This is a genomic window from Microbacterium terrae, from assembly GCF_017831975.1.
In the GTDB taxonomy this organism is placed as follows: domain Bacteria; phylum Actinomycetota; class Actinomycetes; order Actinomycetales; family Microbacteriaceae; genus Microbacterium; species Microbacterium terrae.
Map to the genome: position 1 here is coordinate 678,691 of NZ_JAFDSS010000001.1, position 113,457 is coordinate 792,147.

The 113,457-nt window shown below is 68.8% G+C and carries 105 protein-coding genes, 2 tRNA genes and 2 pseudogenes (2 of these 109 cut by a window edge); 60 read left to right on the plus strand and 49 right to left on the minus strand.

The window, feature by feature from the left end:
- On the minus strand, positions 1-222 hold the 5' end (the start) of the coding sequence (gene pstC, locus JOD63_RS03120; RefSeq protein WP_045275201.1) for a phosphate ABC transporter permease subunit PstC. 720 nt of this gene lie to the left of the window's left edge; the window shows 222 of its 942 coding nt (coding positions 1-222); it begins with the start codon at positions 220-222; its stop codon lies off the left edge, out of view.
- A gap of 77 nt (positions 223-299) precedes the next feature.
- Positions 300-1,421 carry a phosphate ABC transporter substrate-binding protein PstS gene (locus JOD63_RS03125; RefSeq protein ID WP_045275200.1) on the minus strand — a complete coding sequence of 374 codons (1,122 nt, stop codon included), beginning with the start codon at positions 1,419-1,421 and terminating at the stop codon, positions 300-302.
- Positions 1,422-1,627: 206 nt separating this feature from the next.
- On the opposite strand from JOD63_RS03125, the gene JOD63_RS03130 reads away from it, so the two are divergent.
- From JOD63_RS03130 to JOD63_RS03140, 3 genes are read left to right on the plus strand one after another with little or no spacing between them, the layout of a single operon-like run.
- On the plus strand, positions 1,628-2,329 hold the full coding sequence (locus JOD63_RS03130; RefSeq protein WP_045275199.1) for a hypothetical protein: 702 nt from the start codon (positions 1,628-1,630) through the stop codon (positions 2,327-2,329).
- Position 2,330: 1 nt separating this feature from the next.
- Positions 2,331-6,275, plus strand: a complete 3,945-nt coding sequence (locus tag JOD63_RS03135) for a Pls/PosA family non-ribosomal peptide synthetase (RefSeq protein WP_211088035.1) — start codon at positions 2,331-2,333, stop codon at positions 6,273-6,275.
- On the plus strand, positions 6,272-7,570 hold the full coding sequence (locus JOD63_RS03140) for a M1 family metallopeptidase (protein WP_052682472.1): 1,299 nt from the start codon (positions 6,272-6,274) through the stop codon (positions 7,568-7,570). The genes JOD63_RS03135 and JOD63_RS03140 overlap by 4 nt, the downstream gene beginning before the upstream one ends.
- Here JOD63_RS03140 and JOD63_RS03145 read toward each other — a convergent pair.
- From JOD63_RS03145 to JOD63_RS03160, 4 genes are all read right to left on the minus strand, one after another.
- Positions 7,515-8,099, minus strand: a complete 585-nt coding sequence (locus JOD63_RS03145) for a hypothetical protein (protein ID WP_052682467.1) — start codon at positions 8,097-8,099, stop codon at positions 7,515-7,517. The genes JOD63_RS03140 and JOD63_RS03145 overlap by 56 nt on opposite strands.
- Positions 8,096-9,034, minus strand: a complete 939-nt coding sequence (locus JOD63_RS03150) for an NUDIX hydrolase (protein WP_045275197.1) — start codon at positions 9,032-9,034, stop codon at positions 8,096-8,098. The genes JOD63_RS03145 and JOD63_RS03150 overlap by 4 nt, the downstream gene beginning before the upstream one ends.
- The gene (locus tag JOD63_RS03155) at positions 9,031-11,196 is read right to left on the minus strand and encodes an RNA degradosome polyphosphate kinase (protein WP_045275196.1); all 2,166 of its coding nucleotides are present in this window, start codon (positions 11,194-11,196) and stop codon (positions 9,031-9,033) included. The genes JOD63_RS03150 and JOD63_RS03155 overlap by 4 nt, the downstream gene beginning before the upstream one ends.
- A 74-nt stretch (positions 11,197-11,270) precedes the next feature.
- The gene (locus JOD63_RS03160; RefSeq protein WP_045275195.1) at positions 11,271-11,969 is read right to left on the minus strand and encodes a winged helix-turn-helix domain-containing protein; all 699 of its coding nucleotides are present in this window, start codon (positions 11,967-11,969) and stop codon (positions 11,271-11,273) included.
- A gap of 161 nt (positions 11,970-12,130) precedes the next feature.
- Here JOD63_RS03160 and JOD63_RS03165 point away from each other — a divergent pair, with 161 nt between their 5' ends.
- The 4 genes from JOD63_RS03165 (at position 12,131) to JOD63_RS03180 (ending at position 15,405) form a co-directional block, all read left to right on the plus strand.
- A complete protein-coding gene (locus JOD63_RS03165; protein ID WP_045275194.1) occupies positions 12,131-12,421 on the plus strand; it encodes a hypothetical protein in 291 nt (96 codons plus the stop codon).
- A gap of 178 nt (positions 12,422-12,599) precedes the next feature.
- A complete protein-coding gene (locus JOD63_RS03170; RefSeq protein ID WP_045275192.1) occupies positions 12,600-13,196 on the plus strand; it encodes a nitrobindin family protein in 597 nt (198 codons plus the stop codon).
- Entirely contained in the window at positions 13,196-14,302 is a 1,107-nt protein-coding gene (gene ygfZ, locus JOD63_RS03175) for a CAF17-like 4Fe-4S cluster assembly/insertion protein YgfZ (RefSeq protein WP_045275191.1), read from the plus strand. Before JOD63_RS03170 ends, ygfZ begins: the two co-directional genes overlap by 1 nt.
- A 53-nt stretch (positions 14,303-14,355) precedes the next feature.
- The gene (locus tag JOD63_RS03180; RefSeq protein ID WP_084613456.1) at positions 14,356-15,405 is read left to right on the plus strand and encodes an FUSC family protein; all 1,050 of its coding nucleotides are present in this window, start codon (positions 14,356-14,358) and stop codon (positions 15,403-15,405) included.
- A gap of 48 nt (positions 15,406-15,453) precedes the next feature.
- Here the strand turns inward: JOD63_RS03180 and JOD63_RS03185 are convergent, their stop codons facing one another.
- Complete coding sequence (locus JOD63_RS03185; RefSeq protein ID WP_045275189.1) at positions 15,454-16,275, minus strand: class I SAM-dependent methyltransferase; 822 nt, start codon at positions 16,273-16,275, stop codon at positions 15,454-15,456.
- A gap of 88 nt (positions 16,276-16,363) precedes the next feature.
- Between JOD63_RS03185 and JOD63_RS03190 the strand changes: the two genes are divergently transcribed.
- Entirely contained in the window at positions 16,364-17,113 is a 750-nt protein-coding gene (locus JOD63_RS03190; RefSeq protein WP_045275227.1) for a phosphoglyceromutase, read from the plus strand.
- Between the two features lie 87 nt (positions 17,114-17,200).
- Here the strand turns inward: JOD63_RS03190 and phoU are convergent, their stop codons facing one another.
- Complete coding sequence (phoU, locus tag JOD63_RS03195) at positions 17,201-17,881, minus strand: phosphate signaling complex protein PhoU (RefSeq protein WP_045275188.1); 681 nt, start codon at positions 17,879-17,881, stop codon at positions 17,201-17,203.
- Positions 17,882-18,049: 168 nt separating this feature from the next.
- Between phoU and JOD63_RS03200 the strand changes: the two genes are divergently transcribed.
- Both JOD63_RS03200 and JOD63_RS03205 read left to right on the plus strand, forming a co-directional pair.
- The gene (locus JOD63_RS03200; RefSeq protein WP_045275187.1) at positions 18,050-19,264 is read left to right on the plus strand and encodes a sensor histidine kinase; all 1,215 of its coding nucleotides are present in this window, start codon (positions 18,050-18,052) and stop codon (positions 19,262-19,264) included.
- Complete coding sequence (locus tag JOD63_RS03205; RefSeq protein WP_045275186.1) at positions 19,261-19,944, plus strand: response regulator transcription factor; 684 nt, start codon at positions 19,261-19,263, stop codon at positions 19,942-19,944. The genes JOD63_RS03200 and JOD63_RS03205 overlap by 4 nt, the downstream gene beginning before the upstream one ends.
- Before the next feature lie 74 nt (positions 19,945-20,018).
- Here JOD63_RS03205 and JOD63_RS03210 read toward each other — a convergent pair whose 3' ends face one another.
- Positions 20,019-20,531, minus strand: coding sequence for a DNA modification methylase (locus JOD63_RS03210; RefSeq protein ID WP_245617957.1), 513 nt, complete (start codon positions 20,529-20,531; stop codon positions 20,019-20,021).
- A 126-nt stretch (positions 20,532-20,657) separates the two neighbouring features.
- Between JOD63_RS03210 and JOD63_RS03215 the strand changes: the two genes are divergently transcribed.
- A complete protein-coding gene (locus tag JOD63_RS03215; protein WP_045275185.1) occupies positions 20,658-21,140 on the plus strand; it encodes a CarD family transcriptional regulator in 483 nt (160 codons plus the stop codon).
- Between the two features lie 69 nt (positions 21,141-21,209).
- Entirely contained in the window at positions 21,210-22,421 is a 1,212-nt protein-coding gene (gene ispD, locus JOD63_RS03220) for a 2-C-methyl-D-erythritol 4-phosphate cytidylyltransferase (RefSeq protein WP_045275184.1), read from the plus strand.
- 191 nt (positions 22,422-22,612) lie between these two features.
- On the opposite strand, the gene JOD63_RS03225 is transcribed toward ispD, so the two are convergent.
- Both JOD63_RS03225 and JOD63_RS03230 read right to left on the minus strand, forming a co-directional pair.
- Positions 22,613-23,098 (minus strand): GNAT family N-acetyltransferase, encoded by a 486-nt coding sequence (locus JOD63_RS03225; protein ID WP_045275225.1) that lies wholly within the window; start codon positions 23,096-23,098, stop codon positions 22,613-22,615.
- Between the two features lie 64 nt (positions 23,099-23,162).
- Complete coding sequence (locus tag JOD63_RS03230) at positions 23,163-24,101, minus strand: DMT family transporter (protein WP_045275183.1); 939 nt, start codon at positions 24,099-24,101, stop codon at positions 23,163-23,165.
- A 75-nt stretch (positions 24,102-24,176) separates the two neighbouring features.
- Between JOD63_RS03230 and cysS the strand changes: the two genes are divergently transcribed.
- From cysS to JOD63_RS03245, 3 genes are all read left to right on the plus strand, one after another.
- Positions 24,177-25,613: a cysteine--tRNA ligase gene (cysS, locus tag JOD63_RS03235; RefSeq protein ID WP_045275182.1), complete on the plus strand. Its 1,437-nt coding sequence runs from the start codon at positions 24,177-24,179 to the stop codon at positions 25,611-25,613.
- Positions 25,614-25,616: 3 nt separating this feature from the next.
- Complete coding sequence (gene rlmB, locus JOD63_RS03240) at positions 25,617-26,612, plus strand: 23S rRNA (guanosine(2251)-2'-O)-methyltransferase RlmB (protein WP_045275181.1); 996 nt, start codon at positions 25,617-25,619, stop codon at positions 26,610-26,612.
- A gap of 78 nt (positions 26,613-26,690) precedes the next feature.
- On the plus strand, positions 26,691-27,332 hold the full coding sequence (locus JOD63_RS03245; protein WP_045275180.1) for an NAD(P)-dependent oxidoreductase: 642 nt from the start codon (positions 26,691-26,693) through the stop codon (positions 27,330-27,332).
- An 18-nt stretch (positions 27,333-27,350) separates the two neighbouring features.
- Here JOD63_RS03245 and JOD63_RS03250 read toward each other — a convergent pair whose 3' ends face one another.
- Both JOD63_RS03250 and JOD63_RS03255 read right to left on the minus strand, forming a co-directional pair.
- On the minus strand, positions 27,351-28,655 hold the full coding sequence (locus JOD63_RS03250; protein ID WP_045275179.1) for a DUF4032 domain-containing protein: 1,305 nt from the start codon (positions 28,653-28,655) through the stop codon (positions 27,351-27,353).
- 72 nt (positions 28,656-28,727) lie between these two features.
- Positions 28,728-29,831, minus strand: coding sequence for an ABC transporter ATP-binding protein (locus tag JOD63_RS03255; RefSeq protein ID WP_045275178.1), 1,104 nt, complete (start codon positions 29,829-29,831; stop codon positions 28,728-28,730).
- 247 nt (positions 29,832-30,078) lie between these two features.
- Between JOD63_RS03255 and JOD63_RS03260 the strand changes: the two genes are divergently transcribed.
- From JOD63_RS03260 to JOD63_RS03270, 3 genes are all read left to right on the plus strand, one after another.
- Positions 30,079-31,032: a DsbA family protein gene (locus JOD63_RS03260; RefSeq protein ID WP_045275177.1), complete on the plus strand. Its 954-nt coding sequence runs from the start codon at positions 30,079-30,081 to the stop codon at positions 31,030-31,032.
- A gap of 48 nt (positions 31,033-31,080) precedes the next feature.
- Positions 31,081-31,153: transfer RNA gene (locus JOD63_RS03265), tRNA-Thr, on the plus strand.
- A 2-nt stretch (positions 31,154-31,155) separates the two neighbouring features.
- Entirely contained in the window at positions 31,156-32,133 is a 978-nt protein-coding gene (locus JOD63_RS03270; RefSeq protein WP_045275176.1) for a DMT family transporter, read from the plus strand.
- A gap of 45 nt (positions 32,134-32,178) precedes the next feature.
- On the opposite strand, the gene JOD63_RS03275 is transcribed toward JOD63_RS03270, so the two are convergent.
- A complete protein-coding gene (locus JOD63_RS03275) occupies positions 32,179-32,763 on the minus strand; it encodes a nitroreductase family protein (RefSeq protein WP_045275175.1) in 585 nt (194 codons plus the stop codon).
- A complete protein-coding gene (msrB, locus tag JOD63_RS03280) occupies positions 32,760-33,167 on the minus strand; it encodes a peptide-methionine (R)-S-oxide reductase MsrB (protein ID WP_045275174.1) in 408 nt (135 codons plus the stop codon). Before msrB ends, JOD63_RS03275 begins: the two co-directional genes overlap by 4 nt.
- Positions 33,168-33,253: 86 nt before the next feature.
- On the opposite strand from msrB, the gene JOD63_RS03285 reads away from it, so the two are divergent.
- The 5 genes from JOD63_RS03285 (at position 33,254) to groL (ending at position 37,281) form a co-directional block, all read left to right on the plus strand.
- On the plus strand, positions 33,254-34,237 hold the full coding sequence (locus JOD63_RS03285) for a DUF2332 domain-containing protein (protein WP_045275173.1): 984 nt from the start codon (positions 33,254-33,256) through the stop codon (positions 34,235-34,237).
- A gap of 9 nt (positions 34,238-34,246) precedes the next feature.
- Positions 34,247-34,492, plus strand: coding sequence for a DUF3263 domain-containing protein (locus JOD63_RS03290; RefSeq protein ID WP_045275172.1), 246 nt, complete (start codon positions 34,247-34,249; stop codon positions 34,490-34,492).
- A gap of 58 nt (positions 34,493-34,550) precedes the next feature.
- On the plus strand, positions 34,551-35,120 hold the full coding sequence (locus JOD63_RS03295; protein ID WP_045275171.1) for a LytR C-terminal domain-containing protein: 570 nt from the start codon (positions 34,551-34,553) through the stop codon (positions 35,118-35,120).
- Positions 35,121-35,277: 157 nt separating this feature from the next.
- On the plus strand, positions 35,278-35,481 hold the full coding sequence (locus JOD63_RS03300; protein ID WP_045275170.1) for a cold-shock protein: 204 nt from the start codon (positions 35,278-35,280) through the stop codon (positions 35,479-35,481).
- Positions 35,482-35,661: 180 nt separating this feature from the next.
- Positions 35,662-37,281, plus strand: coding sequence for a chaperonin GroEL (groL, locus tag JOD63_RS03305; protein WP_045275169.1), 1,620 nt, complete (start codon positions 35,662-35,664; stop codon positions 37,279-37,281).
- A gap of 73 nt (positions 37,282-37,354) precedes the next feature.
- Here groL and JOD63_RS03310 read toward each other — a convergent pair whose 3' ends face one another.
- The 3 genes from JOD63_RS03310 to JOD63_RS03320 all read right to left on the minus strand — a co-directional run bounded on the left by JOD63_RS03310 (position 37,355) and on the right by JOD63_RS03320 (position 40,297).
- Positions 37,355-37,642, minus strand: a complete 288-nt coding sequence (locus JOD63_RS03310; RefSeq protein WP_045275168.1) for a WXG100 family type VII secretion target — start codon at positions 37,640-37,642, stop codon at positions 37,355-37,357.
- A 173-nt stretch (positions 37,643-37,815) separates the two neighbouring features.
- Positions 37,816-39,456: a sensor histidine kinase gene (locus tag JOD63_RS03315; RefSeq protein ID WP_211088166.1), complete on the minus strand. Its 1,641-nt coding sequence runs from the start codon at positions 39,454-39,456 to the stop codon at positions 37,816-37,818.
- Positions 39,457-39,604: 148 nt separating this feature from the next.
- Entirely contained in the window at positions 39,605-40,297 is a 693-nt protein-coding gene (locus tag JOD63_RS03320) for a response regulator transcription factor (RefSeq protein ID WP_045275166.1), read from the minus strand.
- A gap of 154 nt (positions 40,298-40,451) precedes the next feature.
- Here JOD63_RS03320 and JOD63_RS03325 point away from each other — a divergent pair, with 154 nt between their 5' ends.
- The 3 genes from JOD63_RS03325 to JOD63_RS03335 are packed head-to-tail and all read left to right on the plus strand — an operon-like array spanning position 40,452 to position 43,269.
- Entirely contained in the window at positions 40,452-41,675 is a 1,224-nt protein-coding gene (locus JOD63_RS03325; RefSeq protein WP_045275165.1) for an NAD(P)/FAD-dependent oxidoreductase, read from the plus strand.
- The gene (gene folP, locus JOD63_RS03330) at positions 41,672-42,568 is read left to right on the plus strand and encodes a dihydropteroate synthase (protein WP_045275164.1); all 897 of its coding nucleotides are present in this window, start codon (positions 41,672-41,674) and stop codon (positions 42,566-42,568) included. Before JOD63_RS03325 ends, folP begins: the two co-directional genes overlap by 4 nt.
- Positions 42,568-43,269 (plus strand): pyrimidine reductase family protein, encoded by a 702-nt coding sequence (locus JOD63_RS03335; RefSeq protein ID WP_045275163.1) that lies wholly within the window; start codon positions 42,568-42,570, stop codon positions 43,267-43,269. The genes folP and JOD63_RS03335 overlap by 1 nt, the downstream gene beginning before the upstream one ends.
- A gap of 35 nt (positions 43,270-43,304) precedes the next feature.
- Here the strand turns inward: JOD63_RS03335 and JOD63_RS03340 are convergent, their stop codons facing one another.
- Positions 43,305-43,853, minus strand: coding sequence for a TetR/AcrR family transcriptional regulator (locus JOD63_RS03340; protein ID WP_045275162.1), 549 nt, complete (start codon positions 43,851-43,853; stop codon positions 43,305-43,307).
- A 99-nt stretch (positions 43,854-43,952) separates the two neighbouring features.
- On the opposite strand from JOD63_RS03340, the gene JOD63_RS03345 reads away from it, so the two are divergent.
- Positions 43,953-44,429, plus strand: a complete 477-nt coding sequence (locus JOD63_RS03345; protein WP_045275161.1) for an SRPBCC family protein — start codon at positions 43,953-43,955, stop codon at positions 44,427-44,429.
- Here the strand turns inward: JOD63_RS03345 and JOD63_RS03350 are convergent, their stop codons facing one another.
- Genes JOD63_RS03350 through JOD63_RS03360 form a run of 3 tightly spaced genes read right to left on the minus strand, consistent with a single transcriptional unit; the run spans position 44,430 to position 48,113 of the window.
- The gene (locus JOD63_RS03350; RefSeq protein WP_045275160.1) at positions 44,430-46,094 is read right to left on the minus strand and encodes a DNA repair helicase XPB; all 1,665 of its coding nucleotides are present in this window, start codon (positions 46,092-46,094) and stop codon (positions 44,430-44,432) included.
- Between the two features lie 60 nt (positions 46,095-46,154).
- Positions 46,155-47,846, minus strand: a complete 1,692-nt coding sequence (locus JOD63_RS18160; protein WP_045275159.1) for a helicase-associated domain-containing protein — start codon at positions 47,844-47,846, stop codon at positions 46,155-46,157.
- Complete coding sequence (locus tag JOD63_RS03360; RefSeq protein ID WP_045275158.1) at positions 47,847-48,113, minus strand: multidrug ABC transporter ATPase; 267 nt, start codon at positions 48,111-48,113, stop codon at positions 47,847-47,849. It abuts the gene before it with no gap.
- 127 nt (positions 48,114-48,240) lie between these two features.
- Here JOD63_RS03360 and JOD63_RS03365 point away from each other — a divergent pair, with 127 nt between their 5' ends.
- Together JOD63_RS03365 and JOD63_RS03370 are read left to right on the plus strand one after the other, a co-directional pair.
- Positions 48,241-48,624, plus strand: coding sequence for a cold-shock protein (locus JOD63_RS03365; protein WP_045275157.1), 384 nt, complete (start codon positions 48,241-48,243; stop codon positions 48,622-48,624).
- Complete coding sequence (locus tag JOD63_RS03370; RefSeq protein ID WP_084613444.1) at positions 48,608-49,495, plus strand: DUF3027 domain-containing protein; 888 nt, start codon at positions 48,608-48,610, stop codon at positions 49,493-49,495. The genes JOD63_RS03365 and JOD63_RS03370 overlap by 17 nt, the downstream gene beginning before the upstream one ends.
- A 14-nt stretch (positions 49,496-49,509) precedes the next feature.
- Here the strand turns inward: JOD63_RS03370 and JOD63_RS03375 are convergent, their stop codons facing one another.
- The 6 genes from JOD63_RS03375 to JOD63_RS03400 all read right to left on the minus strand — a co-directional run bounded on the left by JOD63_RS03375 (position 49,510) and on the right by JOD63_RS03400 (position 57,334).
- On the minus strand, positions 49,510-51,837 hold the full coding sequence (locus tag JOD63_RS03375) for an exo-beta-d-1,3/1,6-glucosidase (RefSeq protein WP_045275156.1): 2,328 nt from the start codon (positions 51,835-51,837) through the stop codon (positions 49,510-49,512).
- A complete protein-coding gene (locus tag JOD63_RS03380) occupies positions 51,834-52,883 on the minus strand; it encodes an ABC transporter permease (protein ID WP_045275155.1) in 1,050 nt (349 codons plus the stop codon). The genes JOD63_RS03375 and JOD63_RS03380 overlap by 4 nt, the downstream gene beginning before the upstream one ends.
- A gap of 2 nt (positions 52,884-52,885) precedes the next feature.
- Complete coding sequence (locus JOD63_RS03385; RefSeq protein ID WP_045275154.1) at positions 52,886-53,965, minus strand: ABC transporter permease; 1,080 nt, start codon at positions 53,963-53,965, stop codon at positions 52,886-52,888.
- A complete protein-coding gene (locus JOD63_RS03390; RefSeq protein ID WP_045275153.1) occupies positions 53,962-54,771 on the minus strand; it encodes an ABC transporter ATP-binding protein in 810 nt (269 codons plus the stop codon). Before JOD63_RS03390 ends, JOD63_RS03385 begins: the two co-directional genes overlap by 4 nt.
- Positions 54,768-55,592, minus strand: coding sequence for an ABC transporter ATP-binding protein (locus tag JOD63_RS03395; protein ID WP_045275152.1), 825 nt, complete (start codon positions 55,590-55,592; stop codon positions 54,768-54,770). The genes JOD63_RS03390 and JOD63_RS03395 overlap by 4 nt, the downstream gene beginning before the upstream one ends.
- Positions 55,593-55,669: 77 nt before the next feature.
- A complete protein-coding gene (locus JOD63_RS03400; protein ID WP_045275151.1) occupies positions 55,670-57,334 on the minus strand; it encodes an ABC transporter substrate-binding protein in 1,665 nt (554 codons plus the stop codon).
- A gap of 178 nt (positions 57,335-57,512) precedes the next feature.
- Here JOD63_RS03400 and JOD63_RS03405 point away from each other — a divergent pair, with 178 nt between their 5' ends.
- Positions 57,513-58,145, plus strand: coding sequence for a TetR/AcrR family transcriptional regulator (locus JOD63_RS03405; RefSeq protein WP_045275150.1), 633 nt, complete (start codon positions 57,513-57,515; stop codon positions 58,143-58,145).
- A gap of 63 nt (positions 58,146-58,208) precedes the next feature.
- Here the strand turns inward: JOD63_RS03405 and serC are convergent, their stop codons facing one another.
- Positions 58,209-59,321, minus strand: a complete 1,113-nt coding sequence (gene serC, locus JOD63_RS03410) for a phosphoserine transaminase (protein WP_045275149.1) — start codon at positions 59,319-59,321, stop codon at positions 58,209-58,211.
- 73 nt (positions 59,322-59,394) lie between these two features.
- On the opposite strand from serC, the gene JOD63_RS03415 reads away from it, so the two are divergent.
- From JOD63_RS03415 to JOD63_RS03455, 9 genes are all read left to right on the plus strand, one after another.
- The gene (locus JOD63_RS03415) at positions 59,395-60,348 is read left to right on the plus strand and encodes a protein kinase family protein (RefSeq protein ID WP_045275148.1); all 954 of its coding nucleotides are present in this window, start codon (positions 59,395-59,397) and stop codon (positions 60,346-60,348) included.
- 115 nt (positions 60,349-60,463) lie between these two features.
- On the plus strand, positions 60,464-61,165 hold the full coding sequence (locus JOD63_RS03420; RefSeq protein ID WP_045275147.1) for a metal-dependent transcriptional regulator: 702 nt from the start codon (positions 60,464-60,466) through the stop codon (positions 61,163-61,165).
- A 397-nt stretch (positions 61,166-61,562) separates the two neighbouring features.
- Entirely contained in the window at positions 61,563-62,291 is a 729-nt protein-coding gene (locus JOD63_RS03425) for a M23 family metallopeptidase (RefSeq protein WP_245617955.1), read from the plus strand.
- Between the two features lie 363 nt (positions 62,292-62,654).
- Positions 62,655-63,152 carry an HNH endonuclease gene (locus JOD63_RS03430; RefSeq protein WP_045275145.1) on the plus strand — a complete coding sequence of 166 codons (498 nt, stop codon included), beginning with the start codon at positions 62,655-62,657 and terminating at the stop codon, positions 63,150-63,152.
- A 37-nt stretch (positions 63,153-63,189) separates the two neighbouring features.
- A complete protein-coding gene (locus tag JOD63_RS03435; RefSeq protein WP_045275144.1) occupies positions 63,190-63,750 on the plus strand; it encodes a cysteine hydrolase family protein in 561 nt (186 codons plus the stop codon).
- A 115-nt stretch (positions 63,751-63,865) separates the two neighbouring features.
- Positions 63,866-64,636 (plus strand): hypothetical protein, encoded by a 771-nt coding sequence (locus JOD63_RS03440; RefSeq protein ID WP_245243869.1) that lies wholly within the window; start codon positions 63,866-63,868, stop codon positions 64,634-64,636.
- Positions 64,636-66,231 carry a DNA polymerase Y family protein gene (locus JOD63_RS03445; RefSeq protein WP_211088036.1) on the plus strand — a complete coding sequence of 532 codons (1,596 nt, stop codon included), beginning with the start codon at positions 64,636-64,638 and terminating at the stop codon, positions 66,229-66,231. Before JOD63_RS03440 ends, JOD63_RS03445 begins: the two co-directional genes overlap by 1 nt.
- Before the next feature lie 162 nt (positions 66,232-66,393).
- On the plus strand, positions 66,394-69,879 hold the full coding sequence (locus tag JOD63_RS03450; RefSeq protein ID WP_045274100.1) for an error-prone DNA polymerase: 3,486 nt from the start codon (positions 66,394-66,396) through the stop codon (positions 69,877-69,879).
- A gap of 38 nt (positions 69,880-69,917) precedes the next feature.
- Positions 69,918-70,163 carry a hypothetical protein gene (locus JOD63_RS03455; protein WP_045274101.1) on the plus strand — a complete coding sequence of 82 codons (246 nt, stop codon included), beginning with the start codon at positions 69,918-69,920 and terminating at the stop codon, positions 70,161-70,163.
- A gap of 108 nt (positions 70,164-70,271) precedes the next feature.
- Here JOD63_RS03455 and JOD63_RS03460 read toward each other — a convergent pair whose 3' ends face one another.
- On the minus strand, positions 70,272-71,108 hold the full coding sequence (locus tag JOD63_RS03460; RefSeq protein WP_045274102.1) for an endo alpha-1,4 polygalactosaminidase: 837 nt from the start codon (positions 71,106-71,108) through the stop codon (positions 70,272-70,274).
- Positions 71,109-71,166: 58 nt separating this feature from the next.
- On the opposite strand from JOD63_RS03460, the gene JOD63_RS03465 reads away from it, so the two are divergent.
- Positions 71,167-71,238, plus strand: a tRNA-Arg gene (locus tag JOD63_RS03465).
- Between the two features lie 502 nt (positions 71,239-71,740).
- Positions 71,741-72,832 (plus strand): hypothetical protein, encoded by a 1,092-nt coding sequence (locus JOD63_RS03470; protein ID WP_045274103.1) that lies wholly within the window; start codon positions 71,741-71,743, stop codon positions 72,830-72,832.
- Here JOD63_RS03470 and JOD63_RS03475 read toward each other — a convergent pair.
- The 6 genes from JOD63_RS03475 to JOD63_RS03500 all read right to left on the minus strand — a co-directional run bounded on the left by JOD63_RS03475 (position 72,818) and on the right by JOD63_RS03500 (position 81,338).
- Positions 72,818-73,237: a (deoxy)nucleoside triphosphate pyrophosphohydrolase gene (locus JOD63_RS03475; protein ID WP_307803155.1), complete on the minus strand. Its 420-nt coding sequence runs from the start codon at positions 73,235-73,237 to the stop codon at positions 72,818-72,820. The genes JOD63_RS03470 and JOD63_RS03475 overlap by 15 nt on opposite strands.
- 31 nt (positions 73,238-73,268) lie before the next feature.
- The gene (locus tag JOD63_RS03480) at positions 73,269-74,393 is read right to left on the minus strand and encodes a PDDEXK family nuclease (RefSeq protein ID WP_157003902.1); all 1,125 of its coding nucleotides are present in this window, start codon (positions 74,391-74,393) and stop codon (positions 73,269-73,271) included.
- Between the two features lie 51 nt (positions 74,394-74,444).
- Positions 74,445-75,632: an McrC family protein gene (locus JOD63_RS03485; protein ID WP_045274105.1), complete on the minus strand. Its 1,188-nt coding sequence runs from the start codon at positions 75,630-75,632 to the stop codon at positions 74,445-74,447.
- Positions 75,629-77,854 carry an McrB family protein gene (locus JOD63_RS03490; protein ID WP_157003903.1) on the minus strand — a complete coding sequence of 742 codons (2,226 nt, stop codon included), beginning with the start codon at positions 77,852-77,854 and terminating at the stop codon, positions 75,629-75,631. The genes JOD63_RS03485 and JOD63_RS03490 overlap by 4 nt, the downstream gene beginning before the upstream one ends.
- A 102-nt stretch (positions 77,855-77,956) precedes the next feature.
- Entirely contained in the window at positions 77,957-79,087 is a 1,131-nt protein-coding gene (locus tag JOD63_RS03495; RefSeq protein ID WP_045274106.1) for a tyrosine-type recombinase/integrase, read from the minus strand.
- A 1,438-nt stretch (positions 79,088-80,525) separates the two neighbouring features.
- Positions 80,526-81,338, minus strand: coding sequence for a hypothetical protein (locus tag JOD63_RS03500; protein WP_157003904.1), 813 nt, complete (start codon positions 81,336-81,338; stop codon positions 80,526-80,528).
- Positions 81,339-81,520: 182 nt separating this feature from the next.
- Between JOD63_RS03500 and JOD63_RS18335 the strand changes: the two are divergent.
- The 11 genes and pseudogenes from JOD63_RS18335 to JOD63_RS03550 all read left to right on the plus strand — a co-directional run.
- Positions 81,521-81,922, plus strand: a pseudogene (locus tag JOD63_RS18335) (recombinase family protein); the annotation flags it as partial.
- 56 nt (positions 81,923-81,978) lie between these two features.
- A pseudogene (locus JOD63_RS18340) lies at positions 81,979-82,083 on the plus strand (helix-turn-helix domain-containing protein); the annotation flags it as partial.
- A gap of 387 nt (positions 82,084-82,470) precedes the next feature.
- Complete coding sequence (hsdR, locus tag JOD63_RS03510; protein ID WP_211088038.1) at positions 82,471-84,831, plus strand: EcoAI/FtnUII family type I restriction enzme subunit R; 2,361 nt, start codon at positions 82,471-82,473, stop codon at positions 84,829-84,831.
- A 9-nt stretch (positions 84,832-84,840) separates the two neighbouring features.
- Positions 84,841-87,105, plus strand: a complete 2,265-nt coding sequence (locus JOD63_RS18165) for an N-6 DNA methylase (RefSeq protein ID WP_084613335.1) — start codon at positions 84,841-84,843, stop codon at positions 87,103-87,105.
- Between the two features lie 287 nt (positions 87,106-87,392).
- Positions 87,393-90,131 carry an AAA family ATPase gene (locus JOD63_RS03520; protein WP_045274411.1) on the plus strand — a complete coding sequence of 913 codons (2,739 nt, stop codon included), beginning with the start codon at positions 87,393-87,395 and terminating at the stop codon, positions 90,129-90,131.
- 235 nt (positions 90,132-90,366) lie between these two features.
- Complete coding sequence (locus tag JOD63_RS03525) at positions 90,367-91,401, plus strand: nucleotidyltransferase domain-containing protein (protein WP_211088039.1); 1,035 nt, start codon at positions 90,367-90,369, stop codon at positions 91,399-91,401.
- Positions 91,398-92,921, plus strand: coding sequence for a ThiF family adenylyltransferase (locus JOD63_RS03530; protein ID WP_084613334.1), 1,524 nt, complete (start codon positions 91,398-91,400; stop codon positions 92,919-92,921). The genes JOD63_RS03525 and JOD63_RS03530 overlap by 4 nt, the downstream gene beginning before the upstream one ends.
- Positions 92,918-93,382 carry a Mov34/MPN/PAD-1 family protein gene (locus JOD63_RS03535; RefSeq protein ID WP_084613333.1) on the plus strand — a complete coding sequence of 155 codons (465 nt, stop codon included), beginning with the start codon at positions 92,918-92,920 and terminating at the stop codon, positions 93,380-93,382. Before JOD63_RS03530 ends, JOD63_RS03535 begins: the two co-directional genes overlap by 4 nt.
- On the plus strand, positions 93,372-94,127 hold the full coding sequence (locus JOD63_RS03540; protein WP_052682315.1) for a DUF6602 domain-containing protein: 756 nt from the start codon (positions 93,372-93,374) through the stop codon (positions 94,125-94,127). The genes JOD63_RS03535 and JOD63_RS03540 overlap by 11 nt, the downstream gene beginning before the upstream one ends.
- Positions 94,128-94,232: 105 nt before the next feature.
- Complete coding sequence (locus JOD63_RS03545) at positions 94,233-95,534, plus strand: SAVED domain-containing protein (RefSeq protein WP_045274410.1); 1,302 nt, start codon at positions 94,233-94,235, stop codon at positions 95,532-95,534.
- Positions 95,535-96,044: 510 nt separating this feature from the next.
- Complete coding sequence (locus JOD63_RS03550; RefSeq protein WP_045274409.1) at positions 96,045-96,377, plus strand: hypothetical protein; 333 nt, start codon at positions 96,045-96,047, stop codon at positions 96,375-96,377.
- 152 nt (positions 96,378-96,529) lie between these two features.
- On the opposite strand, the gene JOD63_RS03555 is transcribed toward JOD63_RS03550, so the two are convergent.
- From JOD63_RS03555 to JOD63_RS03570, 4 genes are all read right to left on the minus strand, one after another.
- Positions 96,530-97,072 carry a hypothetical protein gene (locus JOD63_RS03555; RefSeq protein ID WP_045274408.1) on the minus strand — a complete coding sequence of 181 codons (543 nt, stop codon included), beginning with the start codon at positions 97,070-97,072 and terminating at the stop codon, positions 96,530-96,532.
- Positions 97,073-97,229: 157 nt separating this feature from the next.
- The gene (locus JOD63_RS03560) at positions 97,230-97,604 is read right to left on the minus strand and encodes a hypothetical protein (RefSeq protein WP_045274407.1); all 375 of its coding nucleotides are present in this window, start codon (positions 97,602-97,604) and stop codon (positions 97,230-97,232) included.
- A 235-nt stretch (positions 97,605-97,839) separates the two neighbouring features.
- A complete protein-coding gene (locus JOD63_RS03565; RefSeq protein ID WP_157003921.1) occupies positions 97,840-98,343 on the minus strand; it encodes a hypothetical protein in 504 nt (167 codons plus the stop codon).
- Positions 98,344-98,728: 385 nt separating this feature from the next.
- Positions 98,729-98,908, minus strand: coding sequence for a helix-turn-helix domain-containing protein (locus tag JOD63_RS03570; RefSeq protein ID WP_045274405.1), 180 nt, complete (start codon positions 98,906-98,908; stop codon positions 98,729-98,731).
- A 119-nt stretch (positions 98,909-99,027) separates the two neighbouring features.
- Between JOD63_RS03570 and JOD63_RS03575 the strand changes: the two genes are divergently transcribed.
- From JOD63_RS03575 to JOD63_RS03590, 4 genes are all read left to right on the plus strand, one after another.
- Complete coding sequence (locus JOD63_RS03575; RefSeq protein WP_245243870.1) at positions 99,028-99,672, plus strand: hypothetical protein; 645 nt, start codon at positions 99,028-99,030, stop codon at positions 99,670-99,672.
- 616 nt (positions 99,673-100,288) lie between these two features.
- The gene (locus JOD63_RS03580; protein WP_045274403.1) at positions 100,289-101,134 is read left to right on the plus strand and encodes a hypothetical protein; all 846 of its coding nucleotides are present in this window, start codon (positions 100,289-100,291) and stop codon (positions 101,132-101,134) included.
- 77 nt (positions 101,135-101,211) lie between these two features.
- Positions 101,212-101,451, plus strand: coding sequence for a hypothetical protein (locus JOD63_RS03585; RefSeq protein ID WP_045274402.1), 240 nt, complete (start codon positions 101,212-101,214; stop codon positions 101,449-101,451).
- Between the two features lie 99 nt (positions 101,452-101,550).
- Positions 101,551-101,778 (plus strand): DUF2283 domain-containing protein, encoded by a 228-nt coding sequence (locus JOD63_RS03590; protein WP_045274401.1) that lies wholly within the window; start codon positions 101,551-101,553, stop codon positions 101,776-101,778.
- Positions 101,779-101,969: 191 nt separating this feature from the next.
- Here the strand turns inward: JOD63_RS03590 and JOD63_RS03595 are convergent, their stop codons facing one another.
- Positions 101,970-102,428 carry a GNAT family N-acetyltransferase gene (locus JOD63_RS03595; RefSeq protein WP_052682311.1) on the minus strand — a complete coding sequence of 153 codons (459 nt, stop codon included), beginning with the start codon at positions 102,426-102,428 and terminating at the stop codon, positions 101,970-101,972.
- 103 nt (positions 102,429-102,531) lie between these two features.
- Between JOD63_RS03595 and JOD63_RS03600 the strand changes: the two genes are divergently transcribed.
- Positions 102,532-103,053, plus strand: coding sequence for a DUF1697 domain-containing protein (locus JOD63_RS03600; RefSeq protein WP_045274400.1), 522 nt, complete (start codon positions 102,532-102,534; stop codon positions 103,051-103,053).
- Positions 103,054-103,177: 124 nt separating this feature from the next.
- Here the strand turns inward: JOD63_RS03600 and JOD63_RS03605 are convergent, their stop codons facing one another.
- Entirely contained in the window at positions 103,178-103,711 is a 534-nt protein-coding gene (locus tag JOD63_RS03605; protein ID WP_045274399.1) for a DUF4188 domain-containing protein, read from the minus strand.
- A gap of 73 nt (positions 103,712-103,784) precedes the next feature.
- Here JOD63_RS03605 and JOD63_RS03610 point away from each other — a divergent pair, with 73 nt between their 5' ends.
- A complete protein-coding gene (locus tag JOD63_RS03610) occupies positions 103,785-104,435 on the plus strand; it encodes a MerR family transcriptional regulator (protein ID WP_045274398.1) in 651 nt (216 codons plus the stop codon).
- On the opposite strand, the gene JOD63_RS03615 is transcribed toward JOD63_RS03610, so the two are convergent.
- Positions 104,420-104,752 carry a hypothetical protein gene (locus tag JOD63_RS03615; protein ID WP_157003920.1) on the minus strand — a complete coding sequence of 111 codons (333 nt, stop codon included), beginning with the start codon at positions 104,750-104,752 and terminating at the stop codon, positions 104,420-104,422. The genes JOD63_RS03610 and JOD63_RS03615 overlap by 16 nt on opposite strands.
- A 173-nt stretch (positions 104,753-104,925) precedes the next feature.
- Between JOD63_RS03615 and JOD63_RS03620 the strand changes: the two genes are divergently transcribed.
- Positions 104,926-105,774 (plus strand): serine protein kinase RIO, encoded by an 849-nt coding sequence (locus tag JOD63_RS03620; protein WP_169748380.1) that lies wholly within the window; start codon positions 104,926-104,928, stop codon positions 105,772-105,774.
- A gap of 112 nt (positions 105,775-105,886) precedes the next feature.
- Here the strand turns inward: JOD63_RS03620 and JOD63_RS03625 are convergent, their stop codons facing one another.
- The 6 genes from JOD63_RS03625 to JOD63_RS03650 all read right to left on the minus strand — a co-directional run bounded on the left by JOD63_RS03625 (position 105,887) and on the right by JOD63_RS03650 (position 111,692).
- A complete protein-coding gene (locus JOD63_RS03625) occupies positions 105,887-106,168 on the minus strand; it encodes a Fe-S cluster assembly protein HesB (protein WP_045274396.1) in 282 nt (93 codons plus the stop codon).
- Positions 106,169-106,290: 122 nt separating this feature from the next.
- Complete coding sequence (locus JOD63_RS03630; RefSeq protein WP_045274395.1) at positions 106,291-108,048, minus strand: carbohydrate-binding domain-containing protein; 1,758 nt, start codon at positions 108,046-108,048, stop codon at positions 106,291-106,293.
- Entirely contained in the window at positions 108,030-108,887 is an 858-nt protein-coding gene (locus JOD63_RS03635) for a polyphosphate polymerase domain-containing protein (RefSeq protein ID WP_084613331.1), read from the minus strand. Before JOD63_RS03635 ends, JOD63_RS03630 begins: the two co-directional genes overlap by 19 nt.
- A complete protein-coding gene (locus JOD63_RS03640; protein ID WP_045274394.1) occupies positions 108,884-109,513 on the minus strand; it encodes a DUF4956 domain-containing protein in 630 nt (209 codons plus the stop codon). Before JOD63_RS03640 ends, JOD63_RS03635 begins: the two co-directional genes overlap by 4 nt.
- On the minus strand, positions 109,510-110,712 hold the full coding sequence (locus tag JOD63_RS03645) for a bifunctional glycosyltransferase family 2/GtrA family protein (RefSeq protein ID WP_084613330.1): 1,203 nt from the start codon (positions 110,710-110,712) through the stop codon (positions 109,510-109,512). Before JOD63_RS03645 ends, JOD63_RS03640 begins: the two co-directional genes overlap by 4 nt.
- On the minus strand, positions 110,709-111,692 hold the full coding sequence (locus JOD63_RS03650; RefSeq protein ID WP_045274393.1) for a phosphodiester glycosidase family protein: 984 nt from the start codon (positions 111,690-111,692) through the stop codon (positions 110,709-110,711). Before JOD63_RS03650 ends, JOD63_RS03645 begins: the two co-directional genes overlap by 4 nt.
- Before the next feature lie 249 nt (positions 111,693-111,941).
- Between JOD63_RS03650 and JOD63_RS03655 the strand changes: the two genes are divergently transcribed.
- Positions 111,942-113,457, plus strand: partial view of a Re/Si-specific NAD(P)(+) transhydrogenase subunit alpha gene (locus JOD63_RS03655; protein ID WP_045274392.1) — the 5' portion only. It continues 29 nt past the right edge of the window; 1,516 of the gene's 1,545 nt are visible here — the first part of the coding sequence; the start codon lies at positions 111,942-111,944; its stop codon lies off the right edge, out of view.

Consider the following 113,457-nt stretch of genomic DNA (forward strand, 5'->3'; position numbering starts at 1 on the left):
GCCGAAGGCGAGCGGCCAGACGTACTCCCAGAAGTTTCCGGAGAGCAATGACGCGGTCTCGCCGGTGGCCGTGAGTCCGGGGATCGACTGGACGATCAGGAAGATCGCCACAGCTGCGAGGGTGACCAGGATCATGGTTCCGGCCGCGAGCGCGGTGCCCGAGAACCAGCGGTCTCCTGCCCGCTGCTTGACCTTGCCCGCCTGGGCGGTCGTGGTGGTCATGGTGTCCTTCTGGTTCGGTGTGGTCTGGAACCGGCGATACCCGGCCCGGCGGCAGCCGGGCCGGGTATCGGTGCGGCTTACTCGGCGACGATGAGCTCGATCGCCGCGTTGACCTGCTCGCGCAGCGCGTCGGAGATCGGCGCGTTGCCCGAGGCGGCCGCTGCGGCGTCCTGGCCCTCGGCGCTCGCGACGTACTCGAGGTAGGCCTTGACGATCGGCGCAGCCTCGGCGTCGGCGTACTCCTGGCAGGCGATCATGTAGCTGACGAGGACGATCGGGTAGACGCCGGCCTCTTCCGAGGTGCGGTCGAGCGCGATCGCGAGGTCACCCTCGCCGCGGCCCTCTTCGAACGGCGACGCGTCGACGATGGCGGCAGCGGCCTCGGGCGAGTAGGCGACGAACTCGTCGCCGACCTGCACCGAAGCGGACGACAGGCCCTCTTCGGCGGCGCGCGACGCGTCGGCGTAGCCGATCGAGCCGTTGCCCCCGGAGACTGCCGAGACGACGCCCGACGTGCCCTGGGCTGCCTCGCCGGCGACGGCGACATCCGACGGCCACACGCCGTCCGCCTCGAAGGTCCAGACGTCGGCGGCGGCCTGGCCGAGGTAGTCGGTGAAGTTCTCGGTGGTGCCCGAGTCGTCGGCGCGGTGCACGGGCACCACGGCGAGGTCGGGAAGCTCGACGCCCTCGTTCAGCGCGGCGATGGCCGGGTCGTTCCAGTTGGTGATCGTGCCGGCGAACAGGCCCGCGATCGTGGCGGCGTCGAGGTTGAGCGCGTCGACGCCCTCGATGTTGAAGATGACCGCGATCGGCGAGATGTAGGTCGGGAGCTCGATGATGCCCGAGCCGTCGACGCAGCCGTCGAACGGGCCGGCCTCGATCTCGTCGATCTTGAAGGCGCGGTCGGAACCGGCGAACGGGAAGGCGCCCGCCTGGAACGACTCGCGGCCCGCGCCGGAGCCGGCGGGGTCGTAGGTCACGTCGACATCGGGGTTCGCGGTCTGGAAGCCGGCGGTCCACGCCGAGACGGCGACCTCCTGCGACGATGCGCCGCCACCGGCGATCGCGCCGGACAGGTCGCTCGTGGCGGGGGCGTCGGTGTCGCCACCGGCCGGGGTCTCGTTCGAGGCGCAGCCGGCGAGGGCGAGGGCCGCGACTGCGGCGACAGCGCCCACCTGGGCGATGCGGGAGATCTTCACTGTGTGAATCCTTCACGTGTCAGAGAAATAGGCCCGGTGAGGCCTCGGGTGATGGCCCTGGTGCAGGGCACGCACTGAAACGTAGGCGCGGACTCTTAAGAGAGTGCGCTGGAACGGTGAACGGGAGGTGAACGACGCTCAGACGGCGGGCGATCCGTGCACGAGGGAGGGGAGGGGAGTTCACCCGAGCGCGATATCGTGCGGTCATGGCGAAGACCACGAAATCGGCCAAGGCCGAGCGCAAGGCGTACGACGCGATCGAGGATGCGGCCGCGGCCGCGAAAGACGCGAAGAAGGCGGCGAAGAGCCTGCCGCGCAAGGCCGCGAAGAAGGTGCGGGAACTCGCAGAGGATGCGAAGGATGCCGCGGATGTGTCGAAGAAGGCCATCCGCAAGAACCCGCGCAAGGTCGCCGACCGGGCGTCGCGCGCGGAGGCGCGACTGGTGAAGGCCACGCGCGCAGCCGTCGACAAGGCCGAGAAGAAGGCACGGCTCAAGGCCGAGGCCGAGCGGGCAGCAGCCGATGCCGCACGCGCCGCCGAGGCGGCGGCAGCGCGCAAGGCCGAGGCGAAGGAGCTGAAGAAGCTCGCCGCGAAGGCTGCGCGTCAGGCGGAGAAGGCCGAGCGCGAGGCACGCGCCGCTCAGGAGACGCTCGCGGCGGAGCTGGCAGGCGGCGACGCGGATGAGCCCGCGGCCGACGCGGCCCCCGCGGCGCCCGAGCCCGCCGTCGAGCCCGTGTCGACCGAGCCCGAGCCTGCCGAGCCCGCACCCGCCGAGCCCGAGGGAGAAGCATCCGCTCCCGAACTCACCACCTTCACCGTGGCGGCGCTGCGTCTGCGCGCGCGCAACAGCGGTGTCACCGGGTACTCGCGCATGACGAAGGCCCAGCTGATCGACGCGCTGTCCTGACGTGACCACGGGGGAGGCGGCACGCGCCGCACAGGCAGTGCTCGACCGCACCGGCGTCACGCCGCCGGAGCGCACGCTCATCGACATCCTGCGTGAGACCACCGCGCGGCATCCGCAGTCGTCGGCGATCGACGACGGCTCGGGTGCGCTGAGCTACCGCGAGATGATGGCGCGCGTCGGCCGCACCGCGGCGCGGCTCCACGAGGCGGGGGTGCGCCGCGGCGACCGCGTGGGTGTGCGGATGCCGTCGGGCACGAAGGAGCTGTACATCTCGATCCTCGGGGTGATGGCGGTCGGTGCGGCGTACGTGCCGGTCGACGTCGACGACCCCGACGAGCGCGCCCGCCTCGTGTTCGGCGAGGCCCGCGTCGCGGGGATCATCGCCGGCGACGGCGCCTATATCCCCGCCGACGGCGCAGCGACCGCCGACGAGAGCCTCTTCGACGGCGAGGCTCCGCATCCGAGCACGCACGCCGTCGAGGTGGTTCCGCCGCCGACCCCCGACGACGACGCGTGGATCATCTTCACCTCGGGCTCCACCGGCGTTCCCAAGGGCGTCGCCGTCTCGCACCGCTCCGCAGCGGCCTTCGTCGACGCCGAAGCCCGCATGTTCCTGCAGGACGCCCCGCTCGGCCCCGGCGACCGGGTGCTCGCGGGACTCTCCGTCGCCTTCGACGCCTCCTGCGAGGAGATGTGGCTCGCGTGGGGCCACGGCGCGTGCCTCGTGCCGGCACCGCGCTCGCTCGTGCGCTCGGGCGAGGATCTCGCACCCTGGCTCGTTCGGCAGACCATCTCGGTCGTGTCGACCGTTCCGACGCTCGCGGCGATGTGGCCGGCGGAGTCCATCGAGAACGTGCGCCTCCTCATCTTCGGCGGCGAGGCCTGCCCGCCCGAGCTCGCCGCGCGGCTCGCGGGCGAGGGCCGTGAGGTGTGGAACACGTACGGCCCCACCGAGGCCACCGTGGTCGCCTGCGGCGCCCCGCTCGACGGATCGATCCCGGTGCGGATCGGGCTGCCGCTCGACGGCTGGGCCCTCGCCGTGGTCGGGCCCGACGACCAGCCGGTCGCCGCCGGCGAGGTCGGCGAGCTCATCATCGGCGGAGTCGGCCTCGCGCGGTACCTCGACCCGGTGAAGGACCTCGAGAAGTACGCTCCGATGCCCACCCTCGGCTGGGATCGCGCCTACCGCTCGGGTGACCTCGTGCGCTTCGACCCCGAGGGGCTGGTGTTCCAGGGGCGCGCAGATGATCAGGTCAAGGTCGGCGGCAGGCGCATCGAGCTGGGCGAGGTCGAGTCCGCGCTGCAGGATCTGCCGGGTGTGACCGCCGCGACGGCGGCCGTGCGCACCACCGAAGCCGGCGTTCCGGTGCTCGTCGGCTACCTCGTCGTCGACGGCGAGCTCGACCGCACCGCGGCCCGCGCCCTGCTCGCGGAACGCCTGCCGGCCGCCGTCGTGCCGCTCCTCGCCGTCGTCGACGAGCTGCCTGTCCGCACCTCGGGCAAGGTCGACCGTGCGGCGCTGCCGTGGCCGCTGCCCGGCGTGGAGGTGCCCGACGCCGGAGTCACGCCCGCCGAGGCGTGGCTCGCCGAGCAGTGGCAGGCCGTGCTGGGCATGCCCGTGCCCGGACGCAAGGCGGACTTCTTCGATCTGGGCGGCGGCTCGCTCTCCGCCGCGCAGCTGGTCTCGCGCATCCGCGCCCGCGTTCCCGAGTTCGCCGTCGCCGACATCTACGACGTCCCGCGCCTGGGCGCCATGGCCAAGGCGCTCGGCCCGTTCCTGACCGACGACGACGACCACGAGTTCCGGATGCCGGCACCCACGCCGCGCGCCACGCAGTGGGTGCAGACGGTGCTCGGTGTTCCGCTGTTCATCCTGTCGGGCGTGCGCTGGCTGCTCTACCTGCTGACGGCGAGCACCATCCTCAGCGCGTTCGACGGATTCGCGATGCTGCCGACGGTGCCGTGGGCGGTGCTCATCGTGGGTCTCGTGCTGTTCGCGACGCCGTTCGGTCGCATGGCGATCGCCGCGGTGTCGGCGCGGGTGCTCCTCGCCGGTGTGCGCCCCGGCGACTACCCGCGCGGCGGCCAGGTGCACCTGCGGCTCTGGCTCGCCGAGCAGATCGCCGACCAGATCGACGCGGTGGGCCTCGCCGGCGCGCCGTGGATCAAGGCGTACGGCCGCGCGCTCGGAGCGAAGATCGGCAAGGACGTCGACATGCACACGCTTCCGCCGATCACCGGGATGCTCGAGGTGGGCGACCGCGCGGCGATCGAGCCCGAGGTCGACCTCACCGGCTACTGGATCGACGGTGACCTGCTGCGCATCGGCGAGGTGCGCATCGGCGCCGACGCGACGGTCGGAGCCCGCAGCACGCTGGCACCGGGAACGCGGATCGGCCGTCGGGCGGAGATCGCACCCGGATCCGCCGTGTTCGGTCGCGTGCGCGCCGACCAGTCGTGGGCAGGCTCGCCGGCGGTGCGGGTCGGCGGTGCGAGCGAAGGCTGGCCGGAGGGCGCACCGGTCCCCGCACGACGCTGGCTCTGGGCCTATGCGGGATCGGCGCTGCTGCTCGCGCTCCTTCCCCTCGCATCCTTCGCTGTGGGCGGCGCAGTGCTGGCGCAGGGTCTTCGCGGCAGCGACGGACTGGCGCAGGCCTTCCTCGCCGCGCTCGCCTGGCTCGTGCCGGCGACGCTCGCCGTCGGCGCCGTCTTCGCGGTCGCCGTCGTCGTGCTCGTGCGACTGCTCTCACTCGGTCTGACGGAGGGCATCCATCCGGTGCGCAGCCGCGTCGGCTGGCAGGCCTGGACGATCGAGCGCCTGCTCGACTCCGCGCGCACCATCCTGTTCCCGCTCTACTCGAGCCTGTTCACCCCGATATGGCTGCGGATGCTGGGCGCCACGGTGGGTCGCGACGTCGAGGCATCCACCGTCCTCCTCATCCCGTCGATGACGCAGATCGACGACGGCGCGTTCCTCGCCGACGACACGATGGTCGCCTCGTACGAGCTGCGGCGCGGGTGGCTGCGGATCGGGCCGGTGCGCATCGGCAAGCGCGCCTTCCTCGGCAACTCCGGCATGGCCTTGCCCGGGCACCGCGTGCCCCGCGACGGACTGGTCGCGGTGCTGTCCGCGGCTCCCGCGAAGGCCAAGGCCGGCTCGTCGTGGCTCGGCTCGCCGGCGGTGCGGCTGCGGCGCACCACCGCCGACGGCGACCAGAGCCGTACGTACGACCCGCCGCTGCGGCTGCGGCTGGCGCGCGCGGCGTGGGAGCTCTGCCGCATCATCCCCGTCATCGTCTCGTGCGCCGTCGGCGTTTCGGTGCTGTTCGCCCTCGCCGCCCTGGCGGAGTGGGCGGGGGTGTGGGTCGCCCTCGTGCTGTCGGGGTTCGTGATGCTCGTCGCCGGTGCGGTGGCCGCAGGCATCACCGCTGCGATGAAGTGGATCATCGTCGGGCCGATCCGCGCGGGCGAACAGCCGCTGTGGTCGAGCTTCGTGTGGCGCACCGAGGTGTCCGACACATTCACCGAGATGGTCGCCGCGCCGTGGTTCGCCCGGAGCGCCGCCGGAACTCCGGCGCTCGCCGTCTGGCTGCGTGCGATGGGCGCGAAGATCGGCCGCGGCGTGTGGTGCGAGAGCTACTGGCTGCCCGAACCCGACCTCGTCACCCTCGGCGACGGTTCGACCGTCAACCGGGGGTGCGTCGTGCAGACGCACCTGTTCCATGATCGAATCATGAGCATGGACACCGTCGAACTCGAGACCGGGGCGACCCTCGGCCCGCACAGTGTGATCCTGCCCGCCGCCGCCATCGGCGCGCACGCGACAGTGGGGCCGGCGTCGCTCGTGATGCGCGGCGAGTCCGTGCCGGTCGGCTCGCGCTGGAGCGGCAACCCGATCGGCCCGTGGCGCGCGGTCACGGTGCGCGCCTACCAGTCGACATCGTGACGGCCGACAGGTATTCGCCCCGGAGCGGAGACACCACCTACGACGTCGAGAGCTACGACCTCGACATCGCGTACCGCGTGCGCACGAACCGCCTCGAGGGGCGGGCCGTCGTCAATGCGGTCGCCGCGGTGCGCACGCGCTCGATCTCGCTCGACCTCATCGGTCTGCGCGTGAGCCGCGTGCGGGTGGACGGTGATCCCCGCACGACGTACCGCCAGAGCACGAGCGCCGTGCGCGTCGGCCTGCCGCGGACCATGGAGCCCGGCGAGGCGTTCTCGGTCGAGGTCGTCTACGCGGGGATGCCGCACCCCCGGCGCACCCGCTGGGGCACCCTCGGGTGGGAGGAGCTCGAAGACGGCGTGCTCGTCGCATCGCAGCCCGTCGGCGCGCCGACGTGGTTCCCCTGCAACGACCGTCCCGACGACCGGGCCCGCATGCGGATCTCGGTGACCACCGAGGCCGAGTACGTCGTCGCGGCGACCGGAGTGGCGGAGCCGCCCGTGCGTCTGGGCGGGCGGATGCGGTGGACCTTCGTCTCGGAGAATCCGACGGCCACCTACCTCGCCGCGGTGCACATCGGGCGCTACCGCAGTTCATCGCAGGGCCGGGTCGAGTACGTCCACCCGCCGAGGCTGCGCGCATCGGTGGAACGGGCATTCGCCGACGTGCCGCGCATCCTCGACACCTTCGAGTCGGCGTTCGGCCCCTACCCGCAGGACACCTGCACGGTGGTCGTGACCGACGACCCTCTCGAGATCCCCCTCGAGGCGCAGGGCCTCGTCGTGTTCGGGTCGAACCACTTGGGCGCTGACACCGCCCGGCTCATCCCGCACGAGCTCGCGCACCAGTGGTTCGGCAACAGCGTCGGCCTCGCCACCTGGAGCGACATCTGGCTCAATGAGGGGTTCGCGTGCTTCGCGGAGTGGCTGTGGTCGGAGGCATCCGGCGGCCCGACGATCGCCGACCTCGCCGACGAGCACCATGCGCGGCTGCGGGCTCTGCCGCAGGATCTCGTGCTCGGCGATCCGGGTCCCGACCTCATGTTCGACGATCGGGTCTACAAGCGCGGTGCGCTCACGCTCGAGGCGCTGCGGCGCACGCTGGGCACCGAGGCGTTCGGCGACCTGATCCGGCACTGGACGACGCGCCACCGCCACCTGCTGGCGACGACCGCCGACTTCCGCCTGTGCGTCGAGAGCGTCAGCGGCGCACCGCACACCGCGCTCCTCGACGCATGGCTCATCGACCCGGCGCTTCCCCCGCTTCCGCCGCGGCCGGGCGCAGCGCGACGCTGACGACCGTGCCGGCCGGCCCTGCGGCATCCCACCCGGAGAACGCGCCCCCGCCGGGAACAGACGCCTCCCAGTGCGGTGGAGTGCCGGAGCCGCCGAGCGGGAGCTCCCGAACCACGACGCCCGCCGGATCGACGCGCAGGCCCCGGCCGTCGGCCTTGAGCGCGGCTTCGACGCGTGCCCACTCCCGCGGCGACGAGACGGTGCCCGGCCCGAGCACGCCGCGGTAGCTCTCGCCGTCGCCCGGCTGCGCCGTTTCGGCGTCGATCCCGACGGACGCCGCCGCCGCTCGGGGCGCCGTCGCGACGACGGCGAAGCCGCCGGTGTAGGTCACGCTCGCCACGGCGTCGGCTCCCGCGATCCGCACCGCGCCGTGCGGACCGCCGCAGTGCACGCAGGGGTTGGTCAATCGAGCGGATGCGGGGAGCATCATGCGCAGCAGCGCCCAGGCGATGTCGCGACGGGCCACCCCCGGCTCCAGCGGAGCCCAGCGCAGCGTGAACGGCGCATCCGCCGCGTCGCGCCCGTTCACACCTTCGGGACGTGCGTCTCGATCGCGACGATCCCCGACCCGGGGTTGTCGACCGACAGGTGCACGACGGAGAAGGCCGCGGGGTCCAGTGCAGACGCGCTGCCGAGGTACGAGCCGCGCAGCGTTCCCGTCGCCAGGGCGATCTCGGTGAGGATCTCGGGGAGCACGGGGCCGTGACTGCACACCACGGCGGTGCGACGGGCGCGCACGAGATCGCCGACCACGGTGCGGGCGTCGGACTCGCCGACCTCCCACGCGTCCTGGCTGATCAGCTTCGACGTGTCGGGCGTGCGGCCCACCGCGGCAGCGAGCGGCTTCACCGTCTTCATGCACCGCTCGGCCGGACTCGTGACGATGCGGTTCGCGCCGAAGGCGAGAAGGGGACCCACGATCGCCTTCGCCTGCTTGCGGCCACGGGGGGCCAGTGGCCGCGCGGCATCCTTCCCCTCCCAGTCGTCGCGGGCGAGCGCCTTCGCGTGGCGCAGCACGATGAGGGGGAACGTGCGCAGCACCCGCTCGTCGACGAGGCGGAGGAAATGGTCGATGATCTCGACGTCGACCGGATAGCTGAGCCGCTTGCGGGCCTTCTTCACCGGCACCCACTCGAGCGCGGCGATCTCGCGGTTCGGCACGAACGCGCTCGCGCGGATCGCATCCTCCGTCGCCTCCGCGGCCCAGTAGTGCACGATCTTCGTGCGCTTGCTGGGGAGCCGATAGCGCGAGACGCCCACCGGCACGCCGAGTGCGACGCGGATGCCGGTCTCTTCGAAGATCTCGCGAACGGCGGTCTCGGCGAGCATCTCTCCGGGATCGACCTTGCCCTTGGGCAGCGTCACGTCGCGGTATCGCGTGCGGTGGATCAGCAGGACGTGCAGCCTCTCGTCGACGATCCGCCACAGGACGCCGCCGGCTGCGTAGACGGCGGTCTCGGTCATCGAACCGCCCGCGCCCGGCGGCGGCGCTGCACACTCGACATCGTCTTGTCCTGCATGTCGAGGAGCAGCTTGCCGTGCTCGTCGACGTTGTGGCGCGTCCAGGTGCCGTCGGGGCCCAGATGCCAGGAGCTCGTGGAGTCGCTCATCGCCAGGTCGAACAGGTCGGTGAGCTCCTTCACGTGCGCGGGCGCGGTCACGCGGACGAGGGCTTCGACGCGCCGGTCGAGGTTGCGGTGCATCATGTCGGCGCTGCCGATGTAGACCTCGGGGTCGCCGTCGCCCTCGAACAGGAACAGGCGCGAGTGCTCGAGATACCGGCCCAGGATGCTGCGCACGGTGATGTTCTCGCTCATCCCCTCGACACCGGGCTTGAGCGAGCAGATGCCGCGCACCCACACCTCGACCTTCACCCCGGCCTGGCTCGCACGGTAGAGCGCGTCGATGATCTGCTCGTCGACCATCGAGTTGACCTTGATGCGCACGCGCGCCTTCTTGCCCGCGAGGGCGTTGCGGCGCTCCTTGTCGATCAGGCGCAGCAGGCCCTTCCGCAGGTGGAGCGGGGCGACGAGGAGCCGCTTGAACTTCTTCTCGATCGCGTAGCCGCTCAGCTCGTTGAACAGGCGCGTGAGGTCGCGGCCGACCTGGTCGTCGACCGTGAACAGACCGAAGTCCTCGTAGATGCGCGAGGTCTTGGGGTTGTAGTTGCCGGTGCCGATGTGGCTGTAGCTGCGGAGCACGCCGTCTTCCTCGCGGATGACGTTGACGAGCTTGCAGTGGGTCTTGAGGCCGACCAGGCCGTAGACGACGTGCACGCCGGCCTTCTCGAGCTTTCGCGCCCAGACGATGTTGTTGGCCTCGTCGAAGCGCGCCTTCACCTCGACGAGGGCGAGCACCTGCTTGCCCGACTCGGCGGCGTCGATGAGCGCCTGCACGATCGGGCTGTCGCCCGACGTGCGGTACAGGGTCTGCTTGATGGCGAGCACGTGCGGGTCCTTCGCCGCCTGCTCGAGGAACGCCTGCACGCTCGTCGCGAACGACTCGTACGGGTGGTGCACCAGCACGTCGCCCTTGCGGATCGCGGCGAAGATGTCGGGTCGCGAGTTGTTGTCGCCCGGCTGGAAGGCCGTCGTCGTCGTCGGCAGGTGCGGCTTGAACCGCAGGTCGGGACGGTCGATGCGCGACAGGTCGAACAGGCCGCGCAGGTCGAGCGGACCGGGGAGGCGGTAGACCTCCTGCGCCGTGATGTCGAGCTCGGTGATGAGCAGGTCGAGCGTGACGTCGTCCATGTCGTCGGTGATCTCGAGGCGGATGGGCGGTCCGAACCGCCGACGCAGCAGCTCGGCCTCGAGGGCCTGGATGAGGTTCTCGCTCTCGTCCTCCTCGATCATCACGTCTTCGTTGCGCGTGAGACGGAAGGCGTGGTGGTCGAGCACCTCCATGCCGGGGAAGAGGTCGTCGAGGTGGTTCGAGATCAGGTCCTCGAGCGGGAGGCGGCGCACCGCCGATCCCTCCGCGGGAAGGTCGACGAACCGGGGGAGCATCGGCGGAACCTTGAGGCGCGCGAACTCCTGGCGCCCGGTGCGGGCGTTGCGGATGCGTATGGCGAGGTTGAGGGAGAGCCCCGAGATGTAGGGGAAGGGGTGGGCGGGGTCGACGGCCAGCGGCATCAGCACCGGGAACACCTGCGCCTGGAAGTACTCGTAGAGCGTGGCGCGCTCGTCGTCGGTGAGCGCCTCGTAGGTGAGGATCTCGATGCCGGCGTCGGCGAGCGCCGGCCGCACCTGCTCGGTCCACGCGGCGGCGTGGCGCAGCTGCAGCAGGTGCGACTCGGCCGAGATGTCGGCGAGCACGTCGGCCGGTGCGCGGCCGACGTTGGTCGGCACGGCGAGCCCGGTCACGATGCGGCGCTTGAGTCCGGCGACGCGGACCATGAAGAACTCGTCGAGGTTGCTCGCGAAGATCGCCAGGAAGTTCGCGCGCTCCAGCGCGGGAAGGGCGGGATCCTCGGCGAGTTCGAGGACCCGCTGGTTGAACGCCAGCCAGCTGACCTCGCGGTCGAGATAGCGATGGTCGGGCAGCTGCGAGTCGAAGGCTTCCTCGAGGTCGAAGTCGTCGTCATCCGCGTCGCCGAGCCCGGCGTCGAGCACGTCCTGTTCGATCATCCCCTCATCATTGCAGTGAGAGGTGACGTGCGTGTGAACTGCGTCGGCAAACGGATGACGCTCGGCGCGTGCCGTCAGGCGTCGGTGCGCTCGCGCGGCGCGGGCAGCTGGTCGTCTTCGTAGACGTTGAAGCGGTACCCGACGTTTCGCACCGTGCCGATGAGCTGCTCGAGGTCGCCGAGCTTGGCGCGCAGGCGGCGCACGTGCACATCGACCGTGCGCGTGCCGCCGAAGTAGTCGTAGCCCCAGACCTCGCTGAGCAGCTGCTCGCGCGTGAACACCCGCGACGGGTGGGTCGCGAAGAAGTGGAGGAGCTGGAACTCCTTGTAGGTGAGGTCGAGCGGCTTGCCGTGGACCTTCGCCGAGTACGACGACTCGTCGATGGTGATGCCCGACGTCTGGATGCGCGTCGACACCTGCTCGGCGCTCTGGCGGCCGATCGCGAGCCGCACGCGGGCGTCGACCTCGGCAGGACCGGCGGTGACGAGGATGACGTCGTCGACGCCCCAGTCCGTCGACACGGCGGTGAGGCCGCCCTCGGTGACCACGAGCAGCAGAGGCGCGTCGAGACCGGTCGTGTTGAGGATCTTGCAGAGCGACTTCGCGCCGACGAGGTCGACGCGCGCGTCGACGAAGATGATGTCCGCGCTGGGGGCGTTCACCAGTTGCGCAGGCTCCGCAGGGATCTGGCGCACTCGGTGGCTCAGCAGCTCGAGCGAGGGCAGGACGGGGCCCCCTCCCTGCGCGGAGCTCAGGACCAGAAGCTGTGCCAATGCGTCGCCTTTCCGGCACGGGGGGTCGCGCCGTGCCCCCCAGTGTACGGCGTAGGCGGGCATGCATCCGCCGCCACGCGTCATCATGACGGTCGGGGCGCCTCGGGACCGGCTCGCGATCCGGTTCCCACGCCCGGGCTCCCGTGAGCGACAATGGGGGGATGAGCACGCCTCCTCTGGCTCCACGCCGCACGTTCGGCGGCATCGTCGCGGTGTGGGTGTGCGCGGCGGTCCTCGCCGTCTTCATCGGTCTCGTCGTGGGCGCGGATGCGCGGGCCCAGTGGCTCGCCGTCGGACTCGGCGCGTGCCTCCTCCTCGCCTTCGCCATTCAGCTCCGCACCGGACGATCGCAGGGATTCACCGAGCGCGTCGCGGCGAGCGTGCTGGGTGCTCTCGTGGTGATGGGCGTCATCAGCCTCGGGTTCGGTCTCGCCGCCGTCATCCCCGGGTAGCGCGCTCGACGGGCATCCGCCGACCGACCGGCGAAGTCGGACTAGACTGACGCCATGAATCTCGTCGCGCTCGAACTGTTCTTCGTGGGACTCCTCGGCCTCGCGAGCCTCGCCATCGCCTTCGTGTCCGTGGTGGTCGTGAAGAACCTGTACCGCGGCCAGCGCTGACGAGCCGATCGTGTGGGATCTGCCGACCGATCTTCCTGCCGACCTCGTTCCGCTCTCCTGGCTCGTGGGGGTCTGGGAGGGCACGGGCGTCATCGACTACGGCGAGCACGCCGAGTCCGTGGAGTTCACGCACCGCGTGAGCTTCAGCCATGACGGCGGCGACCATCTGAACTACTCGGCCACCGCCTGGTACCAGGATGCCGAGGGTGCGGGGCGTCCGCTCGTCTCGGAGATGGGCTACTGGCGCCTCTCCCGTGCGGCCTCCGCCTCCGACGCCGGGCCGGGGCTGCTCCCGCCCGCGGCGCCCGCGCAGACCCGCACCGCCGACGACGTCGAGTCGCTGCGCAACGCCGCAGGCGCGTTCGACATCGAGGCGGCGCTCGTGCACTCCGATGGGATCAGCGAGCTGTATCTCGGTCAGATCGCAGGCCCCCGCATCGACATCGCCACCGACGCCGTGGTGCGCCCGGCCGGTGCGAAGCCGTACGCCGCCGCCACCCGCATGTACGGCCTGGTCGACGGCCACCTGCTGTGGGCGTGGGATGTCGCGGCCCTCGGCCACGAGCTCGCCTCGCACGCGTCGGCGCGCCTGGCGCGGGCCGAGTGATGGCCTCCCCGTTCGCCGCCGTGCCCGGCGCCGTCGTCGACGACGACGGGCTCCAGCACCTCGGCAGCCCCCTCGCCGAGCAGCGGGCGCTCGCCTCGGGCGTCGCGATCGCACCGCTCGACGACCGCGCGGTGCTCGCCGTTCCTGGTGAGGATCGCCGCAGCTGGCTCGACTCGCTCACCTCGCAGTCGCTCGCGATGCTGGCGCCGGGGGAGAGCACCGAGCTGCTCGTGCTCGACCCGCAGGGGCGCATCGAGCACGCGGCATCCGTCCTCGACGACGGCGAGACCACGTGGCTGATCGTCGACCGCGGGGACGCCGAGGGACTGCTGGCCTGGCTCCGACGGATGCGGTTCCGCCTGCGCGTCGACCCGCGAGACGCATCCGAGGAGTTCGCCGTGATCGGCGGCACCGCCGCCGCGCTCGCCGAGGTCGCCGTCGCGTCGCCTGCGGGCGTTCCGCTCGTGTGGATCGACCCGTGGCCGGGAGTGAGCGCGGGCGGATTCGGGTACGCCGCCGCCGAACCCCACCCCGGGGCGGAGCGCGACTGGGCCGAGGGTATCGTCCCGCGCGACGTGGAACGCGACATCGCCGAGCGCGCTGCCGCGGGCGACGTCGCCCTCGCCGGTCTGCTCGCAGCCGACGCGCTGCGGATCGCCGCGTGGCGTCCACGCCGCGCGCGGGAGGTCGACGAGCGGTCGATCCCGCACGAGCTCGACTGGATGCGCACCGCAGTGCACCTCGCGAAGGGGTGCTACCGCGGGCAGGAGACCGTCGCGAAGGTGCACAACCTCGGCCACCCGCCGCGTCGGCTGGTCTCACTCCAGCTCGACGGCAGCGACAGCGTGCTCCCCGCGCCGGGCGCCGAGGTGCGCCTGGGTGACGACGTGGTCGGAGTCGTCACCTCCGCCGCACTCCACTACGAGGAGGGGCCGATCGCCCTCGCGGTGGTCCGTCGCTCGACGCCGGAGGATGCCGCGCTCGAGATCGACGTCGACGGCACGCCGATCGCCGCGACCGCCGAGACGATCGTGCCCCCGGCCGCGGGTGCGACCGCGAACGTACCGCGTCTGCCGCGGCTGGGACGCCGGCGCGCCGCGACATGACCGGCGGCGCGCCGCCCCCGACCACGGTCATCCCCACGGGGTGGCGGGCGCGCGTGGATCCGCGTCCGGCCGTGCGGCGCGTGCGCGACTCCGCGATCCCGATCGTGCAGATCGTGGTCGCGGCCACGGCCGCGTACTCGGTGGCGGCCTACGTGCTCGGCCACCCCGCGCCCCTGCTCGCGGCGACCGTCACGGTATCGAGCCTCGGACTCGTGCGCGACGCGCGTCCGCGCCGGGTGCTCGAGACCGTCATCGGGATGCTGGTCGGCATCCTCGTCGCCGAGGGGCTGCTGCTCGTCGCGGGCATCGGGCTGTGGCAGTTCGCGGTGGGGCTCGGCGCCACCCTCGTCGTGGCGCGGTTCCTCTCACCGCAGGCCAGCTTCGCGATCGCCGCGGCGATCCAGTCGATCATCGTGTTGGTGATCCCGTCGCCGACGCCCTTCCTGCGTCTCTACGACGGGGTCATCGGCGGCGTCGCCGCCCTGCTCGTCACGGCGCTCATCCCGCGCAATCCGCTCCGCCAGGCCCTGCGCGACGGTCGCGCCGTCTTCGCGGGGTTCGATGCGGCGGCGCTCACCGTCGTGCAGGCGCTGCAGCGCGGCGATCGGGTGCGCGCCGAGCGGGGCCTCGAGAAGGCGCGCGGGATGCAGCCGCTCGTCGACGACTGGCGGTCGTCGCTCGAGTCGGGGCTGGCGATCGCGCGCATCTCCCCGTGGCTGCGCCGTCAGCGCGAGGAGCTCGAGCGCCTGGAGCGCATGCGGCAGTCGATGGACTACGCCATCCGCAACCTCCGGGTGGTCGCCCGCCGGGTGAGCTACCTCAACGACGACGGGCGCAGCCGCCCGGTGACCGCGACGCTTCTGGCCGAGCTCGCCGCGGCGACGCGTGTGCTGGGCGACTCGCTCGACGACATCTCGCTGGTCCCCGCGGCTCAGGCCGCGCTCCGTGCGGTCGGGGAGCATCTCGATCCCGCTGCGGTCGCCCCGGCGGCGTCGCAGGGCGGGCTGCATCTCATCGCCGGGCTCCGGCCGCTCGCCGTCGACCTCCTGACGGCATCCGGGCTCACCCAGGAGGAGGCGCGCGGGGTCATCCCGCGCATCTGAGCGGGGCGACCCGGGTCCGAAGCATCCCGCCCGGTCAGGCGCCGCGTCTCATGCCGCGGGCGCGACTGCGCTCCATGGCACGGTCAGCTCGCCGAGCCGCCACCGGGCGCGCTCGCGCACGGGCCACCCGGCGGAGACCAGGGCGTCGAGAGCCGTGCGCCAGCGGTGCACCGGTCCGAAGGGCGCGACTGCCGCCGAGCGCTCCCACTCGGCGTCGAGCGCGGCAAGCAGCGCGTGCACGCGCTCACCCGGCACGTTGCGGTGGATGAGGGCCTTGGGGAGCCGCTCCGCGGCGATCGACGGATGCTCCAGCCCGGCGAGCCGCAGCGACAGGGTGAGAGTCTGCGGTGCCCCGTCGGAGCCGAGGCACACCCAGGTGCTCACACGGCCGATCTCGTCGCAGGTGCCTTCGACGAGGATGCCGCCGGGCGCGAGCCGGGCGGTCATCGCCGCCCAGGCGTCAGCCACGCCCGTCTCGTCGTACTGGCGCAGCACGTTGAAGGCGCGGATGACGGCCGGTCGACGCGCGGTGGGAACCTCGAAGCCGCCGAGTGCGAAGGTGACGCGGGAATCGGCGGCGAAGGGCGTCTCGCCGGCGCGCACGCGGGCGAGGGTCTCGTTCGCGCCCGACACCCGTGCCGGATCGATCTCGAGCCCTGCGATCTCGACGTCGGGGCGAGTGCGGCGCAGCCGGGCCTCGAGCTCGAGCGTGGTGACCGCGCTCGCGCCGTAGCCGAGATCGACCACGAACGGGTCCGCCGCGCGCCGCAGTGCCGGGTGCACCGCGATCCAGCGGTCGACGCGGCGCAGGCGATTGGTGCCGGTCGTGCCGCGGGTGATCTGCCCGACGGGCGAGCGGGGGCGCGGCATCCCTCCATGATGCCAGCCGCACCGAGGGCGCGCCCGGGCGACGACATCGGCGACGGTGTGGACACCCGCCGCCGATATCATGGGGCGCATGACCGCGCCCTACACGCTGATCCTCCTCCGACACGGCCAGAGCGAGTGGAACAAGACCAACCAGTTCACCGGCTGGGTCGACGTCCGTCTCACCGACCAGGGCAAGGCCGAGGCCGCTCGCGGCGGCGAGCTGCTCGCCGAGTCCGGCATCCTCCCCGATGTGCTGCACACCTCGCTCCTCAGCCGCGCCATCCAGACCGCGAACATCGCCCTCGACACCGCCGACCGGCTGTGGATCCCCGTCAAGCGCACCTGGCGCCTCAACGAGCGCCACTACGGTGCGCTGCAGGGCAAGGACAAGGCGCAGACCCTCGAAGAATTCGGCAACGAGCAGTTCATGCTCTGGCGCCGCTCGTTCGACGTGCCGCCGCCCGCGCTCCCCGCCGACGACGAGTACAGCCAGGTCGGCGACCCGCGCTACGTGGGCATCGACGGCGAGGTTCCCCACACCGAGTCGCTCAAGCTCGTCATCGACCGCATGCTGCCGTACTGGCACAGCGACATCGTGCCCGACCTTCAGGCCGGCAAGACCGTGCTCGTGACGGCGCACGGCAACTCGCTGCGCGGCCTCGTGAAGCACCTCGACGGCATCAGCGACGCCGACATCGCCGAGCTCAACATCCCCACCGGCATCCCGCTCGTCTACAAGCTCGACGAGAACCTGGTTCCGCTCGGCCCGGGGGAGTACCTCGACCCCGAGGCCGCCGCAGCAGGCGCCGCCGCAGTGGCGAACCAGGGCAAGGCCTGACGCCTCACCCGAGAACGACAGAGAGCGGATGCCTCCCCCCGGGGGCATCCGCTCTCTGACGTGTGCTGGAACGCTGCTGCGTGAGTGCTACTGCTCGACCGTGACGATGTCGAGCGCGTCGGTGGCCGCCGTCCACTCGCCGGTCGAGAGGTAGGCGACCTTCTTCGCGACGGAGACGGCGTGGTCGCCGAAGCGCTCGTGGTAGCGGCTCGCGAGCGTCGCGTCGACGGTGGCAGACGCCTCGCCCTGCCAGCTGTCGCTGAGCACCTTCTCGAAGACCGAGACGTGCAGCTCGTCGAGCGCGTCGTCGGCGTTGCGGATCTCGTCGATCAGGTCGCCGTCCTGCGTCCGCAGCAGCTCGGCGAGCTTGCGCGCCGCCTCGACGTCGAGTTCGCCCATCTTGAGGAACGTCGACTTGAGCCCCTTGGGGATCGCGCGCTCGGGGAAGCGCATGCGGGTGAGCTGGGCGATGTGCTCGGCGATGTCGCCCATGCGCTCGAGCGACGCGCTCATGCGCAGTGCACTCACGACGATGCGCAGGTCGCGCGCGACCGGCTGCTGGCGGGCGAGGATCTCGATGGCGAGCTCGTCGAGCTCGCCGGCCTTGTCATCGATCACGGCGTCGGCCTCGATGACCTCTTCGGCGAGCGACACGTCGCTCGTGCCGAAGGCCCGCGTCGCCTTGTCGATCGCCACCGTCACGAGCTCAGCGATCTCGACGAGACGCCCCTGGACGTCCTCGAGGGACTGGTGGAAGACTTCGCGCATCCGGACGCACCTTTCTGATTCCGAGCGCGCACGCGCCCGTCGGACCTCCGCGATTGTCGCCAGCGAAGGTTAACGGACGGTGCCGCCGCGGTGAATAGTACCGGGCCGCCCCGGTCGTTCCACAGCAGGTGGTGATCCGGGCGTTCACCCGCCCTCTACTCTGGTGCCATGGATACGACGCAGCTCGCGCTGCTCGCCCTGCTCGCGGGAGTCATCATCGGCGGTTCCGTCTCGGCGGTGGTGGTGCTCTCGCTCCGTGCACGAGACCGCGCGCGGGCGGAGACCTCGCTCGAGATCCCCGACGGCGTGCGCGAGGTGATGCACGGCATGGATGACGCCGTCGCCGTCAGCGACGCATCCTTCATCGTCCGAGCATCCTCCAGCGCTGCTGCCCCCTTCGGCCTCGGCGAAGGGGCGACGCTGCCGGGCGATCAGCTGCGCGCGCTCGTGCGCACCGCGCGCACTGCAGAGGCGTCGACCACCGAGACCATGCGCCTGCGCCGCGGAGCGCCGCCCGCCGAGCCCCGGCTCGTCTCGGTCCGCGCCACTCGGATCTCGCCCCGACTCATCCTGCTCGTGCTCCGCGACATCACCGAGCGCGAGCGCGTCGAGGAGATGCGTCGCGACTTCGTCGCCAACACCAGCCACGAGCTGAAGACCCCCGTCGGCGCCGTGACGCTCCTCGCCGAGGCCATCGAGTCGGCAGCCGACGATCCGCCGCAGGTGCGGATCTTCGCGAGCCGCCTGACGGCGGAGGCGAACCGCCTGGCACTGCTGACCTCGCGCATCATGAATCTCTCGCGGCTGCAGGCCGCAGACGAGCTCACACAGATGCGCACGCTCTCGGTGGACGAGGTCGTCGCTTCGGCGGTCGACGCCCACCTCATCCAGGCGGAGTCCGCCGGGGTCGAGATGCTGCGCGGCGGCAAGCGCGGGCTGTACGTGCACGGCGACGCGCAGGTGCTGAGCGAGGCGGTCGGCAATCTGATCGCCAACGCGATCGTCTACTCGCCGAGCGGCGAGCGTGTCGGGATCGGCGTGAAGTCCGTCGACGGCATCGTCGAGATCGCCGTCACCGACCGCGGCATCGGCATCTCCGAGCGTGATCAGGCCCGCGTTTTCGAGCGCTTCTACCGCGCCGATCCCGCCCGTGCCCGCCGCACCGGCGGCAGCGGGCTGGGCCTGTCGATCGTCAAGCACGCGGTCCAGCGACACGGCGGAGAGGTCACGCTGTGGTCGCGCCCCGACCGCGGATCCACGTTCACCATCCGCCTGCCGCAGGTCGCGGCACCCGCAGACGAGGCGCCGCGCAAGAAGAAGCGCCGCCGCAAGCGCGACGCGCCGAGCGTCGCCGGCACCACCCAGAACGGAGTACCGTCATGACCCGCGTCCTGATCGTCGAGGATGAACCAGATCTCGCCGACCCGCTCGCCTACCTGCTCCGCCGAGAGGGCTACGAGGTGGAGATCTCGGAAGACGGCCCCACCGCGCTCGCCGCGTTCCGCGAGCGCGGCGCCGACATCGTGCTGCTCGACCTCATGCTGCCCGGGATGCCCGGCACCGAGGTCTGCCGGCAGATCCGCGCCACGTCGTCGGTGCCGGTCATCATGCTCACCGCCAAGGACTCCGAAGTGGACATCGTCGTGGGGCTCGAACTGGGCGCCGACGACTACGTCACGAAGCCCTATTCGTCGCGCGAGTTGCTCGCACGCATGCGGGCGGTGCTGCGGCGCTTCGCGCAGGTGGACGAGGACCTCGACGAGCGCGTGCTCGAAGGCGGTCGGGTCGTGCTCGACATCGATCGCCACACGGTCGCCGTGGACGGCTCTGAGATCAACATGCCGCTCAAGGAATTCGAGCTGCTCGAGGTGCTGATGCGCAACGCCGGCCGTGTGCTCACCCGCGGCCAGCTCATCGACCGGGTGTGGGGCAGCGACTACTTCGGCGACACGAAGACGCTCGATGTGCACATCAAGCGCATCCGCTCGCGCATCGAGGAGAACCCCGGCTCACCGACGATGCTCGTCACCGTCCGCGGCCTGGGCTACCGCTTCGAGGGCTGACCCGCCTCGGTCGCCCCACACGCGAAGACGCCGCGTCCCTCGGGGCGCGGCGTCTTCGTTCGTTCAGGGGGCGGTCACTCCGCGACGGCCGCCTCGGGGACCAGGTCGGTGAGGTACGGCAGGCTGCCGTCGAGCACCGGGAGCGACGCGAGCGAGCCCTCGGCGTCGCCGGACTGGAAGTGGCCGGGGGTGTCGGCACCGGGAAGCGTGTCGAGCGCCTCGATGAGGATCGGTGGCTCGTCGGCGCCGAGGCTGACGGTGGTGCGAGCGGGGATGCGCACCGTGATGGTGTCGGCGCCGCTGTCGCCGACCTCGATGGTGACGGTCTCACTCGAGTCGGTGTCGTTGACGAAGGCGGCGATGAGGTTGCCCTGCGCACCGTCCTCGGTCGCGACGATGAAGGCGTTGCGCACCTGCACCGGACCGGAGTCGGGCACATTCACGCCGTCGGCGGCCGAGTAGGCGATGGTGGTCGCCTGCGGCGAGATCATGCTGCAGCCCGTCGTGGCGAGGGCGAGTGCGGCGCAGACGGCGAGCGACGCGATGAGGCGCGGTTTCACGGATCCTCCCAGGACGGATGACGACACCATTGCATTCTAGGGGTTCTGGCGGCCGGGTCGTGGGCACCGGCCCGAGCGTCGCGGTCGGGGGCGGAGAACCTTAGCGTATGTTCGCCTGTGGTACCCTTGAGGTTGCCGAAAGGACATAACTCCATGCTTTTTGAGGTTGGCGAGACGGTCGTCTATCCCCACCACGGGGCGGCGACGATCATCGAGGTCAAAGACCGAATCATCAAGGGCGAGACCAAGAAGTACCTGAAGCTCAACGTCACGCAGGGCGACCTCATCATCGAGGTCCCGGCTGAGAACGTCGACCTGGTCGGCGTCCGCGACGTGATCGGCAAAGAGGGCCTGGATCGGGTCTTCGAGGTGCTGCGCGCTCCCTTCACCGAAGAGCCGACCAACTGGTCGCGCCGCTACAAGGCGAATCTCGAGAAGCTCGCCTCGGGTGACGTGATCAAGGTCAGCGAGGTCGTGCGCGATCTCTGGCGCCGCGATCAGGACCGGGGGCTCTCGGCCGGTGAGAAGCGCATGCTCGCCAAGGCCAAGCAGATCCTCGTGTCGGAACTCGCCCTCGCGGAGAAGACCGACGAGGAGAAGGCGAGCGTCATCCTCGACGAGGTCCTCGCTTCCTGAATATCCACAGACGACGCCGGGTGCTCCCCGGCGTCGTCTGTCGTATGCGCCGGGCGCTAGCGTGATGGGGTGACTATCGTTCCCGTCCCTCGCGTCGGCGTGATCGTCGTGGCCGCCGGTTCCGGCACCCGGCTCGGCGCCGGAGGTCCCAAAGCACTGGTGGGCCTCGACGGCAGGTCGATCCTGCACCACGCCCTGGAGCGCGTCTTCGCCGCGCCGGCGGCGCAGGTGGTCGTCGTCGCCCCGGCCGGCCGCGAGGGTGACGCGCTCACCGAGGTGCTCGCGACCGCCGGCGATCGTCGCGACCTCGTCGGCGTGGTCACCGGCGGGCCGACGCGGCAGGAGTCGGTCGCCGCCGGCCTCGCTGCGCTGTGGGCCGATGTCGAGGTGGTGCTGGTGCACGACGCCGCCCGGGCCCTGACGCCGCCCGTCGTGTTCGAACGCGTCATCGACGCGATCTCAGCGGGAGCGCCGGCCGCGATCCCCGTCGTGCCGGTGGTCGACACCATCAAGCGGGTCGAGGGCGCCGAGATCGTCGCAGCCGTCGATCGGTCCGAGCTCGCTGCCGCGCAGACGCCGCAGGGGTTCCGCCGCGACGTGCTCGATGCGGCATACGACTCGGCGACTGCCGACTTCACCGATGACGCTGCGCTCGTCGCCGCTGCCGGCCACGAGGTCGCGGCCGTGGCCGGAGATGCGCTCGCCTTCAAGGTCACGACACCCGACGACCTCGATCGCGCGCGTGCGCTCGTGGCGGAGCATCCGTCGCCCCGCCCTGCGGGCACGGCGCGACTCGCAGCTCCACACGCGAGCCCGCGCGTCGGCATCGGCACCGACGTGCACGCGTTCGGGGGAGAGGGCGCGCTCTGGCTCGCCGGCATCGAGTGGCCGGGTGAGCCGGCACTCTCGGGCCACTCCGACGGAGATGCGGTCGCCCATGCCGTCGTCGACGCGCTGCTCGCCGCGGCGGGGCTCGGTGACATCGGCATGCACTTCGGCACCGACAAGCCCGAGTACGCCGGCGCGCACGCCGCCGTCTTCCTGGCGCGCACCCGTGCCATCCTCGGCGAGGCAGGATGGCGCATCGGCAACGTGTCGGTGCAGTTCCAGGCGAACCGGCCGCGGTTCGCCGCGCGCCGGGCAGAAGCGGAGGCAGCGCTCTCAAGCGCCCTCGGCGGAGCACCGGTGTCGGTGTCGGCCACCACGACCGACGGGCTCGGGTTCACCGGCCAGGGCGAGGGCGTCGCGGCGTATGCCGTGGCCCTGATCGAACCCGCCTGAGCCGCGCACCCCTTCGGGGCCTGAGCCGCGGCGCATCCGTTCGGCCCCTGGGCTGCGGCCCCCTGGGGACCTGAGCCGCGCACTCCTTCGGGAGGAGATTCCGCCTCGGGAGGATGGATGCCGCACATGTGTCCTCCGCACGCGGGATCTCCTCCCGAAGCAGCCCGCGCTGCGGTGCGTGCGAGGGGGAACTACCGGCCGGCCGCCGGGGCGTTGCGAAGGGTGAGGGTCATGAAGACCGACAGCGGGTCCTCGCGGTAGTCGGCGAAGGGCCCACACGGGGTGAAGCCGGCCCGCTCGTAGAGCGTCCGCGCCGGAAGGAACTCCGCCGTCGATCCCGTCTCCAGCCAGAGGCTCTCGAGCCCCGCCGCGACCGCTTCGTCGATGATGCGCTCCAGCAGTCGCCGCCCGACTCCGCGCCCGAGGAACGCGTCGTCGACGCGCATCGACTTGATCTCGCCGCGATCGGCGTCGAGTCGCTTGAGGGCGGCGATCCCGGCGAGCTCGCCATCGCTCCAGGCCGACCAGAAGGTCACCGACGGATCCCGCAGGCCGTCGATGTCGAGGGCGTGGCAGCTCTCCGCCGGCGAGAGCGCGTGCATCCCGTCGAGGTGTCGGGCGATCATGCGCTGCGTGTCGGCGCCGGAGAGGTCGTCGACGCGGATCTCGAGGGTCATGGTCACGTCCACGAGTCTGGCACCGGCGCGTTGCCGGTGTGTTTCCCCCGCCTCGAGCCGGGCATCACCCTTCGACGGCGAACGGCTTCGGGTCGCGGGGCGCGCGCGACCCCCAGGCGAGGAGGGCGAGCCCGGTCGCCAGCACCGCGAGCCCGCCGATGGCGAGGGCGGAGAGCTGCTCGCCGAGCACGGTGATGCCGAGGATGCTCGCCGTCAGCGGCTCGCCGAGCGTAAGCGTCGCCGCGGTCGCCGCCGTCAGTCCCGAGAGCCCCCACGTGAACAGCACGTACGCGATCGAGATCGTCGCGATGCCGAGCCAGAGCGCCATGACGAGGCCGCGCGGCTCGGCCAGCCACGCGAGGTCGACGAACGGGATTACCGCCGCGCTGATGATCGCGGATGTCGCCCCCATCGCCCCCACGACGGTGAACGGATCCCAGCCGTCGTCGAGGAGCCGGCGCTGCGCGTTGGCGATGACCGCGAAGGTGGCCGCCGCGCCGACCGAACCGAGCAGACCGAGCGGGTCGGTCCCCGCACCGGTTCCGTCGGCGCCGGCTTCGCCGCCGAAGCCGAGCAGGAGCACGCCGACCGTCGCGAGCGCCGTCGCCGCCATCCAGGTGGGGGTGGGGAGGCGCCGCGTGATCGCCCACTCCAGGAGGCCCGCGAGGATCGGCGCCGAGCCGAGCGCGACGACCGTGCCGACGGCGACCCCGTTGCGCTCGGTGCCCAGGAAGAACAGCGGCTGATAGAGCGCGAGGCAGAGGCCGGTGAGCACCATGAGCGCGAGCGGACGGATGCCGAGCCGCGGGCGGGGCGACGCGCTCGGACTGCGGGCATGACGGGCGGCGAGCGTGAAGGCGATGAGCGCGAGGCCCGTGCCGCCGATGACCATGCGCGCCACACCGATCGACAGGGGAGTGGTGCCGGCAGGACCGAGGGCCTGAGACGTGCCGGTGGTGCCGAAGAGCACGGCGGCGGCGAGGACGGCGAGGACATGCAGCACGTCACATTTCTACCGGCTGATCGGGTGGCTGCGTCACACCCCGGGCGCACAGGTGCCCGCCGGTAGGCTGGTGCGGTGACGGTTCAGCTCTACGACACCCAGACGCAGGCACTGCGCGACTTCGTGCCCAGCGACCCCGGGAACGTCACGATCTACGTCTGCGGCCCGACGGTGCAGTCGGGGCCCCACATCGGGCATCTCCGCGGCGCGCTGAGCTTCGACATCCTGCGCCGCTGGCTCGCACACCGCTTCGGTCGCGTCACGTTCGTGCGCAACGTGACCGACATCGACGACAAGGTGCTCGCCAACGCGACCGCCGACGAGCCGTGGTGGGCGCTCGCGTACCGCATGGAGCTCGAGTTCACCGCGGCGTACTCCGCGATCGGCATCCTGCCCCCGACGTACGAGCCGCGGGCGACGGCATCCATTCCGCAGATGCAGGAGCTCATCGCGCGCCTCATCGACGCCGGCCACGCGTACGCCGCGGGGGACGCCGCGCCCGGCGACGTGTACTTCGACGTGCGGTCGTGGCCCGGCTACGGGTCGCTCACCCGGCAGAGCCTCGACGCCATGGAGCCCGCCGCGGACGCCGACCCGCGCGGCAAGCGCAACCCGCAGGACTTCGCCCTCTGGAAGGGTGCGAAGGCCGACGAGCCCGCTTCTGCCGTCTGGGAGTCGCCCTGGGGTGCGGGCCGCCCGGGGTGGCACATCGAGTGCTCCGCGATGTCGCGCCGCTACCTCGGTCCGGAGTTCGACATCCACGGCGGCGGACTCGACCTGCGCTTCCCGCACCACGAGAACGAGCTCGCCCAGTCGACGGCGGCCGGCGACCCGTTCGCGCGCTACTGGGTGCACAACGGGCTCGTCACCGTCGGCGGCCAGAAGATGTCGAAGTCGCTGTTCAACTTCATCCTGGCCAGCGACGTGCTCTCGGAGCGGGATGCGCTCGTGATCCGCTACGCGCTGGCCGCGGCGCACTACCGCTCGAGCCTCGACATCACCGACTCGACGTTCGACGAGGCCGAGGCAGCGCTCGACCGTGTGCGCGCGTTCCGTCAGCGCGTCCTGCGCGCAGCGGGCGCGGACCCGCAGGCGGTCGCCCCCGGCGCGATCCCGGAGGCCTTCGCCCGGGCGATGGACGATGACCTCGGCGTGCCGCAGGCGCTCGCCGTGCTGCACGAGACCGTGCGCACGGGCAACACCGCGCTCGATGCCGGCGACATCGCGGCTGCGACCACCGCATCGGGCGAGGTCGCGGGGATGCTGGCGATCCTCGGGCTCGACCTCGCAGAGGCCGCCGCAGCATCGGGCGCCGCCGCAGCCGAGGCATCCGCCCTCGACTCGCTCGTGCAGAGCCTCATCGACCAGCGCGCCGACGCGCGCGCCAACAAGGACTGGGCAGCCGCGGACCGCATCCGCGACGCCGTGGCCGCCGCAGGCATCGTGCTCGAAGACTCGGCCGGTGCCACCCACTGGAACATCACCGGGGACCGCCCCGGGAAGAAGGAGTAGATCATGGCTGGAAAGCCGGGGCGCCCGGGCGCCGCGAAGGGCGGCAAGGGCCCCACCAAGGGTTCGGGCGGCAAGAACAAGCGCTCGCTGGAGGGGCGCGGACCGACGCCGAAGGCGGAGGATCGCGCCTGGCACCCCGCGGGCAAGCGCAAGGCCGCGGCCGAGCGCTACGCCGCGGCGGGCGGCAAGGGCAAGCCCGGCGGCTCGCAGGGCGGCTCGCGCCCTCGCGCCGCGAAGAAGGACGACGACACCGAGACGGTCACCGGCCGCAACTCGGTGCTCGAGGCGCTGCGCGCCAAGATCCCGGCGACGGCGTTCTACATCGCCCAGCGCGTCGAGATGGACGACCGCGTCAAGGAGATGCTCTCGATCGCGACGAACCGCGACATCCCCGTCATGGAGGTCACCCGTCAGGAGCTCGACCGCATGGCCGGCTTCGACGGCGTGCACCAGGGCGTGGCGATCAAGGTTCCGCCGTACAGCTACGCGCACCCGCAGGACCTGCTCGAGAAGATCATCGACAAGGGGCAGACCCCGCTCCTCGTCGCGCTCGACGGCATCACCGACCCGCGCAACCTGGGGGCGATCATCCGCTCGACGGGCGCGTTCGGCGGGCACGGGCTCATCCTCCCGCAGCGCCGTTCGGCGAGCGTGAACAGCGCCGCGTGGAAGACCAGCGCCGGCGCTGCCGCGCGGGTGCCGGTCGCGCTCGCGCCCAACCTCACGACGACGCTCAAGGAGTTCAAGAAGCAGGGCGTGTTCGTGCTGGGCCTCGACGGCGGCGGCGACGTGTCGCTCCCCGCGCTCGAGCTCGCCGATCGTCCCGTCGTGATCGTGGTGGGCTCGGAGGGCAAGGGCCTCTCGCGCCTGGTGACCGAGACCTGCGACCAGATCGTGTCGATCCCGATCGAGGCGGCGACCGAGTCGCTCAACGCCGGCATCGCGGCATCCGTCGCCCTGTACCAGGTCGCGTCGCTGCGCGACCGCGCGCGCGACTGAGTCTCATCCGTATTCGCGGGAATGAACCGCGGATGCCGCGGCTTGTGCCCTGAGAATCACCCGAACGAGAGGAACACCATGGCGCGGATCGCGGTCATCGGAGGAAACGGCTACGCCGGACGTCACATCGTCGCAGAGGCGGTGGACCGCGGACACACGGTCGTCTCCGTGGGGCGGCGTCTGCCGAGCGACCGCGTGGAGGGGGCGACGTATCTCGTCGGCTCGCTCCTCACGCCGTCCGACCTGGTCGCGCGCCTCGAAGGCGTCGACACGGTCGTGGTGAGCGTTCCGGCCCGCGGTGAGATGGAGGGCAACGTCCGCTCGAACGTCGGCGAACTCGTCCGCGAGCTGCCGACCGAGGTGCGCGTCGGGGTCATCGGCGGCGCCGGCGGCAGCCTGATCGCCCCGGGCGGGGAGCGTCTCGTCGACCAGGCGTCGTTCACCGAGGAGTACAAGCCCGAGGCGCTCGAGGCGATCGGCATCCTCGAAGACCTGCAGACGTCGGACTTCGGCCACGACTGGTTCTACGTCCACCCCGCCGGCGGCTTCGGCGTCTGGAACCCGGGGGAGCGCACCGGGTCGTACCGCGACGGCGGAGACGTGCTCGTCGTGGATGCCGAGGGCGAGTCGTACATCTCGGGCGCGGATCTCGCGGTCGCCGTCGTCGACGAGATCGAGACCCCGAAGCACTCGCGCGAGCGGTTCGCCGTCGGATACTGAGCCCGCTCCGGCGCGATCTCAGACGAGATCGCGCCAGTCGACGTCGTCCGCGTCGTCGACGATCGGGATCGCCGAGGTGATGACCGTCAGCGGAACCGTCTCGGTCGGCGGTCCCATCAGGGTCGCCTCGTCGCGGCGGTGGCGCAGCACATCGTCGATGTAGCTCGAGAGCGCCTCGGCGAGCGGCACCGACTTGCCCTTCGCCTGCGACAGGTACCAGCGGTGCTCGAGCAGCTGGTGGAACACCTCGGCGGGCTCGAGCTTGGCCCGCAGATCCCACGGGATCGCCTTCACGACCGGCTCGAAGACGCGCGTCAGCCACTCGTGGGCGACCATCTCCTCGTCATCGCCGAGGCGTGAGACGCGCACGCGGAACTCGTCGAGGTCGTTCAGCAGGCGCCGGGCCTGGTTCTCCTCGACGTCGAGCCCGGTCAGGCGCAGGAGGCGCCGCTGGTGATGCCCGGCGTCGACAACCTTCGGCTGGATCGACACCTTCGTGCCGTCGGCGGTGGTCTGGATCGACATCTCACCGATGTCGAAGCCGAGCGCGTTCAGCCGCTGCACGCGTTCGGTGAGGCGCCACGCCTCGTCGGAGCGGAACGTCTCGGTGTCGGTGAGCGCCGCCCACAGCGAGTGGTACGACGAGACGATCCCGTCGGCGATGGCGACGGCGTCGACGCCGCCCTCGAGTCGGCCGCCCGCCTCGAGGTCCATGATCTCGCCGGCGATGTTGGTGCGCGCGACGTCGAGGTCATGGGCGCGCTGGCCGGGCGTGAGACCGCTCTCGTGCAGCTCGCCGGTCTCGGCGTCGACCAGGTACGCAGCGAAGGCGCCCGCGTCGCGACGGAAGAGGGTGTTCGACAGCGAGACGTCGCCCCAGAAAAAGCCCACGTTGTGCAGCCGCACGAGGAGCGCGGCGAGTGCATCGACCAGCCGCGTGGCCGTGTCGGGCCGCAGCACCTGTGTGAACAGCGCCCGGTAGGGGAGCGAGAACTTCAGATGCGCGGTGACGAGCGCCGCGGGCAGCGCCGTGCCGTCGGCATCCGTTCGACCGGCGATCACCGCCACCCGCTCGACGCACGGCACGTCGAGACGGGCGAGGTTGCCCAGCATGTCGTACTCGCGCCGCGCCATCTCGGCGGTGGTCTCCTTGATGGCCACCACCCGCCCCGACAGGTTCGCGAAGCGCACCAGGTGGCGCGAGATGCCCTTGGGGAGGTAGACGATCGTGTTCGACGGCCACTCGGCGAGAGGCGTCGCCCACGGCAGCGTCAGCAACCCGGGGTCGACGCTGCTCGCGGTGATGCTCAGTGCGTCCGGCATGGATCCTCCCCGGGATACAGCACGACGGCGCGGGGGGATCACTCCCGCCCGCGCCGTCGCGATGGTGAAACGTCAGGCCGAAGCGATCGCCTTGTCGGTGAGGCGCTCGCCCGACTCGATGTCGAACACGTGCACGTGACCGGGGACCGGAGCCAGCGTGACGGTGTCGCCCGCGTTGGGGTGACGACGACCGTCGACGCGCGCGACGATGTCGGTGCGCTTGCCGGCGACCTCGGCGTGGCCGTAGAGGTAGCCGTCGGCGCCGAGCTCCTCGACGAGGTCGACGACGACCGAGAGGCCCTTGCCGTCCTCGGGTGCGACGACGATGTCTTCGGGGCGGACGCCCACGGTGACCTCGGAGCCGTGCGCCTTGCCGAGCGTGTCTGCCTCGATGCCGACGACCTTGTCGCCGAACTCGATGCCGCCCTCGGCGAGGTGCGCCGGGAACAGGTTCATCGCGGGCGAGCCGATGAAGCCGGCCACGAAGACGTTGTTCGGGGTCTCGTACAGGTCGCGCGGCGTGCCGACCTGCTGGAGGAGGCCGTCCTTGAGGACCGCGATGCGGTCACCCATGGTGAGGGCCTCGGTCTGGTCGTGGGTGACGTAGACGGTGGTGACGCCCAGGCGACGCTGCAGCGACGCGATCTGGGTGCGGGTCTGCACGCGGAGCTTCGCGTCGAGGTTCGACAGCGGCTCGTCCATGAGGAACACCTGCGGCTGGCGGACGATGGCGCGACCCATTGCGACGCGCTGACGCTGACCACCCGACAGGGCCTTGGGCTTGCGGGTCAGGTACTGCTCGAGGTCGAGCAGCTTCGCAGCCTCGAGCACGCGGGCGGCGCGCTCCTCCTTGGCGACGCCGGCGATCTTGAGCGCGAAGCCCATGTTCTCGGCGACGGTCATGTGCGGGTACAGCGCGTAGTTCTGGAACACCATCGCGATGTCGCGGTCCTTCGGCGGGACGTCGGTGACGTCGCGGTCGCCGATGAGGATGCGGCCGGCGTTGACCTCTTCGAGGCCGGCGAGCATGCGCAGCGAGGTGGACTTTCCACAGCCCGAGGGGCCGACGAGGACGAGGAACTCGCCGTCTGCGACCTCGAGGTTCAGCTTGTCGACCGCGGGGCGGGTGCCGCCCGGGTACAGGCGGGTTGCGTTGTCGAACGTGACTGACGCCATGTTTTCTTCTCCTTCACCGGCAGGTACGTGCCGGACGATCCGTAGTGATGGAACAAGCGGGAATCCACCCGCACGCCCGCCATCGGGCGCACGTACAGTATGCCATGGCCGGATGCAGGCCCCGTCCGGGCATTGTCTGGGCATTTCCCAGCCTGGGTGGCTAGCATCGTTTCGGCCGTGATTCCCCGGCAGGCCACCGCTTTCCCGGACCGAGTCCGGTCCGCCCCTGTCCGTCCCGAGAGGTTCCATGTCGAGCGACGACTCACACAACGCTCCCGCTGCGAGCGATCGCCGCGACGCCGTGCGCGAGAAGGCGCAGCTGGTCCAGGCCAAGCAGAAGCGTCAGCGCGCGCTGCGCATCGGCGTGCTCGGCACGGCGGTGCTGGCGGTCGTCGCCGTCGCCGCCGTCGTGGTGACGTGGACGATCTCGTCGGATGCGTCGAAGCCGGAGCTGAGCCCCGCGAACGTCGCCGACGACGGGTTCGCCGTCGCGGCCGTCACCGGTGTTGGGGGCGTCGCCGCCGACACCGGCACCGAAGTGGGCACCGACGGCGAGGCCGCGGAGTCGACCCCGACCCCGACCCCGACGCCCTCGGCCACCGAGCAGGCGGTCGACGATTCGGTCGTCGACATCCGGGTGTACGTCGACTACCTCTCCGAAGGCTCGCGCGAGTTCCAGCTCGCCAATGTGCAGAAGCTCTCGGAGTGGGTCAGCGAGGGCGCCGTGTCGCTCACGTACCACCCGGTCGCCATGCTCACCGCCAAGTCCAACGGCACCAAGTACTCGCTGCGCGCGGCTGCCGCCTCCGCCTGTGTCGCGACCCACTCGCCCGACACGTTCTTCGCATTCAACGACGCCCTGCTGCGCAAGCAGCCCGCCGTCGACTCCGACGGCTTCAGCGACACCGAGCTGGCAGACCTCGCGCAGGCCTCCGGCGCGACGCCGCCGAAGATCGTGCGCGCCTGCATCGAGGATCAGGACTACACCGGCTGGGTGAAGACCGTGACCGAGCGCGCGCTGCAGGGCCTGCCCGACACCGACGACCTCGCCCTGACCAGCACGCCGATGGTGCTCGTCAACGGCACGCCCTATGTCGGCGCGCTCGATGACCCGCAGGAGTTCTCGCAGTTCGTGCTGACCGTCGCGAGCGACGCGTACTACAAGGCGACGCCGACGCCCACGCCGACCCCCACCCCCTGACAAGCGTCCGCTCAGGCGCCCGCTCCGGGCGGATAGACTGGGCGATCTGCCGGCTTGGCGCAATTGGTAGCGCACCGTACTTGTAATACGGGGGTTGCAGGTTCAAGTCCTGTAGCCGGCACGATGACTGATCGCACCGGGCACGTCGGCGCTCGCCGGGTGCCCGCATGGGCGGCGCTCGCCGTCGCCGTCACGATCGGACTCCTCACCGCGCTGCAGGCACGGGTGAACGGACAGCTCGGCGCCGGTCTCGGAGACGGATTCGTCGCCGCGGTCATCTCATTCGGCTCGGGACTCGTGATCCTCGTCGTGCTGTCGGTCGCGCTTCCCGCCGGGCGTCGGGGTTTCGCGGCGCTGGCGACCGGCATCCGCGGCCGCAGCATCCCGTGGTGGATGCTCGCGGGCGGCGTCGCCGGCGCGCTCACCGTCGCCACGCAGGGCGTCGCCGTGGCACTCATCGGCGTCTCGCTGTTCACCGTCGGCGTGGTCGCGGGGCAGACCGTGTGCGGTCTCGTGCTCGATCGGGTCGGGTACGGACCGGCGGGGGTGGTCGCGGTCACGCTGCCGCGACTCGCCGGTGGAGCCCTGGCACTGAGCGCCGTGGCCGTGGCGATCACCGCCGGCGGCGTCGACGTTCCGTGGTGGATGCTCGCGCTGCCGTTCCTCGCGGGGACGGGTATCGCGTGGCAGCAGGCCACGAACGGACGACTGCGTCAGCGCGTCGGCACGCCGCTCACCGCGACGCTCGTCAACTTCATCGGCGGCACCGCGGTGCTCGTGGTCGCGGCGCTCATCGATGTCGCGGCCGTCGGCCCGCCGACGACGTTCCCGACCGAGCCCTGGCTCTACACCGGCGGAGCGATCGGGGTCGTCTACATCTTCCTGTCGGCGGCGATCGTGCGTCACACCGGCGTGCTGCTGCTGGGCCTCGGTGTGGTGGTCGGCCAGCTGCTCACCTCGGTGGTGCTCGACCTGCTGTGGCCGGCGCCGGCGGGCCCGGGGCTGGGCCGCCAGCTCGTGATGGTCGCCCTCGCCCTGTTGTCGGTCGTGGTCGCCGCCGCGCCGTGGCGCCGAGCGCGGGGTGCGCGCCGGCCAGGCTGAGCGCCGATTGCCGGCTGGTCGCGCCGAGTGTCCGGCATCCGGACCCTACTTCTTGCTCTTCTTGCCCTTCGCCTTCTCGCCCCCGCCGGAGTGGCGGCCCGGCATCGGCGAGAGGAAGCGGGTCGGGTCGATGGTCTTGCGCCGGAGCGCCCGCGAGCGGGCGGGCTTGCCGCCGACGTAGAGCCAGCCGAGCAGCTCCTCGTTCTTGCCCAGACCGTGCGCCTTCGCGACCGCCTTCGCGCGCGTGTAGCTTCCGGTGCGCCAGAAGACGGCGTAGCCCGCCTCGTCGAGCACGAGGCTGAGCGCGTGCGCCACGCCCGAGGCGACGGCCTCCTGCTCCCAGCGGGGCACCTTGCTCTTCTTGTAGCTCGCCACGATCGCGATCAGCAGCGGCGCGCGCAGCGGCTTGGAGTACACGCCCGAGTCGCCCTCGGCGCGCCCGATCGCGCGGCCGAGGCGTCGGCGGTCGTCGCCGCGCAGCTCGATGAGACGCCACGGCTTGAGCGACGAGTGGTCGGCGACGCGGCCGGCACCGGCGATCAGGTCGAGCAGCTCGTGGTGCGAGGGGGCGTCGTCGGTGAACTTCGACCAGGAGCGCCGATCGAGCATCGCCTCCAGCGCGCCGGTCATGTGCCGGACTCGGGCGCGAACTCGAGCGACAGCGAGTTCATGCAGTAGCGGTCGCCCGTCGGGGTGCCGAAGCCGTCGGGGAAGACGTGGCCCAGGTGCGAGCCGCAGTTCGCACAGCGCACCTCGGTGCGCACCATCCCGTGGCTCGTGTCGTCGATCAGCTCGACGGCCTCCGGCCGGATCGACTCGTAGAAGCTCGGCCACCCGCAGTGCGAGTCGAACTTCGTGCCGCTGCGGAACAGCTCGGCACCGCACGCCGCGCACGTGTAGAGACCGGCACGACTCTCATCGAGCAGCTCTCCGGTCCAGGCGCGCTCGGTGCCCGCCTGGCGCAGCACCGCGTACTGCTCGGGGCTCAGCTCGGCGCGCCACTGCTCATCGCTCTTGTCGACGGCGTACGTCATGGTTCCTCCTCGGTCCTTCACCATTCAACCCCAGCGCGGCCCGCGGCGTTCCCCGGCGGCTGTGCGTTCCCCGCGAGAATGAGGGGATGCACACGGATGCCGCGGCCGTCGCCGCCCGCTACGCGCGCTTCGCCCGCGAAGAGGCGCCGGGTCGCTCGGCGCTCTACGGCGACTGGGCCGCGGGGGTCGCAGGCGACCCGCGACTGTGCGGCATCCTCGCGCGGATCCCCGAGACGCGCCGTCAGCCGCCGCTGGTGTTCGCCGTCTCACGGCTGCTCGGTGCGCCGGAGGAGGGCTTCGCGGTGTGGGCCGACTGGGTGTCGCGCCATGCCGACGAGCTCGTGGCCGAGGCATCCGTCCGCTCGCTGCAGACGAACGAGCCGCAGCGCTGCGCGGCGCTCCTGCCCGCGCTGTGCCTCATCGACGGCCCGATAGCGCTCGTCGAGCTCGGGGCGAGCGCCGGGCTGTGCCTCTATCCCGACCGGTACAGCTACCGCTACGGGTCGCTCGCGGTCGACCCCGTCGACGGGGTGTCGCCCGTGGTACTGGAGTGCGCGCTGTCGGGCGAGCCCGCGCTGCGGATGCCGCAGATCGTCTGGCGCGCGGGCATCGACCTGACACCGCTCGATGCCGCCGACGCGGAGGACCGTGCCTTCCTGTCGGCGCTCGTCTGGCCGGGGGAGGGCGGCAGGCGGGAGCGGATCGACGCGGCCCTCGACATCGCGGCGGTCGATCCTCCGGTGATGGTCGCCGGCGATGCCTCCGACCCGGCCGTGCTCGCCGGGGTGATCGCTCAGGCTCCACAGGACGCGACGCTGGTCGTCACGACACCGGGGGTGCTGCCGCACATCCCGCGCGCCGGCCGCGAGCGCCTGCTCGCCGCGCTCGCCGGCATCGACGGGGTGTGGATCTCGATCGATCCGCCGGGGCTGCACGACGTCTGGCGTCCGCCGGTCGCGCCTGACTGGGGCGGCTTCGTGCTCGGCGTTGGCGGTGTGCCGGTCGCCGCGGTCGACCCGCTCGGCGCTTTCGTGGAGTGGCGCGCGGGGGAGCGCGGCGCGCGGGCGTAGCGTGGGCGGGTGCCCCTCACCGACCGCGACCGCGCCATCCTCGACTTCGAGGCGGAGTGGCGGCGCCACGCCGGTGCGAAGGAGGAGGCGATCCGCGCCGACCTCGCGCTGTCGCCGGCTCGGTATTACCAGCTGCTCGGGCGGCTCATCGACACCACCGAGGCTCAGGAGCACGACCCCATGCTCGTGAAGCGGCTCCGCCGGGTGCGTGATGAGCGCCTGGCGACCCAGTCCCGACACGCCTCACCGCGCTGATCCGCTCTTCCCGCGCGGCTTGAGCCGACGCACAGGGCCCGCCGGGTAGCATTCTCGGGTGCCGCACGAGACCTTTCCCCGAGATCGCTTCGACGACCTCCCGGACACGGACCGTGTGGGGGCGCACCGTGCCGAGAACCCGCGCATGCACGGCTGGGTCGTGCTGCTGTGGGCTCTGCTCGCGACGGTCGTGCTGATCGGCGCCGGCATCTTCGGGACGCTCCTCGCCTCCGGGCGCATCGAGTTCGCGCCGGCGCCGTCGGCGACGCCCGAGCCGACGGAGTCCGTGGCTCCCGTCGTGGACACCTCCTACGGGGTGCTCATCCTCAACGCGACCCCGCAGGAGGGGCTCGCCACCCAGACCAAGGATGCGGTGGTCGAGGCGGGGTGGAGCGAGGACACCGTGCTCGCCTCGGAGGCCGGGTCCGAGGACTTCGCCGAGACGACCGTCTACTACCTCGAGGATGCCGACGAGGCTGCTGCCCTCGGCCTCGCCGAGAAGATCGGCGGCGCGAGGGTCGAGCAGAGCGAGGCTTACCAGCCCGCCGATCCCGAGAGCAAGCAGCTGACCGTCGTGCTGGGGCTCGACCACACGGACGCCGGAAGCACCGCGACGCCGACGCCCTGATCGGCATCCTCCGCCCCCGCGGCGGTCCGCCCGGCCGTGGGTGTTTCCTGCCGGTAAACACTTCGATGCACGCGTGTCAACACTTGCCGTCGCGACGCGATCCGGGCGCGGCCCGTGCATACGATGAAGCCTGTCCCACCACCAGCAGGAGATTCGCATGACCCAGGGAACCGTCAAGTGGTTCAACGCCGAGAAGGGCTTCGGCTTCATCACCGTCACCGACGGCCAGGATGTCTTCGTCCACTACTCGAACATCGACATGAACGGCTTCCGCGTCCTCGAAGAGGGCCAGACTGTCGAGTTCACCGTCGGTGCCGGGCAGAAGGGTCCGCAGGCCGAATCGGTCCGCGTCGTCGCCTGACGGGCACGTCACCACACCTCACTTCCGGAAACGGGATGCCGCTCGGCATCCCGTTTCCGTGCGTTTCAGGACCCTTCGCCGCGGCTTGCACTCGATAGGGTCGAGTGCCAGAATGATTTAGCACTCGCGTTTGTTGAGTGCTAATACCCCCAGCCAACGTTCCGGAGGGACGACACACACATGGCAAAGATCATCGCTTTCGACGAGGAGGCCCGTCGTGGCCTCGAGCGCGGCCTGAACATCCTCGCCGACGCCGTCAAGGTGACGCTCGGCCCGCGCGGTCGCAACGTCGTGCTCGAGAAGAAGTGGGGCGCCCCCACGATCACGAACGACGGTGTCTCGATCGCCAAGGAGATCGAGCTCGACGACCCGTACGAGAAGATCGGTGCGGAGCTCGTCAAGGAGGTCGCCAAGAAGACCGACGACGTCGCCGGTGACGGCACCACGACCGCCACGGTCCTCGCTCAGGCGCTCGTTCGCGAAGGCCTGCGCAACGTCGCGGCCGGCGCCGACCCCATCTCGCTCAAGAAGGGCATCGAGAAGGCCGTCGCGGCCATCACGACCCAGCTGCTCGAGGACGCCAAGGAGGTCGAGACCAAGGAGGAGATCGCCGCCACGGCTTCCATCTCCGCGGGTGACCCCGAGATCGGCGCCCTGATCGCCGAGGCCATCGACAAGGTGGGCAAGGAAGGCGTCGTCACGGTCGAGGAGTCGCAGACCTTCGGCACCGAGCTCGAGCTCACCGAGGGCATGCGCTTCGACAAGGGCTACATCAACCCCTACTTCGTCACGGACCCGGAGCGCCAGGAGGCGGTCTTCGAGGACCCGTACATCCTCATCGCGAACCAGAAGATCTCGAACATCAAGGACCTTCTGCCGATCGTCGACAAGGTGATCCAGGACGGCAAGGAACTGCTGATCATCGCTGAGGACGTCGAGGGCGAGGCTCTCGCGACCCTCGTGCTCAACAAGATCCGCGGCATCTTCAAGTCGGCTGCCGTCAAGGCTCCCGGCTTCGGCGACCGTCGCAAGGCTCAGCTGCAGGACATCGCGATCCTCACCGGCGGCCAGGTCATCACCGAGGAGGTCGGTCTCAAGCTCGAGAACGCCACCCTCGACCTGCTCGGCCGTGCTCGCAAGGTCATCATCACCAAGGACGAGACCACCATCGTCGAGGGTGCCGGCGACGCCGGTCAGATCGAGGGTCGCGTGACCCAGATCCGCCGCGAGATCGAGAACACCGACAGCGACTACGACCGCGAGAAGCTCCAGGAGCGCCTCGCGAAGCTCGCCGGCGGCGTTGCCGTCATCAAGGCGGGTGCCGCGACCGAGGTCGAGCTCAAGGAGCGCAAGCACCGCATCGAGGACGCCGTCCGCAACGCGAAGGCAGCCGTCGAAGAGGGCATCGTCCCCGGCGGTGGCGTCGCGCTCATCCAGGCCGGCAAGAAGGCGTTCGCGAACCTCGAGCTCGTGGGCGACGAGGCGACCGGTGCGAACATCGTGCGCGTCGCGATCGAGGCTCCGCTCAAGCAGATCGCGCTCAACGCCGGTCTCGAGCCGGGCGTCGTCGCGAACAAGGTCGCCGAGCTCCCGGGTGGACAGGGCCTCAACGCCGCCACCGGCGAGTACGTCGACATGCTGGCCGCCGGCATCAACGACCCGGTGAAGGTCACCCGCTCCGCGCTGCAGAACGCCGCGTCGATCGCCGGTCTCTTCCTCACCACCGAGGCCGTCGTCGCCGACAAGCCCGAGAAGGTCGCGGCTCCGGCCGGCGACCCGACGGGTGGCATGGACTTCTGAGTCCACGCACTGCGTGAGAAGGGCCCCTCCTCCGGGAGGGGCCCTTCCTGCATTCCGGCGACGCTCCGCCGGGTCAGCGGAAGAGGCTCGTGGTCGCCGACTCGGCGTCGGCGTACTGCCGGGCCGCCACGCCGAGAGCGGTGCTGATGCTCGAGAGCGCATCCTCGACCTGGCGCTGGGTGAGCCGCCACTGGTCGGAGACGCCGGTGAAGGCCACCGACGCCGAGCCGGTCCACGAGGACTGCAGCTGGGTGAGCTGCACCATCATCGCGTCGGCCTCGGCGCGGATGCGATCGATGGTGCCGCGCACCGACGTGGTGGTGGCGAGGACGGCGTCGCTGTCGACGGAGAACACGGCCATGAGGGGCTCCTTGGGTATCGCTGCGGCGGGCGCCGCATCCGTCTTCACACCGTAGGAGCGCGCCGCATCAGGTCTACGGCGCGGTCAGCAGGCTGTGCACGGAACGCCGCGCTGCGGGTTCGGGGGAGGAGTCGGTGCGGTGCGCCCGCACCGAGGTGGCGGCGACCCGCTGGTCAGTCGCGCTCGAGCGGAAGGCCGCGCAGCGGCTGCGTCTCGAGCTGGAGGTGCTCGGCGGCATCGCGCGTCGCCGCCAGCGGGAAGGACACGCGGAACGTGGCGCCGCCGCCGGGGGTGTCCTTCACCCGCACGTCGCCGTGCAGCGCGTCGACGATCGACGAGACGATCGAGAGCCCGAGGCCCGTGCCGCCGGTCTCGCGGGTGCGCGAGGTGTCGGCGCGCCAGAAGCGCTGGAAGATCTTGTCCTTGATCTGATCGGGCACGCCCTCGCCGTGGTCGACGATCTCGATCCACCCCATGCGGGTGCGCGGGTCGACGCCGACCCGCAGATCGATGGGGGAGTCCTCCGCCGTGAACCGGCGGGCGTTGCCGAGCAGGTTCGTCACGACCTGGCGGATCTTGTTCTCGTCGCCGAGCACCACCGGAGGGACCACCGCCTGCAGCGACGGCTCCTCGGGCACCGGCGCGACCGGAGGCATCGCGCCCGTCGATGCGGAGCTCGCGGACACCGGCCGGGGCTTGCGGCGCAGCAGCGAGAGCGCGCCGCTCCGGGCGAGAACCGCGGGTCCGCTCCCGGGCGTGCGGCGCTTCGGCTGCGGCTCGTCGGCCACCTCGGGTTCCGGCGCCGGCGGGGGCGGCTCGGCCGTGGTGTCGAACACGGTCACGGGCCGCAGCGGAGCCGACGCGCGCAGGTCGAGCGCCGCATCCCGCGCCACCGGACGCAGATCGACCGGGGCGATCACCACATCGCGACGCTCGTCCAGACGCGCGAGCGCCAGCAGGTCTTCGACGAGGAGGCCCATGCGGATGGCCTCCTTCTCGATGCGGTCCATCGACTGCGCGACGTCCTGATCGCCGTGGATCGCGCCCATGCGGTACAGCTCGGCATAGCCGCGCACGGTGACGAGCGGGGTGCGCAGCTCGTGGCTGGCGTCGCCGATGAAGCGCCTCATCTGACGAACGGTGGCGTCGCGCTGCGCGAGTGCGACGTCGACACGGTTGAGCATCGCGTTGATCGCGGTCTTGAGACGGCCGACCTCGGTCGAGGTCGGCTCGATGTCGGTCATGCGCTGGCTGAAGTCCCCGGCGGCGATGGCGTCGGCAGTGGCCTCCACCTGCCCGAGGCTGCGGAACGTGAGGGTGACGAGGAACCGCGTCGCGAAGGCGCCCGCGACGAGGATGAGCACCGAGAGCACGCCGTAGATGCCGATGTACGACGCGATGGTGCGGTTCACGGATGCGAGCGGCACGGCGACCAGTTGCGGGTACAGCGTGCCGGTGGCGCCGAGCACCTGCGGGGCGACGGCGGCGTGGAACTCGGCCTCGCCGTCGGCCGAGTGGAGCACGAAGATCTCGAGCTCCTCCTCCTGCGCCTTCTCGAGGGTGAGCGTCTCGGGGACGACCGGCTCCGGGCCGCCCCGACCGCCCACGAGCGTCAGCAGATTCGACTCGCCCTCGGTGATCACGGGGTTGTACACGGCGACGAAGTAGTCGACCGCGGCGGCGTTCGCGTTGGGCTCGACCACGAGCACTCCGTCCTCGACGGTCATGTCGAGAAGCGACTCCGCTGCGGCAGTGCGGGCGAGGGAGTCGACCTGGGTGTCGACACCCTCGGTGAGCGAGTTGCGCAGGAAGATCGCGGTGCCCACTCCCGCGGCGAAGAGTCCGACGGTCAGGAGCGCGACGGTGACCCCGGTGACTTTCGCGCGCAGGCTCGTGCCGCGCCACCACCGGGTGACCGCGTCGGGCTTGTGCGCCAGGTCGCCCCCTTCGTCGTGGTCCGCGTCAGGCGGACTTGCCGGCCTTCAGCATGTAGCCGAAGCCGCGCTTGGTCTGGATCAGCGGCTCCGACGAGTGCGGGTCGATCTTGCGGCGCAGGTACGAGATGTAGCTCTCGACGATGCCGGCGTCGCCGTTGAAGTCGTACTCCCACACGTGGTCGAGGATCTGCGCCTTCGACAGCACGCGGTTGGGGTTGAGCATGAGGTAGCGCAGCAGCTTGAACTCGGTCGGGCTGAGGTCGATCGACACGTCGCCGACGACGACGTCGTGCGTGTCCTGGTCCATGGTCAGCTCGCCGGCGCGGATGACCGACTCCTCGTCGGTCTGCATGGTGCGGCGCAGGATGGCCTGGATGCGCGCGACGATCTCGTCGAGGCTGAACGGCTTGGTGACGTAGTCGTCGCCGCCCGCGTTGAGCCCCGTGATCTTGTCCTCGGTCTCGTCCTTCGCCGTGAGGAAGAGGATCGGCGCGGTGTACCCGGCGCCGCGGAGCCGCTTGGTGACGCTGAACCCGTTCATGTCGGGCAGCATCACGTCGAGCACGATCAGGTCGGGCTCCTCCTCCAGCACGGCGGAGATCGTCTGGGCCCCGTTCGAGACCGCCTTCACCTGGAACCCCGCGAAGCGCAGGCTCGTGATGAGGAGGTCGCGGATGTTCGGCTCGTCGTCGACGACAAGGATGCGCGGAGCGGTCATGGGCCCATTATGTCGGTCGAACCGATGCGCGGGCTGGAATTCCTGCGGAGTGGTCCTATTCGACGGAGGTGCCCTTGAGGATCGGCGCGACGGCCGGAACGATTGCGGGAGAGGGCCGCGACGCGTGACCCCACCCGACGGGAGGAGGACGCTCATGCCGCACATCGTGATCGTGGGGGGCGGGCTGGCCGCCGGCACGGCAGCAGAGAAGCTGCGCGATGAGGGGTTCGACGGCGACATCACCGTCGTCGCGGCCGAGCAGTACACGCCCTATCAGCGCCCGCCCCTGTCGAAGGGTTACCTGCAGGGGGAGGAAGGTGCGGATGCCGTCGTGCTGCACCCCGACGACTGGTACGCGCAGCACCGGATCGGCGTCCGCACCGGCGTGGCGGCGACGTCGCTCGAGGTCGCCGCGCACCGGGTCGTCCTCGACGACGGCTCGACGCTGGCCTACGACAGCATCCTCCTCGCCACCGGCGCGCAGCCGCGCAGCCTGCCGCTGCCCGGCATCGCCCTGGAGGGGGTGACGACCCTGCGGCGCCGGGACGACGCCGACCGCCTCGCTGACGCGCTGCGTAGCGGCGGACGGCGGCTCGTGGTGATCGGCGCGGGCTGGATCGGCATGGAGGTCGCAGCCTCGGCGCGGCAGCTCGGAAACAAGGTGACGGTCGTCGATCGCGACCCCGTACCGCTGGCGACCGCGCTCGGTGCGGAGATGGGTGCGGTGTTCCGCGCACTCCACGAGGAGCACGACACGACCGTGCGCACGAGCGCGGCGATCGAGGCCGTCACCGGCGACGACCGGGCCCAAGGTGTCGTCGTGGACGGCGACGAGATCCCCGCCGACCTCGTGGTCGTCGGCGTCGGCGCGGTGCCCGATACGGCGCTCGCGGAGACCGCCGGGGTGCGCCTCCTCAACGGCATCCTCACCGACTCGTCGATGCGCACGGATGCCCCCGATGTCTTCGCCGCCGGCGACGTCGCCAACCCCTACCACCCCGTCGTGCAGCGGCATCTGCGCAGCGAGCACTGGGACAACGCGATCAAGACGGGTGAGGTCGCCGCCCGTGCGATGCTGGGGCTCCGGGCCTCGCATCGGAGCATCCCCTACTTCTACACCGATCAGTACGACCTCGGCATGGAGTTGTCGGGGTACGCTCCGCTCATGTCGTCGGCCGACGTCGTCGTGCGCGGAGACCGCGACGCGCGGGAGTTCATCGCGTTCTGGGTCGACGACGGGACCATCGTGGGAGGAATGAACGTGAACGTGTGGGATGTCAACGAGTCCGTGCAGGCGCTGATCCGGTCGGGCGCGCGCGTCGACCTCGATGCGCTCCGCGACCCGGCGGTGCCGCTCGACTCCCTCCTCTCCGCGTGAGTGCGGCGACCGCGCCCCTGTCGCGCACCATCGGCGGCCGCGACTTCGCCTTCGACCGACACGTCGCCGTGATGGCGATCGTGAACCGCACGCCCGACTCCTTCTACGACCGCGGGGCGACGTTCGCCCTGGATGCCGCGGTGGCGGCCGGCCGGGCCGCCGTGGCGGCGGGCGCCGAGATCATCGATGTGGGCGGCGTGAAGTTCGCGCCCGGTCCGCCCGTTCCCGTCGCCGACGAGATCGAGCGCGTCGTCCCCGTCGTGCGCGCGCTCGCGCCGCTCGTGCCGGTGAGCGTCGACACGTTCCAGCCGGCGGTCGCCCGCGCCGCCATCGAGGCGGGCGCAGCGATCATCAACGACACCACGGGCCTCCGAGACCCCGAGATGGCGGCGGTGATCGCCGACAGCGACGCCGCCGTGGTCGTCTGCCACAGTCTGGCGGTGCCGCGCACGCAGCATCCGCAGCCTCACTACGACGACGTGATCGCCGAGGTCGGCGCGTTCCTCCGCGAACGCGTCGCGCTCGCCGAGGCGCACGGGATCGCGCGTGATCGGATCATCGTCGACCCCGGTCACGACCTCAACAAGAACACGCTGCATTCTCTCGAAATCACCCGCAGACTCGGCGAGATCGCCGCCGAGGCACCCGATCTGCCGCTGCTGGTGGCTCTGTCGAACAAGGACTTCGTCGGCGAGACTCTCGACCGCGACCGGCCGGACCGGCTCTCCGGGTCGCTCGCCGCCGCCGTGTTCTGCGCGCAGCAGGGCGCGCGCATCATCCGGGCGCACAACGTCGGCGAGACGGTCGACGCGATGCGCATGCTCGAGGGGATCCTCGGATGGCGCGAGCCGGCGTACCTGCGGCACAACATGCGTCCGGAGGGGAACGACTGATGCTCGCCCACGACGATCTGACGGCGGCCTATGCGCTCGACGACCGCGAGACCCCGCGCATCCGCATGAACTTCGTCGCGTCGGTCGACGGCGCGGCCACCGTCGCCGGACGCAGCGCCGGCCTCGGCGGCGACACCGACCGGGTGATCATGCAGGTGCTCCGCGCGATGAGCGATGTGGTGCTGGTCGGCGCGGGCACCGTGCGCGCCGAAGGGTACGGCGGTACGAAAGTGGACGGTGAGGATGCCGCGTGGCGACGGGCGCACGGGCTGCCCGAGCAGCCCCGGCTCGCCGTCGTCTCACGCCGGCTCGACCTCGAGCCCGGGCATCCGTTCTTCCGCGATGCCGCCGCCCGCCCGCTGGTCGTCACCTGCGCGGCCGCGCCGGCAGACCGCCGGGAGGCGCTCGGTGCGGTGGCCGACGTGATGGTGTGCGGCGACGAGGCGGTCGACCTGGCGGACATGCGCGCGCAGTCGGCGGCCGCGGGGAGGACGCAGATCCTCTGCGAAGGAGGCCCGCACCTCTTCGGCGCGCTCCATGACGCTCGCCTGGTCGACGAGGTCTGCCTCACGCTCTCGCCGCGGCTCGCCGGCGGCGCGGCGGGCCGCATCATGCGCGGCTCCGCGGAGGCCGTCGCCGACCTGCGTCTGGCCTCCCTGCTCCGCGACGACGACTGGCTGTTCCTGCGCTACGCGCGCTGACCGGGCGCCGGCCGTGCGCGCTGCACGCCGGCGCGTCAGTCCAGGCAGGCTCGCACGGCGCGCGTGATGACCGGACGGATCTCGGCGTCGGGGTCGACCGTCAGCCGGTGAAGGATGAGTCCGTCTCCGGTGGCCATCAGGGTGCGCACGGCATCGCTCGGCGATGCAGCGCCGACCCGTTCGAGCAGGTGGGTCGTCCATTCCACGAAGACCTGTCGCTGCGCGACGAGCGGCGCCAGGAGCCGGGGGTCTCCCGCACCCTCCAGGAACATGGCGTAGCGCGCTCGCGTGCGCGCGGCGAGCGGGCCCGACTGCACCTCGATCATCGCGCTGAGCGCCTGGATGAGCTCTTCCGCGGTGTCGATCTGCGGTCGCGGCGCGCTGTCGAAGTCGGCCCGCTCGGTCTCGGCCAGGTGCACGACCACACCTGCGACGAGTGCGTCGCGGGTGCGGAACCAGTTCGAGGTCGATCCCTTCGGGAGAGCCGCACGCTCATCGACGCGTGCGTGCGTCAGCGAGCGGATGCCCTCCTCGCCGACCAGGAGGAGAGCCGCGTCGAGCGCGCGGAGCCGAGTGGATGCCACGCAGTCAGAGTAGATCGCGCGCGCTCACTATGAAAGTAGTGACACAGCACTATGAAAGTAGTATTCTCATTGCACGACCTCGCAGAAGGGGGTGCTCCCATGAGCCTCACCGAATCGCATCCGGTTCTTCGCATGCAGGCATGGCGCGAGCTGCGCGCTGCGCCCGCGGTGGTCTTCGACGCACTCGTCGACCCCGAGAAGCACATGGAGTGGCTGGCGCCGCCCGGCAGCTGGGGCGCCGTCGAGTCGACCGTCGACCTGCGCGTCGGAGGCGTCTGGGAGTCGCGGTTCAGCCCGACGCCGAGCACGCGGGTGCACGACGTGCAGACGTACGTCGCGATCGAGCCGCATCACCGGCTGATCACCGACCTCGTCTCGGAGGCCACGGTCGACGGGAAGCCGGCGCCGGCGCTGCGCTCCCGTATCGAGATCACGCTCGCCCCCACCGTCTGGGGCACCTACATGTCGGTGGAGCAGACCGGCTTCCCGAGCGCCGAGATGCGCGACTTCTTCGAGACCGAGGTGTGGCAGCGCGGGTTCGACCGGCTCGAGGCGTTCCTCGCGCGCCGCGGCTGATCAGGCGGCTTCGTCGATCCCGTCGGCGTCGAGGATGGTGTACGCGTAGCCCTGCTCCGCCAGGAACCGCTGCCGGTTCTGGGCGAAGTCCTGGTCGACGGTGTCGCGGGCGATGAGGGTGTAGAAGCTCGCCGTGTGAGCGGACTGCTTCGGGCGCAGAAGCCGTCCGAGGCGCTGAGCCTCCTCCTGCCGCGAGCCGAACGAGCCCGACACCTGGATGGCGACGGATGCCTCGGGAAGGTCGATCGAGAAGTTCGCGACCTTCGACACCACGAGCACCGAGATCTCACCCACCCGGAACGCCTGATAGAGCTCCTCGCGCTCGTCGACCGGCGTCTGCCCGGTGATCTTCGGGGCGCCGAGAGCCTCGGCGAGCACGTCGATCTGATCGAGGTACTGGCCGATGATCAGGATGCGCTCGCCGGCGTGGCGCTCGACGAGGCGGCGCACGACGCCGATCTTCGCGGGGGCGGTGGCGGCGAGGCGATAGCGCTCGTCGTCGGCCGCCGCCGCGTACTCGAGGCGGTCGCCGGCGGGGAGGTCGACGCGGACCTCGTAGCAGACGGCGGGCGAGATGAAGCCCTGGGCCTCGATCTCCTTCCACGGCGCGTCGAAGCGCTTGGGACCGATGAGGCTGAACACGTCGCCCTCGCGGCCGTCCTCGCGCACCAGGGTCGCGGTGAGGCCCAGGCGGCGCCGCGCCTGCAGGTCCGCGGTGAGCTTGAAGACGGGGGCGGGGAGCAGGTGCACCTCGTCGTACACGACGAGGCCCCAGTCGAGCGCATCGAGCAGAGCGAGGTGCGCGTACTCGCCCTTCCGCTTAGCCGTGAGGATCTGGTACGTCGCGATCGTGACCGGCTTGATCTCCTTGGTCTGACCGGAGTACTCGCCGATCTCCTCCGGCGTCAGCGACGTGCGCTTGAGCAGCTCGTCGCGCCACTGCCGTGCGCTGACGGTGTTCGTGACGAGGATGAGGGTGGTCGTCTTCGTGTCGGCCATCGCCGCGGCGCCCACGAGCGTCTTGCCGGCGCCGCAGGGGAGCACGACGACGCCCGAACCGCCCTCGGAGAAGATGTCGACGGCCTTGCGCTGATAGGGCCGCAGCGTCCAGCCGTCCTCGGCGAGGTCGATCGGGTGGGGCGTGCCGGGCGTGTAGCCGGCGAGGTCCTCCGCCGGCCAGCCGATCTTCAGCAGCTCCTGCTTGATGTGACCGCGGGCCCACGCGTCGATGAGGAACACGTCGGGCGCCGGGTGGCCGATCAGCAGCGGCTGGATGCGCTTGTTCTTCGAGACCTCGGCCAGCACCGCGGCATCCGTCGACCGCAGCACGAGGTCGCCGCCCGAGCCGTCTTCGGCGACCGGCGTCCGCTCGATGACGAGGCGCCCGTAGCGATTGACGGTCTCGCGGATGTCGATCGACACGCTCGGCGGCACCGGGAACCGCGACCAGCGGTCGAGCGTCGACAGCATGTCGTCGGCGTCGTGGCCGGCGGCCCGTGCGTTCCACAGTCCGAGCCGCGTCACGCGATAGGTGTGGATGTGCTCGGGGGCGCGCTCGAGCTCGGCGAAGATCGCCAGTTCGTGACGGGCGCTCTCGGCGTCGGGATGCGCGACTTCGAGGAGCACCGTACGGTCGCTTTGCACGATGAGAGGTCCATCAGCCATAACGGACGAGTCTACCGGCGTGGAGGGCGACCCGGACCGTGCCGAGAGCACCGGATGCGATCAGGCGGGGCGCACGCTCACGATGCTCGAGACCGGCAGGGTGCGCTCGATGTCCGCCGCACGGTCGCGCCCGCGGAGTCTGCCGCCGCCGAGACCGGCCGCCTCGAGCGTGAACGCGCGCTCGGCGCCGTCGGGCATGCGCACCACGACCAGGATCGCGGCGCGGGCGCGCACAGCTTGATCGAGCTCGCGCTCGAGCCAGCCCTCGTCGCCGGAGGCGTCGTGGCCGCCCCGCAGCCGCTGGATGAGCGGCGCGTACGCGTCGGCGGGTGCAGGCGGTGCCGCACTTCCGGCGGAAGGGCGACGATGAAGCGACTCCGGGGCGCCCGTGTCGTCGACCGCCACGACGGGGTATCTGGCGTCGGCGAGCGACCAGTACACGGCTTCCCGCGCGACGCGCGTGTGGAGCGCGCCGTCTTCGGCGATGAGCCCGAGCGAGCGCAGCGCCTGATCGACGGCGATGGCATCGAGGAGCGCCGCATCGGGGCTCTCCACGAGGGTGCGCCCCGTCGCCGCCGTGCTCACCCGAACGAGCCCGTGGCGCGATGCCGTGCTCTCGATCAGGTACTTCAGGGGCTGCGGGATGCCGGTGAGCGAGAGTGCACCGAGGAACTCGACCATCGATGCCGCCGTCTCGCCCTCGGTCAGCGCCGCGGTCACCGACTCGGAGGTGAACCGGTACGACGAGGCCTGCGCCCGTGACTCGCGCGCGGCGATGCGGCGCAGGCGCATCTCGAGCGCGGGCAGCAGGGGGCCGGGGGAGATGGCGCTGAGGTCGGCCTGCAGGTAGACCCGGTCGATCTCCGCGGGGAGGTGCGCGGCGAGCGGCGAGCCGTCGACCGGGCCTCCGGCGCGGAGCGACGCCGCCCAGGCCGGCTCGGCGCCGGAGGGGTCGAGCAGCCCCCACGCGCGGCTCATCCGCTCGAGGCGCGCGGCCTGCGCCGGCCATTCGGCGTCGAGCGGGTAGGCGCCGGCCCACGCCGCGGGCGGAGCGGCGGAGCCGTCGCCGGTGCGGGGGAGGAGCGTGGCGATCCCCGTGGCGACCGCCTCCCAACGGGCCGTCGTCGACAGCTCGAGCCAGCGCTCGCCGGCCGCGGTGATCGTCCACTCGCGCTCGCCCGCGCGCATGAGCCCCGTCGCGGTCGCGGCCACCAGCAGGTCTTCGAGCTCGTCGGCGGTCTCGACCGCGCGCGACTCGATCAGGCGCTTGCGGTCGACGGCGCTCACCGGACCGACGCCGGTGCGTCCGAGCGGGGCGTGGGACGCGGCGAGCAGCACGTCGGCGAGGGCCCCGGCGGTGGTGAACGCGCGCTCGGCGGCGGCCGCCGTCTCACGGTCGTCGGTGGTGCGCGGCGCGTCGTGCGGGTCGGGTTCGAAAGCCGACGGATGCTCCGCCCGGAGCGCGTCGACCTGGGCGATCACGGCGGCGTACGGCTTACCCGCCGCGGTGAGGAACGCCAGCTGCTCGAGCGCTGCGGCGGACGGGGCGTGCGTCAGCGCCGCGAGTGCCCGGCGCGGGAGGCGCAGGAGTGCACGGTCGATCGAGGCGGGGTCGAGCAGCGCCTCCGCGGCGTCGAAGAAGTCCTGCCATCCGGTGGACGCCGGGATGCCGCGGGCGGCGAGCACCGAGGCGAGCGAGACGTCGTCGCGCGCGGCAAGCCACGTCGCGAGGGCACGCTCGTCGGAGACCACTCAGCCTCCTCGGTTGGCCCGAGCCCTCCGGACGAAGCTCATGATGAGCACGGTGAGCAGCATCGCGAAGGCGAGGATCGGCGCGATCCAGATCACGAGGGCCACGGCGGGCCAGACTCCCGACTGCATGTCGGCGCCGGCCGAGGAGCCGATCATGATCGCGAAGAAGCACACGATCGACAGCAGCAGGAGCCCCAGCGACATGAACGCCAGAAGTCGGTCGATCGGGCGGACGGGAACGTCGCCGCCCTGGTTGCGTGTGCTCATCCGCTCCAGCCTACCCGTGCCGCCGGTGCTCTAGGCTGGGGGTGGGGATCGGGTGATCCCTGTTCTGTCATGCGCAGAACCGCATTCTTCCCGCCGATCACGGCGGCACGATCACAGCGAGGTCTCCATGCCCACCGGCAAGGTCAGGTTCTACGACGAGGACAAGGGTTTCGGCTTCATCTCCACCGATGACGGCCAGGACGTGTTCCTCCACGCGAGCGCCCTCCCCGCCGGCGCTGCCGCGCCCAAGCAGGGAACGCGTCTCGAGTTCGGCATCGCCGACGGCAAGCGTGGGCCCCAGGCGCTGTCGGTGCGGGTGCTCGAAGCGCCTGTCAGCCTCAGCAAGCGCAACCGCATGCGCGCCGACGACATGGCGGTCGTGGTCGAAGACGTCGTGAAGCTGCTCGACGGAATCGGCGGCGAACTGCGCCGAGGCCACTACCCGAAGGGGCCGCAGGCCAAGCAGGTCGCGGCGATCCTGCGCAAGGTCGCGGATGACTTCGACGCCTGATCCCGACGAGACCGTGAGCGAGGCCGACGCGCCCGCCCTCGCCGTCGACGACGCACCCTCCGACGCCGAACCCGGCACCGTGTCCGACGCCGATCCCGTCACCGAGCCTGCTTTCGCGGAGCCCGCCGACGACCCCGCTGCGGAGGAGGTCGACGCGGTGCGCGAAGCCGACGAGCGGCTGCTCGCCGCGCACGACCTCGCCCTTGCGGCGCTCAAGGAGGTCACTCCCGAGACGTCGATCGGCGCACCCGCGGGGCACCGCGTCGAGGCCGACGGCGTCGTGTCGCTCCTGTTCGCCAACCGCATGGCGGGGTACCCGGGCTGGTTCTGGACGGTGAGCCTCGCCCGTGTCGAAGACGCCGAGCCGACCGTGCTCGAGGTGGAGCTCCTCCCCGGCGACGGCGCCCTGCTCGCGCCCGACTGGGTGCCGTGGGCGGTCCGGCTGGCCGACTATCAGGCGGCTCAGGCCGCGCTCGCCGACGCCGGCGATGACGACGACTCCGACGCGGAGCTCGACGACGTCGACGATCTGGATGCCTCCGACTTCGACGACGACGGGTCGCCGATCCTGCACGGCGGCGACGTCGACGGCGTCGACATCGATGAGCTCGATGCGAGCCTCGACACGCACCACGACTCCGATGACGACGCCGCAGAGGATGACTCCGACGACGACGAGTCGATCGACGACGAGTCGAACGACGATGACGACGACGATGAGGACGACGGATTCGACGACGACGACTCCGACGAGGATGACGCGTCGGACGAGTTCTTCGACGACGACGAAGACGATTCGGCAGACGACGACGAGGACGACGCCGCTGCGTCGACGCGCCTCGACGGGGACCACCCGGACGAGTCCGAGTAGCCCCCGCCCGGCCGTCAGGCCCGTGCGGCCTCGACGGCGATCGCGGCCGCGACGCTGAACGGCGCCGACAGGAGCACCTCGTCGCGCGACGACGGACCCACCAGCAGGTCGAATGCGCCGGCCTCGACGAGGCGCACGCCCGCGGCATCCACGATGGAGCACTCCGCGACCGCGATCTCCAGCTCCACGACGCGCGACTCGCCCGGGGCGAGATCGACGACGCGGAACCCCTTGAGCTCCTTGTCCGCCCAGCTCACCGAGGTGACCTGGTCGCGGACGTAGAGCTGCACGACTTCGCGTGCCGGCCTGGGGCCGGCGTTGGTCAGGCGCACCTCGGCGCGCACCGCGTCTCCGAGACGCAGGTCGCCGCCGCCGATGACCGCCAGATCGGTGTACTCGACCGAGGTGTACGACAGCCCGTCGCCGAAGGCGTGGGCCGGGCTCTGCGTGAGGTCGGCGTAGCGGTTGCCGTGCTGTCCGCGGATCTGGTTGTAATACGTCGGCTGCTGGCCGGCGTGACGGGCGAACGAGATCGGGAGGCGGCCGGTCGGCTCGATGAGGCCGAGCACGAGCTCCGCCACCGCTGTGCCGCCCGCCATCCCGGGGCTCGCCGCCCATACCAGCGCAGACGCCTGCGCGGCGGACCGCGGCAGCACGAGCGGCTTCGAGGCGAGCAGCACGATCACGAACGGGGTTCCTGATGCCGCGACGGCGTCGATGAGCGCGTTCTGCGATCCGACGAGTTCGAGGGTCGCCGTGGAGCGGCCCTCGCCGACGAGTTCGATGCGGTCGCCGACCACGATGACGGCCAGATCGCTGCGCTCCGCGATGGCGACGGCCTCGGCGAGGACGCCCGCATCGGTCTCGCAGGGGACGACGATCGGCGGCCGCGGCTGCCCGTCGGGGAAGAACGCTCCCGCGGGGTCGTCCTCGAGGGTGAGGATGTCGGCGCCGCGCGCGTGCTCGACCTCCCACCCGGCGGGCACGAGGTCGCGGAGGCCGTCGAGCACGGTGGTGATCATCTCGCGCGGATGCCCGTCGGGGATCCAGTCCGCTTGACCCGACGACCCGGCCCAGTCGCCGAGCTGGGTCTGGGCGTCGTCGGCCAGCGGGCCGAGCACCGCGATGCGCCGGGGAGAGGCATCCGACATCGCCCGTCCGTCGGCATCGCGGTCGGTTCCGGGCACGAGCGGGAGGATGCCGTCGTTCTCGAGCAGCACGAGCGAGCGCCGAGCGGCTTCGAGGTTGAGGGCGGCGTGCTCGGCGCTGCCGACCGTCGCGGCGACGCGCGCTGCATCGGGCCGGCGGGGGTTCTCGAACAGGCCGAACTCGAACTTCAGCAGCAGGATGCGCGAGACCGCCGGGTCGAGGTCGGCCTCGGTGAGGAGGCCCATCTCGATCGCGTCGAGTGCGCCCCGGAAGAATCCGGGCGTGGTCATGACCATGTCGTTGCCCGCCTTCACCGCGGCGGCTGCCGCGTGGGCGTAGTCGGGCTGCACCTTCTGCTCCCAGACCATGCGGCCGACGTTGTCCCAGTCGGTGATCAGGGTGCCGGTGTAGCCCCACTCGCCGCGCAGCACATCGCCCAGCAGCCAGTCGTTCACGGTGATCGGAACCCCGTCGGTCGACTGATAGCCCAGCATGAAGGTGCGGCATCCCTCTTTCGCCACCCGCTCGAACGGGGGAAGGAACCAGGAGCGCAGCTTGCGGCGCGACAGGTCGGCCTCGCTGGCATCGCGCCCGCCCTGGGTCTCGGAGTACCCGGCGAAGTGCTTGGCGGTCGCCAGGATCGCGGTGTCGTCGGTGAGCCCGTCGCCCTGGTACCCGCGCACCATGGCCGACGCGAGCTCGCCGATGAGGAACGGGTCCTCCCCGAACGTCTCGTCGACGCGGCCCCAGCGGAGGTCCCGCGCGATGCACAGGACCGGCGAGAACGTCCAGTGCACGCCGGTCGCGGCGACCTCGACGGCGGTGGCGCGCGCGACGCGCTCGAGCAGATCGGAGTCCCAGGACGCGGCCATGCCGAGCTGCGTCGGGAAGATCGTCGCGCCCTCGAAGAACGAGTGTCCGTGGATGCAGTCCTCACCGACGAGGAGCGGGATGCGCAGCCGGGTCTGCGACACGAGCTCGTGGGCGCGCTCCAGCCGCTCGGGAGAGGTGTGCAGGATCGAGCCGACGTGCTGGCGCAGCACCTGATCGTCGAGGTCCTCGCGCGCGTCGAGCTGCATCATCTGCCCGACCTTCTCCTCGACGGTCATCCGCCCGAGCAGGTCCGCGATGCGGTCGGCGACGGGGAGGCTCGCGTCGAGGTACGGCGGGGCGGCGATGTCGGGCGTGGTCACGAAGTCTCCTGTGTGGTCGTTGCGGGCCGGACGGCGGTGACGGTGTCGTTCACGTTCAGACCCTTCTTCTTCATCGCGCGGGCGCGTTCGCCGGCCGATCGCAGACGGGGGTTGACGTACTCGTCGATGCCGAAGTTGATCAGCGACAGCGCGACGCCGATCGCGGCGATGCACAGCCCGGGCGGCAGGTACCACCACCACTGGCCGAGGCGGAACGCCCCCTGGGCGCTCGCCCAGTTGAGGATGGTGCCCCAGTTGTACGTGGTGACGGGGATGATGCCGATGTACGACAGCGTGGTGAGGCCGATGATCGCGGCGGTGACGGTGCCCACGAAGCTCGCGGCGATCAGCGCCATGAGGTTCGGGAGCATCTCGACCGTGATGATGCGGCGGAGCGGCTCTCCGTTGGCGCGTGCGGCGAGCACGAAGTCCCTGCCGCGCAGCGACATCGTCTGCGCGCGCAGCACGCGCGCCCCCCAGGCCCAGCCGATGAGACCGAGCACCGCTGCGATGACCCACAGCGGCGGGTCTTCGAACATGGTCGCCACGATGATGATGAGCGGGATGCCCGGGATCACGAGGAACACGTTGGTGAGGGCGGACAGCGCTTCGCTGCGCCACCCGCGCAGGTAGCCCGACGTCACGCCGACCACGATCGCGATGAGCGTGGCGATGAGGGCGGCGAGGAACCCCACCACGATGACGCCTCGGGTGCCGTGGATGACCTGGCTCAGCACGTCTTCGCCGATATGGGTGGTGCCGAGCCAGTGCGCCGCCGAGGGCGGCTGGAAGCGCGCCGTGTTGTCGACCTTCGTGGGCGAGTACGGGGCGAGCACGTCGGCGAAGATCGCGACGAGCACGAAGAACCCGAGGATCGTGAGGCCCGCGATCGACTTGCCGTTGCGGAACATCGCGAATGCCGAGCCGAGCTTCGACCAGTACGTCGGCTTGCGGGGCGGAGCAGCCGGGGCACCGGGGGTGCGCACGGTCGCCGTCGCCGGAGTGCGGGCCGGGCGCGTGGCGCCGGCCTCGGTGATGGTGTCCATGCTCAGGCCTCCGTCTGGCGCGTGCGCGGGTCGAGGAATGCATAGGCGACGTCTGCGAGCAGGTTCGCCAGCAGCACCGAGATCGTGATCACGAGGAACACGCCCTGCATGAGCGCGTAGTCCTTCGCATTCGTGGCATCCAGGAGCAGCTTTCCGACGCCCGGGTAGCTGAAGACCACCTCCATCACGATCGTGCCGCCGACGATGAATCCGAGCGCGAGCGCGAAGCTCTGGATCTGCGGCAGCACCGCGTTGCGTGCCGCGTAGCGCCACAGCACGCGCTGGTTCGGCAGGCCCTTGGCCTGCGCGACGGTGACGTAGTCCTCGTCGAGGACGGTCAGCATCATGTTGCGCATGCCGAGCATCCATCCGCCGAGCGACGCGATGATGATCGTCGCCGCGGGGAGGAAGCCGTGGTGCAGCACGTCGCCGATGAACTCGGCCGACCACTCGGGCTTTACCCCGACCCCGTAGGCCTTGCCGATCGGGAACCAGCCGAGCGCGACGGAGAACACCGAGATGGCGACGAGGCCCAGCCAGAAGTAGGGGATCGTGCTCAGGAACGTCGTGATCGGGATGAGGGCGTCGAGTCGGCTGCCGCGGCGCCATCCGACGATCGCGCCGCCGATGGTGCCGATCGCGAATGCGACGAGCGTCGCGAAGCCGACGAGGGCGACCGTCCAGATCAGCGATTGGCCGACCACCTCGGTCACCGGCCGCATGCCGTGCAGGAGCGAGATGCCGAGATCGCCGCGCAGGAGCAGGCCCCAGTAGTCGAGGTACTGCTGCCACAGCGAGGTGTCGGTGTCGAGGCCGAGGAGGGCGCGGAGCGCCTCTGCCGCCTCGGGGGTGACGTTGCGGTTGCGGGCGAGGTACGCCGTCACCGCATCGCCCTTCATCATGCGAGGCAGGAAGAAGTTGATCGTGATGGCCGCCCACAGTGTGAACAGGTAGAACAGGGCGCGTCCGCCGAGGAAGCGCCACGGGATGCGGGATCGGCCGGCGACGGCGCCGGCGGCCGTCGTGCCCGCTTCGATCGCGTCGAAGTCCGGTGCGGGGAGCTGGGGGGCGACCGCGCTCACTTCTCACCTCCGAGGATGCCTGCGGCGTGCGCGAAGTACGTGTCGGGATCGGGCGATGCCGCGCGCAGCTGCTGTGTGTAGGGGTTCTGCGGACGAAGGATCACATCGTCGGCGGGGCCGCGCTCGACGACGCGTCCCTGGTTGAGCACGAGGATCTCGTCGCTGAAGTGGCGCGCGGTGGCGAGGTCGTGCGTGATGTAGAGCACGCCGAGGCCTTCCTCGCGCTGCAGGTCGGCGAGCAGGTTCAGCACGCCGAGGCGGATCGACACGTCGAGCATCGAGACGGGCTCGTCGGCGACGAGCAGCCGGGGGCGCGACGCGAGGGCCCGTGCGATCGCGACGCGCTGGCGCTGGCCGCCCGACAGCTCGTGCGGCCGCCGGTCGATGACCCGGTCGGCGTCGAGACGCACGCGGTCGAGGAGCCGGTGCACCTCGTCGTCGAGCTGATCCTTCGGAACGACGTGGTCGAGCTCGAGGGGGCGCCGGATCGCGTAGCGGATGGAGTGGTACGGGTTGAGCGACGCGAACGGGTCCTGGAACACCATGCGCAGCTGCTGGCGGTAGGCGCGAAGCCCGGCGCCGCGGCGGGGGATCGGCCGGCCGTCGAGGCGCACCTCGCCGCTGGTGGGGGTCTCGAGCTGGGTCAGGATCTTCGCGATGGTCGACTTGCCGCTGCCGGACTGGCCGACGAGGCCGATCGTCTGCCCGGAGTGCAGCGTGAAGCTGACGTCGTCGAGCGCCTTCATCTGGCCGGCGCCGCGCACCGAGTACGCCTTGGTCACGGCGTCGAATTCGAGGACGGTCATCGGTGGACCACCCCTCGCGCGCCGGTGAGCCGGGGGAAGGATGCGAGGAGCGTGCGGGTGTACTCGTCCTGCGGGTCGGTCCAGATGCGCTCCGCGGTGTCGAGCTCGACGACCTCGCCGTCGCGCATGATCGCGATGCGGTCGCTGATCTCGAGGAGGAGCGGCAGGTCGTGCGTGATGAAGATCACCGAGAATCCGAACTCGTGGCGCAGCTGCGAGATCTGCCGCAGGATCTCGCGCTGCACGAGCACGTCGAGCGCTGTCGTCGGCTCGTCCATGACCATCAGCTGCGGACGCAGCGCGAGCGCCATCGCGATCATGATCCGCTGGCGCATGCCGCCCGACAGCTCGTGCGGATACGACCGCGAGCGCTGTGCGCCGACCTTGACGATCTCGAGCAGCTCGGCGACCGCCGCGCGGCGCGCGGAGCGCGAGTACTCGGGGCGGTGCACCTCGAAGACGTCCTCCAGCTGCGACCCGATGGTGGCCACCGGGTTGAGCGAGTTCATCGCCCCCTGGAACACCATCGAGATCTTGTCCCAGCGGAAGCGTCGCATCTCCTCGGCGTCGAGGGCGTTGATGTCGACGTCGTCACCGTCGGCGTCGTGGAACACGACCGAGCCGCTGGTGATCACCGCCGGCGGCTTGAGGAGCCGCTGCAGGCCGTACGCGAGCGTGGTCTTGCCGCACCCGCTCTCGCCGGCGAGACCGAGGATCTCGCCGCGTCGGAGTTCGAGGGTGACACCGCGCACCGCGCGGACGGGGGGATCGACGTCGTAGACGACGGAGAAGTCGTCGACCGAGAGGAGGGCGTCTCTCATCGGTGGTCTCGCTTTCGTGGGGACGGGCGGACGGGGCGGACGGGGCGGATGCGCGCATCCGCCCCGTCCGCGGTGCGTCATTCGGCGGGCTGCAGCTCGGTCAGGATCTGCACGACCGCCGGCTGGGTCGGGTCGGCGGAGGCGTAGGGGTCCTCCTCCGACGGCCAGCCGACGTAGTTGCGGGTGTTGAACTCACCCAGCAGCGGGTGCGCGCCCAGCGGGATGACGGGGACGTTCTCGACGAACGCCTTCTGCATCACGGCGAGAGCGGCCTCGCGGTCGGCCTCCGACGACGCGTTCGCGTACGTGTTCAGCGCCTCGGTGACGGCGGGGTCGTCGAAGCGGCCGAAGTTGAACTGCGCCTTGTCGTCGACGATCCACTTCGGATCCATCGCCGAGGTGTACAGGCCGTACGCGTTGCCGGTGTCTTCCAGCCAGTGGATGATCGCCTGGAAGGTGCCCTCCTGGCGTGCGGCATCCCAGCCGCCCCAGTCGGGCTGGTCGACCTTGACGTCGATGCCGAGGCCCTCCTTGAGCTCCTCCGCGATGAGCGCCTGCTCGGTGTTCCAGTCGCTCCAGCCGGCGGGGACGGAGATCGAGAAGGTGACAGCCTCGCCGTCGGGGTCGACGAGCTTCTCGTCCTCCCAGGTGTAGCCGGCGTCGGTGAGCACCTCGCGCGCCATGTCGACGTCGACCGAGTAGTTCTGGTCGGCGTACTCGGGGAGCACCTCGTCCTGGAGCAGCGTGCCGAGGCCGGTGACGCTCCAGACCGCCTCGCTCGCACCTTCGCGGGCGATGTCGACGTAGGCCTGGCGATCGATGGTCCACGCCAGTGCCTGACGCAGCGCCGGGTCGTTGAAGGGCTTCGTCTGCAGGTTCATGAACAGCGTGCCCGCGCCCGCGGTGGGGGAGGCGAGGAACTTGTTGTCGGGGTCGGCCGACAGGTAGCTGTCCTGGATCTGCGGGATGAACGCCTGCGCCCAGTCCGCCTCGCCGGTGGCGAGCGCCGTGGTGAGGGCGGCGTTGTCGCCGTACGACACGTAGTGCAGCTCGGGCACGGCCAGGTCGCCGCCCCAGTAGTCGGGGTTCGCCGTGAGGGTGACCGACTCGGTCGTCCACGAGTCGAGCACGTACGGTCCGGTGCCGACCGCCTGGCCTTCGCCGGTGAGCGGGTCGGTGTTCGGGTCGGCGATGTCTGCCCAGATGTGCTCGGGAACGATCGGGTAGTGCAGCACGCGGGCCTGCTGGGTGTACTTCGAGCTGTTGAAGTCGATCGTGACCGTGTCGCCGTCGACCGTCACGCCCTTGAGGTCGAACGCGTTCGTGTCGTTGATCTTGCCGTCGAGCACCTGGGTGAACGAGAAGGCGATGTCGTCGGCCGTGAAGTCCTCGCCGTCGCTCCACTTCACGCCGCTGCGTGCGACGGCGGTGAGCTGCGTGTAGTCGTCGTTCCACGTCACCGACTCGGCCAGCCACGGCGTGGTGCCGAGGTCGCCGGTGGGGTTCACGAGCGCGAGGGGCTCGAAGATCGCCTTGCCGTAGGCGTACTTCGATGCAGACGAGTCGCCCAGGTACGGGTTGTTCGACTCGGTCGTGATCGCGCCGTCGGGCTTGGCGATCGTGAGCGCGGCGGTGCCGGTCGTCTCGGTGCTGCTGTCGTCGTCGCCGCTTCCGCCGGCGCAGCCGGTGAGCACGAGCGCCGTCGCGATGCCTGCGGCGACGAGGGATGTTCTGAGCCTCATTGCTTCTCCTTGTCTGGGACGCACGACGACGGCTCCCTCGGAGAGGACGACGCTGTCGTGCAGTGATTGCGGAGTTAACTTACAATCAAGTAAGTAACTATTGCAAGCGCGGCGGTACCGAACCCGCGGTGACCGCGTCACTAGACTCACATGCGCGACGGCGAAAGGGGTTCCGACCATGGCAGGTCAGCGTCGTCAGACACGTTCGCGCCCGGAGACCATCGCGCGCCGCAAGGAGATCGTGAAGATCGCCGCCGAGGTGTTCGGTGCGAAGGGCTACAACGCCGGCACGCTCGGCGACATCGCCGAGCAGGCGGGCATGACCCACGCCGGCATCCTGCACCACTTCGGGTCGAAGGATCAGCTCCTGCTCGAGGTGCTGACCTATCGCGACGAGACCGACGTCGAAGACCTCGAGGAGCGGCACATCCCCGGCGGCGAGGAGCTGTTCCGCCACCTCGTGCGCACTGCGATCAAGAACGCCGAGCGCGCCGGCATCGTGCAGTCCTTCGTCGTGCTCTCGGCTGAATCGGTGACCGACGATCACCCTGCGCGCGAGTTCTTCGCCTCGCGCTACACGACGCTGCGCGGCGAGATCGCCCACGCGTTCGCCGTCATGTGCGACGAGCGCGGCATCGATCAGCCCGCCGTCGTCGCCGATGCCGCGGCGTCGATCCTCGCCGTGATGGACGGCCTGCAGGTGCAGTGGCTGCTCGAGCGCAGCGCGGTCGACCTCGGCCGAGCGACCGAGTTCGCGATCGAGGCGATCGTCGCATCGGTGCTCAGCCCGCAGCCGTCACCCCTCGGCTGAGGCGGCGCGGCGAGGGCGTACGTCTCGCTGCGCTCGCTCGACGGCCGATGGCGATGAACTCGGTCAGAGGCGCTCGATGGTGTAGTCGATGCAGCGGATCAGCTGGCGCACGTCGTCGGGCTCGATCGAGACGAAGGTCGCGACGCGCAGCTGGTTGCGGCCGAGCTTGCGGTACGGCTCGGTGTCGACGATGCCGTTCGCGCGGAGGCTCTTGGCGACCGCGGCCGCGTCGACCGAGTCGTCGAAGTCGATCGTGGCGACGACGGGGGAGCGGTGCGCGGGGTCGGCGACGAACGGCGTCGCGAACGAGGATGCCTCGGCCCAGTCGTACAGTGCCTGCGACGATTCGCGGGTGCGGGCATCCGCCCACTGCAGACCGCCGTTGCCGATGATCCAGCTGACCTGCTGGTCGAGGAGGAACAGCGTGGTGAGCGCCGGGGTGTTGAGGGTCTGGTTCAGCCGCGAGTTGTCGACCGCGTTCTTGAGGCTGAGGAACTCGGGGATGTACCGGCCGGATGCCGCGATCCGCTCGATCCGCTCGATCGCGGCGGGCGAGACAAGCGCGAACCAGAGTCCGCCGTCCGAGCCCAGGTTCTTCTGCGGTGCGAAGTAGTAGACGTCGGCTTCGTGCGCCGAGAAGTCGATGCCGCCGGCGGCGCTCGTCGCGTCGATGACGGTGAGCGCGCCCTCGTCGGCGTTGACCCGCTCGATCGGAGCCGACACGCCGGTCGACGTCTCGTTGTGCGGCCAGGCGTACACGTCGACGCCGGCGACCGCCTCGGCGGCGGTGCGGGTGCCCGCGGCGACCTCGCGCACGTCGGGCGCCTCGAGCCAGGGGGCCTTCGCAGCGGCGGCGAACTTGCCGCCGAACTCGCCGAACACCAGGTTCTGGCTGCGCTTCTCGATGAGACCGAAGGCCGCAGCATCCCAGAACGCCGTCGAACCGCCGTTGCCGACGATGACCTCGTAGCCGGCCGGAATGCGGAAGAGCTCGCCCAGGCCCGCTCGCACGCTGCCGACGAGGTTCTTCACCGGCGCCTGGCGGTGCGAGGTGCCGAGCAGCGTCGCACCCGGGCCCGCGAGGGCGGCGAGCTGTTCGGCGCGGACCTTCGACGGGCCGCATCCGAATCGACCGTCGGCGGGCAGGATCTCGCGAGGCAGCGTGACGTGGGACATGCGTCCGATTCTAGGGAAGTCGCGACGCGCGCCCGCGCCCGTGACGTGACGTGACGGATGCGAGGATGTGCGGATGAGCACGGCAGCGCATCGCCGCATCACCTGGGAGCAGGTGCCCGTGCGTCTGCGCTCAGCGGTGGAGAAGGTGCTCGGGGCGCCGGTCGTCGAGGCGATCTCGCAGACCGGCGGCTTCTCTCCCGGTTCGGCCGACCGCGTGGTCACCGCCGCGGGGGAGCGTGCGTTCGTGAAGACCGCGTCCGTGTCGCTCAACGCCGAATCCGTCGACATCCATCGTGCCGAGGCGCGCGTCGCGGCGGTCCTGCCGCCGGATCTTCCGGTTCCGCGGCTGCGGGGAGTGGTGGAGCACGACGGCTGGATCGCGCTCGTGTTCGACGAGGCCGACGGTCGCCCGCCCCGCTCGCCCTGGCGCGCCGACGAGCTCGATGCGGCGCTCCAGGCGTACCGCGAGGTCGGCCGGCGCCGGCTCGACGCATCCGTCGCCCTCCCCGCTCTCGACGATCTGCTCGCGAGCGACTTCCGCGCCTGGGAGCGGCTGCCCGACGAGTCGTTCGACGTCTTCCCGGTCGACGCGGAGCTTGCCGGCTGGGCGACGGCGCACCGCGACCGGCTGCGGGCCGAGGCCGGCGGCTGCGTCACAGACCTCGCCGGGGATCGACTCGTGCACTTCGACGCCCGCGCCGACAACCTCCTCGTCACCGCCGATGGCGGCGTCGTGATCGTCGACTGGCCGTGGGCCGCACGCGGCGCGTCGTGGTTCGATCCATTCAGCCTGTTGGCGACCGCCCGGGTCGTGCCGGGGCATCCTGATCTGGATGCCGTCCTGGCGGCGCATCCCGCGTTCGACGACATGCCGGCTGGCGCCGCCGACCGGTGCCTCGCCGCGCTCGCCGGGTTCATGCTCGAGCGGTCCCGCCGGCCCGCCGTCGAGGCGATCCCGACGCTGCGGCGATTCCAGCACGATCAGGCGGTGGCGTGTCTCGCGTGGCTCCGCGATCGGTGGCGCTGAACGCGTCGGGGCTGCCAGCTCAGGTGCGGGACGGACCGCGCGTGGGCACGGGCCTCGACGTCGGCGGCAGAGGATAGGCTTTCCTACGCCCCTTCGACAGCGAGGACACCGCGCCATGACGGATCTCATCGACACCACCGAGATGTACCTGCGTACGATCCTCGAGCTCGAGGAGGAGAACATCCAGCCGCTGCGCGCGCGCATCTCGGAGCGCCTCGGGCACTCCGGCCCGACCGTGTCGCAGACGATCGGGCGCATGGAGCGCGACGGACTGGTCGTGGTGTCGGAGGACCGCACGCTCGAGCTCACCGGCTCGGGGCGGCAGAAGGCCGTCGACGTGATGCGCAAGCACCGGCTCGCCGAGCGCCTGCTGTCCGATGTGATCGGGCTGGACTGGGCCTACGTGCACGAAGAGGCCTGCCGCTGGGAGCACGTCATGAGCGAGCAGGTCGAGCGCCGCCTCGTCGAGCTCCTCGGGCACCCCACCGAGTCGCCGTACGGCAACCCCATCCCGGGGCTCGACCAGCTGGGCGACATCCCCGCGAACGGCTTCGATCAGGGCGTGGTCGGCCTCGTCCGCCGCCTCAACGACATCGGCGGACCGATCACCGGCACCGTGCGACGGCTCGCCGAGCCTGCGCAGGTCGACCCCGAGCTGCTGCAGCAGCTCAAGGGCGCCGGAGTCGTCCCCGGTGCTGCCGGCGACTTCCGCTTCAGCGAGGGGTACGTGCTCGTGCAGATGGACGGCAATGACGAGGCACTCGAGCTGCCGATCGAGGTCGCCGCACACGTCTTCCTGGTCGCCGACGCCGACTGACGGTTCGCGGGCGGTGTGAACCGTTTCAGGATTCTGCCAGGCGCGGAGCGTGACTTATTCGTTACCTTCGGGTAGCCTCGAGAAGTCCACCAGGCGAGAAGCCCGCCGACAGGACCCCGCACGGATTGCCTCGCCGGCTCGTCGTCCGTATGGGTATAGCCCGCACGAAGTGCCCCGACACGCAGTGCTGACGAGCCAGCGCCCCGGCGCAGAGGCGCCGGAGGACGATTTGGCTGAAGAGATAGATCCGCCCGCGAGCGACCCGACCGACGCGACGGCGATGACCCGTCGTGTGCGTGATCGGAAGACCGCATCGCGCCGCGCGACCCCGGCCCGTGCTGCGACGACCTCGCAGACCCGTCCCACCGCTGTTCCTCCCGTGCGTGGCATCGCCCGCGTGAAGAAGCCGCTGCGCAACATCGTCGTCCTCAGCATGGTCGGCGGACTCATCGCCCCCGTCGCGCTCTCGGCGTTCGCCACCGGCGGCGCCCCCACCGCTGAAGCCGTGACCCTGCAGCAGATGGCGGCAGGCGACGCGCAGACTCTCGTGGTCGCCTCCGACGCCACCGCCAGCACCCTCGAGCGCGAGAGCTACGCGGCCACCACCTCGGAAGAGATCGAGAAGAAGAAGGCAGCCGAAGCGGCAGCCCAGCGGGCGAAGGAGCTGCAGGCGAGCCTCGCCGCGGTCGCAAAGTCCGCTCCGGTCAACATCGCGCTCACCTCGGCGGGAAGCGGCGAGGTCCGCTGGCCCCTCCTCAGCTTCACCAAGGGCCGCGGCCTCTGGGACTCGGGCTACCACCAGGGCGTCGACCTGCTCGCCGCCGGCGGCACCCCCATCTACGCCGCAGCAGCGGGCGTCGTGCGCGTCTCGCAGGAGAGCTTCGGCGGGTACGGCGTCGCCGTCACGATCGACCACGTCATCGGCGGCCAGCGCGTGTCGACGCTCTACGGCCACATGACCTACGGCAGCCGTCAGGTCGCCTCGGGCCAGACGGTCGAGGCGGGCCAGCTCATCGGCCTCGTCGGCAGCACCGGCTCCTCGACGGCCAACCACCTCCACTTCGAGGTGCACATCAACGGGTCGGTCGTCGACCCGTGGGCGTGGCTGCAGGCCAACGCCGGCTGATCCCCCTTCTTCGTCGGGCTCGGGCTCGGCTGCGACCGCGGTCGTGGCTGCGCAACCGTGCATCCGTTCGTCGACACGCCACCTGTGGTTCAGTCCGCGACGGCCCGGGCGCACATCTGCGTGCGTTACCCTGAACCCGACGCTGAGAGAAGCGGAGGAGCCGATGGGCAGCACACCTCGCATCCGAACCATGGATGCGCTTGGACGCCTTGTCCTTCGGCATCGCATGACCGAGGGCCACGGATCTGCCGTGGCGCTATGGCGCTGTCTATAAGACAGCGCCTTTTTCATGCCCTCTCGCCCCTCGAAACGTCGCATGTCGATATCGCCGAGAAGCCGTCTCGGCCATTCGAGAGGATGACGATGCGAACGCTGGTGCTGAACGCGGGCTACGAGCCCCTGGCCGTGGTGTCCTTCAAGCGGGCCCTCGTGCTCGTGATGAACGACAAGGCCACCGTGATCGAACACGTCGAGGCCGAACCGGTCTGGGGTGCGCGAAGAACGTACGAGCGTCCGGCGGTGATCATCCTCACCCGCTACGTGCGGGTGCCCGGAGCGCGCAGCATCCCGGTGACCCGTCGTGGTGTGCTGCGACGCGATGCATCGCGCTGCGGCTACTGCGGCAAGTCGGCGGCGACGATCGACCACGTGCTGCCGCGCTCGCGCGGGGGAGCCGACACGTGGGAGAACCTCATCGCCTGCTGCCTGCGCTGCAACAACGTCAAGGGCGATCGCACCCCGCAGGAGATGGGGTGGGAGCTGCGCATCTCGCCGTCGGCGCCGCGAGGCGGTCAGTGGACGGTGCGCGGCGCCGAGCGTGCAGACCCGCGGTGGGAGCCGTACCTGGAGCTCGCTGCCTGAGTCGTCGGGTCACGGCGGGCATGGTGAGATGGATGCCATGACCCGTGCCCTCGTCGTGATCGACATGCAGCGCGCCTTCGATGACCTGTCGTTCTGGGGGCAGACCACCAACCCGCAGTGCGAGGCGAACGTCGCAGCCCTCGCAGACGCCTGGGCGAGTCGGGGTGAGCCGGTGGTGGTGGTGCGGCACGACTCCGTCTCGCCCGGATCCCCGCTGGCACCGGGGTCGCCCGGCAACGAGCTGGTCGCCGTGGTCGCGGGCAGAGAGCCGGCGCTGCGGGTCGTCAAGAGCGTGAACTCGGCGTTCTACGGCGACCCGGATCTGCACGGCTGGCTGCAGGAGCAGGGCATCGGCGAGCTGGTGATCTGCGGCATCCAGACCAACATGTGCGTCGAGACGACCGCACGGATGGCGGGCAACCTCGGCTATGACGTGACCGTCGCCCTCGATGCGACCCGCACGTTCGATCTGACGACGGATGTCGCGGGCGTCGGCCCGGTCACGCGCTCGGCCGCCGAGCTGATGCTCACCACGGCGCTCGAGCTGCAGGCGGGCGGGTTCGCCCGCATCGCCACGACCGCCTCGCTCGTCGGCTGACATCGCGCGGCGCGGCCCGCGCCGACGTGCCCGCGTCCCACCGCCGATGTCGGAGGTGGGAGATATCTTCGAACTCATCGAACAAGCATTAGAACATCTGTTCTAGAATGTGAAGATGAGGGCGACCGTGCAGCTCACTGCAACGCAGGCGTCGACCGGGGTCGATCCCGAGGTCGGCGGGGCCGATGAGGTCACCCGGCTGCGTGCGCAGATGGAGCGCATCCAGGGGCGCCGGCTGGATGCGCCGGTGATCCCGGTGCACGCGGCCCTGGCTTCCCTGCTTCCGGGTGGAGGCCTGCGGCCGGGCGCCGCGTATTCGGTGCCGCGATCGACCTCGCTGCTGCTGGCCCTCCTCGCGCAGCCGTCGCAGTCCGGCTCGTGGTGCGGGGTGGTGGGCATGCCCCGGCTGGGCGCCGAGGCGGCGGAGCGCCTCGGGGTCGATCTCTCTCGGCTGGTCCTCATCCCCGACCCCGGCGCGCGGTGGCTGGCGGTCACGGCCACGGTCGCCGAGGTGCTGCCCGTGGTCGCGGTGCGTCCCTCCGGGCGCACCGTCGACAGCGAGATCGCCCGGCTCGCCGCACGCCTGCGCGACCGTGGCGCGGTCCTGCTCGTGCAGGGGCGGTGGCCGCAGGTCGAGGCGACCCTCGAGATCTCGGGGTCGGCCTGGTCGGGTGTGGCGCGCGGGCACGGCTATCTCGCCGGCCGCGAGGTGTCGCTGTCGTCGTCGAGCAGGCGATGGCCGCGGGCGCGCCGCGCGCGGGTGATGCTTCCTGATGCGGTCGGCGGCGTCGCCCGTGTCGAGTCGTTCCCGGCGCTCGCTGCCGTGCCCGACGCGGGGCGCGAGCGCCCGGAGCGTGATCCGCTCGCGGTGAAGGCGGCGGTCTGATGGAGGCGGCCGCGGTGCAGCGCAGCCTGGTGCTGTGGTTTCCCGACTGGGCGATCACCGCGCTCGCATACGAGAGCGGAGCGGAGTCCGTGGTCCCGGTCGCCGTGGTCGAGAAGAATCTCGTGACGGCGTGCTCGCCCTCGGCGCGGGCTGAGGGGGTGCGGGTCGGACAGCGTCGCCGTGACGCTCAGGCGCGGTGCTCGCGGCTGCACGTCGTGCCCGCCGACATCGCCCGTGATCAGCGGGCCTTCGCCCCGGTGCTCGCCGGCATCGAGGAGCGGGCGCCGGGCGTGCAGGCGGTGCGTCCCGGCCTGTGCGCGCTGCGTGCCCGAGGCCCGGCGCGGTACTACGGCGGCGAAGAGGAGGCGGCGGCGATGCTGCGCGGAGTGCTTCGCGAGATCGGGATCGACGATGTGCGGGTCGGCATCGCAGACGGCCCCTTCACCGCCGAGCAGGCGGCCACCGCCGCCACCACCCGGGCGCAGCCGATCTTCACCGTTCCCCGAGGCGGTGCCGCGGGCTTCCTCGCACCGCTGTCGGTCGCAGTGCTCGACGCTGCTGCGCTCGGAGCCCCGCCGGCAGGCTCCGCCGCCGCAGACCTCGTCGGACTGCTCGCGCGGCTCGGGGTGCAGACGCTCGGCCAGTTCGCGGCGATGGACGCCGACCGGGTGCGGGAGCGCTTCGGCGATCGCGGCATCCGGCTGCACGACCTCGCCGGGGGGCGCGACTCGCGACCCATCCGGCCGCGCACCCCTCCGCCCGACCTCGACCGCGAGATCGCGTTCGAGCCGCCCCTCGAGATCGCCGACCAGGTGGCCTTCGGCGCACGTCGCACCGCCGACGACTTCATCGCCGGCCTCGGCGCGCTCGACCTGGTGTGCACCGAGCTGCGCGTCGAACTGGTGGGAGACCGGGGCGAGCGCAGCGAGCGGGTGTGGCTGCATCCGGGGTCGTTCGATGCCGCGGCGGTGATCGACCGCGTGCGCTGGCAGCTCGCAGAGCAGCAGGAGGGGCTGCGCAGCGGGGTGGCACGGGTGAGGCTGTCACCCGAGGCGGTCGATGCGGCATCGCACCATGCCCCGGCCATCTTCGGGTCGGGTCCCGAAGAGCGGGTGCACCACGCACTGTCGAGGGTGCAGGCGATGCTCGGGCACCGAGCGGTCGTCACTCCGGCGATCGGAGGTGGGCGGTGGCTCGCCGAACGGCAGGTGCTCGTGCCCTGGGGCGATCGTCATGCGGCGGGGCCGGGCGGGCTCGCCGCCCAGCGCGGGCGCCCCTGGCCGGGGAGTCTTCCCGACCCGCTCCCGACGACGGTCTTCGCCGAGCCGATCCCCGTCGACGTGCGGGCGCTCGGCGGCGAGCTGGTCGACATCGACGGCCGTGGCAACGTCACTGCCGTGCCGGCGACCCTCGTCGAGGGCGGGCGGGAGCGGGCGATCGAGACGTGGGCGGGTCCCTGGCCGGTCGTGGAGCGGGGGTGGGATGCCGCACGCGCTCGCCGCGCGTACCGGTTCCAGGTCGTCGATGCCGACGGCGCAGCCTGGCTGCTGGTGTGCGAGGGTGACGCGTGGAGCGCGGAGGCGCAGTATGACTGAGCCCCGCCGGTCTCCCCGGCCCCCGAGCCCACCCAACCCGTCTCGCCGGTCGTTGAGCGAGCGCCGCCTGTCTCCCCGGTCGTTGAGCGAGCGCCGCCTGTCTCCCCGGTCGTTGAGCGAGCGCAGCGAGACGAAACGCCCCGAGCCCGCCGGAGATGCGTGATGGGCTTCGACAATCCCTCCGTGCCGTGGTCGGAGATGGAGCGGCTGCTCAGCGACCGGCGCCGTCCCGGCGGACCACCGGCCGGTGCCGACGGCGGCGACAGCCCCGCGTGGTCGCACAAGCGCACGCCCTACGTGGCGCCGCCGATCGAGCGCCCGGCCGAGGCGATCCCGTACGCCGAGCTGCACGCGCATTCGTCGTTCTCGTTCCTCGACGGGGCGTCGTCACCCGAAGAGCTCGCCGAAGAGGCGGAGCGACTGGGGCTGCATGCCCTCGCCATCACCGATCACGACGGCTTCTACGGCATCGTGCGCTTCGCCGAGGCTGCCGAGAATCTGGCGCTTCGCACGGTGTTCGGCGCGGAGCTCTCGCTCGGGCATCTCGATCTGTCGCCGACGCCGGCTCGCCGCGGCGAGGCCGACCCGATCGGGTCCCACCTGCTCGTGCTCGCCCGCGGGGAGGAGGGCTATCACCGCCTGGCATCCGTCCTCACCCATGCGCAGCTGCGCGGCGCCGAGAAGGGGCGCCCGAGCTACGACCTCGACGAGCTGGCAGAGCTCGGCCGTGACCACTTCGCCGTGCTGACCGGCTGCCGCAAAGGAGCTGTGCGCCGTGCGCTGGCCGAGGCGGGGGCGGATGCCGCGGGGCGCGAGATCGACCGGCTCGTCGGGCTGTTCGGCGCCGAGGCCGTCAACGTCGAGCTCGTCGATCACGGCAACCCGCTCGACACCCGCGACAACGACGCGCTCGCCGCGCTCGCGCGCGAACGCGGACTGCCGGTGGTGGCCACCAACAACGTGCACTACGCCGCACCCGAGCGGCGGCTCCTCGCGGCGGCGGTCGCCGCCGTGCGCGCGAACCGCAGCCTCGACGAGCTCGACGGCTGGCTCCCCTCGCACGCGGCGGCGCATCTGCGCTCGGGTGCCGAGATGGCGGAGCGCTTCGTGCGGCATCCCGACGCCGTCGCTCGCACAATCGTGCTCGCCGACGAGCTCGCCTTCCCGCTGCGGCGGGTGAAGCCCGCGCTGCCGAGGCAGGAGGTGCCCGACGGCCACACACCGATGACGTGGCTGCGGCACCTCGTGTGGCAGGCGGTGCCGCGCAAGTACCCCGACGCCACCGCCGACGACCGGGCGCGCATCGAGAAGGAGCTCGGGGTCATCGAGATGAAGGACTTCCCGGGGTACTTCCTCATCGTGCACGGCATCGTGCAGGAGGCCCGGCGTCGCGGCATCCTGTGCCAGGGGAGAGGGTCCGCCGCCAACAGCGCCGTCTGCTACCTGCTCGACATCACCGCCGTCGATGCGATCGCCTACGACCTGCCGTTCGAGCGGTTCCTGTCGAGCCTGCGCGAGGAAGAGCCCGACATCGACGTCGACTTCGACTCCGACCGTCGGGAGGAGATCATCCAGTGGGTCTACGCCACCTACGGCCGTGAGCGTGCGGCGCAGGTCGCGAACGTCATCCAGTACCGCCCCAAGAACGCCGTGCGCGACATGGCGAAGGCGCTCGGGCACTCGCCCGGTCAGCAGGATGCGTGGTCGAAGCAGGTCGAGGGGTGGGGTGCGGGCCTCGAGACCGGTCCGGGGCACGACATCCCCGACCGGGTGCTCGAATACGCGGGCGAGCTGCTCAAGGCGCCCCGGCACCTCGGCATCCACTCCGGGGGGATGGTGCTCACCGACCGGCCCGTGGGCGAGGTGGTGCCCATCGAGCACGCGCGCATGGAGAACCGAACCGTCATCCAGTGGGACAAAGACGACGCGGCCTGGATGGGCCTGGTCAAGTTCGATCTGCTGGGCCTCGGGATGCTCGCCGCCATCCAGTACTGCTTCGACATGATCCGCGCGGCCACCGGTGAGGAGTGGGAGCTCGCCACGATCCCGAAGGAGGAGAAGGCGGTCTACGACATGCTCTGCCGCGCCGACGCGGTGGGGGTGTTCCAGGTGGAGTCCCGCGCGCAGATGGGGCTGCTGCCGCGCCTGCAGCCGCGACGGTTCTACGACCTGACCATCGAGATCGCCCTCATCCGGCCAGGGCCGATCCAGGGCGGCGCGGTGCACCCGTTCGTGCGGCGCAAGCTGGGTCAGGAGCCGGTGACCTACCCCCACCCCAAGCTCGAGCCGGTGCTCGAGCGCACGCTCGGCATCCCGATCTTCCAGGAGCAGCTCATGCAGATGGGAATGGCGGTCGGTGGACTGAGCGGCGAGGATGCCGACCTCCTGCGTCGCGCGATGGGCTCCAAGCGCGGGGTCGAGCGCATCGAGTCGCTGAAAGAGAAGCTGTACGAGGGCATGGCCGCCAATGATCTCGTCGGCGACGACGCCGATGCGATCTACGCCAAGATCCAGGCGTTCGCGAACTTCGGGTTCGCCGAGTCGCACTCGCTGTCGTTCGCCCTGCTGGTCTACGCGTCGTCGTGGATCAAGCTGCACTACCCGGCGGCGTTCCTCGCCGGGCTGCTGCGCGCGCAGCCCATGGGGTTCTACTCGCCCGCCACGCTCACAGCCGACGCGCGCCGCCACGGCGTGGAGGTGCGGCGCCCCGACCTGCACCTCTCCGGGGTCGAGGCGGTGCTCGAACCCGCCCAGTCTCCGAACCCCGAGCTTGTCGAGGGGGCCACCACCCACCCTTCTCGGTCGTTGAGCGAGGAGCGAAGCGACGAGTCGAAACGCCCACCGACAGGCCTGGACTCCTGTCTCGACTGCCGGCAGCCGCCGGTGGGGCTGTTCGACATCTCCGAGCCCGACGAGTCCGCCGCGCACCGTCGCGACGGAGGCTTCGCCGTGCGGCTGGGGCTCGCCGCGGTGACCGGGATCGGTGCGAAGGTCGCCGAGCGCATCGTCGCCGAGCGGGCGGCTGCGGGGGAGTACCGCGACCTGCGTGATCTGGTGCGCCGCACCAGCCTCACCACCGCGCAGCTCGAGTCCCTGGCCACCGCCGGGGCGTTCGAATGCCTCGGGCTCACGCGGCGCGAGGCGATCTGGCTCGCAGGGTCGGCGGCTCAGGATCGGCCCGAGTACCTCCCCGACTCGCTGGTGGCGGTGCAGCCGCCGCTGTTCCCCGATCCCTCGAGCTACGAGCGGCTCGCCGCCGACCTGTGGGCGACGGGGGTCTCGACCGATGACCATCCGATGACCCACTACCGGTCGGGGCTCGACGCGCGGGGAGTGCTCACCGCCGGCGATCTGCGCACGCATGAGACCGGCCGGCGGGTCGAGGTGGCGGGGCTCGTGACCCACCGGCAGCGGCCGGCGACGGCATCCGGTGTCACCTTCCTCAATCTCGAAGACGAGCACGGCCTGGTCAACGTCATCTGCTCGATGGGGGTGTGGAACCGCTATCGGCGGGTGGCGCGCGATGCGCCCGCGCTCATCGTGCGCGGCATCCTCGAACGCTCGCCCGAGGGGGTGACGAACCTGCTCGCCGATCGCTTCGAAGACCTCCGCGTCGAGGTCGAGCATCGCTCGCGCGACTTCCGCTGAGCCCCTAGTCTCGGAGCACACCACGCCTGGAGGCCCCGATGAACGACACGCCCCGCCCGCGCCTCACTGAGATGACCGCCCTGACCGTGCTCACCTGGGTGGCGTTGGCGGCCGGCCTCGTCCTCGGGATCGCGGGGCTGACGGTGGGCACCGATCCGGAAGGCGACCCACTGATCGAGGCGGCGCTCGCGTGGTGGGGGAGTCTCATGCTCATCGTCGGCGCGATCGCCGGGGTCGGGCTGATCGTCCTCAGCGGCGTGCAGTCCCTGCTCGACCGGCGCTGACGCCACCGCGACCGCTGACGTGACCGCGACGGATGCTGCGCCGCACGGTCATCGCCGGTCGGCGCGGAATCCGGGCATCGCCGGCCTCCCGGCGGACTCCTCCGACCGTCAGTCGCACAGCGCGAACACGTGCCCGGGGTCGCCGGGCATCGTCAGGTCGCGATCGCGCAGCACCATCGAGCGCGGGGCATCTGCGGCGGCGCACGCGTCCGCGAAGCTGCCGTGCTCGTCGTCGGTGTACTCGATGTCGAGCACGTGCGGGCCGTAAACCTCGGCGTAGAGGGAGCATTCGTCGAAGCTCGCGCACTCCTCGGCCACGGCGAAGTCGAAGCGGGCGGCGGCGCGCAGCTGCGCGGAGAGCTCCGCGGCGTTCTTCTGCGCGGCGGCGAGCCCGGAATCGTGGGCGATAGCGACCAGCTCAGCCGCGAGCGCCGCGTTGTCTTCGAACGTCAGCCCTTCGCCGCGCGAGAAGCTGTCGAGGTTGTCGAACTCGACAGCATCGAACCCGTCGTCGGCGCATCCCCGGATCCACGGGCCGACGAGGGCGACGATACCGTCGCGCCGATCCACGGTCGACGTGTCGAGGATGACCTCATCCGGCCAGGCGGGATCGACGACCGGTGCGCCCGACGGGTCGCGCAGCAGAAGATCGTCGGGCCAGATGTCGAGCTCGTCCGGCTGCGTCTGGAAGCCATTGACGTAGCAGATCGAGTACAGACCGGGCGCGGGCTCATCGGTCCTGTCCCGCGCCACGATCTCGACCGCGTCCGCCGGCTCGTACCCGCCCCCGAGCTGGTAGTCGAACGGTGCACCTTCCGGCGGGAGCGACCACTGGGTCGGCGTCTCGGCAGTCGAGGGGGAGGGGACGACGGATGCCGCGCACCCGCCCACCGCTGCGATCAGGGCGAGCGCCACCGCGGCGACGAGCGGACGGATCTGCGACACCCTGCGACGCTACCCGACGCCGGTGACGTCGAGGTGAGCGGCTAGACTCGCAGGGCCAGCCTCTGTAGCTCAATGGAAGAGCAGTTCCGTCCTAAGGAAACGGTTGGGGGTTCGAGTCCCTCCAGGGGCACAGTCTCTTTTTGCCTCTGACCAGGTATTTCTTCTGAGGTCAGACCACACAAAAGGCGTTTTTGCCCGCTTTTTGCCCGCATTCTGAAAATTCGGTGAGCCGAAACCTGCCGTCCGCAACGGCCTGCGCACGACGTCTGAGAGCGCCAAAATCGAACGTTTCGGGCGAAATCTGCCTCGTCGAAAAACTGAGCAATCTGCTCTGCGGTCATGACGGTCGCGCGGAGGACATTGGTGGGGCGTCGCCAAACGGGCGACGAAGGGACAATGGGCGGAAGACGTCGTACCTGGCGTTGGGCTATGGGCGTCTCCCTCCGACGCGAGAGTGTAGCGATCGGTCGCGCCTCCGTTCTCCCCGCTCACTCCTTGCAGACTCCGCGCTGGCGCGCGTCGCTTAGCAGCCGTTCGACGACGAGCACTGCGCCGCGCCCGAACGCTGGGGCTGCTGCCAGACGGAGCGTAGTGAGCGCGTCAATGCGGCGCCGAACCGATACGCTCACGCCATGGACCCTGTCACCCCGGCGCTTCTCGCACTGGAGGCCGGCGTAGGTCAGAAGAGAGTACGTCAGGTTCTGCGGGATCTTTACGGACTGCTTCCGGACGATGCCACGCGCTGGGTTTTGGACGATGTCCAAGCCGAGGAAGTTCGCTCACGGCTTGGTGTACACCTGGGATCGGAACGCGACTGGTCGCTTGAGATCGGCGATACGGTCCGGCGACAGCTCTTGCACCGTCAGTACGGGGGTCAGGAGCAGGGCGGAATCTCAACCCCAACTCGAACACGCGACGTATTCATCTTCACGGAGCCGGCTCGAGGTTCGCGCTTTGGATACGACCTGCTCGAGGGGCTGCAGGCGGACGGCAGTTTCGCATATACAGGCGCCGGACCGTCCGGAGATCAAGTGTTCTTGCGGGGCAACAAGGCTCTCCTCAACTCGGCCGATGAAGGCCGAGTCATTCGAGTCTTCAACGCTTCCTCACCGTACGCGACTTACGTTGGCTCGTTCACCACGGGGGATCCGGTTTGCTCGATTCATGTGCTCCCTGGCGAGGATGGCAACCCACGCCGTGCCATCATCTTCAATCTCGTTCCTCTGGACGCCAACCCTGTGTTGTTGTCACCCAACCCCGGGCAGCTGCGCATGCTCAAGCCCCAGTTTTCACAGTGGCAGCCGCCTGACGCATCCGACATCACTGCGGCGGTTGACGCGACCGAGCTCCCAGCCGGCGACCGCGTCGTATCGCGAGTCGAGTTTCAGCTGCAGGCCGACTTCGGCAAGTGGCTCACGGATCGAGGCACACCACCTAGCCGGCTCAGGCTTCCCATCTCGGGATCGATCATCGAGCCCGACATGTACGTCGAGGCCGAGGGGTGGGTTGTTGAGGCGAAGAAGTCCACGGGCCGGGAATACGTCCGAATGGCGATCGGGCAGGTCCTCGACTACACACACAACGCGCGCGGACTCGACGCCCATGTGACGCCGATGATCCTTCTGCCAAGCCACACCGAACCTGACCTGCACCAGCTATCGGCCGATCTGGGTATCACGGTGGCATTACGTGATGGCGATTCGTTCGAGCTAGTCCGCCCCTAGTTCATGAGGCACCCCAAACGTGGCGATCAGCTCAACGGCCGGCAGATCTGCGGGAGCCCAGGGTAATTCCCCGAGCTGGCTAGGCGGAAGCCAGCGGACGCTTGAGTGCTCCGTGAGCGTCGGCGTGCCCGAGATAATCTCGCACCAGAACGTAGTGAGCGTCACGTCTCCGAACTCGTAGGCGTGTGTCGACGTGGTCAACTCGTCGCCCACCGCGACTACGCACTCGAGCTCCTCGCCAATCTCGCGCTCGAGCGCAGCACGAGGAGATTCACCAGGCTCGATCTTGCCACCGGGAAATTCCCAGAATCCCGCCAAGGCCCCACGCGGACCTCGCTGAGCGCAGAGTACGTTGCCGTTCCGCAACATGACGGCACCCACCACATCGATCTGCTTACGCATCATCGTGCACGATCGTGGACGATGTCTGGCGTGGTCATTGCGCGTTCAGTTCCTGGACGAGGCTCCCGAGCACTTCGGCGAGTTCCTGATGAACGCGAGGAAGTGTGGAGGGGTCGAAAATGAACGCCTCCAACTTCGCCGGCACCGCACGCGCGCCAACTAGCGTGCCCAATCGAGCGACGTACCGCGAGATGATCGCCTCCACAGACGGAGTCTTGGCGAGCGAGGTCGGGTCAACACCGAAGGTCGCGAATCTCGCGCCCTGCCAATGACTGCTTTCAGGGAGCACCCAACCGATCGAGAGCGGTTGCCGTCGATCGGGCACGACGATGCGCAACGATGCTCCTTGGGAGCGCCACTTCACTTCGATGCCGAGCGAGATACAACTTGCCAAGAGGTCGCGCATGGCATCGCGATAGCGCTCATCTGCGATGGCAGACAGAAAGGCTGCCTCATCCGCTTGGCCAGACGGTGTTCCCGCCGAACTGGATGTGCGCTTCGGCGGCGCCGATACGACCTGCGCCGCGTGAGCTACTAGTTCCGCGCCTTTCATCTGAACGATCTCGACGAGATAGAAGCGACCGAATCGCATGGTCGAGTTCAAGTAGTCGAGGCTCGTCTGCATCGCGGGGGTGAACCGCTGGGCGGCCACAACGTAGTGAATGTCGCCGGTCATGAGTACTTCGCCGAGGCGACCGTAGAGCGATTCGGTCTGCTCTTCATCGAGAGTCCATCCGCTTGATGCGATGGCGTCCGCGAGACTCACATCACCTCGTCGCGAAGCTTCGGCGCGACCGCTCGATAAGTAGCGCTGCACGACGCCCCGATCGAACTCCTCGACGCTTAGTCGCCAAAGATCTGATCCGTAATCAATCAATTGCGCGAGGGCGTGGCGGAAGTCTGGGTTCTGTGGGCCGGTCTTGAACTCGATCAACACGACGTCCCCCGTGCTCGCGATGCACAGCAGATCGATGTAGCCAGACGCCAGCGACGTCTCTCGCCCAACCACCAACAGATCATCGTCGAATCCGAGGTCATCCGCGGGGAGCAGCTGTGGCTGCGCCTTCATGATCTCCTGCAGATGATGCTCGTTGGGCGCCGGCACCTCGACCAGGTCGAAGGTCGAGCCGTCACGTTCGACCAGCACTCTTCGGGGCATGGGACCCTGCTCTCATCGTCTTGTCCAGCCATCTGGAGTGAGGTTGTCGGATCAGAATGCGGCCGCCACCGACAGTCGAGCCTTCGGCGCGAGCGCCTCTGCGACCTGCATCACAGCGCGCTGCCGCTCAACTGGCGGGAGCGAGATGTCGACAGACAACAGACGCACCCGCACCTCCCCCACGATCACCTCATCGTAGGGTGGCGGTTCCGGATAGATCAGCGACACCTCTGGGAGCCGGTATCGCGTCGCGTACGCGACCGCTTGATAGACGTCACCGGTGCTCAGGGTTCCGGTGCGCTTGTTCTTGAGATCGGCGACAGCGACCACATCGCTCCCGTCGAAGACGACAACGTCGGGGCGAATGTCAATGCGTTTCTCGTAATCGAGATGGGCACGGTGCTGCAGGTCGACAGCCAAGCCCATTGGCGACAGCGCTTGGTCGATGCCGCGGCCCACGACGTCCTCGAACACCCGATCCATATTCACGAGCAAGGTTGATCCGCGCGACGATCCTTCGCCTTCGAAGTCGAAGGCCGTGCTCTGCAGGATGAGTTGGGCCAATGCGACGGCGGAGCGATAGCGCGCATTCAGTCTCGTCCAACGCACCTCCGCAGGTGAGACGGACGGACGCGTCGGGGTGATGTCGACGAGTTGGAACTCAAGACGACGCAACCTGCGGGTCAGGGCAGGCGTGAGCATCCCAAGTCTAAGAAGCACCCTCCCCGCACCCGCGAGCAGCTGATTCTCAAGCACGTCTGTCGTGTAGTCGTCGTAAGTCACCGCCACCGGCAGCGGTAACTCGCGTGGTCTTCCGGAGAGGCGGCCGAAGTCGATCCGGCCGCGCACCGAGTAGAGGTCGTCGGTGACCGTGACGTAGCCCTGCAACATCCCGCCTCCTAACGCGCGCTCGGCGTTGTCAAGAAAGGATGCCGCAATCACCGAGATGAGGTCGTCAGATACTTCCCAGTCCGCTGCCTCCGACCGCCACTCGACAAGATGCATCGTGTGGGTGAGGAGTTCGAAGAGCCGATGCACCGGGATCTTCGGCGCCACGCGGATGACGTGCCCGCCGATGGCGGCAACGCCTACGTAGCGAGTAGCCGAAACGCACCATCGTCCCACGACTTCGCGATCGGGCGCGATCTCGAATTGCTTGGCATTGGCGAGCGCTCTGACGGCATCGGCCCCGAGTTCGAGGTTGCCCCTCGCCCCCCACTCCTTCAGCTCGATCGTCATGTGCCCGAGCGTTGAATCGCCGCCCGGATGCCCTCGAGCGAAAACCGCGTCAATTCATCGCGGTTGCCGTAGAAGCGCTCCTCAAGCAGAGGCATGATGCCGTGTGTCCAGATGCGTTCGAGGCGACCCGGCTTCAGGATGTGCTCGGTCATCAAGTACGACGGACCGATCGCCGCATCCGGATCGCCGAGGCGCGAGTTCAGCTCGGCCAGCAAGCGCGCTGGCTCGTCTGACATGCCCCGAGCGGAGAGCCAACGACTGAGCATCTCGCTCACGGGCGCCACTGCGGGTGACATTTCTACGAAGTAGAACCGGCGGCGCATGGCGGCGTCGACGAGCGCGATAGAGCGGTCTGCCGTGTTCATCGTTCCGATGATGTAGAGGTTCTCAGGGAGCGTGAACTCCATGTCGGAGTACTGCAGACTTATCGGCTGCTCGCGATACTCGAGCAAGAAATACAGCTCGCCGAAGACCTTCGCGAGGTTGGCGCGGTTGATCTCATCAATGATCAGGACATGAGGGATGCTGGGGGTCGCGGCCGCAGCATCCGCTATCCGCCGTAACGGGCCTGACTTGATAGCGAAGTCCACCTTGCCGGCACCGCCAAGCACAGGACGGTATCCCTCGAAGAAGTCCTCGTAGGTAAAGGACGGGTGGAACTGCACGATCTCGAAGCTGCCCACGCCGCCGGCAAGATGCTCAGCCAAGGCTTGGGCGAGGTACGTCTTTCCGGTGCCAGGGGGACCGTAGAGAACGATCTGGCGCTTCTCTTCGAGTAGCTCGATGACCTCGTCGAGCCACGGCCTATCGAGGAGGAGATCCTGCGCGAGTTGGGCGGTGGCAAGAGGAAGCTCCACGTGGCCGGGATCTACGGCTGGCGGCTGTCGCTTCTCTCCGCTCACCCAGCGTTCGAGTTCATCGATCTCGGGTGTGATGAGCGTCAGCGTGAGCAGCGTCTTCATCTTGGACTGAAGGCTTTTCGCGATGTCGCGTCGTTGAATCGGGGCCCCAGCGTTCAGCCACTCAACCGACCGAACTGTTTCTTTTCGTGTTCGAGCCAAGACGTCTCGCGGACCGGAGTCGACGACGCCGAGGTAGACGTTTTGCCCGTTGACGGTAACGACGTAGTCGCCGATCTCCATCTTGTTCACGAATCGCCAGACCTGGCCGAGCTCGTGGTTGAACCCGCCGGCCGTCGTGTCGGTGCCTGCTTCGTCTGCCAGTGCCCTGAGCTCATCGCGGCTGGCACCCGGCACGAGCTCAAACGGAAATGTGTCGGCGAAGCCGATCCCACACGTGCCGTCGGCCAGCCAGTCGGGAACGCGCTCGCCGCCTGACCCACGGATCAGCCATGCGCCGCGAACCTGCGGCTCGTACGGCCCGATCGGCTCAGCGAGGGCTGGCTCGGGAGTCGTCGGTTCAACCATTGGCTCGGGCTCGGGGTCCCACAAGCCACGCACCCCGGACTGATAGAACGAGAAACCGTCACCGTAGGACTTCGCGAGGCGTTCGCGGACACGCTCGATGGTCGCGTCGTCGTTCTCACTTTCCTCGGAGGGCTCTGCAAGTGAGGCCATCTTCCGCTTGTGATACTGGCTGACCGTGTCTTCGAACGAGTCCGGGTGCACGAGGTGCAGAAGGGCGTGCCGCTGCGTCTGATCCGCGACGCCTTCGAGCGAGAACACCATCGCGCGGAACGCGTTGGGGTCGGTCAGCCAGTTATCGCGGTCGTGTGCGGTTGCCGCTGTCCACCTCTCCGCGAAGTGCACGAGCAACCACAACTGGTTGGGGCGGCGCGTGAAGAACGATGTGCCTGTCGCGGCGAGCCCGGTGTGGAGTGCATCGTCGAAGACGCCCGACGGCCCGGTGGCGCCCCCGATGTTCGCGACCTCGTCGAGCAGTTGACGCTTCGAGGGATACCCCTGCTTGGATGCGACGACAAGGTGGAGCCAGGTGAGCTCCTCCATGAGCTGGCCCGCAGAGCGCGAGATGTTCGCCAGCTGATCTCTCAACTTGTCGAGGAATCCGCGCTTGGTCTCGTCCGGCTTGTCGACGAATTCGCGTACGAGTTCAGATGCGGATGCATGAGTCCACACGTTGTCTACGTCGGGGTCGTCCAGAGGAAGGAAGCTCGACTTCAACTGCCGCAACGACCGTTCCCGGAACTGGTCGAGCGCGCCGTAGAGTCTTGCGACCTCGGGCACATCCAGTTGAGTTTTCAACAGCTTCCTCCCATAGGGCACGTCCTCGACGTACAGGTGGTTTCAACCTAGCGGGGGTTGCGCCGCGTACCAGGAACCGCACCTTGGGGCTTCGCTCTGCGATCACTGCGGTCGCGCGTAGCGGGTCTGCGGTCCTGACGGCAGCGCCACGAGCGGCATCTGGTCGTTCAATCGCGTCGCGACGGCATCGAGATCGTCGTCGAAGAGGTCGGCGTAGGTGTCCAGCGTCATAGCGGCCGACGCATGACCGAGCATCCGTTGCACGGCCTTCACGTTGGCGCCCGAGCTGATTGCGAGTGACGCGGCGGTGTGACGAAGGTCGTGCGGAGTGAGCCGTGGGATCGACGGATCGAACGCCTGCGCACGCCGGACCGCGTTCGCGAACCATCCCTTGTTGCCCGAGTTGCGCATGTGGTTGACCCCGTCGCCGAACAGCAGCCCCTCGGGGCCCTTGCCGGCGCAGGCCTGCTCGATCATCGGCGCGAGACGCTCGGGGTAAGGTACCGAGCGCTTCTCGTGCGTCTTGGGCGTGCCGACGTGGATCTCGTACGCGATCATCACCGCGTTCTCTTCGATGACGAAGCGCCGGCGCAGCCGGTTGACGCTGCGCACCCGCAGCCCCGTCGCCTCGCCCCAGCGAAGGCCGGTGTACGCCAGCGTCAGGACGAGGGTCGGATACGCCGAGCACGCCGCCAGCGTCGCGACTTGGTCATGCGAGAGGTAGACGCGACGCTTGCCGGGCCCGCGCCGAGGAAGGTTGCGCACATGGCGGGCCGGATTGCTCGCAAGGCGCCGATCGTCGATCGCGACGTCGAGGATTCCAGCGAGGACTCCCAGGGCGCGAATAACGACCGTGCGCGACTTCTGCGTCGCAAGGTCAGACACCCAATCCTGAACTTCCGAGCGACGGATCGACGAGATCTCCCTGTCGGCCCACACCGGCGCGACATGGTTCTTCCATGCCCGCTCGAGCGTCATGTAGTACGAGGGCTTCGACATCGGCGGCTGCTTGGATCGCAACCAGCTGTCCGCGAACATTCGGACCGGAACCCGCGACGACGACGGATCGATGTACTCGCCCTTCGACTTCGACACCGTGACCATAGAGAGGTACAGCTTCGCTTCGCGCATCGTCGTGAAGCCGCGCTTCTCCGCCTCGGTGCGATCAGGCTTGCGATAGCGTACGCGGTAGCGGCGGCCCTTCGCCGATTCGTATGGGGTAATGCTGCCCATGTCGACCTCCGCTCGTGCTGGCTCGACGGTCCGTATCCGGTCAGTGTCGAACACTGATCGGATGGCGTCAACGCGGCCGATGACGGATGTGGATAGATGGCGGAAGACGTCGTCAACTGGGGTTGGGTTGGAGGGGCGCCTCCCTCCGACGCCGAGAGTGTAGCGATCGGTCGCGCCTCCGTTCTCGCCGCTCACTTCTTGCAGACTCCGCGCTGGCGCGCTCCGCTTAGCAGCCGTTTGACGACCAGCACTGTGCCGCGCCCGAGACGCTGGGGTGGCTGATTGTGGGGAAGGAAGACTATTCGTCGGGTGCGTAGTTGAGGGGGTGTGGTCTGCAGCCCGGAGCCTAGCTCTTCACGCCTGGCGGCCGCTTTGGGCGCGTCTCTCGCGACCTGCGTTTAGGGGGTCGCTCGTCGCTCGACCGCTCTCCTAACCACGGGCAACGCCGGCCGTTCTGAGGGCAGCCACGCGACATCGCCAAGGCGTCCACCTAGCAACCACGGGAGCTGGTCGTGGTCTGCGCCGGGGGTAGGTTCACCGGCGACCACTGTGGCAGGAAGAGCTGTAGGACATGTTTGTCGCTGATCCGCCGCGGCGAACCCGGGTCTCTGACCTCGTCCAGAACGTTGATGGTCGAGTTCAGCTCGTCTTGAAGCTCGCGCACCAGGGCTTCTGCTCGTGCTCGACCTCGTGGACAACCCCGAGGAGCAAGTGCACCGCTTCGGCGAAGTCCGGTTCGGGCGCGGCCTCTGGCCTTCCAACCCGCCTCGGGTCGAGCCCGGCTCGCTTGAGGAAGCAGACGCGATCGCAGCGCATTGGTCAACGCTCACGCAGAGCCAGACGACGAGGCCCGCGCCACGAAGATCACAGCCGTCCGCGCCAAGTACGGCAGGCCGCCGCCTGGCAACAAGGTCACAGCAAACTACGGGGAGGTTCAAGCGTCGCGTGCTCATCTATCTCCTGCGCCAGGGGTTCTGTGTCGCCGACCCCAACGACCGCGACTCGATGTTCACTGACCTCACTGGCTCCCCTGCGACGGCTGCCAGCACCGTCGGACTTGAGCCCTGGTTCATCCACATTCGCATATCTCGGCCCGAGGACATCGCTGCCACCCTCCGCAACGTATCCGAGAAGGCTCAGATCGAGGCCAGCGAGTGGCCGGTTTCGATCATGGCTCGCCCCGGTTACGACGTTGAAGGCTCCTACGCCGTAATGCCTCTCCGAGTCCTCGCGGCCATCGTCGCCGGGTCGGCCCTAGAAAAGCCCGTCACTCAGCAGCCGGCATCGCTGAGTGACAGAACTGCGGGAGGGCACAGCCCGCCGCTTTGTAGGCGCAGGGTGGTGCCTGCGCCTCAGATGGAGCTCCGTCAGTGCTGCATCACCCCGGCCTCTAACTCCTTTGGGAGAGGGCGCGGCCCACCAAGCCCCAGTCGGCGCACTACCGCTGGTCTCCAGTCGTGGGCGGTGCTTCGGTGCGTGCCGTGGACTCTACCTCGGCGTAACCGTGCTCAAGCATGTCAGCGAGATACTCGACTTGCTGCGGCTCGATCCCGTCGGACTCGCTAGATTTCGGTCCGCTCCCGGCGTCCATCGCGTCGCCATCTCGCACGATGACGCTGAGCGGCCCACTCGGACTCTCAGTCCACTTTGCCATCAGGCTGCGGATCTCACGGAGTGCCTGCGCGCCAGCGTGTACGCCGTAGGAATCGAACCATCTCCGCGACTTGTAGATAGACCAGTCGAGAACGACCTCCGAGCTGAAGGCCTTGTCTTCAAGTCCCTTGAACCTGACCCTTCCCTTGTGGACGTCGGGCTTCCCTGATCTCAGTCGGGCGGCGGTGACGTCCCAGGAGACTCGCCACTCCTGACCAGGAGCCAGCAGCGGAATCACCGCGGGAACGCGGACTTCGTCTCCGTTGGACGTCGTCATCGTTGGATCGACCGAGAACTTGACCTCCATGGCCGCGGTCTGACCGTAGTTCTTGATCACAAAATCGATGGCAAGGTTGTTCACCGCGCTCGGCTCCATGTATGCCACGACATAGGGCTGGGATCGCGCCGTCTCAAGCTCGCGCGTCTGCTCACGAGCTTTCTTCGCCTCTCCCACTTGCCGAATCGCGTACCCAAGTGCGACCACGGCCACGATGAGAGTGAGGGCGGCTGCGCCAGCGGTGATCCAGTCCGTCGCGAGTGGGTCCTCCAGTGCCTGGACGATGTCTTCTAGCAGGTCGTTTGTGTCCCCGAGGCGCATGGTCCACATTCTGGCAGTGAGACTCCTGGCCAGCGTCCATTTGCTTGCTTTTGAGACAGTCCCCCATGCCCGTCCAACGCCGATTCGAGTAGTATCGACCGTCCTCAAAGCACGCTCCACAAAGTATCTCTCACCTGGGGTTTACTCTCTTGCGCCTGGGGCCTCCGTGTCTAAAATTGGACATGCGAGGACAACACATCGGCTACGTGCAGGTAAGCACGAGTAAGCAGACCACCGACCAGCAGCGCGACGCGCTCGAAGTCGCGGGAGTAACCCCGATCTTCGAGGACGTGATGCCAGGAGCCCGCCCCGACCGCCCGGGACTCAAGGCAATCCTGGAGTACGCCCGAGAGGGTGATGTAATCACTGTCGTAGCGCTCGACCATCTGGGTCGCTCCATGACTCACGTCATTCTCATCATTGAGGAGTTGCAGCAGCGCGGAGTCCTCCTCCGCTCACTCCGCGAGGGTGTCGACTTCTCCCAGCCGCTCGGCAAGATGCTCGCAGGCATCTTCGCCTCACTCGCAGAATACGAACGAGCCCAAATTCGGGAGCGCGCCGACGCAGCCCGTGAGGCTGCCAGGGCACGAGGCAAGCAGACCGGCCGGCCCCGCGTCCTCGATGACTCCAGGTCTGGAGCCTCCGCGAGTCCGGGTTCACCCCCTCCGACATCGCAGCCACCCTCAAGGTCAGCCGCGCAACCGTCTACCGTGCGTTCGAGGCCGCTCAACTCCTCACCAACTGATCCGAGCGCTCAAGCGTGGAAGCGAAGCGACCACAAGGTAGCGCCGACACCTCGGCCTGCTGCCTCCACGCGTGCCCCACTCCGCAGAAGACAGCTCCGGACCCCGCTTGCCTTGTTGATGGGGGGGGGGGGGGGGATCCGCCGAGCCGAGCTCGCTAGCCCCAGAGCGTCACAGCGGTCAGCCTGCCGCAGCCGAGTGAGGCCATCGCCGATCGACACTGAGTCATCGCTGCGGACACAGCTCCCTCTCCGCCCGGGGCGTCGGACGTTCACCTGCTGCCTGATTCGGTGCGGTCCAGGCTCCCGTGAGGCCCTGGGGCGGGGAAGCCCACAGCAACTACACGGATCGACCCGCCCGATACGCTTGCGCCAAGGAGGGCGCGAGCCATGGGTGAGATCGACAAGAAGGCGCTGAAGGAGACCGAGATCCGTACTCGGTACATCACGCCAGCCATCGTGCGCGCTGGCTGGGATCCGAACAAGAATCAGGTCCGCGAGGAATACACGATCGCCCCGGGCCGGATTATGGTGCGAGGCAAACTGCACACTCGCCAGGCACCCAAGTCGGCCGATTACGTGCTGTTCCTCAAGCCGGGTCTCCCGCTGGCGGTAGTCGAGGCGAAGGATAACAACCACAGCATTGGCGCTGGCATGCAACAGGCACAGGGATACGCCGACTGCCTCGACGTTCCGTTCATCTTCAGTTCGAACGGGGACGGCTTCGTTTTCCACGATCGAACGGTAACGGCGGGCGAGATCGAGCGAGAATTGACCCTCGATGAATTCCCCTCACCCGAGGAGTTGCACCGGAGATGGCTCGATTGGAAGGACGTGGCACCCGATGCTGCCGCGACGAAAGTCATCGAACAGGACTACTATTTTCACGGCAAGGAGCTGCGCTATTACCAGCTTCAAGCCGTGAACCGCACTGTCGAGGCAGTCGCGCGCGGGCAGCGCCGCGCCTTGCTCGTCATGGCCACCGGTACGGGTAAGACCTTTACCGCTTTCCAGATCATCTGGCGGCTGTGGAAGTCTCACCGCGCCAAGCGAGTTCTCTTCTTAGCCGACCGCAACATCCTCGTCGATCAGACGCGGGTCAACGACTTCAAGCCGTTCGGCACGGCGATGACGAAGATCACGAACCGCACCGCCGATCCCTCCTTCGAGATCTTCCTCGCGATCTACCAGGCGATCACTGGCACCGAAGATGCGCAGAATATCTATCGGAAGTTCTCGCCAGATTTCTTCGACCTAATCGTGGTCGACGAGTGTCACCGCGGCAGCGCCCGGGAGAACGCGCAATGGCGAGAGGTGCTCGACTACTTTTCGGGCGCCGTTCAAGTGGGCCTCACCGCGACTCCGAAGGAAACGACTGATACCTCGAACATCACATACTTCGGGGAGCCAGTGTTCACATACTCCCTGAAGCAGGGCATTGACGACGGCTATCTCGCTCCCTACAAGGTCGTCCGCATCGACCTTGATAAGGACCTCCAGGGTTGGCGACCGGAGGATGGCCAGACCGACAAACATGGCGAGGTCATCGAGGATCGCGTCTACAACCAGAGGGATTTCGACCGCAACTTGGTCCTGGAGCAACGTACACGACTCGTTGCGAAGAAGGTCACGCAGTACCTCAACGAATCCGGCGACCGGTTCGCGAAGACAATCGTCTTCTGTCAGGACGTCGACCACGCCGAGCGGATGCGGTCCGCACTTGCGAACGAGAACAGCGACCTCGTCGCCAAGAACCGCAAGTACGTCATGAGGATCACCGGCGACGACGCCGAGGGTAAGGCCGAACTAGACAACTTCATCGACCCTGAATCGCTCTACCCCGTGATCGCAACGACGAGCGAACTCATGTCTACCGGCGTCGACGCCCAGACCTGCAAACTCATCGTGCTCGACCAGTCGATCGCGTCGATGACCAAATTCAAGCAGATCATCGGCCGTGGCACCCGCATCAACGAGGAGCACGGGAAGTTCTACTTCACGATCATGGACTTCCGCAAGGCGACGGAGCTCTTCGCCGACCCGGACTTCGACGGCGACCCTGTAGTCGTCTATACGCCAGGGCCGGGAGAGCCACTGGTGCCGCCGGAGGAGGTTGACCCAGCCGACCCTCGGGGCTCGCAAGATCTGCCGGCCACCGATCCACCGATCGACACACCAGGCCGGCGCATCAAGTACGTCGTCGGCGACGTGCCTGTCACGCTCATGGCGGAGCGCGTTCAGTACATGGGACCGGACGGCAAGCTCATCACCGAGAGTCTCACCGACTACACCCGCAAGCGCATCAAGGATTCCTACCCCACATTGGGCGCGTTCCTAAACCGCTGGAGCCAGGCCAATAGCAAGCAAGCGATCGTCGCCGAGCTTCAGGAGCAGGGCGTGTTCTTCGAAGCTCTCGCCGAAGAGGTCGGCAGGGATTTCAGCCCGTTCGACCTGGTGTGCCACGTCGCATTCGACCAGCCCGTGCTGACTCGCCGCCAACGCGCGGACAACGTCCTGGCAACGGGCTACTGGGCAAAGTACTCCTCCAAGGCGCAGGCGACGCTGAAGGCCCTGCTAGACAAGTACGCTGACGAAGGCTTCGAGCCCGACCACGACGCGAGTGTCCTGAAGATTCGCCCGTTCATCGACATCGGCACTCCGATGGAGATCGTGGTCGAGTTCGGGGGCAGGGCAGGATTCAATTCGGCCGTCGAGGAACTGGAGCACCAGCTTTACTCGACGGCCTCCTAGGGAGATCGCGTGAGCAGTATCAGTGCCGTTGTGAAGTCAATCCAAGACGTTATGCGGCAGGACGCTGGCATCGACGGTGACGCGCAACGCATCGGTCAACTCGCCTGGATGTTCTTCCTCAAGATCTTCGACGACCGCGAGGCCGAAGCCGAGCTGCTGGACTCCGACTACCGTTCACCGATCCCGAGCGACCTACGCTGGCGCACATGGGCCGCTCCGAAGGAGGGGATCACCGGCGACGCGCTAGTCGGCTTTGTCAACAACAACCTGTTCCCAACCCTCAAGCAGTTTGCGGAGACCTCGACGACGGGTCGCTCAAATGTGATCGGCAATGTCTTCCAAGACGCCTTCAACTACATGAAGAACGGCACCCTGATCCGCCAAGTCGTGAACAAGATCAACGAGATCGATTTCAACCGCTCCGAGGACCGGCACCTGTTCGGCGACATCTACGAGCAGATCCTCAAGGGTCTCCAAAGCGCCGGAAACAGCGGTGAATATTACACTCCTCGCGCCGTGACCCAATTCATGATCGACATCGTCTCGCCAAATCTCGGTGAGAGCGTCCTCGACCCGGCCTGCGGCACAGGCGGCTTCCTCACCGGGGCGATCGAACACGTGCGCGCGAACCACGTGAGGACACCCGACGACGAACAGATCCTCCAGTCGTCGATCCGCGGCGTCGAGAAGAAGCAACTTCCCCACCTGCTGTGCACGACAAACATGCTGCTCCACGGCATTGACGTGCCCACCAACATTGACCACGACAACACACTCGCGCGCCCACTGCGGGACTACACCAGCAAGGATCGCGTCGATGTCATACTCACCAACCCGCCATTCGGCGGGATAGAGGAGCCGGGCGTCGAGAACAACTTCCCGCAGGCCTACCGAACGCGCGAGACCGCCGACCTCTTTCTCATCCTGATCCAACACCGTCTAAAGACAGGAGGACGTGCTGCGGTCGTGCTTCCAGATGGCACGCTGTTCGGCGATGGTGTGAAAGCTCGCATCAAGGAAAAGCTCCTCACTGACTGCAACCTACACACGATCGTCCGTCTCCCCAAGGGTGTCTTCAATCCTTACACCGGGATCGCCACCAACCTGCTCTTCTTCACCAAGGGTGAACCCACGAAGGAGATCTGGTACTACGAGCATCAGTACCCCGCCGGGTACAAGAATTACTCGAAGACCAAGCCCATCCGGCTCGAGGAGTTTGAGGCGGAGAAGGCCTGGTGGCATGACCGTGTGGAGTCGCAGGTCGCATGGAAGGTCTCGATCGAGCAGATTCGAGAGAACAACTGGAATCTTGACGTAGACAACCCGAACGATGTCGATCCTTCGCATCGCGACCCCGCCGAACTCCTCGATGATCTTCAAATCGCCGAGAGGGGCTTTGCGGAGCTTCGGGACTCACTTCGCGAGGAACTGGCTGGCGCAGCATCCAACGCCAGCCTGCCGCCGGGGACCTTTAGGTCCGCTTTCGCCCCGATGATGGAGTCCGACGCGGGTTTGGACAAGCTTCAGGCATTGATCCTGGATCTCGCAATGCGAGGCTCACTAACCGAACGCGCCCATTCCGATGAGCCTGCGCGCGAACTACTCGCGCGCGTGAAATCCGAAAGGGAGCGATTCCTCGACGCGGCCGGTGGAAGGCGCCGTACGAAGACCTATTCCGCTCTTCAGGACGCAGACGTTCCCTATAAGGCGCCCCACGGATGGGAATGGAGTCGAGCGGTCGATTTGATCCACACCGTCAATGGGCGCGCCTTCAAGCCCACCGAGTGGTCGTCGGACGGACTCCCGATTATCCGGATTCAGAACCTCAACAACACAAAAGCCCCGTTTAATCACTTCAAAGGGGAGGTTGCTCCCGGCCACCGAGTGGAGCCCGGAGATCTGCTCATCAGTTGGTCTGGCACCCCCGGTACGTCGTTCGGGGCATTCGTGTGGGATGGACCCCCAGGGGTCCTGAATCAGCACATCTTCAAGTGCACCCTCTTTGAGGACTACCGCGACTTCATCTGCCTCGCAATTAATAGCCGCCTGGATGTGCTGATTGGTGACGCACACGGGGGAGTCGGTCTTCAGCACTTCACAAAGGACAAGCTTGAACGGCTACCTCTGCCGGTGCCCCCGCTCGAAGAACAGCGGCGGATCGTCGATCGAGTCCGGCACCTCCTCGGCATGTGCGCCGAATTGAGGGAAGGTCGCGCGAAGCTTCGCAAGCTGACCGGGGATCTGGCGGCGTCCGTTGTCGCACACGCCGGGTAACGCTCGCAGGCCACGCAGTGCACCACAGGTGGGGACCGCTTTGCGCGCGACACGATCATGCAAAATCGACACTGATCTTGCCTCATTCGACGAGTCAGGGCGGCGCCGATCGCATCGACAAGGGACGAGGAGGCGAAGACGAACACGAAGACAAATTTGCGAGAGCCTCGAAGCAATGCACGCAGGCACCAACGGTGACGGGCGCCCTTTAGAGACGATCCCCTACACGTGCCTGCACGTCAGAAAAATCCCTGGATAATGGTCAAAACGCACCCTATCCTGACGGCATGCGAGGAGGCCTCGAGCGATGGAAGCGAGGTGTCGAATCCCGAGGGGTTCGACAAGCGATCTCGTACGCGCTCGAGGGCACCTGCGATGCTCACCTCCAGCACTCCCCCGGCGTCAACGCGCTCGAAGCGTACAGTGTCACATCGGGTTCGACCGTCTCGCGATCCATTGTCGAGAACGGCGTCATCACCTCCGACGAGCTCACCGCCGGCGGCCTTCGTGTCTGGCTCACCGGACACGACCCGGTCACCGGGGAAGAGCGAGGCCATCAGCGGCTGAGCCCCGACGCCGATCTGCTGCTTGACGGGACGCTCAACCACCCGAAGTCGTACAGCATCGCCGCGCTGCTGCATCCCGAACTTGCCACCGAGTTCGAAGCGCTCCAGGACCGGCTGCGTGAACGCATTCTGCTTACGTGGCAGACGGAACTCAACGCGCGGCGCGGGCACGGCGGGCTCGTCCGCGAGGAGATCACCCGCATTGAGGTCGTCGAGCTGCAGCATCGGCGCTCGCGCGCGCTCGACCCCCACATCCACCGTCACCTCTGGCTGAACATCAAGGTGCTCGGCGCGGACGGCAAGTGGTCGAACCTCGACTCACGCGTCGCTATGAAGCTGCACACCGTGGTCAACGCCGAGGGCGAGCTTGCCGCGTGCACGGATCCCGCCTGGATCGCCGCGCTCGCCCGGCACGGATACACGCTCGACGATACGGGCGAGATCGCCGAGCTCGCTGGCGCCGTCCGACCCGTCTCACGTCGGTCGGCTCAAATAGAGGGCAACCGCGCGCGCCTGGTCGCGGAGTGGTCGATAGCGCACGGAGGATCGGTGCCGAGCGTGGAGGTGCTGCAGCAGATCGATCGCCGCGCGTGGGCGGTGTCGCGTCCGAACAAGCCGGCCGATCTCGATGAGGCGTCTTGGGAGGCGCGCGTCCGCGACGAGATCGCAGCGATCGATCTGACTCTGACCACTCCGCGCGCACCCATTCCAGTTGCTGCGACAGACCTGCGTGTCGTCGACCTGGATCTGCTCGCGGCACAGGCGGTCGTCGACGCGGATGAGCGGTCCGCATCCTGCGGCGGGAGGTTCAGCAGCTTCGACATCCGTGCGGGCGCAATTCGCGCGCTCTCGCGCACGGGCGTCGTTGCGGAGCGCGACCGGCTCGATGACGTGATCGCCGAGATCACGGAGCGCGCCACGCGTTCCGTCTACCAGCTCGTTGCGGAACCGCCGGCGCACGTCAAGGCGTTCATGGCGACCGAGACCGTGCGCGCCAAGGTGCGTCTCGCGGGCCGCTTGGACGTGCTCGCCCGACCGGGGCGCTCCCTGCTGCCGGGCGAGTTGCACCGGTTCGCACCGCACGAGGATCCGTCCGCACTGGATGCGTCGCAACGGGTTGCAGCGTGCGCCATCGCCGGCACGGACGGGCTCGTGACGGTGACCGGCCCCGCCGGCACGGGGAAGACGACGATGCTGCGCGCGGCGTTCGCGGCACTCACGTCGCAACGGCGACGGATGCTCGTCGTTGCCCCCACACGGAAGGCGGCATCGGTGGCGTCTCGCGAGGTCGGGGCCGCGGCATCCAGTATTCATGCCTTGCTTTTGGACCATGGCTACCGATGGGGCACCGACAGGGCCGGCGCGAAGGTGTGGAACAGGCTTCGAGTGGGAGAAGTCGATCCCAGCACGGCCGCCGTGTATGGCGGACCATCACAGTACGTACTGCGTTCTCGCGATCGGATCGTCGTCGACGAAGCCGGCATGGTCGACCTGCAGACGGCGAACGTCCTCGTCGAGCTCGCGATCGAGCAGGGTGTCGGGCTGGCGTTCGTGGGTGACACGCATCAGGCGTTGCCGGTCGGGCATGCGGGTGCGATGGGTTCCGCGATCCGGCACGCGAACGCTGCGGTGGAGCTCGACACGGTGCACCGGTTCCGCGATCCCGACTACGCCGCGCTCACACTGCGCCTCCGGGATGCGGGTGATCGCGAGCGCGCTCTGGTGGTTGCGGGCGAGCTTGCCGAACGCGGTCACGTCGACCGGGTCGAACATCACGACGCGGCGCGCGAGCGGATGATCGACGCGTACTTCGACTGGCACGCACGCGGCAAGCGGGTGACACTGGTATCTGGCACGAATGCTGAGGCGGATGCGATCAACGACGCCATCCAGCAGCGGCGAGTCGATCAGGGCGAGCTCGACGTCCGCGTCGCCGCATGGGGAATCGGTCAGCAGCGCATCCTCGTCGGCGACACCGTCCAGACCCGTCGCAACGACCGGCTCACGGGGGTCGAGAATCGCGCGCAGTGGATCGTGCGCGGCATCCGCGACGAGTACCTGTCTCTTGTCTCCGTGAGCGACAGCGGCGAGGTGGCGCGTGTGTCCACCGAGTACGCGCGCGAGCACCTGCAGCTCGCCTACGCCTCCACCGTGCATGGCGTGCAGGGCGACACCGCCGATGCCTCGGTGGTCGGGCCGGATGTCGATGCCGCGGGACTCTACGTTGGCCTCACGCGCGGGCGGCTGCACAACGTCGCAATCGTCGTGGCGCGCACGGATGCCGCGGCGCGCGAGTGTCTCGCCGAGTCGATGCAGCGCGGCACTCCGGAATTGACGATGCAGGATGCTGTGCGCGTGGCACAGGCCGAAGTCCGGCGTGCGGCGAGGAACCGGGAGGCGGCCATGGTCACGGGGCCGGTGGTTGGGGCGCCGAGCGGGGGGCGTGGACTCGGGATGTAGAGTTCACCTACTGCGATAGAAGGCTCTCGATTGTTCGGCCGCACGCTGCTTCTCTGGCCTTCGCGACGACCCTCATCTTCCAACACTCGGTGGTCAGTGCACCGATTCCGAGAGCGCGGGGCGCGGATGCGAAAACGCCCGGCTGACCCGCGCTTAGTGAGAAGCGTTCGGGCAGACATACCGGCGCTGCGAGATCCGCCTGCGCCTCGCCGCAGATGAACGGCTACTCCCGTCGATGTCGGCGCCCACGCTTATCATCGCATTGCGGGAAAATGCCCGAGATTTCCAGGCCGAAGGGGGGAACGGCATGTCCGTCCTTACTAAACAATTCAAGGATGCGCTCTCACAAGTCGAACCAGGGGAGGACGCTGCGCACGCTGCGGAGGCGCACGCCGAGGTTCGTGATGTACTTCATGGTCATTCCGACCTCGTGGAGTGGGGACTCCACTCGGTCCTCATCGGCTCTTACAGGCGCGAAGTGTCAATTCGTCGGGTCAAGGATGTTGACGTTTTCTGCGAGCTACCGAGCTTGCCAGAAGATCAAGACCCGCAGGATCTCCTGGACAAGTTCGCTCGCCTGCTTGCGGACGAGTATGGTGACAGGGTCACGAAGAATGATCGTTCGGTAAAGGTGGACTTCCCCGACTTCGACATGCATGTGGACGTTGTGCCAGCTCGGGCCGCCGGCGACGAGTGGGAGATTCCAGATCGTGACGGTGGGTGGGAAAAGACTCATCCCGTCAAGTTCAGCGAACTTAGCACCGCTCGCAATCAAGCGCACGACGAAAAGTATGTTCCGGTGGTCAAGCTTCTCCGCCAAACCCGGCGGGCACTGCTTGGAGAAGCTAAACCGGGCGGCTTCTTCGTGGAGATCGCTGCCTACCACTCATTCGCGAGTATCCCGGACGGGAACTCGGACGATTCGCCCAACTCTACTGCGGAGTATTACACAGTTGCGTTGGAGAAGATGGCGCCTATCCTTCGCGATCATGCTGATGACGTCGCGCGCTTGATGAATCCGGCGATCCCGGAGCAGGAGCTTCACGTTAGGGCAACCCGAGCGGAGCTCGACGCCATCGCCGACAAATGGGAACAGGCTGCGGTCGATGCGCGCGAAGCTTTGGAATCCGAAAACGACCAAGATGCCGCCCGGACGTTCAAGCGGTTGCTCGGACAGAACAGCGACGGTGACGATGTCTTCGAGGTCCCGGTGGTTGTGTCGGCCGGGCATCGAAGCCTGCCTAGCGGAGAGTCGCCCACGTTCGGATGATTGATAGTACGGACGCGTATGTCGAAGCGGCGATACGGAGCTTCGACGAGGCGCTGAACCGTGCCGGGTTCCAGACCGTCCGGTGTGGTGACCGGCCTGAGGATTGGGAGTGGGTTGGGACGGTGGGGAACAATCGCGAATCAGCGATCGTAGTCCTGGCTAGCGACTTCCCATTCGCCGCTCCGAGTGTTGTTCTGCCACAAAGATCTGATCAGATCAACTGGCATCAGATGCCGGATGGGTCCCTGTGCCTTTGGGACGCTCATTCGAAGGGCAATCAGCCGTGGCTTGACGGCGATGGGCTTATCGCGCGGGTCGAGGAGTGGATAGTTCGTGCCGACGCCGGCTGGGTCGATGACATGCCGCAACTTGACCTCGAAGCGTACAACAACATATGGCTGGAGATCCGCGACGACCATTTGTTCGCGCCCATGTTGGTTATCGACGATTGGGATCAGATAGCCGGAGGTTGGTTCCAGGCAACTCCACCGGACCAGAACGGTCTGATGAGTGTTACGGGGGCTCAGCTATTGGAGCCACCTATGCCGGCGCCGCCGCGTAACAAGAAGAAACGACGCTCGGGGACAGTTCGGCAGAGTCGACCGAACAAGTTCCTCAACGGGATCGCCATTGACCTCGGGAGCGTGACGAAGCCGTTCGTCTTCACCGAGCAGATAGCAGAGGAAGCAGGGGTCAACGGTCCTCTGATCGTCGCGATGCTGGAGGCGGGGCGGCCAGTTCTGTTTGCCGCTCGTTACACGCGTGACGAGGCTGTGGGCTTCATTGGCTTCTGGTTCGAACTCAATAAGGACGGCGGCATTCGCCGGTGCTTCCCCGTGGCCGAACGCCGACATGCGCAGCAAAGACGAACCGGATGGCATGCCGCGGCGCTCGCAGATCGCAAGGTATCCGTCGTCGGTGCCGGGAGCATAGGCTCGCACCTCGCCGACCTTCTTCACCGAAGCGGCGTAACCGACCTTACTGTCCACGACTTCGACACTTTGTTGCCCGGAAACCTCACACGTCATGCCGCTTCTCCAGCATTCATAGGCGCCCCGAAGACGACCGCAGTGAAAGAAACGGCTAGCCTGCGAACGCCGGATCACCCGATCAAGATTGCTTCTTCGGTACGAGGGCTGAGCGATGCGGTGCAGCTGTTGCGCGACCAGGACCTCGTAATCGACTGCACGGGTGATCGTCTCACCTGGCAACTCTTGCTTGCCGCCGCCGACGTAACCGAACGCTCGTTCCTGCACGTCGCTGTCATCGGGCACGGGCAAGTGGGTCGGGTTGACATCTGCCCCCCGCTGGAAGGTGCAGATCCCGTCCCCGCGAGCATTGTCCAGCCCCTCGAGGTAATGGCGTGGGAGGCGGGCTGCGGTGACCCTGTCAGCCCTACACCACCATCCGCTGTAGCGGAGACTGCAGCAATGGGCGCTCGCTTCGCCATCAGGATGCTAGCCGGGGAACCGGTACCTCCGAGCGGAGAGTCACGCGAGCTGTTCCCTGTTATCACATGACCAAGAAACTCACTCTTGCAGGGGCCGCCTGGCGAGCATTGCAGGTGGCGGGCGCGCAATCGCTTCCGCGTGAGATCGGCGGTCTACTGCTTGGGCACTACGCCGAAGCTGGGCCACATGTCACTGAAATTCGTGTTGTTCCCGACCCGCGCGCTACTCGAATCCGATACCGCCGAGACGCCATGACAGCAGAACGCATTCTCGACTCCAGCGTCCGCGCGGACGATACCGGCGTCCTTGGCTACCTCGGTGAATGGCACACCCATCCTCTGCCCTTTGGCCCAAGCGCTACCGATGTCCTAGCAACTCGCCGACTTGCCATCGCCGGAGGTCACGACATCGCGCTTCTGGTACTGGCAAAGGGTGCCCGAGGATGGACTGGCCACGCACTCAACGCCGACTCGGCCGGCAACGTAGAAGAGCTCACTCTAACTGTCGAAGGAATCGACAATGACGAATAGCAACAGATTGCGGACGGCGTTCCTGGCGAAGCAGAACCACCTACTCGCCGCGTTGGAGATAGTGCCAGACTTGACCGGGCACGGAACGACGATTGGCGATGACTACGAGGCCAACTGGGCGCGGGTACTTCGCGAGTTCTTGCCTGCACGGTACGGGATTGCCAAGGGGCAGGTGATGGACTCGCAGGGAGGCATCAGCGACCAGATTGACCTGCTGATCTACGACGCTCAGTACACTCCGCTACTCGCCAGGACCGCGAACGGGGATCTGTTTGTGCCAGCGGAAGCCGTGTACGCGGCTTTTGAAGTAAAGCAAGAAATGAACAAGCAGTTCATGGAGTACGCCGGGAGCAAGATCGCTAGTGTTCGCGAACTGCACCGTACTTCGGTCGAGGTGCCCTTCGCGGCTGGGACATACCCGCCGAAGCCGCCTATACCAATTCTTGGAGGCCTCCTTACGACGCGCAACGGCTGGGCGGACCTGGAAGGCGAGGCTGCTGTACAGGCTGTACTCAGCCTGAGCGGTTCTCGCCAGGTTGATATCGGCTGCGCTTTGCGAGGAGTCGCATTCAACCGCCGGAACGAGAACACGGCAGATACACCCGAGTACAGCGAACCAGACATGACTCTGATGTTCTTCCTCGTCCGGCTATTCGGCCGCTTACAAGAGGTAGGGGCCGTGGCAGCGGTCGACGTCGATGCGTATATGAGCGCGCTCGATCTAGGCGATGAGCCTGGCAGCTAACCTCGCCGTGTCCCGCGAGATGGCACCACAACGCTGTCCGCCTGAATCGTCCACCCGGCTTCATCTAGCCTGCGAGTCTGGTACTTGACGACGAGGAGTGACGACATGCCCGACACCGCCATCAACCCCCGCGACCCTGTGTTCGTCTCGTATCGCCACTCGGACGGAATCGCGCTGGCAGCGGAACTCACTTGGTTGCTACGTGCGGCTGGTATTCCAGTCTGGCGGGACGTCGACGACCTCCCACCGGGTGATACTGACGCCCGCCTGCAACAGGCCATCGACGAGGGCATCTCCGGAGCCGTGATCATCATCACCCCGCAAATCGCTGACAGCCGAGTCGTCCGAGAAGTCGAGGCCCCCCGGCTCCTCCGCCTTCACCGGTCCTCGCCCCAATTCGCGTTGGGAATCGTGAATGCCATACAGACCTCCACCGGCGTCGTTGATTACGACGCCCCAGATCGTGTCCTCGGGATGGAGCGCCCTGAGCTCAGGAGCGTTGATCAGAAGAGCGCGAGCCGGCTGGGGCTAGTGACGATGGCCCGGCAGATGTTGTGGCACCGAATCGCAGCGATCCGGCCGCTACTTTCCGCGAGCGGTGGTGAGCTGCGGCTATCGCTCCAGACCAGAAACACGCCGCAGGTGTATGACCGCACCGACGCTGATCTCGACATCCGGATCCGCCCCTCCGCGCACGAGAAGCTTCCAAGTGCACATGGACTAGAGGACTTCGCGGAAACTGCGCAGTTCCTCCCAGACGCGGTCACACGGGCTGGCGCGAACGGCGTACGCATCGAAGGCGGCGCGCACCTGTCCGTCTCCATCGCGATCGGTGCGGCCATACCCTCCACCAGAGTCGGCCCGATGACCGTTGTTGATGGCAGGGGCGTCCACTGGGTCAGCTCCACCGAACCTCAACTACCCGACGAGCCACGACTTCGAATAGTTCGTGAATCCACGATCCCGTCTACCGCGCCGGCTCCCGGACGCCCGGACGTCGCCGCCTACATCGATCTTCAACATCCCCGAAGCGACGCCGCTTTCGACAATTACCTCACGGAGCACGCCGCCGAACTCGTAGCCTGGCAACACCTTGCCCCCACGCGCACCGGGTTGCTCGACGCGGCGGACGGGGGAACCATCGCCGCAGAAGCCGTCGCGCACATTCGAGAGCTCTCCATGACGAACGGGAACGCGGTAGTTCACCTGATGGTGCGCGGGCCGTTCGGCCTCGCCGTGCTGATAGGCAGGCTCACGAACACTCTCCGCGTCGTTGCGTACGAGTGGACTGACTCCGACGCCCCAGATGGTACTTTCATGCCTCCTCGATATGAGCCCATTGTGCAATTGCGCGCGTCGACGCCGGCCGGAGTGATCGAACGCGTCATCGTCGCCGACGCGGAGTGATTCGATCGCATGGGCCTGAATGAACTTGACAAGGCCAGACGTCGCTACACGCAAGCGAGTCCCTCAGTGGGCCGCGCCGGGATCGCGGGCGTCAACGGGCGTCGGCGCACTGAGTGGACCCCTCGCCCTAGTTTTGCTGGCAAAGCTGGAGTATCGATCCTCGACATGTCGGGATGAACCTCTTGCGGGATTGCTTACCGTGATCGGCCGTTCGATTCGCAGAGACCCGCGCGGCGGTTCGCGCGTCCCAGTCGAAGCCTCCAGCGTCTTGGGAGCCGAGTACCCGCACTTGCGTTGTCGTGTCGCGCCGAATCATGAATTGCGGATCAACGTCGCCGTGGGACGCCGCCCCTGAGTTGAGGCCGAAAGCGTTGTCTCCAACGCGCCGTCAGCGGCGATTCCACCGTCGAGGCGATGGTTCTTCTGCCGACGGCGCGCCCCGCCATAGCACGCCGCCGAGAGTCGCTATCGTCTCACGGGGAACACCGGAACCAGCCCACTGGGGGACCTATGGAGCTTCACAACCATGATGAGATCATCCGCGCGATTGAGTCGCGGCGCGAGGTAGCGGTAACCTTCCGCTCGAAGGAGGATGGTGGAGCCGTTCTAACGCGACGCAGCGCGCCGATGGACTTCGCTCCTAGTACCCGCGCTCACGACAAGACGCCCCGGTACCACTTCTGGGACTTCGAGAGCGACGGTCCGTACAGCCACACGTTGTCCCTGCTCGCCGGGCAGATCATCGAGGTAGAGGTGCTCGAGACCACCTTCGACCCGGAGACCTTTGTTACCTGGAAGACGAGCTGGACAATCTCGCGTTCGAGTTGGGGGCAACACAACTGATCCCCCAAGGGCAGTCAACCGTGGTTGCGCCGCCGTGGGTCGCCACCAGGCAAATCGGCGTGCCATGACCGAAGGCCTACCACTCCCGTTCACCGCCCGCTGAATGACGCGGCTCGACGGTCCGGCTTACGCACGACGATCGGACAAGAGTTCTACGCGAGGCGCTCGTCGCTCATGACGAAGCTCCTAACCGTTCGATTGAGCAGCACCCAGACCTTGCGTTTCTCGTTCTCCGTGAAGTCGTGGCGCTGATTGAACAGGTCAAGCAGGAACTTGTAGTCGTTGTCTCCATTCGATCTGTTGTACTCGTTGGCAGGAAACGCGCCATTCTGCCACAGGTCGGCCAGCAGAGCTCGTGAGAAGTACTCGCTCGTGAGTTCGACGCGCTCGCCCTTGGCAAAAGCCGCTCGCAGGTCAAAGAGTCGGCGCAGTACAGCGACAGTGGCATCAAGCTCTTCAACCTCGAACAGATTGACGCAGCTACTCCCAATCGGAAAGAGAGTCTGCTGGGTCTGCCGATTGTGAATCGTGTAGAGGTAGACGAGTCCAGTCTTTCCACACACGCAGATCCCGGTAGCTCGCGGGTCTTCCTCGACACTCACCACCTCCCATTCCTCGACAGCCTGTGCCCAGCGAGCCGCGAGGGACGCTTCGATGACGGCACTGCGCAATGCTCCGAAGTTGTGTGTACTCATATGTTCCCTCTGGCGTCCTAACGGTGAGTCGCAAGTTGTTGCCCCAGTGGTCGACAGGCTGCGGGCCAAGCTGCCGCCAGAGCCACGATCGGCCCGAATCGACGGTCCGCATGCGGGAGCACCCTCGCAGACCGGAGGCCGCCGCGACGGCGACAGACTATTGAGTCAAACGACGGGCCGTGCGCTCAAGCAGATCCGCATCATCCTCGCTCAGCTGATCGAGCAGCGGAGCGAGTCGGTGCACTCGTGGCGAGTACTCGCCGAGCGTTTCGACGCCATAAAAGTCCATCACGACCATTCTTCCGACCTGGTCGGGCGTGACGCCGAGCAGCTTTGCAAACCCCGCGAATTCGGCCCTAGTCGGCGGCCCGACGCGGCCTGCGCCGCCCGTTCCCCATGCGCCGTTCTCGGTCATGTTTTTGATCCAACTGAACGAGCGTGCCTGGTCCGCACCGACGGACATGCTGACCCAGTCCCTGCCGCTGTCATGAATCTTCTTGAGGGCGTCCTGAAACGGTGTGCTCGAACTCATCCAGTCAGGCTATCGCATGATTGCCCATTCCAATAGGTTGATTCTCCAGCTCACTCATTCGACCAGTGCATCGGCTCACCCGCCTGTTTGAAGGCCATGGCTTTGGTGGTCAGTCGAGGGGAGGCTACGACACCCTCGCCGGCGACTAGCGGCGGAGCGGCCATCAACACACCGCCAGGGGTTCCCGAGACCCAACGACGCGGGTCGGGCGTGGCCGAGGACCGACGGCGGCGTCTCATGCCTCCTGATTGGCGGGAACGGTTGGGTCCGGGGCCACATCAACAGACGACTGCGAGTTATGCGGGGTGAGCCAGTCTCGGATCTTGAACACGAGTCCGATTATGAAGAGCGCGACGCCGATAAGCGCGAAGATGATGCCGCCGAAAACGAGCCCGCCAAGGACGCTCTGGAAGAGCGACTGCCACGCGCCGGCATCACCTCCGAGCACGAGCGAGGCGACCACCGCGATTAAGTAGCCGCCCAAGACGTACATGTAGGCCACTGTGAATACGCCCAAGGGCTCTCGTTGAGATCCGTAAGCGATCGCGACCCGGGTTCGTCTGCTTTCAAGCGCATGTCGAGCTTCACCGGCCGGCAGCTTGTCGATGATCGAGTTCAGGGCAGCAAGTTCCTTGGCCACGCGCGGTTCGTTGCGCGCGGCTAGTACTCCCACGAGGCCGACTACGGCTGCCGCCAGAGCAGCCAAGCCGGCGATCAGAGCAACGGCGACGTCGTTCACGACCGTCAGCCTATGCGCGTGACACCGTCAGGCTGACGATCGGCACGCTCTCCATCGTCACCGGTAAGCATCCTTCTGGTTCCGCCAGACCAACAGGCCGCGTGGGGATGGATCACTGTGCTGACCCGTTCGCTCTTGCGCCTCGGCCGGGACACGAGGCACCTCCGCAGGGTAGCGGTCGGTCAGGCGTGATTCCCGAACACTCGCAATTGCGGGGACCCCTCGTGGCACCAAGATAAGCGTCGATGGCGGGCCGGCAATCTGCGGCGGGGCGACGCTTGGGATGATCACCGGTGGTGTTGAGTATGCCGTGGGCACCAGACAGCAGAAACTCTCAACGCGATTCGATCGCTTGGGACGCGGCGCTAACGATCTAAGAAGGCGTTCATGGGACCACGCCGAACGCACGAAGTAGCCCAGCGCGGGGAATCATCCGACGCGGGCCGAGTTGGATCGTGGGGATGGTCCCGCTCTCGATGCCGAGCTTGATCGTGCGGTAGTCGACGCCAACGAGCTTCGCGGCATCCTTCATCGTCAGAGCCAGGCAATCCTGTGACCGGTTCATCGCCCTTCCTTCCTGTGAGCCAGCATTGTCAGTCTCCCTTCGTCGCAAGGTACCACACGCGTGAGCCAAGATCGACAGTCTTCTTCGCGAATCTTCGATGACCTGGAATAGTGGACTTCATGACAGACGTCGAAGCGTATGACTTCAGCGACGAACGCATCGATCTCGGCAGTGGGGTAACGCTTCCGAAGTCCTGGCGCGCGCGCGTGTCTGGCGAGCAGGACGTGCCCGGCACGATCACCGTCCGCGTGGAGTGGGATGACACGCTCGGACGCACCGCGGTGGTCTTCGCTGCCCTCGAGCGCGAAGCGGAAGGTGTCGACATCACCAGCCAGGTGCTCCGCGAGGTGCGAACGCACTGGATCATGACGAGGTCAGCTCTCGATGTCGTCACCGTCAACGTCAGCTCGGAGGATGGCGACGAACGCGACCGCATTCCAGTGCGCGAGTTTCTCAGCCGGGTGCGGGCGCACGAGGAGCGCGAGCCCTTGGAGTCCCTCCACGCTGCAATCTCCGTCTACCGCGTCGCGACGGCAATCAGCTATCCGCCGCTCAAGCTCGTCGCCGACACCCTGCAGATCAGCCAAAGCACCGCGACGCGCCTCATGAGTCGCGCGCGCGACTCGGGTCTGGCGCCGGAAGTCCGGATCCAGGAGCCGCGGCGGGCGCCGGCGGTCGACCCGTACAACCCGGGCCAGCCATTCGACCCTGCGGCGCCACACCGCGGGTCAGCTCAGCCCGGCGGACCGTCAATCGGACGATGAGCAGCCAGTCGGTGTTACCGCGGGGTGACCCGATCGGGGTCAACGGCCTTAGGGGCTGTTTGAGCAGATTGTTCAGTAATCACATTCTATGACGTCCCGCTCTTAGCAATGTGCTCTCTTGATGTTTCTTGCCGCTGGGCGGATTCCGACGCCGGGATGCCTTACGCCGCGAGCGTCTCGCAGCCTTGATTTTGCGCGGTTCTTTGCCCGCATTTTGCCCGCAAACCTGTTCCCACAACATGTTCTCGGCCGTTGCGTGATGTCGCGCGAGATCCCGCTAATCCGCGTGATTCCGCGGTTTTTGCAGGTTCCCGCTCGATTGAGCATTATGCTCAATCGTGTTCGAGTCCCTCCAGGGGCACCAGTCTTCATCTCCCTCACCTGGGATGCCGGTGGTCCCGGCCGGACCGTGACGTGCGGGATGCTCGCTTGAAGGCACGGCGGATGCGAACTGGTGTGGTCGGCCGTCTGACCGCGACGATCGCGTGTTCGCTGTCACGCGCACGGGTTCGCGGCTGTCACATCGCTTCCCTCGGCGCCGACACTTATGCACCGACCAGCCCGAGCCCCGGGGCGTGGAGAGAATCTGAGGGTCTGGTCGCGATTGAATAGCACAATGACACTGACCCGGCGCCTCACCGCCGTCGCGGCCATCGTCGTGGCGGCGATGATGTCGCCCGCATGCGCACAGACTGCGGGCACCGCGCGGGTCTCGTTGGACCAACTCTGCGCCGAGACGTTCGTCGTCGCGTGCGAAACAGGCGGCACATCGACGGTGGTCGTCATCCAGGAACAGACTCCCGCGGACGACATCAACCGGCTGGCTGAGCAACTCCACGTCGTCGCCGCACAACGAGCGGGAGACATCGTGATGCGCGCCGAGTCCTCCGAGCCACGCACCCTCGACCCCGAAGTCGCCCCTCCGTACGAGTGGCAGATCTCGATGGAGCCGGGCGACACCGAGACCTTCAAGACGACCGTCGCCGGCACACTCGCGGCCGCAAGCGTGCCCGGCGCCGTCGGCATAGCCGTCATCGACGGGTGGCCTTACGTCACCGTCGAGCGCCTCGAACAATTCGAGGACGTGTTCAGCCGCGTCTCCGCCACTCCGCTGTTCCAAGACGGCGGGACGTACACACTGCAGTCTCTCGACGAACGTCTCCGAATCGTCCACGTGCCGACCCGCACGAACGACGACGCCATCGTCGAGATCATCGCGGTTGCGCGCGACTACCCCAATGCCGAGGTCCTTCTCGAGGCCCCCACGAGTGGCCCACAAACTCCCACGTTCTACGTGTCGCGCCTCTCGCCCTCGCAGCAGCACGAACTCGACATGCGGCTCCGCGAGCCACGGCTCGCCGACGCCGACGTCGACGGATACGCGCTCGAGTACGTCCTCGGCTCCACCGGCGAGAACGGCACCACCTACACCAGCGGAACATTCGGATCCGTCCCCGGATAGCCACACCACGCCGGCAGGTGGGCAGCGCCACCGGCTTCCGGGCCGTTGGACGAGGTTCCACGTGCGACCATGGGCGGATGGATCGGCTGTCATTCGACCACGCCGTGCAGAACGAGCGACTCGGGCGCTGGCTGCACCACGGGCCGCCGACAGGCATGAGCGCGAATCAGCTGTGCCTGTGGCAGGCCGACGTATGGATGCTGATCATGACGGACGAGCGTGCCGGGCGCATCGAGACGACGTTCCGTCGATTCGATGACGAAGCGACGGCACTCGACGATGCGCTCGATGGACTTCGGTTCATGAAGCAGTTCTGAGGCTTCCGCGGATAGTCCGCGTTCGCGGCCCGACGGTCCGTCAGGCTTTCGCTGAGGAGTGACACCGAGCAGTGCATCCGATTTGGGTAGCCTCGCCGTATGAGCGGCCGGCGAATCACCTTCGACTCCGAGGCGGACGCCGCCTACTTCGCCATGGTGAAGGACATCGAAGCCGGCGAGTCGATCGAGAATGTCGTCCTCGAACGCGAACACGGCACGATCGTGCTGGATTTCGACCGCGACGGCCGGATGCTTGGCATCGAAGTCCTCGGCGCGCGTGCTCTCCTCACGCCGAAGACCCTGGAAGACGCGGAGCGGATCGGATAGCAACCGGTCCGCACATCGGTTCCCAGCTCCCATTGTCAAAGCCCTCGCCGCTGGCTAGATTCGCTATCGCGAGGGAAGGACACAGACTATGAGCCGCGATCGCTGAGATACCAAAGCGAGCCCCCGCCCGATCTTGTCGCGCGGGGGCTTCGTAATGTCGCTCGGCCGCAACGCCGCGGGCGGCACACCGATCATCCCTTCGGATGCTGTGCGCGGAACAAGACCAGGTACTCGCCGTCCGCACGCGCGTCGAGAAGCGCCGGTGCGCGGGCGATCTCTTCGAACCCGAAACCGGCGTGCATCCGCTGAGACGCGACGTTGTGGTCGTCCGTGAAGTAGAGCACCGTGTCGGACCGCTGCCAGATCCAGTCGATCCGCGCCCGGGTCAGGGCGTGTCCGATTCCTCGCCGACGATGGTCGGGATGCACGCTGACCCCGCCGAGGTAATAGCCGGCGGGGGCCGGGGCGACAGCATCCATCTGATGGTGGGTCTTGCCGGCGCCGACGATCGTGTCGTCCACGACGGCGACCACCACGCAGTGATCCGGGTCTTCGTCGAGCACTCGCGAGTCCCACGGCGATCGTCCGCATGCCTCGTGCACGGCGTTGATGCCGGGCAGGTCGTCGGGGTGCGCGTGCCGGATGATCACGCGCTGAGGGTATCGCGCAGGCAACGCCCGTCCCAGCAGCGCAGACCCGAGCGCGAAGGCGGCCGCCCCGGCTGCCCGCGCGCAGACGGGCTATCGTGCAAGCGTGCTGTACGTCGCATTCCTTCGAAACGTCAATCAGGGCCAGCTCGGGCATCCGTCGACCGCCATGGTCGTGGAGTCCTTCGCCGCTGCGGGAAGTGACGCTGCGGTGCCGTTCCAGAGCAACGGAACGATCGTCTTCGAAGCGACGGATGCCGACGCGATCGTCGCTGAGGTGGTCGCGATGCTGGGCGCACTGGGGTACCGCCGTGACTGCTTCGTCATGCCGGCATCCGAACTCTCCGCGATCGCTCACGCGTGGGCGGGATCACCGGCGGTGTCGCGCCTCGAGCTCACGCTGCACGACGGAGGCACGCTCGATGTCGACGGAGAGCTCGCGACGCGTGAGGCGGAGCGGCGCCGCTGCCGTCTGATCGCATCGGGACCGGGTTGGGTCGTCGTCCTCAACGACAGAGAACGCGAGAGCAACGGCACGCCGGCAGTCGAGCACGCGATCGGCGGCTCCGCGACCTCCCGTTCGTTGCGGACCGTGCTTCGGCTGCTGGATCGCCACGCACTTCGGTGACGTATCGCTGAGGCTGTCGACCCAGCGCCGACGATCGGCCTCGAGTGCTCGCCGCCCTTCCGCCCACGGGCGGCGCGTCGCCTGGTCGGCCGCCCGTGACCGGCTGGGGGAGCGCGTCACCGGTTCAACCGGAGACTGCGGCGGCATCCGAACCGACCGGCGCGGAGGCCGGCTCGCCCGCGGTGCGCCCGTCGGCGAACCGCGCTCGCGCGCGATCGTGGCGACGCTCGACCGGAACGAGCTCGGTCGCCTTGGCCAGCCCCATCGGCCGGGTCGATACGAACATGCTCTCGGCGCGCTCGACCAGGTAGGTCTCGTGCCAGATGCCGACGGCACCGGGTGCCTTGCGTGCGAGGCGATTGAATCGGCTCCACGCCGGACGGTGCTCGGCGGACGGATCGGATGCGTACGCGTACAGCTTCTCGGCCGACGACCAGTACTGCACCACCCAAGGCCCTCCCGCCCCGAACAGCAGCTCGTACCCGAGCAGTCCGGAGTCGGGCGCCGTTGAAAGCTCGCGAAGCATCTTCGGCATCTCGAGGAACACCGGAAGCCACAGGTCGGGGCGCCACCAGGAGTTGATCTGCATCCCGATGTGGAACACGACCAGCTCTCCGTCGTGGCGGTGGGTCATCCGACCGGGAACGATGCGGGACATGAGTGATCCTCTCGATTCGATAGTGACGCTATCCAGTTTAGATAGCTGTACTATCTGAATGTCAAGGGGGCCAATGAGAATCTCAGAGCTTTCAGCGTCGACCGGCGTTCCCATCGCGACGATCAAGTACTACCTGCGCGAAGGGCTCCTGCCTGAGGGCGTGCGGACGTCTGCGACCCAGGCCGTCTACGGCGACCTCCACGAGCGCCGGCTCGGCGTGATCCGCGCGCTGGTGTCGTCGGGCGTCAGCATCGCCGACATCCGTCGCGTCATCGCCGCCCTCGACGACCCGCCCGCCTCGCCGCACGAACTTCTGGGGCTCGCGCACTCGGCCGTGACGCCGCCGGCCGACGAGACGATCGACCTCGCGGCCGCCGAGGTGCTGGCGACCCGGCTGGGCTGGACGCCGGGCATGTGCGATCCCGCCCTGCTCGGGCAGATCGCGCGATCGCTCGAGACACTCGACCTGGCCGGCTTCACAGTTCCGGATGCCGTCATGTCGGCGTACCTCGACGCCGCAGCCGCGATCGCGCAGGCCGAGCTCTCGGAGGTTCCGGCCGAATCGGCCGAGGCCGCGGTCAGGTACGTCGTGCTGGGTTCGGTGCTCGTCGAGCCGCTGCTGCTCGGCCTGCGCCGGGTGGCCGAGCAGGTCGCGTCGTCGCAGCGTTTCGGGAGCGCAACCGGCGCGCCGGCCGCCCCGATGCCCGGTCAGTCGTCGGAGTGAACTGCACGTTCCCAGTACTGAAGCTCGACGGTGTGCTCCGGCAGCGCCCGCGACACCTCGTGGAAGAGACGGACCCCCTCGGCCTCATGGGCTGAGGCGATCGCCTGATCGGGCCAGCCGTGCTCGTAGCTGAAGAAGTCGTTGAACTGCGCTGCCCAGGCGCGGGCATCCGCGGCGAGATCATCGGGAAGGGCCGGGTCGCCGTCGGCGCACAGCCCACCGTGCCAGAACGGCCAGTCCGCCGAGTAGTCGTTCATGAGCCGGTAGCGCACCCGACCAGTATCCACGCACACCTGCGCGCAGCCTTCCGCCGCCATGCGAGCTCGGCTAGAGTGATCGCCGATCGGTGCGCCGCGCAGTGCGCGCCCCGGAACCGGAAGGAGGACGAGTGATGGCTGTCTCTGTGATGCCCCGAATCCCTCACCCCTTCCGTGAGGTCGCCCGCACCCGTTGATCATCGGCGACCTCCTGTTCCTGGAGTCTCCGACCGATGTCATTTCTGCTGTCCGACGCTTTCCCTCCCTCCGACCCCCTGCGGTTCGACGAGCCCGACGACGACCTTCCCGAGCCCGGCCCAGATCAGCGATGGTCGACGTGGCCGGCATCGCCTCCCACCCAGCGCGGCCCGCTGCCGCACCCCGACTGGGTGGTCACCGCGAGCGGCGCGTTCGACACCGAGCTCGGCGTCGTGAAGACCGGCAAGGAGGCCGACGTCTTCCTCATCGAGCGTGCGGTCCCCGGCGAGGGCGGCGCGCTTCTCGCCGCCAAGCGCTATCGCAGCGCCCACCACAGCGACTTCCACCGCTCGGGTACGTACGAGGAAGGCCGTACGGTGCGCAACACCCGCGACGCCCGCGCGATCGAGCGCAAGACCGCGTACGGCAGGCGCGTCGCGGCGACGCACTGGGCGGGCAGCGAGTTCGCCGCGCTGGTGCGCGCCTGGGAGGCCGGTGTACCCGTCCCGTACCCGGTGCAGGTGAGCGAGAGCGAGGTGCTGATGGAGTTCGTCGGCGACGGTCGCACGGCGGCGCCGCGGCTGGCGCAGTCGCGTCTGCACGGTGACGAGCTGAAGGATGCCTTCGGCCAGGTGGTGCGGATCCTCGAGGCGTTCGCGCGTGGGGGCTTCGCGCACGGCGACCTGTCGCCGTACAACCTGCTCGACCACCACGGCCGGATCGTCGTGATCGATCTTCCACAGGTGGTCGACATCGCGGCGAACCCGCAGGGCCTGGAGTTCCTGCACCGCGACGTGGTGAACGTGTCGGCCTGGTTCACGCGCCGCGGTCTCGTGAACGACCCCGAGGAACTGTTCGGCGGGCTGGTCTCGCTGCTGTGGTGACCGCCCCGCGACTTGCTCGGGGACCGGGGCCTGACGGGCTCGGCGACCGTCGGGGGGACACAGGCAGAACGGCCCCAGCGCCGAAGCACCGGAGCCGTTCTGGAAGCCTGGGTCAGCCGGTTGCCGCGAGGGCGAACTTCACCGAACCGTCGGCGGCGAGCTCCGCATCGAGGATGCGGTCGTCGAGTGCCTGATTCGCGGCGGTGTCGAGGAACACCCGGGCGCCGTCGGTCACCACGACGGTGTCTTCCGGCTCGGGCGCCTGCGCGACGCTGAGTTCGAATCCGGTCTGAGCGCCGGTGTCGCGGATGCGGACACCGCCGTCCTCCGCCTGCGGAACACGCTCGATGATCGTCTTCACTGCTTCGGCTGCGGTCTGGGTCAGAGTGAGCATTGCTGCTTCCTTTCCATAGCGGACTGCGGACGGGCCACGATGCCGAGATCGCTGCCCGCCCGCAACCTCTGACACACCATGCGCCGTCATTGCCAGGGCTTACCCAGGGTGCGCCTCAGCGCTCATGGTCGTGCGCCGCCGGGGCCGCCGCCCTGCCCGCCGCCGCCCATCGACTCCGTGAGGCCCTCGCCGGCGGTCGCGGTCGCGGTCCCGGCATCCGTCGACAGGGTGTAGCTCTCGCCGGCGGTGATGCCGGGGCCGCTGTAGAACGCGGCGGAGAACTCGCGGCCGGCCTCGAACGACGCGATGACGGCGCCCGAGGCATCCGTGATCTCGATCGTGTCGCCTGCCGACCCGCTCACCGCGGCCGCGACCCACGACTGCGATCCCTCCGGGACGTGCAGGGTCGAGCCCGCGACATACAGCTCGCCGCCGTCGATCGTGATGGTGCCGTTCGCGTCGAGCGAGCCTTCGCCGCCCGAGCTGCTGGGACCCGAGACCACGGTCGTGCCGCCGGTGAAGGCCATCGACCCGTTCGAGTCGATGCCGTCGCCGCGGGAGGTCACCACCACGGTCCCGCCCGAGATGGTGACGGTCTCGCCGGTGTCGGTCTCGCCGCCGCCCCCGCCCATGCCGCCCGAAGTCGACGCCGACCCGCTCGCTGCGTTGATGCCGTCGTCGCTCGAGGTGACGTCGATGCTTCCACCGGAGATCACGATGTCGGTGCCTTCGAGGCCTTCGACCGACTCCGCCACGGTGACGTCGCCGCCTCGGATCTCGAGGGTCTGCTCGGCGTGCACGCCGTCGTCGCCGGTCGTCAGCGCGAGGGTCGCGCCGCCGATCCCGACCGATCCGTCGGAGTGCACCGCGTCGTCGACGGCGTCGACGGTGATGTCGCCGCCATCGAGCGCGACGACCACGCCGGCCGAGATGCCCTTCGGCGAGTCGTCGGAGGCCGAGGCATCCGATCCGGCGGTCACGGCGACCGTGCCGCCGGTGATGACCACATCGGTGGCGGCGGCGAACCCGTCGTCGCCCGAGATGGCCGTGATCTCGCCGCCCGAGACGTCGATGAATCCCTGCGTCGCATCCTCGTCCTGGTCGCTCTTGAGGGCGTCGCCCCCGGCGGTCAGGTCGACCGTGCCGCCCTCGATCACGAGCGCGTCCTTGCCGCGCAGCGCGTCGTCGACCGCGTCGACGGTGATCGTGCCCGACATGATCACGAGGTCGTCGGTGCTCGCGATGCCATCGTTCCCGTTGCCGTTCACGGTGAGCGTGCCCTCTCCGCTGATCGTCAGGTCGGCATCGGCGTAGATCGCGGCGTTCGCTTCGGCGTCGTCGGCGTAGGTGTCGGTGTCTGAGACGGTGTTGTCGCTGCCGTCTGCGAGCACGATCGCCACGTCGTCGGCCGTCGTCACAGTGATGGCGGACGAGTCGGATGCGTCGATGTCGACGCCGTCGAGGATCAGCACGACCTGCGCGTCGTCGGGAGCGGCGACGACGATCTGGCCGTCGAGGTCGCCCGAGAGGCGGAAGACGCCGCCGGCGCTGATGGTGACGGTCGATCCGTCGACCGACACCGCGTCGGACGCGGAGGATGCGGTCGACCCGTCGAGATCGACGTCGACGGCGTCGGACTCCGACCACTCGTCGTCGTTCACGTGGGTGACGTCGGCGTTCGCCGCGCGCACTGCGTCGGCGTCGAGGTCGCTGTCGACGACGGCGGCGGTCTGGGTCTCGGTCGTGGACTCGGTCGAGGTGCTGGCGTCGGTCGACGAGGCGTCGGAGTCGGACGCGGCCGACTGCACGGCGCATCCGGCGAGCACGACGGCGCCGAGGGCGAGCGGCACGGCGGCGAGGGTCAGGCGGCGGGGGAGCATGGTTCCTCCTCGGTTCGGGGGCTGGTGGTCGGGGAATAGGTGGGGCGGATGCCGGGCGCCGCCGACTGCGGCAGCGCGGCGCGCTCCGTCTCGGCGAACGCGCCTCGGAGCAGCCGCGCCCACCGGTTGCGCGGCAGATCGGGTCGGAGCGCAGCGAGGCCGGTGGCGTACTTGCTGACGATCGCGGGGCGGAGGCCGGCCCGCCACAGCAGGCGGTCGACGTCGGAGGCACGCGCCCCGGACTTGGTCTCGACGATCGCCAGCCCGGGCAGCAGGAATCCGCTGCCGTCGGCGCCCAGCCACGTCAGATCCGTGTCGACGGTCGCACGCGAGGCGCCGTCGGGGGCGAGGAGGGTCGTGCGGCGGTAGCCGGTCTTGAGCACGGCGTCGAGGTCGTCTGCGCGGTCGGGGGCGACGCCGATCGCGGGGAACGCATCGGCGACGTCTGCCCGGGCATCGACGGTGAGTTCGTCGCGGCGGGTGATGTCGTACGCGTCGCGCTCCTTCACGGTGGCCCCGCGGGCGCCGCGCGTCTTCATCTCGAGGTATGCGGCGCCCGTGTCGACGTAGGCGCGGGTGCGCAGCTTGAAGCGGCGGCGCCGCGGCTGCGCGGCCATGTGGAAGCTCAGCAGGTCGGGCGTGTCGAAGTACATCGACTCGTACACGAACCGGCGCTCGCCGTCGATCTCGAGCACCCGTGTGCCGTCGGCGAGACCGCCGAGCACGTGCTCCAGCGCTGCGCGCGGCACCACGTACTTGCGGTCGACGCGGGTGAGGAGGGCGGCTTCGGCGACGATCTCGTCGAGACCCACGGGATCGAGGTGGGCGAGGGCGTTCATCGGAGCATCCCGGCGAGCGAGTGATCCGCGGACGACGAGGACGATGTGGGCGCCGTGGTCGACGCGACGGCGGTGCGGCGCGGCACGCGGAAGCGCACGTCGACGGTGGTGGTGTCGTTCACGAGATCGAGCTCCTGCACGGTCATCGCCGTCACTTCGGCGCCGAGGCGATCGCCGAGCTCGGCACGCAGGTCGTCTTCGTCGGCGATCGCCCGGTCGAGGCGCACCACGCCGTTGCGGCTGCGCGAGAGCAGGGCGGGGTGGTCGGCGGCCCACATGACGGCCAGCACGAGCGCGATGAGGCCGACGACGGGCCACGGGTCGGTCTGGGGGAGCCCCGAGACGAGGCCGATCGCGAGGGCGGCGAAGTAGTAGGCGACCTCGCGCTGCGAGATCTCCGACGAGCGGAGACGGATGATCGACAGCACGCCGAAGAGCCCGAGTCCGAGCCCCAGGGCGACCTCGGCGGTGCCGAGCACCATGGCGACCGCCATCACGCCGACGTTCACCCCGAGGAAGGCGACGACGAGATCACGCCGGCGGTGGCGCCGGTAGTACAGCCCGAGGCTCAACATGAGGGCGGCGGCGAGGTCTGTCGCGAGCAGGATCAGGGCGGTGGTGGTCATCGTGTTCTCCGTGTGGTCGGGGTGTCTCGTTCCATCCGACCCGCGGGCCCTATGGGGTTCCTATGCCGGGCTCCTGCGCTCGATCCGAGTTCGGTGTGCACATGCGATGCGCCTGATGACACGGCGGGCGCCGCCTCGCCTGCGTCAACGGCGGACGCGCTCGCGGATGCCGCCCGACCGAACACGAACGCGCGCTGCACCCCGAATCCGATGACGAAGAGCACCGCTTCGGTCACGACCTTCGCGGCGAGGAGCGGCGTTCCGATGCGCGTGAGCGCCTCGATCCACACGATGTTGGTGGCGAGGAGCGCGGCCGCCAGCACCGCGTAGCGACCGAGCTGCCGCGGGAGCGTCGATCCGCCTCGCCGGCCGAACACGAGCCGGCGGTTGACGGCGAAGTTCACCGAGGCGCTCAGCACGCGCGCGGCGATGATCGACGGCACGAGCAGGCCGGTGAGCGCACTCAGCACGAGGAGAGCGACGGTGTCGACGAGGAAGCCCAGCAGCGACGACCCGGCGAACAGCAGGAGCGGAAGCACGACGCGCACCGAATCGACGAGCGGGCGGAAGTGGCTCGACGCGTTGTGGTCGAGGTACACCGTCTCGATCGGCACCTCGCGCACGGCCACACCGGCCTGCCGGCTCCGCAGCAGCACGTTCTGCTCGAACTCGAACCGGTCGCCGGGCTGCGCGGCCACCCAGGGGAGCAGGTCTGCGGGGATGCCGCGGAGCCCGGTCTGGGTGTCGCCGAGGCTCCAGCCTGCGGCGAGACGGAAGATCCCGCGCGCGACGGTGTTGCCCGCGCGGCTGCGCAATGGCACGTCGCCAGCGAAGGCGCGGCATCCGAGGATCAGTGTCGGGATGCCGCTGCGCTGGGCGTCGCCCGTCTCGTGTGCGACCCGGCCGATGTCGGCGACGGTGTGCTGGCCGTCGGCGTCGGCGGTGACCACCGCCGCGCCCGGGTGCGCACGCACGGCGTGGGCGATCCCGGTGCGGAGCGCGACGCCCTTGCCCCGGTTCGCCGGATGGGTGAGCACGGTCGCCCCGGCGCGCCGTGTCTCGTCGAAGACGGAGGCGTACGTCGCGCCGCTGCCGTCGTCGACGATGATGACGTCGGCGAGCGGATGCTCCCGCCTCAGCTCCGCCACCAGGCGGGGGAGTGCCTGGCCGGGCTCGTAGGCGGGGATGAGCACGATCATGACGAACCCGCGATGTAGAGGATGTCGCTCGTGGCGCGCTCGCCGCCGTTGGACGGCTGATTGACGACCTCCCCGTTGAAGTACAGCGTCGACGAACCGCCGCCGTCGAGGTTGTAGGCGGTGGTCGCCCCGAGGTTGACCAGGATGTCGGCGAGCTCGTCGAGCGTGACGCCCGTGCTGTAGCCCTCCTGTCGCCCGTCGACCACGACGAACACGAGGTGGTTCTCGTCGATGACGCCGACAGCGGTGCGCGGCTGGTCGCCCTGGATGGAGTGATTGCCGAAGTTGGTGTCGACCTCGGCCTCATCGAGCCCCGCGACGACCTCACCGTCTTCGACGAGCGCCGGACCGAAGCTGAGGGTGTTCCAGACGCCGTCGGCCAGCAGTTCGTCGGCGGTCGTCTCGGTCTCGTCGTACACCTCCACCGAGCCATCGGTGTAGAACGCCAGCCCGGCTCGCGCCGACTCGTCCCGGTAGACGACGCCGTTGCGGATCACGATGCCGGTGTCGCGGAAGCCGTAGTAGTCGCCGTTCACGGCGAAAACGGCACCGTTGTCGGCGGCGATGTCGCTGGTGAGCTCGGTGATGTTCTCGCCGAACTGATCCTTGGCGAAGGCGCTGCGCAGCGCCGTCGCATCCGAGAGCACGACGTCGGCGACGTAGTAGGTGACGGTCTCGTCGCCCGAACCCGAGGTGACGGTCGAGATCGTCACCTCGGTGGCGCCGTCGCTGTACGCGGTGTCGGTGAGCACCGTCTCGGCGGACTCGTCGGCGGCGGCATCCGTCGCGTCGTCGTCGGCGGTCGTGTCGGAGGTCTGGACTGTCGAGTTCTCGGCTTCGTAGGCCGAGACGTCGCTGATCTCGACGTGCTCGACCAGGAAGCGATCGACCGCCCATGCGGCGGCGCCGCCGCCGGTGAGCACGACGGCCAGCCCCGATGCGAGCAGGATCTTTGCGCGGGTTCGTCTGTTCGGCTGCATGTTCCAGAGGTACTGAGCGCTCTTACGGGCGGCATTGCCGAGCGCTATGAACCGACCGAGGATGTGAGGAGGCGACCCGGAAGACAGGGTGATTCGCACACGTTCGAGCAAATTCCGCGATTCTTCTCTTCGTGTCGGACGCAACACGGCCTGCGCGGCGCGGGCCGTCTGCCAGGGTGGAGGCGTCGCCCGGGGAGTCGAAGAAGACACACCCGCCGTCCCGTCCACGCACCAGATCACGAGGAACGCATGACCCGCATTGGCATCGTCGCCGAGGCGCCCGGAGAGAACCGGGTCGCAGCGACCCCGACCACCGTCCCCAAGCTCGTCGCCCTCGGCTACGACGTCGTCGTCGAAGCCGGCGCCGGCGCCGCATCGTCGTTCCCCGACGCCGCCTTCGTCGCAGCCGGCGCCGCAGTCGTCGACGACCAGACTGCGTGGGCGTCGCCGATCGTGCTCAAGGTGACCGCGCCGACGAGCGCCGAGATCGCGCGGCTCGCCGACGGCGCCACGATCGTCGCCACCCTCAGCCCGGCGCTGCGCCCCGACCTCATCGAGGCCCTCGCCACCCGCCACATGACGGCGATCGCACTCGACGCAGTGCCGCGCATTTCACGCGCCCAATCGATGGATGTGCTCAGCTCGATGGCGAACATCGCCGGCTACCGGGCCGTCGTCGAAGCCGCGCACGAGTTCGGCCGCTTCTTCACCGGCCAGGTGACCGCGGCGGGCAAGGTCCCACCGGCGAAGGTGCTCGTCGCGGGCGCCGGCGTCGCCGGCCTCGCCGCGATCGGCGCCGCATCGAGCCTCGGCGCGATCGTGCGCGCGACCGACCCCCGCCCCGAGGTCGCCGACCAGGTCGCCTCGATCGGCGGCGAATACCTCGAGGTCGTCGTGCCCGAGGAGGCGAAGCAGGTCTCGGCCGACGGGTATGCGAAGGCCACGAGCGAGGCGTACGACCGGCGAGCGGCCGAGATCTACTCCGAGCAGGCAGCCGACGTCGACATCATCATCACGACGGCGCTCATCCCGGGACGCACAGCTCCGCGGCTGATCACGGCTGCCGACGTCGCCGCGATGCGCCCCGGCAGCGTCATCGTCGACATGGCTGCGGGTCAGGGCGGCAACGTCGAGGGGTCGGTCGCCGGCGAGAAGGTCATGACCGCGAACGGGGTCGTGATCCTCGGCTACACCGACCTCCCCGGGCGGCTGCCGCAGCAGGCATCCCAGCTGTTCGGGACGAACCTGCTGAACCTGCTGAAGCTGCTCACCCCGGCGAAGGACGGCGCGCTGACCCTCGACTTCGACGACGTCGTGCAGCGCGCCGTCACCGTGGTGAAGGACGGCGACGTGCTCTGGCCGCCCCCTCCCGTGCAGGTGTCGGCTGCCCCCGCCCCGGTGCGGGCGGCCGCGGCACCCGTGACGGCGAAGAAGCCGATGTCGTCGGCCGTGCGCACCGCGCTGGTGGCGGTGGGCATCGCGGCGCTCTTCGCCGTCTGCGCGTTCGCGCCCCCGCCGCTGCCGCAGCACTTCCTGGTGCTCACCCTCGCCGTCGTCGTCGGCTTCTACGTCATCGGCCACGTCGCCCACGCGCTGCACACCCCGCTCATGAGCGTGACCAACGCGATCTCGGGCATCATCGTCGTCGGCGCCATGGTGCAGATCACCGCTCCCGACCTCACCGTGCAGATCCTCGCCGCGATCGCAGTGCTCCTCGCGAGCATCAACATCTTCGGCGGCTTCGCCGTCACCCGCCGCATGCTCG

Bases quoted from the DNA above. Each gene is read 5' to 3' on its own strand.
- JOD63_RS03130 (WP_045275199.1), top strand. From the start codon at position 1,628: ATGGCGAAGACCACGAAATCGGCCAAGGCCGAGCGCAAGGCGTACGAC.
- JOD63_RS03150 (WP_045275197.1), bottom strand. From the start codon at position 9,034: ATGACCGAGACCGCCGTCTACGCAGCCGGCGGCGTCCTGTGGCGGATC.
- JOD63_RS03155 (WP_045275196.1), bottom strand. From the start codon at position 11,196: ATGATCGAACAGGACGTGCTCGACGCCGGGCTCGGCGACGCGGATGAC.
- JOD63_RS03165 (WP_045275194.1), top strand. From the start codon at position 12,131: ATGAGCACGCCTCCTCTGGCTCCACGCCGCACGTTCGGCGGCATCGTC.
- ygfZ (WP_045275191.1), top strand. From the start codon at position 13,196: ATGGCCTCCCCGTTCGCCGCCGTGCCCGGCGCCGTCGTCGACGACGAC.
- JOD63_RS03185 (WP_045275189.1), bottom strand. From the start codon at position 16,275: ATGCCGCGCCCCCGCTCGCCCGTCGGGCAGATCACCCGCGGCACGACC.
- JOD63_RS03190 (WP_045275227.1), top strand. From the start codon at position 16,364: ATGACCGCGCCCTACACGCTGATCCTCCTCCGACACGGCCAGAGCGAG.
- phoU (WP_045275188.1), bottom strand. From the start codon at position 17,881: ATGCGCGAAGTCTTCCACCAGTCCCTCGAGGACGTCCAGGGGCGTCTC.
- JOD63_RS03200 (WP_045275187.1), top strand. From the start codon at position 18,050: ATGGATACGACGCAGCTCGCGCTGCTCGCCCTGCTCGCGGGAGTCATC.
- JOD63_RS03205 (WP_045275186.1), top strand. From the start codon at position 19,261: ATGACCCGCGTCCTGATCGTCGAGGATGAACCAGATCTCGCCGACCCG.
- JOD63_RS03215 (WP_045275185.1), top strand. From the start codon at position 20,658: ATGCTTTTTGAGGTTGGCGAGACGGTCGTCTATCCCCACCACGGGGCG.
- JOD63_RS03225 (WP_045275225.1), bottom strand. From the start codon at position 23,098: ATGACCCTCGAGATCCGCGTCGACGACCTCTCCGGCGCCGACACGCAG.
- rlmB (WP_045275181.1), top strand. From the start codon at position 25,617: ATGGCTGGAAAGCCGGGGCGCCCGGGCGCCGCGAAGGGCGGCAAGGGC.
- JOD63_RS03245 (WP_045275180.1), top strand. From the start codon at position 26,691: ATGGCGCGGATCGCGGTCATCGGAGGAAACGGCTACGCCGGACGTCAC.
- JOD63_RS03250 (WP_045275179.1), bottom strand. From the start codon at position 28,655: ATGCCGGACGCACTGAGCATCACCGCGAGCAGCGTCGACCCCGGGTTG.
- JOD63_RS03255 (WP_045275178.1), bottom strand. From the start codon at position 29,831: ATGGCGTCAGTCACGTTCGACAACGCAACCCGCCTGTACCCGGGCGGC.
- JOD63_RS03260 (WP_045275177.1), top strand. From the start codon at position 30,079: ATGTCGAGCGACGACTCACACAACGCTCCCGCTGCGAGCGATCGCCGC.
- JOD63_RS03270 (WP_045275176.1), top strand. From the start codon at position 31,156: ATGACTGATCGCACCGGGCACGTCGGCGCTCGCCGGGTGCCCGCATGG.
- JOD63_RS03275 (WP_045275175.1), bottom strand. From the start codon at position 32,763: ATGACCGGCGCGCTGGAGGCGATGCTCGATCGGCGCTCCTGGTCGAAG.
- msrB (WP_045275174.1), bottom strand. From the start codon at position 33,167: ATGACGTACGCCGTCGACAAGAGCGATGAGCAGTGGCGCGCCGAGCTG.
- JOD63_RS03285 (WP_045275173.1), top strand. From the start codon at position 33,254: ATGCACACGGATGCCGCGGCCGTCGCCGCCCGCTACGCGCGCTTCGCC.
- JOD63_RS03300 (WP_045275170.1), top strand. From the start codon at position 35,278: ATGACCCAGGGAACCGTCAAGTGGTTCAACGCCGAGAAGGGCTTCGGC.
- groL (WP_045275169.1), top strand. From the start codon at position 35,662: ATGGCAAAGATCATCGCTTTCGACGAGGAGGCCCGTCGTGGCCTCGAG.
- JOD63_RS03310 (WP_045275168.1), bottom strand. From the start codon at position 37,642: ATGGCCGTGTTCTCCGTCGACAGCGACGCCGTCCTCGCCACCACCACG.
- JOD63_RS03320 (WP_045275166.1), bottom strand. From the start codon at position 40,297: ATGACCGCTCCGCGCATCCTTGTCGTCGACGACGAGCCGAACATCCGC.
- JOD63_RS03325 (WP_045275165.1), top strand. From the start codon at position 40,452: ATGCCGCACATCGTGATCGTGGGGGGCGGGCTGGCCGCCGGCACGGCA.
- JOD63_RS03335 (WP_045275163.1), top strand. From the start codon at position 42,568: ATGCTCGCCCACGACGATCTGACGGCGGCCTATGCGCTCGACGACCGC.
- JOD63_RS03345 (WP_045275161.1), top strand. From the start codon at position 43,953: ATGAGCCTCACCGAATCGCATCCGGTTCTTCGCATGCAGGCATGGCGC.
- JOD63_RS03350 (WP_045275160.1), bottom strand. From the start codon at position 46,094: ATGGCTGATGGACCTCTCATCGTGCAAAGCGACCGTACGGTGCTCCTC.
- JOD63_RS03360 (WP_045275158.1), bottom strand. From the start codon at position 48,113: ATGAGCACACGCAACCAGGGCGGCGACGTTCCCGTCCGCCCGATCGAC.
- JOD63_RS03365 (WP_045275157.1), top strand. From the start codon at position 48,241: ATGCCCACCGGCAAGGTCAGGTTCTACGACGAGGACAAGGGTTTCGGC.
- JOD63_RS03370 (WP_084613444.1), top strand. From the start codon at position 48,608: ATGACTTCGACGCCTGATCCCGACGAGACCGTGAGCGAGGCCGACGCG.
- JOD63_RS03380 (WP_045275155.1), bottom strand. From the start codon at position 52,883: ATGGACACCATCACCGAGGCCGGCGCCACGCGCCCGGCCCGCACTCCG.
- JOD63_RS03390 (WP_045275153.1), bottom strand. From the start codon at position 54,771: ATGACCGTCCTCGAATTCGACGCCGTGACCAAGGCGTACTCGGTGCGC.
- JOD63_RS03395 (WP_045275152.1), bottom strand. From the start codon at position 55,592: ATGAGAGACGCCCTCCTCTCGGTCGACGACTTCTCCGTCGTCTACGAC.
- JOD63_RS03400 (WP_045275151.1), bottom strand. From the start codon at position 57,334: ATGAGGCTCAGAACATCCCTCGTCGCCGCAGGCATCGCGACGGCGCTC.
- JOD63_RS03405 (WP_045275150.1), top strand. From the start codon at position 57,513: ATGGCAGGTCAGCGTCGTCAGACACGTTCGCGCCCGGAGACCATCGCG.
- serC (WP_045275149.1), bottom strand. From the start codon at position 59,321: ATGTCCCACGTCACGCTGCCTCGCGAGATCCTGCCCGCCGACGGTCGA.
- JOD63_RS03415 (WP_045275148.1), top strand. From the start codon at position 59,395: ATGAGCACGGCAGCGCATCGCCGCATCACCTGGGAGCAGGTGCCCGTG.
- JOD63_RS03420 (WP_045275147.1), top strand. From the start codon at position 60,464: ATGACGGATCTCATCGACACCACCGAGATGTACCTGCGTACGATCCTC.
- JOD63_RS03430 (WP_045275145.1), top strand. From the start codon at position 62,655: ATGCGAACGCTGGTGCTGAACGCGGGCTACGAGCCCCTGGCCGTGGTG.
- JOD63_RS03435 (WP_045275144.1), top strand. From the start codon at position 63,190: ATGACCCGTGCCCTCGTCGTGATCGACATGCAGCGCGCCTTCGATGAC.
- JOD63_RS03440 (WP_245243869.1), top strand. From the start codon at position 63,866: ATGAGGGCGACCGTGCAGCTCACTGCAACGCAGGCGTCGACCGGGGTC.
- JOD63_RS03445 (WP_211088036.1), top strand. From the start codon at position 64,636: ATGGAGGCGGCCGCGGTGCAGCGCAGCCTGGTGCTGTGGTTTCCCGAC.
- JOD63_RS03450 (WP_045274100.1), top strand. From the start codon at position 66,394: ATGGGCTTCGACAATCCCTCCGTGCCGTGGTCGGAGATGGAGCGGCTG.
- JOD63_RS03455 (WP_045274101.1), top strand. From the start codon at position 69,918: ATGAACGACACGCCCCGCCCGCGCCTCACTGAGATGACCGCCCTGACC.
- JOD63_RS03470 (WP_045274103.1), top strand. From the start codon at position 71,741: ATGGACCCTGTCACCCCGGCGCTTCTCGCACTGGAGGCCGGCGTAGGT.
- JOD63_RS03475 (WP_307803155.1), bottom strand. From the start codon at position 73,237: ATGATGCGTAAGCAGATCGATGTGGTGGGTGCCGTCATGTTGCGGAAC.
- JOD63_RS03480 (WP_157003902.1), bottom strand. From the start codon at position 74,393: ATGCCCCGAAGAGTGCTGGTCGAACGTGACGGCTCGACCTTCGACCTG.
- JOD63_RS03485 (WP_045274105.1), bottom strand. From the start codon at position 75,632: ATGACGATCGAGCTGAAGGAGTGGGGGGCGAGGGGCAACCTCGAACTC.
- JOD63_RS03495 (WP_045274106.1), bottom strand. From the start codon at position 79,087: ATGGGCAGCATTACCCCATACGAATCGGCGAAGGGCCGCCGCTACCGC.
- JOD63_RS03500 (WP_157003904.1), bottom strand. From the start codon at position 81,338: ATGCGCCTCGGGGACACAAACGACCTGCTAGAAGACATCGTCCAGGCA.
- hsdR (WP_211088038.1), top strand. From the start codon at position 82,471: ATGGGTGAGATCGACAAGAAGGCGCTGAAGGAGACCGAGATCCGTACT.
- JOD63_RS03520 (WP_045274411.1), top strand. From the start codon at position 87,393: ATGCGAGGAGGCCTCGAGCGATGGAAGCGAGGTGTCGAATCCCGAGGG.
- JOD63_RS03525 (WP_211088039.1), top strand. From the start codon at position 90,367: ATGTCGGCGCCCACGCTTATCATCGCATTGCGGGAAAATGCCCGAGAT.
- JOD63_RS03530 (WP_084613334.1), top strand. From the start codon at position 91,398: ATGATTGATAGTACGGACGCGTATGTCGAAGCGGCGATACGGAGCTTC.
- JOD63_RS03535 (WP_084613333.1), top strand. From the start codon at position 92,918: ATGACCAAGAAACTCACTCTTGCAGGGGCCGCCTGGCGAGCATTGCAG.
- JOD63_RS03540 (WP_052682315.1), top strand. From the start codon at position 93,372: ATGACGAATAGCAACAGATTGCGGACGGCGTTCCTGGCGAAGCAGAAC.
- JOD63_RS03545 (WP_045274410.1), top strand. From the start codon at position 94,233: ATGCCCGACACCGCCATCAACCCCCGCGACCCTGTGTTCGTCTCGTAT.
- JOD63_RS03550 (WP_045274409.1), top strand. From the start codon at position 96,045: ATGGAGCTTCACAACCATGATGAGATCATCCGCGCGATTGAGTCGCGG.
- JOD63_RS03555 (WP_045274408.1), bottom strand. From the start codon at position 97,072: ATGAGTACACACAACTTCGGAGCATTGCGCAGTGCCGTCATCGAAGCG.
- JOD63_RS03560 (WP_045274407.1), bottom strand. From the start codon at position 97,604: ATGAGTTCGAGCACACCGTTTCAGGACGCCCTCAAGAAGATTCATGAC.
- JOD63_RS03570 (WP_045274405.1), bottom strand. From the start codon at position 98,908: ATGAACCGGTCACAGGATTGCCTGGCTCTGACGATGAAGGATGCCGCG.
- JOD63_RS03575 (WP_245243870.1), top strand. From the start codon at position 99,028: ATGACAGACGTCGAAGCGTATGACTTCAGCGACGAACGCATCGATCTC.
- JOD63_RS03580 (WP_045274403.1), top strand. From the start codon at position 100,289: ATGACACTGACCCGGCGCCTCACCGCCGTCGCGGCCATCGTCGTGGCG.
- JOD63_RS03585 (WP_045274402.1), top strand. From the start codon at position 101,212: ATGGATCGGCTGTCATTCGACCACGCCGTGCAGAACGAGCGACTCGGG.
- JOD63_RS03590 (WP_045274401.1), top strand. From the start codon at position 101,551: ATGAGCGGCCGGCGAATCACCTTCGACTCCGAGGCGGACGCCGCCTAC.
- JOD63_RS03605 (WP_045274399.1), bottom strand. From the start codon at position 103,711: ATGTCCCGCATCGTTCCCGGTCGGATGACCCACCGCCACGACGGAGAG.
- JOD63_RS03610 (WP_045274398.1), top strand. From the start codon at position 103,785: ATGAGAATCTCAGAGCTTTCAGCGTCGACCGGCGTTCCCATCGCGACG.
- JOD63_RS03615 (WP_157003920.1), bottom strand. From the start codon at position 104,752: ATGGCGGCGGAAGGCTGCGCGCAGGTGTGCGTGGATACTGGTCGGGTG.
- JOD63_RS03620 (WP_169748380.1), top strand. From the start codon at position 104,926: ATGTCATTTCTGCTGTCCGACGCTTTCCCTCCCTCCGACCCCCTGCGG.
- JOD63_RS03625 (WP_045274396.1), bottom strand. From the start codon at position 106,168: ATGCTCACTCTGACCCAGACCGCAGCCGAAGCAGTGAAGACGATCATC.
- JOD63_RS03630 (WP_045274395.1), bottom strand. From the start codon at position 108,048: ATGCTCCCCCGCCGCCTGACCCTCGCCGCCGTGCCGCTCGCCCTCGGC.
- JOD63_RS03635 (WP_084613331.1), bottom strand. From the start codon at position 108,887: ATGAACGCCCTCGCCCACCTCGATCCCGTGGGTCTCGACGAGATCGTC.
- JOD63_RS03640 (WP_045274394.1), bottom strand. From the start codon at position 109,513: ATGACCACCACCGCCCTGATCCTGCTCGCGACAGACCTCGCCGCCGCC.
- JOD63_RS03645 (WP_084613330.1), bottom strand. From the start codon at position 110,712: ATGATCGTGCTCATCCCCGCCTACGAGCCCGGCCAGGCACTCCCCCGC.
- JOD63_RS03650 (WP_045274393.1), bottom strand. From the start codon at position 111,692: ATGCAGCCGAACAGACGAACCCGCGCAAAGATCCTGCTCGCATCGGGG.